At 43.7% G+C, this 87,604-nt stretch carries 97 protein-coding genes and 5 pseudogenes; 14 read left to right on the top strand and 88 right to left on the bottom strand.

Annotation, left to right across the window (positions count from 1 at the left end):
• Nucleotides 1-155 precede the first annotated feature (155 nt).
• The 11 genes from ICC18_RS30265 to ICC18_RS30310 all read right to left on the bottom strand — a co-directional run bounded on the left by ICC18_RS30265 (nt 156) and on the right by ICC18_RS30310 (nt 8,105).
• The gene (locus tag ICC18_RS30265) at nt 156-380 is read right to left on the bottom strand and encodes a hypothetical protein (protein WP_188178150.1); all 225 of its coding nucleotides are present in this window, start codon (nt 378-380) and stop codon (nt 156-158) included.
• Nucleotides 381-431: 51 nt separating this feature from the next.
• Nucleotides 432-1,265: a DUF3658 domain-containing protein gene (locus ICC18_RS30270; RefSeq protein WP_188178151.1), complete on the bottom strand. Its 834-nt coding sequence runs from the start codon at nt 1,263-1,265 to the stop codon at nt 432-434.
• Nucleotides 1,266-1,510: 245 nt separating this feature from the next.
• Nucleotides 1,511-2,065, bottom strand: a complete 555-nt coding sequence (locus ICC18_RS30275) for a hypothetical protein (protein WP_188178152.1) — start codon at nt 2,063-2,065, stop codon at nt 1,511-1,513.
• Between the two features lie 166 nt (nt 2,066-2,231).
• Nucleotides 2,232-2,570, bottom strand: coding sequence for a GNAT family N-acetyltransferase (locus ICC18_RS30280; RefSeq protein ID WP_223193011.1), 339 nt, complete (start codon nt 2,568-2,570; stop codon nt 2,232-2,234).
• Nucleotides 2,551-2,682, bottom strand: a complete 132-nt coding sequence (locus ICC18_RS34435; RefSeq protein ID WP_262495912.1) for a hypothetical protein — start codon at nt 2,680-2,682, stop codon at nt 2,551-2,553. The genes ICC18_RS30280 and ICC18_RS34435 overlap by 20 nt, the downstream gene beginning before the upstream one ends.
• A 216-nt stretch (nt 2,683-2,898) precedes the next feature.
• Complete coding sequence (locus tag ICC18_RS30285; RefSeq protein WP_188178153.1) at nt 2,899-3,411, bottom strand: DinB family protein; 513 nt, start codon at nt 3,409-3,411, stop codon at nt 2,899-2,901.
• 236 nt (nt 3,412-3,647) lie between these two features.
• Nucleotides 3,648-4,592 (bottom strand): DUF4871 domain-containing protein, encoded by a 945-nt coding sequence (locus ICC18_RS30290; protein WP_188178154.1) that lies wholly within the window; start codon nt 4,590-4,592, stop codon nt 3,648-3,650.
• Nucleotides 4,593-4,596: 4 nt separating this feature from the next.
• Nucleotides 4,597-5,127 (bottom strand): RNA polymerase sigma factor, encoded by a 531-nt coding sequence (locus tag ICC18_RS30295; RefSeq protein ID WP_223193012.1) that lies wholly within the window; start codon nt 5,125-5,127, stop codon nt 4,597-4,599.
• Between the two features lie 450 nt (nt 5,128-5,577).
• Nucleotides 5,578-6,189, bottom strand: a complete 612-nt coding sequence (locus ICC18_RS30300) for a hypothetical protein (protein ID WP_188178155.1) — start codon at nt 6,187-6,189, stop codon at nt 5,578-5,580.
• A gap of 196 nt (nt 6,190-6,385) precedes the next feature.
• Nucleotides 6,386-6,874, bottom strand: coding sequence for a hypothetical protein (locus tag ICC18_RS30305; RefSeq protein ID WP_188178156.1), 489 nt, complete (start codon nt 6,872-6,874; stop codon nt 6,386-6,388).
• Between the two features lie 346 nt (nt 6,875-7,220).
• The gene (locus ICC18_RS30310; RefSeq protein ID WP_188178157.1) at nt 7,221-8,105 is read right to left on the bottom strand and encodes a sulfite exporter TauE/SafE family protein; all 885 of its coding nucleotides are present in this window, start codon (nt 8,103-8,105) and stop codon (nt 7,221-7,223) included.
• Nucleotides 8,106-8,721: 616 nt separating this feature from the next.
• Between ICC18_RS30310 and ICC18_RS30315 the strand changes: the two genes are divergently transcribed.
• Nucleotides 8,722-9,126 carry a VOC family protein gene (locus ICC18_RS30315; protein ID WP_076238209.1) on the top strand — a complete coding sequence of 135 codons (405 nt, stop codon included), beginning with the start codon at nt 8,722-8,724 and terminating at the stop codon, nt 9,124-9,126.
• 370 nt (nt 9,127-9,496) lie between these two features.
• Here ICC18_RS30315 and ICC18_RS30320 read toward each other — a convergent pair whose 3' ends face one another.
• From ICC18_RS30320 to ICC18_RS30370, 12 genes and pseudogenes are all read right to left on the bottom strand, one after another.
• The gene (locus tag ICC18_RS30320) at nt 9,497-9,673 is read right to left on the bottom strand and encodes a hypothetical protein (protein WP_188178158.1); all 177 of its coding nucleotides are present in this window, start codon (nt 9,671-9,673) and stop codon (nt 9,497-9,499) included.
• Between the two features lie 200 nt (nt 9,674-9,873).
• Nucleotides 9,874-10,424: pseudogene (locus ICC18_RS30325) on the bottom strand (ATP-binding protein).
• Nucleotides 10,425-10,459: 35 nt separating this feature from the next.
• The gene (locus tag ICC18_RS30330) at nt 10,460-10,909 is read right to left on the bottom strand and encodes a GNAT family N-acetyltransferase (protein WP_188178159.1); all 450 of its coding nucleotides are present in this window, start codon (nt 10,907-10,909) and stop codon (nt 10,460-10,462) included.
• A gap of 372 nt (nt 10,910-11,281) precedes the next feature.
• On the bottom strand, nt 11,282-12,175 hold the full coding sequence (locus tag ICC18_RS30335) for an alpha/beta fold hydrolase (protein WP_188178160.1): 894 nt from the start codon (nt 12,173-12,175) through the stop codon (nt 11,282-11,284).
• Nucleotides 12,176-12,193: 18 nt separating this feature from the next.
• Complete coding sequence (locus ICC18_RS30340) at nt 12,194-12,541, bottom strand: nuclear transport factor 2 family protein (protein ID WP_223193018.1); 348 nt, start codon at nt 12,539-12,541, stop codon at nt 12,194-12,196.
• A 204-nt stretch (nt 12,542-12,745) separates the two neighbouring features.
• Nucleotides 12,746-12,871, bottom strand: a complete 126-nt coding sequence (locus tag ICC18_RS30345) for a GNAT family N-acetyltransferase (protein WP_312029637.1) — start codon at nt 12,869-12,871, stop codon at nt 12,746-12,748.
• A 261-nt stretch (nt 12,872-13,132) separates the two neighbouring features.
• Nucleotides 13,133-13,417: a hypothetical protein gene (locus tag ICC18_RS30350; RefSeq protein WP_188178162.1), complete on the bottom strand. Its 285-nt coding sequence runs from the start codon at nt 13,415-13,417 to the stop codon at nt 13,133-13,135.
• Nucleotides 13,418-14,028: 611 nt separating this feature from the next.
• A pseudogene (locus ICC18_RS30355) lies at nt 14,029-15,151 on the bottom strand (FAD-dependent monooxygenase).
• A gap of 25 nt (nt 15,152-15,176) precedes the next feature.
• Nucleotides 15,177-15,569: a DUF6640 family protein gene (locus tag ICC18_RS34900; protein ID WP_376745680.1), complete on the bottom strand. Its 393-nt coding sequence runs from the start codon at nt 15,567-15,569 to the stop codon at nt 15,177-15,179.
• 99 nt (nt 15,570-15,668) lie between these two features.
• A complete protein-coding gene (locus tag ICC18_RS30360) occupies nt 15,669-16,454 on the bottom strand; it encodes a siderophore-interacting protein (RefSeq protein WP_188178163.1) in 786 nt (261 codons plus the stop codon).
• A 78-nt stretch (nt 16,455-16,532) separates the two neighbouring features.
• Nucleotides 16,533-16,835, bottom strand: coding sequence for a hypothetical protein (locus tag ICC18_RS30365; protein WP_188178164.1), 303 nt, complete (start codon nt 16,833-16,835; stop codon nt 16,533-16,535).
• Nucleotides 16,832-17,155 carry a TetR/AcrR family transcriptional regulator gene (locus ICC18_RS30370; RefSeq protein ID WP_188178165.1) on the bottom strand — a complete coding sequence of 108 codons (324 nt, stop codon included), beginning with the start codon at nt 17,153-17,155 and terminating at the stop codon, nt 16,832-16,834. The genes ICC18_RS30365 and ICC18_RS30370 overlap by 4 nt, the downstream gene beginning before the upstream one ends.
• A 204-nt stretch (nt 17,156-17,359) precedes the next feature.
• Between ICC18_RS30370 and ICC18_RS30375 the strand changes: the two genes are divergently transcribed.
• The gene (locus ICC18_RS30375; protein WP_223193013.1) at nt 17,360-17,536 is read left to right on the top strand and encodes a tyrosine-type recombinase/integrase; all 177 of its coding nucleotides are present in this window, start codon (nt 17,360-17,362) and stop codon (nt 17,534-17,536) included.
• Nucleotides 17,537-17,554: 18 nt separating this feature from the next.
• Here the strand turns inward: ICC18_RS30375 and ICC18_RS30380 are convergent, their stop codons facing one another.
• Nucleotides 17,555-18,109 (bottom strand): dihydrofolate reductase family protein, encoded by a 555-nt coding sequence (locus tag ICC18_RS30380; RefSeq protein ID WP_188178166.1) that lies wholly within the window; start codon nt 18,107-18,109, stop codon nt 17,555-17,557.
• 164 nt (nt 18,110-18,273) lie between these two features.
• Complete coding sequence (locus ICC18_RS30385) at nt 18,274-18,843, bottom strand: hypothetical protein (RefSeq protein WP_188178167.1); 570 nt, start codon at nt 18,841-18,843, stop codon at nt 18,274-18,276.
• A 584-nt stretch (nt 18,844-19,427) separates the two neighbouring features.
• Here ICC18_RS30385 and ICC18_RS30390 point away from each other — a divergent pair.
• On the top strand, nt 19,428-20,240 hold the full coding sequence (locus tag ICC18_RS30390) for an alpha/beta fold hydrolase (protein ID WP_188178168.1): 813 nt from the start codon (nt 19,428-19,430) through the stop codon (nt 20,238-20,240).
• Between the two features lie 172 nt (nt 20,241-20,412).
• Here the strand turns inward: ICC18_RS30390 and paiA are convergent, their stop codons facing one another.
• From paiA to ICC18_RS30430, 8 genes and pseudogenes are all read right to left on the bottom strand, one after another.
• Nucleotides 20,413-20,931: a spermidine/spermine N(1)-acetyltransferase gene (gene paiA, locus ICC18_RS30395; protein WP_188178169.1), complete on the bottom strand. Its 519-nt coding sequence runs from the start codon at nt 20,929-20,931 to the stop codon at nt 20,413-20,415.
• Between the two features lie 26 nt (nt 20,932-20,957).
• Complete coding sequence (locus ICC18_RS30400; RefSeq protein WP_188178170.1) at nt 20,958-21,410, bottom strand: MarR family winged helix-turn-helix transcriptional regulator; 453 nt, start codon at nt 21,408-21,410, stop codon at nt 20,958-20,960.
• A 243-nt stretch (nt 21,411-21,653) separates the two neighbouring features.
• Complete coding sequence (locus ICC18_RS30405; protein ID WP_188178171.1) at nt 21,654-21,920, bottom strand: hypothetical protein; 267 nt, start codon at nt 21,918-21,920, stop codon at nt 21,654-21,656.
• 270 nt (nt 21,921-22,190) lie between these two features.
• The gene (locus ICC18_RS30410; RefSeq protein ID WP_188178172.1) at nt 22,191-23,189 is read right to left on the bottom strand and encodes a glycoside hydrolase family 43 protein; all 999 of its coding nucleotides are present in this window, start codon (nt 23,187-23,189) and stop codon (nt 22,191-22,193) included.
• Nucleotides 23,190-23,395: 206 nt separating this feature from the next.
• Complete coding sequence (locus ICC18_RS30415; protein WP_188178173.1) at nt 23,396-23,506, bottom strand: sporulation protein YjcZ; 111 nt, start codon at nt 23,504-23,506, stop codon at nt 23,396-23,398.
• Between the two features lie 205 nt (nt 23,507-23,711).
• Nucleotides 23,712-24,521, bottom strand: a complete 810-nt coding sequence (locus ICC18_RS30420; RefSeq protein WP_188178174.1) for a transporter substrate-binding domain-containing protein — start codon at nt 24,519-24,521, stop codon at nt 23,712-23,714.
• Between the two features lie 195 nt (nt 24,522-24,716).
• Nucleotides 24,717-24,914, bottom strand: a pseudogene (locus ICC18_RS34905) (PCYCGC motif-containing (lipo)protein); the annotation flags it as partial.
• Between the two features lie 68 nt (nt 24,915-24,982).
• Nucleotides 24,983-25,246, bottom strand: coding sequence for an early set domain-containing protein (locus ICC18_RS30430; protein ID WP_188178175.1), 264 nt, complete (start codon nt 25,244-25,246; stop codon nt 24,983-24,985).
• A gap of 85 nt (nt 25,247-25,331) precedes the next feature.
• On the opposite strand from ICC18_RS30430, the pseudogene ICC18_RS30435 reads away from it, so the two are divergent.
• Nucleotides 25,332-25,538 (top strand): annotated as a pseudogene (locus tag ICC18_RS30435) (carbohydrate ABC transporter permease); the annotation flags it as partial.
• Nucleotides 25,539-25,643: 105 nt separating this feature from the next.
• Here the strand turns inward: ICC18_RS30435 and ICC18_RS30440 are convergent.
• On the bottom strand, nt 25,644-26,240 hold the full coding sequence (locus ICC18_RS30440; protein WP_188178176.1) for a GNAT family N-acetyltransferase: 597 nt from the start codon (nt 26,238-26,240) through the stop codon (nt 25,644-25,646).
• An 86-nt stretch (nt 26,241-26,326) separates the two neighbouring features.
• On the opposite strand from ICC18_RS30440, the gene ICC18_RS30445 reads away from it, so the two are divergent.
• Entirely contained in the window at nt 26,327-26,875 is a 549-nt protein-coding gene (locus ICC18_RS30445) for a GrpB family protein (protein ID WP_188178177.1), read from the top strand.
• Between the two features lie 36 nt (nt 26,876-26,911).
• On the opposite strand, the gene ICC18_RS30450 is transcribed toward ICC18_RS30445, so the two are convergent.
• Entirely contained in the window at nt 26,912-28,384 is a 1,473-nt protein-coding gene (locus tag ICC18_RS30450; protein ID WP_188178178.1) for an amidase family protein, read from the bottom strand.
• Nucleotides 28,385-28,576: 192 nt separating this feature from the next.
• Nucleotides 28,577-28,951 carry a VOC family protein gene (locus ICC18_RS30455; RefSeq protein ID WP_188178179.1) on the bottom strand — a complete coding sequence of 125 codons (375 nt, stop codon included), beginning with the start codon at nt 28,949-28,951 and terminating at the stop codon, nt 28,577-28,579.
• Nucleotides 28,952-29,264: 313 nt separating this feature from the next.
• Here ICC18_RS30455 and ICC18_RS30460 point away from each other — a divergent pair, with 313 nt between their 5' ends.
• Together ICC18_RS30460 and ICC18_RS30465 are read left to right on the top strand one after the other, a co-directional pair.
• Nucleotides 29,265-30,164, top strand: coding sequence for an ATP-binding cassette domain-containing protein (locus tag ICC18_RS30460; RefSeq protein ID WP_188178180.1), 900 nt, complete (start codon nt 29,265-29,267; stop codon nt 30,162-30,164).
• A complete protein-coding gene (locus ICC18_RS30465) occupies nt 30,161-30,949 on the top strand; it encodes an ABC transporter permease (RefSeq protein WP_188178181.1) in 789 nt (262 codons plus the stop codon). Before ICC18_RS30460 ends, ICC18_RS30465 begins: the two co-directional genes overlap by 4 nt.
• 68 nt (nt 30,950-31,017) lie before the next feature.
• Here ICC18_RS30465 and ICC18_RS30470 read toward each other — a convergent pair whose 3' ends face one another.
• Both ICC18_RS30470 and ICC18_RS30475 read right to left on the bottom strand, forming a co-directional pair.
• Nucleotides 31,018-31,803, bottom strand: a complete 786-nt coding sequence (locus ICC18_RS30470) for a TetR/AcrR family transcriptional regulator (RefSeq protein ID WP_188178182.1) — start codon at nt 31,801-31,803, stop codon at nt 31,018-31,020.
• Nucleotides 31,804-31,909: 106 nt separating this feature from the next.
• Entirely contained in the window at nt 31,910-32,215 is a 306-nt protein-coding gene (locus ICC18_RS30475) for a hypothetical protein (protein WP_188178183.1), read from the bottom strand.
• A gap of 442 nt (nt 32,216-32,657) precedes the next feature.
• On the opposite strand from ICC18_RS30475, the gene ICC18_RS30480 reads away from it, so the two are divergent.
• Complete coding sequence (locus ICC18_RS30480; RefSeq protein ID WP_188178184.1) at nt 32,658-33,431, top strand: class I SAM-dependent methyltransferase; 774 nt, start codon at nt 32,658-32,660, stop codon at nt 33,429-33,431.
• Between the two features lie 51 nt (nt 33,432-33,482).
• Here the strand turns inward: ICC18_RS30480 and ICC18_RS30485 are convergent, their stop codons facing one another.
• The 9 genes from ICC18_RS30485 to ICC18_RS30525 all read right to left on the bottom strand — a co-directional run bounded on the left by ICC18_RS30485 (nt 33,483) and on the right by ICC18_RS30525 (nt 41,187).
• On the bottom strand, nt 33,483-33,842 hold the full coding sequence (locus ICC18_RS30485; RefSeq protein WP_188178185.1) for a VOC family protein: 360 nt from the start codon (nt 33,840-33,842) through the stop codon (nt 33,483-33,485).
• Nucleotides 33,843-33,971: 129 nt separating this feature from the next.
• Nucleotides 33,972-35,105 carry an extracellular solute-binding protein gene (locus tag ICC18_RS30490; RefSeq protein ID WP_188178186.1) on the bottom strand — a complete coding sequence of 378 codons (1,134 nt, stop codon included), beginning with the start codon at nt 35,103-35,105 and terminating at the stop codon, nt 33,972-33,974.
• The gene (locus ICC18_RS30495; RefSeq protein ID WP_188178187.1) at nt 35,106-36,878 is read right to left on the bottom strand and encodes an RNA polymerase sigma factor; all 1,773 of its coding nucleotides are present in this window, start codon (nt 36,876-36,878) and stop codon (nt 35,106-35,108) included. It abuts the gene before it with no gap.
• Nucleotides 36,879-37,134: 256 nt separating this feature from the next.
• The gene (locus ICC18_RS30500; RefSeq protein WP_188178188.1) at nt 37,135-37,845 is read right to left on the bottom strand and encodes a DUF4386 domain-containing protein; all 711 of its coding nucleotides are present in this window, start codon (nt 37,843-37,845) and stop codon (nt 37,135-37,137) included.
• 12 nt (nt 37,846-37,857) lie between these two features.
• Nucleotides 37,858-38,067 carry a helix-turn-helix transcriptional regulator gene (locus ICC18_RS30505; protein ID WP_188178189.1) on the bottom strand — a complete coding sequence of 70 codons (210 nt, stop codon included), beginning with the start codon at nt 38,065-38,067 and terminating at the stop codon, nt 37,858-37,860.
• A 9-nt stretch (nt 38,068-38,076) separates the two neighbouring features.
• Nucleotides 38,077-38,523: a hypothetical protein gene (locus ICC18_RS30510; protein WP_188178190.1), complete on the bottom strand. Its 447-nt coding sequence runs from the start codon at nt 38,521-38,523 to the stop codon at nt 38,077-38,079.
• Nucleotides 38,524-39,109: 586 nt separating this feature from the next.
• Nucleotides 39,110-39,310, bottom strand: a complete 201-nt coding sequence (locus ICC18_RS30515; RefSeq protein ID WP_188178191.1) for a DUF5957 family protein — start codon at nt 39,308-39,310, stop codon at nt 39,110-39,112.
• A gap of 30 nt (nt 39,311-39,340) precedes the next feature.
• A complete protein-coding gene (locus ICC18_RS30520; RefSeq protein WP_188178192.1) occupies nt 39,341-40,786 on the bottom strand; it encodes a multicopper oxidase family protein in 1,446 nt (481 codons plus the stop codon).
• Entirely contained in the window at nt 40,783-41,187 is a 405-nt protein-coding gene (locus ICC18_RS30525) for a DUF6220 domain-containing protein (protein WP_188178193.1), read from the bottom strand. The genes ICC18_RS30520 and ICC18_RS30525 overlap by 4 nt, the downstream gene beginning before the upstream one ends.
• A 166-nt stretch (nt 41,188-41,353) precedes the next feature.
• Here ICC18_RS30525 and ICC18_RS30530 point away from each other — a divergent pair, with 166 nt between their 5' ends.
• Both ICC18_RS30530 and ICC18_RS30535 read left to right on the top strand, forming a co-directional pair.
• Nucleotides 41,354-42,040 carry a response regulator gene (locus ICC18_RS30530; RefSeq protein WP_188178194.1) on the top strand — a complete coding sequence of 229 codons (687 nt, stop codon included), beginning with the start codon at nt 41,354-41,356 and terminating at the stop codon, nt 42,038-42,040.
• On the top strand, nt 42,037-43,398 hold the full coding sequence (locus ICC18_RS30535; protein ID WP_188178195.1) for a sensor histidine kinase: 1,362 nt from the start codon (nt 42,037-42,039) through the stop codon (nt 43,396-43,398). The genes ICC18_RS30530 and ICC18_RS30535 overlap by 4 nt, the downstream gene beginning before the upstream one ends.
• A 125-nt stretch (nt 43,399-43,523) precedes the next feature.
• On the opposite strand, the gene ICC18_RS30540 is transcribed toward ICC18_RS30535, so the two are convergent.
• A complete protein-coding gene (locus ICC18_RS30540; protein ID WP_188178196.1) occupies nt 43,524-44,999 on the bottom strand; it encodes a protein adenylyltransferase SelO in 1,476 nt (491 codons plus the stop codon).
• A gap of 169 nt (nt 45,000-45,168) precedes the next feature.
• Between ICC18_RS30540 and ICC18_RS30545 the strand changes: the two genes are divergently transcribed.
• A complete protein-coding gene (locus ICC18_RS30545) occupies nt 45,169-46,206 on the top strand; it encodes a stalk domain-containing protein (protein WP_188178197.1) in 1,038 nt (345 codons plus the stop codon).
• Nucleotides 46,207-46,361: 155 nt separating this feature from the next.
• Here the strand turns inward: ICC18_RS30545 and ICC18_RS30550 are convergent, their stop codons facing one another.
• The 7 genes from ICC18_RS30550 to ICC18_RS30580 all read right to left on the bottom strand — a co-directional run bounded on the left by ICC18_RS30550 (nt 46,362) and on the right by ICC18_RS30580 (nt 56,079).
• The gene (locus tag ICC18_RS30550; protein WP_188178198.1) at nt 46,362-47,582 is read right to left on the bottom strand and encodes a metallophosphoesterase; all 1,221 of its coding nucleotides are present in this window, start codon (nt 47,580-47,582) and stop codon (nt 46,362-46,364) included.
• Nucleotides 47,583-47,737: 155 nt separating this feature from the next.
• The gene (locus ICC18_RS30555; RefSeq protein ID WP_188178199.1) at nt 47,738-50,272 is read right to left on the bottom strand and encodes a rhamnogalacturonan lyase; all 2,535 of its coding nucleotides are present in this window, start codon (nt 50,270-50,272) and stop codon (nt 47,738-47,740) included.
• 258 nt (nt 50,273-50,530) lie between these two features.
• Nucleotides 50,531-50,731, bottom strand: a complete 201-nt coding sequence (locus tag ICC18_RS30560) for a cold-shock protein (RefSeq protein WP_188178200.1) — start codon at nt 50,729-50,731, stop codon at nt 50,531-50,533.
• Between the two features lie 154 nt (nt 50,732-50,885).
• The gene (locus tag ICC18_RS30565; RefSeq protein WP_188178201.1) at nt 50,886-52,112 is read right to left on the bottom strand and encodes an MFS transporter; all 1,227 of its coding nucleotides are present in this window, start codon (nt 52,110-52,112) and stop codon (nt 50,886-50,888) included.
• 152 nt (nt 52,113-52,264) lie between these two features.
• Nucleotides 52,265-54,250, bottom strand: a complete 1,986-nt coding sequence (locus tag ICC18_RS34650) for a beta-galactosidase (protein ID WP_188178202.1) — start codon at nt 54,248-54,250, stop codon at nt 52,265-52,267.
• A 15-nt stretch (nt 54,251-54,265) separates the two neighbouring features.
• On the bottom strand, nt 54,266-55,144 hold the full coding sequence (locus ICC18_RS30575; protein WP_188178203.1) for a carbohydrate ABC transporter permease: 879 nt from the start codon (nt 55,142-55,144) through the stop codon (nt 54,266-54,268).
• A 23-nt stretch (nt 55,145-55,167) separates the two neighbouring features.
• Nucleotides 55,168-56,079: an ABC transporter permease gene (locus ICC18_RS30580; RefSeq protein ID WP_223193020.1), complete on the bottom strand. Its 912-nt coding sequence runs from the start codon at nt 56,077-56,079 to the stop codon at nt 55,168-55,170.
• A 205-nt stretch (nt 56,080-56,284) separates the two neighbouring features.
• Here ICC18_RS30580 and ICC18_RS30585 point away from each other — a divergent pair, with 205 nt between their 5' ends.
• The gene (locus ICC18_RS30585; RefSeq protein WP_188178205.1) at nt 56,285-58,045 is read left to right on the top strand and encodes a sensor histidine kinase; all 1,761 of its coding nucleotides are present in this window, start codon (nt 56,285-56,287) and stop codon (nt 58,043-58,045) included.
• The gene (locus ICC18_RS30590; protein ID WP_188178206.1) at nt 58,020-59,618 is read left to right on the top strand and encodes a response regulator; all 1,599 of its coding nucleotides are present in this window, start codon (nt 58,020-58,022) and stop codon (nt 59,616-59,618) included. The genes ICC18_RS30585 and ICC18_RS30590 overlap by 26 nt, the downstream gene beginning before the upstream one ends.
• A gap of 48 nt (nt 59,619-59,666) precedes the next feature.
• On the opposite strand, the gene ICC18_RS30595 is transcribed toward ICC18_RS30590, so the two are convergent.
• From ICC18_RS30595 to ICC18_RS30660, 15 genes are all read right to left on the bottom strand, one after another.
• Entirely contained in the window at nt 59,667-61,361 is a 1,695-nt protein-coding gene (locus ICC18_RS30595; RefSeq protein ID WP_188178207.1) for an extracellular solute-binding protein, read from the bottom strand.
• Nucleotides 61,362-61,444: 83 nt separating this feature from the next.
• Complete coding sequence (locus ICC18_RS30600) at nt 61,445-62,245, bottom strand: alpha/beta fold hydrolase (protein ID WP_188178208.1); 801 nt, start codon at nt 62,243-62,245, stop codon at nt 61,445-61,447.
• 110 nt (nt 62,246-62,355) lie between these two features.
• Complete coding sequence (locus tag ICC18_RS30605) at nt 62,356-63,060, bottom strand: YjjG family noncanonical pyrimidine nucleotidase (protein WP_188178209.1); 705 nt, start codon at nt 63,058-63,060, stop codon at nt 62,356-62,358.
• Entirely contained in the window at nt 63,057-63,503 is a 447-nt protein-coding gene (locus tag ICC18_RS30610; RefSeq protein ID WP_188178210.1) for a DMT family transporter, read from the bottom strand. The genes ICC18_RS30605 and ICC18_RS30610 overlap by 4 nt, the downstream gene beginning before the upstream one ends.
• A gap of 34 nt (nt 63,504-63,537) precedes the next feature.
• On the bottom strand, nt 63,538-64,236 hold the full coding sequence (locus ICC18_RS30615; protein WP_188178211.1) for a Crp/Fnr family transcriptional regulator: 699 nt from the start codon (nt 64,234-64,236) through the stop codon (nt 63,538-63,540).
• A gap of 52 nt (nt 64,237-64,288) precedes the next feature.
• Nucleotides 64,289-64,714: a DMT family transporter gene (locus tag ICC18_RS30620; RefSeq protein WP_188178212.1), complete on the bottom strand. Its 426-nt coding sequence runs from the start codon at nt 64,712-64,714 to the stop codon at nt 64,289-64,291.
• Nucleotides 64,715-64,832: 118 nt separating this feature from the next.
• Nucleotides 64,833-64,967, bottom strand: a complete 135-nt coding sequence (locus tag ICC18_RS34440; RefSeq protein ID WP_262495913.1) for a hypothetical protein — start codon at nt 64,965-64,967, stop codon at nt 64,833-64,835.
• 119 nt (nt 64,968-65,086) lie between these two features.
• Entirely contained in the window at nt 65,087-65,737 is a 651-nt protein-coding gene (locus ICC18_RS30625; RefSeq protein ID WP_188178213.1) for a hypothetical protein, read from the bottom strand.
• Between the two features lie 82 nt (nt 65,738-65,819).
• Nucleotides 65,820-66,296, bottom strand: a complete 477-nt coding sequence (locus ICC18_RS30630; RefSeq protein ID WP_188178214.1) for a YqeG family HAD IIIA-type phosphatase — start codon at nt 66,294-66,296, stop codon at nt 65,820-65,822.
• A 59-nt stretch (nt 66,297-66,355) separates the two neighbouring features.
• Complete coding sequence (locus tag ICC18_RS30635; RefSeq protein ID WP_188178215.1) at nt 66,356-66,550, bottom strand: hypothetical protein; 195 nt, start codon at nt 66,548-66,550, stop codon at nt 66,356-66,358.
• Between the two features lie 27 nt (nt 66,551-66,577).
• Complete coding sequence (locus tag ICC18_RS30640) at nt 66,578-66,829, bottom strand: hypothetical protein (RefSeq protein WP_223193014.1); 252 nt, start codon at nt 66,827-66,829, stop codon at nt 66,578-66,580.
• A gap of 321 nt (nt 66,830-67,150) precedes the next feature.
• Entirely contained in the window at nt 67,151-67,867 is a 717-nt protein-coding gene (locus ICC18_RS30645) for a metallophosphoesterase (protein WP_223193015.1), read from the bottom strand.
• 166 nt (nt 67,868-68,033) lie between these two features.
• Entirely contained in the window at nt 68,034-68,498 is a 465-nt protein-coding gene (locus tag ICC18_RS30650) for a GNAT family N-acetyltransferase (protein ID WP_188178217.1), read from the bottom strand.
• On the bottom strand, nt 68,476-68,841 hold the full coding sequence (locus ICC18_RS30655; RefSeq protein WP_188178218.1) for a hypothetical protein: 366 nt from the start codon (nt 68,839-68,841) through the stop codon (nt 68,476-68,478). Before ICC18_RS30655 ends, ICC18_RS30650 begins: the two co-directional genes overlap by 23 nt.
• A gap of 71 nt (nt 68,842-68,912) precedes the next feature.
• Complete coding sequence (locus tag ICC18_RS30660; protein WP_188178219.1) at nt 68,913-69,224, bottom strand: ArsR/SmtB family transcription factor; 312 nt, start codon at nt 69,222-69,224, stop codon at nt 68,913-68,915.
• 213 nt (nt 69,225-69,437) lie between these two features.
• On the opposite strand from ICC18_RS30660, the gene ICC18_RS30665 reads away from it, so the two are divergent.
• Nucleotides 69,438-70,433 (top strand): cation diffusion facilitator family transporter, encoded by a 996-nt coding sequence (locus ICC18_RS30665; RefSeq protein WP_188178220.1) that lies wholly within the window; start codon nt 69,438-69,440, stop codon nt 70,431-70,433.
• A 22-nt stretch (nt 70,434-70,455) separates the two neighbouring features.
• On the opposite strand, the gene ICC18_RS30670 is transcribed toward ICC18_RS30665, so the two are convergent.
• From ICC18_RS30670 to ICC18_RS34115, 18 genes and pseudogenes are all read right to left on the bottom strand, one after another.
• Complete coding sequence (locus ICC18_RS30670; protein WP_188178221.1) at nt 70,456-70,911, bottom strand: GNAT family N-acetyltransferase; 456 nt, start codon at nt 70,909-70,911, stop codon at nt 70,456-70,458.
• A 135-nt stretch (nt 70,912-71,046) separates the two neighbouring features.
• Nucleotides 71,047-71,433, bottom strand: coding sequence for a GIY-YIG nuclease family protein (locus ICC18_RS30675; RefSeq protein WP_188178222.1), 387 nt, complete (start codon nt 71,431-71,433; stop codon nt 71,047-71,049).
• 22 nt (nt 71,434-71,455) lie between these two features.
• Complete coding sequence (locus ICC18_RS30680) at nt 71,456-71,935, bottom strand: DUF6530 family protein (protein WP_188178223.1); 480 nt, start codon at nt 71,933-71,935, stop codon at nt 71,456-71,458.
• A 98-nt stretch (nt 71,936-72,033) separates the two neighbouring features.
• Nucleotides 72,034-73,236, bottom strand: coding sequence for an MFS transporter (locus ICC18_RS30685; protein ID WP_188178224.1), 1,203 nt, complete (start codon nt 73,234-73,236; stop codon nt 72,034-72,036).
• Between the two features lie 253 nt (nt 73,237-73,489).
• Nucleotides 73,490-73,768 (bottom strand): DUF2277 domain-containing protein, encoded by a 279-nt coding sequence (locus tag ICC18_RS30690; RefSeq protein ID WP_188178225.1) that lies wholly within the window; start codon nt 73,766-73,768, stop codon nt 73,490-73,492.
• A gap of 179 nt (nt 73,769-73,947) precedes the next feature.
• The gene (locus ICC18_RS30695) at nt 73,948-74,694 is read right to left on the bottom strand and encodes a PIG-L deacetylase family protein (RefSeq protein WP_188178226.1); all 747 of its coding nucleotides are present in this window, start codon (nt 74,692-74,694) and stop codon (nt 73,948-73,950) included.
• A gap of 21 nt (nt 74,695-74,715) precedes the next feature.
• Nucleotides 74,716-75,705, bottom strand: coding sequence for an N-acetylglucosamine kinase (locus ICC18_RS30700; protein ID WP_188178227.1), 990 nt, complete (start codon nt 75,703-75,705; stop codon nt 74,716-74,718).
• Nucleotides 75,705-77,213, bottom strand: a complete 1,509-nt coding sequence (argH, locus tag ICC18_RS30705) for an argininosuccinate lyase (RefSeq protein WP_188178228.1) — start codon at nt 77,211-77,213, stop codon at nt 75,705-75,707. Before argH ends, ICC18_RS30700 begins: the two co-directional genes overlap by 1 nt.
• Complete coding sequence (locus ICC18_RS30710; RefSeq protein ID WP_188178229.1) at nt 77,200-77,979, bottom strand: creatininase family protein; 780 nt, start codon at nt 77,977-77,979, stop codon at nt 77,200-77,202. Before ICC18_RS30710 ends, argH begins: the two co-directional genes overlap by 14 nt.
• A gap of 63 nt (nt 77,980-78,042) precedes the next feature.
• Nucleotides 78,043-80,568 carry an NEW3 domain-containing protein gene (locus tag ICC18_RS30715; protein WP_188178230.1) on the bottom strand — a complete coding sequence of 842 codons (2,526 nt, stop codon included), beginning with the start codon at nt 80,566-80,568 and terminating at the stop codon, nt 78,043-78,045.
• Between the two features lie 91 nt (nt 80,569-80,659).
• The gene (locus tag ICC18_RS30720; protein WP_188178231.1) at nt 80,660-82,390 is read right to left on the bottom strand and encodes an ABC transporter permease; all 1,731 of its coding nucleotides are present in this window, start codon (nt 82,388-82,390) and stop codon (nt 80,660-80,662) included.
• Nucleotides 82,391-82,405: 15 nt separating this feature from the next.
• Nucleotides 82,406-83,488, bottom strand: coding sequence for an ABC transporter ATP-binding protein (locus ICC18_RS30725; protein WP_188178232.1), 1,083 nt, complete (start codon nt 83,486-83,488; stop codon nt 82,406-82,408).
• A gap of 71 nt (nt 83,489-83,559) precedes the next feature.
• Nucleotides 83,560-84,690 (bottom strand): extracellular solute-binding protein, encoded by a 1,131-nt coding sequence (locus ICC18_RS30730; RefSeq protein WP_223193016.1) that lies wholly within the window; start codon nt 84,688-84,690, stop codon nt 83,560-83,562.
• A complete protein-coding gene (locus tag ICC18_RS30735; protein ID WP_312029636.1) occupies nt 84,677-85,888 on the bottom strand; it encodes an ROK family transcriptional regulator in 1,212 nt (403 codons plus the stop codon). The genes ICC18_RS30730 and ICC18_RS30735 overlap by 14 nt, the downstream gene beginning before the upstream one ends.
• Nucleotides 85,889-86,101: 213 nt before the next feature.
• The gene (locus ICC18_RS30740) at nt 86,102-86,380 is read right to left on the bottom strand and encodes a hypothetical protein (RefSeq protein ID WP_188178233.1); all 279 of its coding nucleotides are present in this window, start codon (nt 86,378-86,380) and stop codon (nt 86,102-86,104) included.
• A gap of 23 nt (nt 86,381-86,403) precedes the next feature.
• On the bottom strand, nt 86,404-87,063 hold the full coding sequence (locus ICC18_RS34910; RefSeq protein WP_188178234.1) for a DUF1361 domain-containing protein: 660 nt from the start codon (nt 87,061-87,063) through the stop codon (nt 86,404-86,406).
• A gap of 55 nt (nt 87,064-87,118) precedes the next feature.
• Complete coding sequence (locus tag ICC18_RS30750) at nt 87,119-87,277, bottom strand: hypothetical protein (protein ID WP_188178235.1); 159 nt, start codon at nt 87,275-87,277, stop codon at nt 87,119-87,121.
• Nucleotides 87,274-87,405 (bottom strand): annotated as a pseudogene (locus ICC18_RS34115) (GNAT family N-acetyltransferase); the annotation flags it as partial. The pseudogene ICC18_RS34115 and the gene ICC18_RS30750, both read right to left, overlap by 4 nt.
• Nucleotides 87,406-87,604: the final 199 nt, after the last annotated feature.

The following is an 87,604-nucleotide window of genomic DNA, read 5'->3' on the forward strand; positions in this document are numbered from 1 at the left end:
AAGAGCGCCTCCTTGATGGTGTTGGGTGTTTACCCGTCGACAAACCCATCATACCGAGGCGCTCCTTTTTTGACAAAGCCCATTTCTTAGGCTATACAGGAATGTTTAGTTGAATGAACTCTCTGCAAAATTTTAATCACTACTGTAAAAAGCCCTTAATCCGAGCCACACTTCGTACCAAAATGTTTTATTTTTTGTGGCTCCGTCATTTCAATTGCTTCGCCGTTTTTAACGACATAGACCTTTTTATTTTCAATCTTGAGCTTATCTCCAAACCCAAAGACAATTTCAAAACACTCCTGCTTATAACTTTCTTCTCGTGTATCCGACCATTCTGATTTTTCGATAGAAACTCTTTTTTTGATATCATCGTCCTCCATGAACCTCTAGTTTTAGCTAAAAGTTCTGCGTTAGTGCAATAACAATTGACATTAATCTATTGAATCATTGACTGGCTTAATCATATACAAACGCATTGAATCGAGCGAACCCTGATATGTAAACACATTCCTTTGTATTAAGCAACGAATTCTCCACTCGATTACCCCATCTTCAATTCGCTGTTTCTGACGCCCGATGATTTCACCCACTAACCTCACAGCATAGAAAAAACCATCGCTTTTAAGATGAAATTTTTCCCGAGAAATTCTTTTAGCTCTGTCTATTATCTCCTGGTCAAAATAATCTACGGTGACCGTTTCGACTTGACGGTTCTTACGTATTCTAAGGATGCCGTTGTCCTCAAGGAGCTGATTCCAATTCATCACATATTGCTCCCTAACATGCGGGGTAAGATCTTTTGCATCTTCCATAAGTGGAAATAATTTCTCTGGTGACACTTCTCCAGTAGAGCGTGGTCTGAACTTGCCATATCTCTTATAATAAGCTTGGGAAACCATGACAACCGACACTGAAATATACTTTGGTAAATTAGCCACTAAACACATAAACCCTGTATGTTCTGTTGGGCTGTCGCCTACCCAAAACAAGAGCGAGTCTTCATCAGTGTTTATATTCGCCAATCCGCTGAAATTTTTAAATGAATCACGCAGATACGGAATATACTCGGTTTTGTCTTCTTCATTTAAAATTTGCTCCCACCATTTAAGGCGAAATGATTGGACACTATCCAGAAATATATTTCCAAGCGGACCCAACATTAAATCATCTTCCATAGCAACAATTTGTTCAGTTATTTGATTTATTTTAAATGCATTCATAAGCGTTCCACGGGTTGATGCCCCAAATACAATATGAGTTCTCATTAATATTTCCTCCAAACGGATGACACGGTTTATTTCTCATTATATCCGTTTTAATCTGAATAATAGCCGTTGAAGTAATCTGCCCTATAGTTTAATAACAATAAGAGACCCACAGCAACGGGCTGAAGGGTCTAAGTTTATACTTTAAAGGGGGTCGACTTTTATTATAATCTTGAATGATTAATACTTGATGAAAATAAGATTTCAATCGTGTAACAATTACTTAACACTCGTTCCTCGTTTGCTTAATCAAAACTTTTCAAGTTAACATTGAATTCCATTAAAGTCCCTAATTCATCACTAGTAATTAACTTGTTTCCGTCTTCCCCAGTTATTTTTAATGATCCACCAGGTGATGCTGAGTTAATTTTTTCATAAGATAATGTCGCCATATATTTATTTCTTATTTCTAAAACAAGCACTCCCTGTTCAGGAGTATCCATTAAGGCACCAGCATATACTTGTACATAATTGTCACCAAGTTTACCTTGCCAGCGGTTTTTTATGATAACATCATGACTACCTGCGGGAACTTCTGTATCATCTATAATTCCAACCATCCAACTACGTTCGTTTTCAGCTATTTGAGCTTTAAGATCTACAGGTTTCGGTTGTAGGTTCTGGATTTTTGGAGTTTTTTTTGCATTTTTTCTCAAAGCTTCTTCTCGGTCTAACAACTCTTGCTTTTCACTTGGCAAACTAATGCTAAAACTTTGAAATGCATTTACTGAAATTGGAACCAGAGTAATTAATGCAACAAAAGCTATACCTCCAATTAACAGCAACTTATTTTTTTTCATTATGGTCTTCCCTTCTTGAATCAAAATCCTATCTTTTTAGGGTCGACTTTTATAATTGTTTTTAAACAAGTCTGCCTGTTAACGTAATGGAGGCTGCCGTTTGTGCCGGCAGCCTCGTGTAGATCTGTATTGAGCTATAGTACCCGTTAGTTGAACTATAAATTTATTACAATTGCTTCTTAAAGCGTTTTTTGAAGCCTCTCTGGTCCGCAGAATAACCAATCGACTCATAAAAATTATGTGCGGATTCACGATTACCACCAGATACAAGAATAACATAGTTACATTGATTCTTTTGTCCAAATTCTTCAAGCGTCTTCATCAGCAACTTTCCTACGCCCCGACTTTGATATTCTTTTGAAACAACGACGTTCTCTACCAACATAAAAGGATCACAATTGCCAACCAAGTCGTAACAAATTATTCCCATGGAAGTACCAATAACTTTATTTCCGATACAGGCCACAGCAACATAATATTTTGGATCACCAGATATTATTTTCAACCTGTTTTTTCATAGCGTTTAAATTAGACTCACTACCAGTAAATTCAACAAACAATTTGGACAACACAGATATATCATCGATCGATGCCTTTCTTACCTTGATTTGGTCCATTTTAAGTCCCCTCCGATTCGGCTCACTCGTATTTATTTCAATAAACAAAATGTTTTTGTAATTTTACTGAAGAACTGCCCTTTCGGAAAATCGGGAACCACGTTATATACAGCCCAATAAGCGAGATTTTAGTAACCAAGCTCTACTGCCCGTTCGGAGTGATGGTAACGATCGATCGATTCACGGCAGCGTCATTAAGCTCTTGTATCCGTTAGCTTAATGTTGGTCTCTATAAATATGGTCTTTTAAGTTTCTTTCATTGATTCCATTTTGAACAAACTGGAAATTCCTGTCCGTCAATCTTTGTACTCGGTCAATTATTTGTCCTAAATGATATCCAGTGTGTTCAACTAAATGATAAATATCAAACATATCGAGGTTCTTCTCGTCCTTGTTCCCTTCTGTATAACCAATCATGACTTCTCTCCATGAACTAAAACGTTCCGTAATTAATTGAATTAAGTCCGATGATGAAGTAGCAGCCTCATCAGGAAAGTAATTTTCGATTCCACCCTCGACTTTCCCACTATTTGAGTATCTGATGATATGTCGTTGAATGTGCTGTCCTACATGTAACGCAATGCCCCCAATAGAGTTAAGCGTTTCTTTTTCATGTCTCCAAAGAACTTCTGTTTCCACCATATCCAAAGCTATTTTCAATTTAGGAAGGTAGTGCTCGCACATTCTAAATATCGAAATGCGTGTATATTCAAGTAGTTCTTTACCCATAATCATCACTCCTTTTTATTAAATTAATTCAATGTCCGTTTGAAGTATGCTGCCCGTTAGCGCAACAAAAGCTATCGATCCATACCGATAGACACTTCCAGGTGATTGTTGTTTTCCTGGGTCTGCTTTATTTTGCCCTTTTTTAAGAACCAGAGCTTTTTAATTTTCATGGGAGTTGAATGAGTAATAGAATTAAGAACCAATTTCCCATGGACAGTGTTTTTCGTAAAGATTTATTACTTAACATCAATGACAATGCTGCCAAAAAGCTGATCGTTCATATAAACCAATAATTGCCAACGTCCGGAAGTAGGTAGCGACATCGATGAAGGGATACTGTGGTCAGCCCCGTTGTTCTTGCCTCCTAAATAATCTGCAGAAAACACATCAATCAATTGGTGAGTTCCTTTTTTCAACGCTTTCACCTTAAAGTTACCGTTCAATTCGTACTCCGACCCCCAGAAATGCCACAAATATTTATTGCTCTTCCCAGCAATGAAACCTGCATCAATGAATCCCACCTTATTGGGTATTCCACGCAATTGATATGTTCCCGAAGTAAACAACGGGCTAACTTCCCATGAAGGTTCGGCCACCGACAGCACAGCATCGCCGTACAAGATACCGGATAATTCTACTTCATAACGCCAAAGTCCACTTAACGGTAGACCAAAAGAAGTAGTAAAACGGTCCAAACTGGAATAACCGCTGCTTCGCTCAATTATGATGTGAGGTGTTGCTGTCACAACCATACCGGTCTCTTTATGAATAGCCCGTATGGTTAGTATTTTACCTTCAAATTGTTCGAATGGAGCAGTAAAATTAATCATGTAACCGTAAGTTTTCCCTGCAGAAAGCTGCGGATCCGGATTAATCGTAAAAAGCCTCACTCCATCTCTTACATATTCATAACGAACAGCCCATTTTTCTTTTCTATCATCTGTGTGAATAATCTTACCAGGTTCAGTTCTTTCCAAATAAATAGGAAGCATTATTGTTGACATCACAGCTACAAACAAAAAAATGACGATAAAAGCAGGCCTCGTCCAGTAAACTTGTTTCTTTCTCGAATTTTGGTTTGCCTTCTTTATGATCTGAGATTTTAAATTTTCATTGAAATGCGGCTTATCAAACGGAGATAATTTCATTAGTTCGTGCCAGTTCGGTTGCTTCCGATCCATACTTTCACTCTCCCTCGTTATCGGTTTCCAATATAACGGTTATTTTCGTACGTGCTCTATGCAGCCTTGATTTTACAGTGCCTTGGGATATATTCAGCAGTTCAGCAATTTCTTTGTCGGTTAGACCGTAATGTGCATCTAAAATGACGACCTCCCTGAATTTCCTAGGAAGTTGAATGACAGCGCTCCATATTCTCTTGGTTTCCATCCTATCAAATAATTGGGATTCAGCGGATTGAACCGTCCCTCCGTGCGGAACAGTCTTTACTGGTAATATTTTTCGGATCAGCTGCTTTTTAAGGTAATTTAATGATTTATTGCGGGTGATCGTTAAAATCCAACTTTTCATCGTACATTCACCTCGAAAGGAGTAAATCCTATCGTACACCGATAAAAATACATCTTGGGAAAGATCGTCAGCTGCATCGGAACTTCGGGTCAAAAAATATGCAAAATTCCAAACATCATTCCCGTAGTTCGCCATCAAATCCAGTAGGATGTAATCTTTATCTTGGGTTTCCGCCAAATATTTCAAATAATGTGGTTCCAATTTCATCACCTCTACGTAATTAGACCATCCAATAAGGAAATGGTTCCCAAAACGAGAAAACTTCTTCAAATAGGCTCAATATTTAATTTGCAAACTTGCTGAGTTTTTTTATGTTTTTCACAACCTCACCTTTCTGGATGTCAAACACCTCAGCTCCATCAACAGCGCGGACATTTGTATGTTAAAGCAAGTTAAAGTTACAAGAAAATATAATAAGCGTTCACCCAATAAAGTGAACGCCTAATTACTTCAAAAAGTTATTTTCTTAATTCAAGACTTTTTTGTCACGAAAACAAAATACAACTAAAGTTTTGAATCGGTTGTTTAGTACAAAAAAGATTTGAAATACTTTTTACAAACTCGTATCTATAGGTCTGATTCAACTATCGTTCGCCGTTAGTTCAAAGTCAAAGATAGATTATTCAATTTACTTATTTAGATCAAGCACTTTTCTACAAGTATTTCAATCTTTTCTTGTGGGATACTTTTTGCTAAATCCCCGTTTGAAACGTCTATTGATTCCCAATCTGAGTAAACAACAAAATCATCAGAAATTGGTATAATGTCACTCCAATTATATGTATTTAATTTATTTGCGACTTCAAAACGTAATGTCTGACAATCTTCCCAAAACTCTTCCCATTTCTCATTTCCAAATAGATTCATTAATGTTTCCTGATTCTGTTGAAAAGTTTGATCTTGATCCTCAAAACCAGTTTGATATCTAGCGGGCATCTCTCCAGAGTTCCATAAATACCACTTATTATCAGTTCCCGATTCTTCGATCATACTATTTCTGTAAGATTCAATTCCTAATGTAATTAGCCCAAGAACAGGTTCATAATCGGTTCCAAGCAAGGATATGTAGCAAACCTTATCTCCTTGATTTAATTTAATTTTCTGTACTGCATTAGGTACTTCTCTTAGGAGAACTTGCTTCAATTCTAAAAGCAACTCATCTTTACCCATAATACACCTCTTATTGTTATTTATTGCTATTCCAAAAAATGGATCATAATAAAGTTCGACTCCTTTTGATTTTTTCATAGGGTATTGGCTACCTAACTTTACTGCCCGTTAGCGGAATAGGCTGCCCAGTGAATCGCCGGCAGCCTAGACAATACAATTATTATGGAGCTATCGTACTCCGTTAGCTGAAAAGAATTCTCGGTAAAAGAAAAAGGGCCATGACGTATACCCTTTTCTGTAAATTGCTTCTATAACTTAGCGTATCGACACGTTTTTACTCCTCATCATCCAAACAAATAACTTGGATAAATTTATTAAGCGGGATTATAAATACACTCCCTTGTGGTGTGCCGAAATTTAGATCCGTTAAGATTTCAATAAAGCCCTTTCCGATACGCAAAATGTCACCTTCCAATTCAGTCTCAGATGTATCAACAGAAAATCCAATTGGAAGTTTAACAAGCACTCTTGAATTTGTTGGTTTATCGCTTGCTAATTTTTCAAAAAGCAATGCAATCGGTTGATTAAATCTTTGAATAAATACATCTTGACCATTGTCACCTGTAGCTACGCCTACCCTAATGAAAGTATTCGTCACTTCTAATACGGTAATAGCAGCGACATCTTCAAAAGGAAATGAAGTTGAGAAAATATTAAGGAGCTCTGAGCCTTCCTGTAAGCGTTGTCTGATTCTTGCACCTATAGAAATGTTCTGTGGCTGTTCACCCAAGCACTCTTCCGATACTCTTTGTGATATTGACATCCTAGGTACCTGCCCTCCCTTTATGATCCTGAATTTCTTCCTCAATATAGTATGCTATATCTGGGCGTTGGTACATTGCCCCAGCGATTTCTCTTAGGGAGGCGCGGTTATCGATGATCATGCCTGCGTTTATCTTAATCCCTTCGTATACCCCTTATCTATAATATCCTTCATACGTAGATTTCCAAATAACACCTTATTCATGAACTTCGCAAATCCAAACAGGTCAATACATATGTCATGGTCTTGAATTCAACTATGCTGCCCTTTAGTTAAGCAACACCGCCAACTAAAACAAGCGATGGATCGGTTCCATCGCAGCGCTATCGTTTGCAGTTATTTGGAATTAGCTTCTTTCCATCCAACCTTGCACTTTTGCCGGTTTATTGACACTGATTTGGTAGGTAATCGCTACTGCCCATAGCATAAGAGCAATTCCGTAAACAAGGGCGGTATTTACTTGAAGTCCGGAGGACTGAATTAATGTTCTTAGGTTCGTAAGGATAATGAACCCTCCAACTAATACTCCTAGCATATAGGATGGAATCACTTTCACTAGATAAGCCGCAATCGGTGCCGCCAATACACCTCCGATGACAAAAGCTGCCACCCATATCAAGTTAAACTGCTCCCACCCCAAAAACAACAAAAATCCAATTGTGGCTGATAAAGCAATGGCAAACTCACTGGTTGCCACTGTTCCCACAACTTTTCTGGGGGACGCTCCTTTTTTGGCTAAAAGTGCGGGAGTGGTAATCGGTCCCCAACCGCCGCCGCCTACTGCATCGAAAAAGCCTCCAACCAAGCCTAAGGGAATCAGAAACTTTTTGCCATACTTCGGCGCAGCTATATTTTCGGATGACTGTTTGTTTCCAAGAAAGCGGAATAGAATGTATACGCCCAGAAGCGTTAACATGACGGCGATAAACGGTTTGATGACGCCACCGGGAACGCTGCTCAAGAACGCAGCCCCGACAAATGCGCTGATGGAGCCCGGTACGATAAGCTTTAATAAAATTGAACGGTCAACATTTTTGAAATACAAATGCGTGGCTCCGGAGGCCGCTGTGGTTCCAATTTCCGCCATATGGATGGATGCAGAAACTACAGCCGGCGCAACACCGAATAAAAGCAGCAAGGAAGCTGAAGTGGCTCCAAATGCCATACCTAAGGATCCGTCAACCAGCTGCGCAAAAAAACCAATTATAGAGAATATTATTAGTTTCCTCATAAGATAACCCCACTTTTAATTCCGACTAATTACATATGAATAATTATAATAATTTCTGATGCAAATGTAAAGGATAATTTATACTGGTTGTCTTAGACTGCCCACTAAAATCGAAATAGCGGCAGCCATGGACGAAATAATAAAGGTCCTAGACTGCCGCTATTTTATTGAACTATCGTTCTCCGTTAGCGTAACGCCAGTTAATCCCATTGCTTACTCTGTATTCCGGCTAATATCCTTTCAACTATCCATTTGGGCGAGGACGATGGCGACAGCTACTCATACCAATTCGTCCACGACTGGCCAACGTACCAGTGCTGCATGAAGGAGCTGTCCGGGCAAGGCTATTCGACCGGCATGGACTTGCTGAACAGCTACACCAAGGTTGAGATCGGGGAACGCGGCAACATCCATATCGTGTACTGATGCATTCCGAAATCGAATTCTGGAGGAAGCCCAAAAAATGTTAAAAAACTACTGACATACTGTTGTCAGTAGTGTTTTTTTATAATCGGAGTAAGTAATCGTAAAGGAGTGGGAGATAAATGCGAAGTATTTTGGCCCAAAATGATATGATACGGTATTGTATCATTTATTATAGGAAGGATGGTATCTCGTGAATTTTGCTTCTGTACGCATCATTACCGACGACGTGGATCGTCTCGTAGAGTTCTATGAGAAAGTCATGGGTGTTTCGGCGGAACGCCCCGCGCCCGTCTTTGCCGAACTCGTTGTGCCATCGTGCACCCTGGCGATCGGCCACTCCCAGACGGTGCAACTGTTCGGCGCTGGTTCCGCAGTGGCGGCCGACAATCACACTGTCATCATCGAGTTCCGCGTCCACGATGTCGATGCCGAATACGAGCGCTTGAAGCCGTTTGTCGACGAGTGGGTAAAGGAACCAACCACGATGCCGTGGGGGAACCGTGCTGTGCTGTTTCGCGATCCCGACGGCAACCTGGTTAACCTCTTCGCGCCGGTGACCGAGGAAGCGATCAAACGGTTCAGCGGTAGGCGTTGACGGACAGTTGAAGTGAGTGAGGCGAATTTCGTAATTAGTAATTTTACTGACCGCTTCATAGAAAGAGACCATAGCAACGAGCTATGGTCTCTTCATTTTATCTAGGTTCTTCATTATTTATTGAGAAATGGATCTATTTCGCGACCCTCGCTGATGCTGGCAGCCTATTTGTAATTGTGCTATCGTTCTCCGTTAGCTTAATCCCCTGGTCCACTCTTTATTTTCTTTATACAGCCGCTTCATACGTTGCACGCATTTCTCTCCCTCCGAAAAAAGGGTCAAGTTCTTGTCGCTCATCAACAAACGGGTCAAGTTCTTGTCGTTCGTCCGCGACAAGAACTTGTCCGAAAAAATAAAAAGGCCATCATTCTTAGCGGGTTTGAATCGGCGTATGTTCTTGTCGTCCGACAGCGACTAACAGATCCGTTCCTCCGACGTTTACGGCATTTTCACCATGAACAGGATAATTTGGAACAATGGCATCTGATTCATCACTTTCATGAAAAATCATCAGTAAACCCTTCACGTTCGACAAAACCCATTTCATAATCACACCAAAATCCTAACTTGCAAGTCCGTCATTACGGAAGTTAGCTTCATATGGAGTAAGGCCAGACTCAAGATCAGATGGCGCTAGTGTGTTCAATTGGCGGGATAATGAAGTTGGTGCGCTATATCCTGAAAGAGCGAATCAAGCTGCCGATGGCTCAATCGGTAGTCTGTTCATCATGGTGCTATCGTTCTGCATTAGTTGAATGTACTATCGTTTGTTTTAAGATATTCCATAACAATATTCACTCTTTCCATAACTGAATAATTTCCTTCAATCCTTAATATCGGACAAGTTAAATCGGACATCCAATGTTCGTGTAAAGCTCTACTCCTAACTTTTAATCCAGCTTCATCATATAATGATGCCCATTCTAAAAATGCTTGTGATTGTTCGTACTTACTTCCACCAGGTAATATTTCATCACCATATCTTTGAAATTCCCTATCTTTTAGCCTTTGGAGCCTTAAATCTTTAGGAGTATAAATAAATATGACTAAATCAAAGTATGATTTTAACTCATCTCCCCAACCACATACTGCTCCTGAAAGAATCCATTGCTTATTATTTCGAAGATCTTCTTTTAACAACTGAATTCTTTCTTTTGGATCCCGTTGTTTAGTGAATTTCTCGAACCAAAAAAATCGTCACCATCTAAAGTAATATGAGGCAATATCAAAGATAAGTCATTTCCAAGAGTTGTTGCACCTGAGCCCGAAGCACCAAGAATATGTATTTTATTTTTCATATTAGCCTCCATGTTAATTATCGTTCTACATTAGTTTAGTCTTCGAGTTTTTTTATATAATTCTTTTGATCCTTTGTAAACATATAGCCTCGTCTCTCATAGAACCTGTGAGCATGAATTCGACTTGGGTGGGATAACAGTTTTATTCCAGAATATCCCCTGTCCTTTCCCCACTGTTCAAGGCGATCAATCAACATACTGCCTATACCCTGATTCCTGTAACTTTCTTTAACAACAAATCCCAAAACGTTTACTAAAGAGTCGGAAAAAAGTAATTCATACGGGCTTCCATGAATATATCCTATTATCTCGGTGTCTTGATCGTAAACAAAGATGATATCTTTAGTTTTCTTTGTAATGATTTCAATCTTCTCTCTTACTTTCTCTTCGGTAAATACATGTAGATTCGGGTTAAAGTCTTGATTTAGCAAATAAATATCATGATAATCAGTTTCTCGAATTTCCCTGACATTGTTTTCTATCACATTAAAACGCCTCAATTCTTTCGATCATTAAAATCATTTAAATTAAAATTTACAGGTCATTGCATATCTTGGCAAGGCATTATGTATGAACTTAACTCCCGTTACTCCAACGAACAACGGCAGCCGATCGTGTGTCGGCTGCCGTCAATGTCGTGATTGAACTAACGTATCCGTTAGTGTAATGCTTTAGCATTTTTATATGGTACGGTTCCCCGCGTAGTCTGTAACGGCAAGTTTTCTCTGTATAATAAAAGGCCGCCAAAATAGCGGGCCTAAGTTGGTGAGCCGTATGCCTTAGTAGGGCACGTGCGGTTCGATAAGGTGGAAGCCATGAGAGTGGTTTCCCTACTTTATTACGGTGATTCTTACCGTTTATACGGTTGTTGGCTGGATGGCGTCAATTTCTGCGTCATCCAGATAATTATCTTCTCTAACGAATCCTGCAGCCCGCAAAGAACTGCCGCCAAGTGATTGAATGAAATTGTCTACTGTTTCATTGAACAACTGCGGCTCCTCCAGGAAAGGGCAATGACTGCTGTTTTCAAACATGACCAGCTGTGTATCGGGAATGTTTTGTTCAAGATGGGTGGCAGCAGCCACGGGAATCAGCTTCTCATCACGGCCGAAACAAAGCAGTGTTGGAACATCGATGGTTGACAGCATCGGGCGATAATCGACGACCGTTTGACCGAACAAGATGGAACTGGCTATGGATTCAGGCAATTTGGTTACCTCATGCACCATCCACTCCAGATTAGCCTGTGATGGCGCATCTTTAAACATAAGGGGAACAAAGGCTTGCACAAACCCGGCGCGATCTGTCTGAACCGCATGCATGGCATCAATCAGACCGGCAAAGTCAAATGCGCCGATGTTCCAATCCGGCCAACGATAATCGGACGCAGATTCGCTAACGACAACAGAAGCCTTGAGATTAGCTGTTCCAAATTGTTTGATGTACTCCCACATGACAAATGCGCCCATAGACCAACCCACCAACACGACATCTTGCAAGCCGAGTGTCTGGATCAGTGCATGGATATCATTCGCATAGGTTGCCATCGTATGGCCCTTATGTACATGAGAGGAGCGCCCATGTGCCCGCAAGTCAGGCAGAATGAGCCGATATCTGTCCTTGAAATACGGAACCTGTTCTTTGAAGAAGTTGCTATTCATCCAGACTCCGTGTATAAAAATAACAGGCGTTCCTTGACCGATGTCCTTGAAATACAGCTTGGTTTTTGGGTTAATGTTCAAATATGGCATGCTTGATCATCCTTTTCATCAGTTTTTATTGGGCATACAACGGGTCGGGTCTATGTAGATCAGATATTCCGAAATCAGTGAACCTTCTAGTCGAAACACATCCAGAAACGGCAAAGTAACTTCCTTGCCGCCACCCAGAAAGTACGTGGCTTCTGCCTGGACGAACTTCATCTTGTTTCCGTCAGCCATCCAATACTCAATCAGCTTATGCTTGGTTCCCTCGATATTAGCAACAAACGCCGTCATGAAATCCAGAATCGCTTCCTTCAAGATGATCGGGGGCTGACTTCCGAAGACCAGCGTGCAATCATCGGTGATAAAGCCTGCCAATGCCGGGATGTTTTTGGAATCAATTGCTTCTGCCAGAGCAGGTCTACCTTGGCTGAGTCAAATACATCACTCCTTTGTCTCATGGTTATACACGATAATTTTATTCCAGATGTTGGTAATCATTCCTTTCTATGATGAAAAAAAGGTATTCTATTTGTAGCGCTTGCCTCAATGAAGAACCGGGATTCCCATTTAAGGAATCCCGGCTCCGGGTTCACGATACTGATACCACCGAGTGAATCAATTTTCAACTAGCCTTCGAACTATTTCAGTTCCAATTCCTTGTTTTTGATAACTTGGATGGACTACGATACCGCATATACAGGCATTAATCACACCATCTGAGATCACACTTCCAGTACCAATTAATTTCTCTTCGTTAGCTCACGTAACACGATTATATGTCCATACAGTAAGACAGCCTTTTGGCTTCTAGAGTCAAACCGAGCAAAATAAGTTGATCGCAGATCGCCCGGATAACTTCATAATCATCCACTCCTTGGACCTGACAGTCACGGATAAAGCCAAATAACCCTGCTTGCTCCGCGCTAGCAATATAGGCCTTTAAATGTTCTACATTCCGGCCCGGGATTTCCTTCATATGCCACGGGTGAGGAGCCGGTCTATTCAGGCCATCAACTGATGTGCCCCGTGCCGTGCCCCCAATCCATCAGATGTGGGCAGGATCAGTTCGTTCCGGCGTGCTCGCCGTACCTCTTGCATGTAGGCATATCCGTCAGGTATGGGCTGAAAGCCGAAGCACTGCATAGCGAAGTCACGCACCTCGTTCTTCTGCCGTTGCCACTTCTTCCTGTCGAAATACTCGATCTCTTCCTCGTCGTCCTCACCCTCATCCTCCTGGTATCTCAAATAGGACAGGTAGTGCTCCTTGGGTTCAAAATCGTTCAGCAAAAGCCCTTCTTGATCAGAAAAATGAAGTACGAAAAAATCTCTTATATTGGGGTAGTACCAGCGAAGCTGACACCACCCGCAAAGTAGATGTTATTATATGGGAATATATTGGTAATCTCATTTTAGGGATAGCGGCAGCAAAAAGCAGATTTACAACATAAGCATTTCCCATATTAAAAAACCCGATTCCTTGATCTAATTCAAGAAGACCGGGTTATTATTCATTTCACTATCGCTTCTCGTTACTTATATAAACGTACCATTAATTAAGCTCAATCAAGTAAAGGGGATTACCTTCAGGGTCACTAAAGTGTGCGAGATGTTCTTTGATAATAAAGTTGTTTAAATGGTCGCAAAAAATGCAGTAAACCCGGCTTATGATACAGGCCGGGTCAGAAATAAAGTTGTTTAAAATCATTAACGTACTCCGTTAGCGGAATTCCCTGGCAATAAGAAAATCCCGTTAGTTCCATAACAAAAAATAAGGAGCTGATTTCGCCATGAAAACTGATTCGCACGTTGTGCACATTTCGGATCTTTGGGATCTCCGCCCCCTGGGAATGGGAAGATCTCGATTAATGCTTTGAACGAGTCACAACTTTTTCCTCCGATTACCCCTCGAATCTGTATAGTTCGTGTAGCCCGCTTTGATAAATACTCTTAGGCATATGTTGGAGCAACCAATTTCTGACTGCGATGAGTATGGGGTTATCCAACTGCGTAATTTTTCCAAATGTCCAGGAACGCTTGGAAATAACCTCCACTTTCTTCCTGCGGCGCGTATCGAACTCCGCAAAGGCTTGTTGAAAATTTACGTATACATTCCGCGGCAACCACAGCATCCTCGATAGCCTGGCAGGCTCCTTGCCCGAGATTGGGAGTAAACGCGTGGGCAGCATCTCCAATGAACAGAACGCGATGTAATGAGAAGTTCTCCATAGGAATAATGTCGACAATATCCCGGTGGGTCATTTGCCTACTTGCCTTCAGAACACTGGGGATGGGTTCCCGATAGTTTCCAAAGCGATTTTCCAGATCATTAACCGTATAACGGGCAAATCGGGCATCGTTCTTCCGGGAATTAACGATTGCATACCAATACACCTGCTTATTGGGCAGTGGAATGATTCCGAAGCGTCCTTTCGCCCCCCATATTTCCATAAATTCATCTTTCCAATCTGTACAATAACTGGATGGGACAATTCCGCGCCAACACGTATATCCAGCGAATCGATAGGAATCCTTGTTTGTCAGCTGCTTTCTAATGATGGAGTGAATTCCATCAGCTGCAATCAGAATGTCCCCCATCTCTTCGCTCCCGTCATGAAACGAGATCCTGACGTGCTGTTCGTCTTGATCGATTCGCACGCATTCTTTTCCATATTGAACCGTGTCGGGAGGAAGAGCCTCATAGAACAGAAGGTTCAACTCCTCTCGATGAATGGAGTACAAGTTGCCATATTCATCAGGTACCGACAATTTCATTATTTTATGCCCTTTATCGGTTACTATCTGAATGCCGTCCTTGCCATACCCGGCACGGATGATTCGATCGGCTATTCCAAACGGCTCCAGAGCTTTCAGCGCATTAGGAGCAATAAGGATTCCGGCACCTGCTTCACCGGGCTTGGTTCTTTTCTCGAATACCTTTACGTCCATCCCAAAATGCTTCAATTTGATAGCCGCACACAAGCCCGCTGTTCCGCCACCTATAATAATGACCTTCTTATGCAAGAACTCACCCTCTTCAAAATAATGTTCACCACATCGGCAGGAAGCCGAGAACGAATCCGACAAGTAACAATAGGATCATCGTATAGGCTAAAAATTGTTGAGGATACAGTCCCCAAATACTTTTGGAATCTGTTATAAACTCCTCATCGACCCAATGGGTATTAGGAAATAAGGTGGCCAATATCATGGAAAGCCAGAAATACGACGCAATTACAACAGCGAGAATAAACTGGAACCTTTGGTCCCCCTCAGTTCGGAATAGTAAGTACAAGCATACAACGCCAAGTAAAATCGATAGAGCTATTGTCTGACCGTTATGGAATTTGGCGTGTGGAGGCCATTTGGGATTGAATAGTTGTTGCTTCGCTGTCTTGGGGACAATGACATCGGCAAGAAAGGCACCTGCAATCGTAACAATCGAGACAACGGAGTCATTATTTTTGCTATTAGAAACATGGAAGCTCCCCCCTCAGAGTTATCGTTCAACTTGATCTATTCGCTTGGGTGTTCTTTATTCTCAGTGAAGACCTCGTTTGCCCGGTGCCCAGAAAGGCTTAACTTGGATCGACGAGCGCGGCCAGCCTCGGTCACGTACAAGATGATGGAGGACCATTTGACAAGTTTCGGACTCCCCAGCTACATATGCTGTCCCAGGCAACACCGGAAGATTAAGCTTGGATAAAGCATAAACGATCGGTTTTGATGCAACGGCGGAAGCCCCATTGCGATTTACATGAATAAGCTCTTCTGATCTCGGAATCGGTACTTCATCCGGAGAATTACTCTCCAATACCCCATATATTCGTTCGTTTGTACCAAGCGACCGGATCATAGAACCAAATGCAACTGACGCCGTTTCTTCCCCTACGAAGAGGTGATAGGAAGCTGGACGGATGACGAAGTCCCCAATAGGCCCCCAGAAAGTAACCGGATCACCGGCCTTCACGTTACGTGCCCAACTTTGACCGATCCCCTCCCCTCCATGGAGATATATGCGCAACTCAAATGACTGCTCCTCAGGTGTAAGCTCCCAAATGGTGTAAGATCGCAGCGTTTCACCGGGACGCAGCAGTCCCCGTAAAGCAAGCGGATCGTTGATCTGAATTCGGACATATTGCCCTGGGGTGTATGAAAGTTTATCTAATGATTTAGACTCTATGCGGATTCGCAGCATCGACGAAGAGACCTTTGCAACTTCAGACACCGTTCCTTCTGATATATGTTTGGCGAAGGCATAATGTAGTAAATTCCGGGGTGACCGATGAATCGATGAATTCTGATTTCCTTTCTGACCGCTATTCATACTTGATAGCCTCCCTGTTATATTATTTATCAATAAATAAATAACTTTCAAAAAAACAGATCGTTCAGCGTTCCACGATCATGAATGCCACGGGAGCAATTTTTCTAACTGTATGGTTTCCGACAACGCAATAAGCAGCCCTTCCCCGATGAAAACCTTAGCCTCGTCAGCAGCCTCAGGAATTCCAGCCTGCTCTAATTTCATTTTCAATTGCTCATACACTTGGTCGAATCCTTCCCGTACCACTTCCCTGATCGCCGTTTCGGGAATGGTGTAGGCCATCATAGTCACTAATATTTCGTTTCGATTCCTGTCAAGTAAATCATTAAACGCCCGACTCATTGCTTCTTTTAACTTGTCGGGTGGAGCCTTTACATTCATAAGGCCTGAAAGACCCGCCGAATGGCCTGCTCAAGCACCGCAAGATACAATTGTTCTTTATTACGGAAAAAGTGAAACACATACGGTTGAGTAACGCCGACCGCATTTGCAATACCTGCTGTTGTCGTTTTGTAATACCCTTTTTCTGCGAATAATTGAATGGCGGCCTGAATGATTTGCTGCTTTACATTCGATGTCGTTTCATCTTTAGATGGAATAAGGAACGCTCCTTTATTTATTAATAAATAAATATTAACTTTTGGTAGTTTTATTGCCAATAGCCCATTTGGGAGAAGCCGCCGTTTTTGTTGAATAATCATAATGGACGGCAAGCACCCTCTAAGCACTATTCCCCATTTATGTAAGTGCCCTTATGCTTTTCCTCCTGTTTATTCACCACTCCTGGCATCCGGCTATATCTCGATCCGGGCAGGCTAACGCCGTAAACCGCCAAAAGCGCAACCAGCAGCACGGCCGAGCACAGGAACACAAAGTCATAACCGGACGCTTACGCAATAACAAACTTGTCACCTCATAAGCTACGACATTTCCTGTTGACCTGGCTTAAAAAGCAGGGCATCGATGACGCACTCATACAGCCTTATTCCGGCCACGAAAGCCGTAAGTCGTTAGAGGTCTATCCTCCCGTTACTTTAACGGACATCAAAAAAGAAGCTGCCCTCGCGGCAGCTCCTCACTAATCATTGGAATGTGCAATATTATTTCCCATTCAAATGATAGATTAGTTGCACAACGCCAGTGGAGAACGTTCTTGTATTAACCATTATTAAATTCAACCTCTGTTTTATATTAATAAACAACGGTTTTCCTTCTCCCAAAATAACAGGATGAACAGATAATCTAAATTCATCAACAAGCCCTAAATTGATAAAAGTTGTAATAAGACTTGCTCCACCATATAGCCAGATGTCTTTACCAGGCTTATTCTTTAATTTATTTACTTCTTCAAGAATATGATCATTTATTAATATTGCTTTATTATCAGTCCCTTTTTGTGTCCTCGAAAACACATATTTTTCTTTACTATGAACTAATCCCCAAATTTCTTTTTCAGTATCAGAATGTTCAATATCTGGAGTAAATTGTCCCCATAACTCATAGCTTTTTCTTCCATATAAAATAGTATCAATTTGATTTAAGAAATTAATAAACCCCATCTCAGAGTCCATAATGCACCAATCAACTTCCCCATTTTTCCCTTCAATAAAACCATCTAAAGTAACTGCTAAATCTAAAATTATTCTTCGTTTCATGATTTGTTACTCCTTTCGTTGATCTACCACCTATTATAGATCTTATATATGTCACCTTGTGTCATACTAATAACAGAAAGGGTATCTTTTCAACTATGCTGCCCGTTAGCTGAGAGAAGGGCTACCACACGGCAGCCCTTCTGATGTTTAACTATAGTTCACCGTCAATTTCCTTCTTGTTCTTCTATCGCCTTTTTCCACTCTTGGTGTAATTTAGCCAAGGAAGATGAGATTCCGTCCCAATCATTAAATTTATTCGTAACATAAAATCCGTCTACTTTTGATATGGTATTACTCAGTTTAGATATACGTTCTTTATCTTGGTCGGTTAATGGTCCAGGCTTGCTCAGAATATTTGCCACCTCACTCCACCACTGGGAATACCAACTAGAGATATCATTCATATTCGTTCTATCCTGAAATGAAACAAGAGAAGGAAAGTCATTCAATGTAGAGTTTGCATTGTTCAAACTTTCTTGTGCGTAAGCTAGCCAAACACGGAATGAATCCCTTGTCTTCAAGTCATCCCATTTGTTTTCATTATTAATGGTATCAATTGAACTTCGGGTCGTGTACAGAAAATAGGCTCCCCGTTGTACCGTTTGAGCAACATGGAACTTCTCTTGCTTATGCGCCGTACGCAACTCATAATTTTGCCATACTCCAAAGCCAACTCCTGAGATAGCAACGGCGATTATAAGTAATAAAATAAATTTGTTTTTATTTTTTGTCACTTCAGCCCATCCTTTATGTTGTATCGTGATGTTTTACGTGTATATTAGACGAATTGCATTTATAAAAGTTACTGATTTGATGCACGCCAGATTATGGAGATATTATCATTATCCTTCCAGTTAGGTGAGAAAACGGCAGCCGATCATCTAGGTCGGCTGCCGTTCCTGGTGTTTATCGAACTCTTATAAGTGAAGATTTCCCTGATAATAGTGCTTTATGCTCTCGGACGCGCCGCCCAGAACCGACGTACATTTCCCTCTTCTTCCGCGCCGACTTCTGCAGCTTAAGACAGCGATTGGTTACCATTTTGCATTAATACGCCCTTGGTTTCTCCAAACGTTCAGGATGTACGTCTAACGACTTAAAAAACACGTCCTGCACCGCACCTTCCGCATCTGCCGCAGAGCCCGAGCCGTTGGGAAATCTATAAGTATCGAAAATCCGAATATAACGATGATTTTATAACTGCATCCATATTTAGGAAACGGAAAAGGGTCTCCTGCTGCGATATTTCCCCTGCTAAAAGCATTATTGTTGAATAGTTATAGAAGTAAACAGAAAAGTACCGGCAAGGAGGAGTCTTATGCCTTACATGGAAGTTGCGAGGGGTGTCAAGCTCTATTACGAGGACTGGGGGGCAGGCCCGGTCGTTATATTTGTTCATGGTTGGACGATGAGTCACAAGTTCTGGTCTTATCAAACCCTGAACCTGCCGCCCGGAATGCGCACAATCGCGTATGACCTGAGGGGGCACGGGATGTCGGATAAGCCTTTCAGCAGCTACTCCTATCAAGAGTATGCATATGACCTGCTACACTTGATATTGGGACTCAATCTGCGGAATGTAACATTGGTAGGTTGGTCGATGGGTGCGCCCATTTGCCTGGAATACCTGAGACTTTTCGGACCGGAGCGAATAGCCGGCTTTGTGTCGGTTGGCGGAGCAATTCCTAAATACGTCAAAAGTCCCGACTGGCCCTACGGTCTTCCACCTAATACCATTCAAACCTGGTTTGACGATTTGCACAGACGGCGGCCGGAATGGCAAGAGGAGCTTTTCAATCGTATTTTTGTGAACCCCATAGTCGGCAGTGCAACCAAACGCTGGATATGGACCATCGGCATGCAAGCATCGTTCCCAGCGGCGGTAGGCAGCCTGATCGCCTTACGGAACACGGATTTTCGGGCGTTCATTCCCTATATCCGTATCCCTTTCGCACTCTTTCAGGGGGCAAAGGATGATATTACCTTACCGGAGGCTACACAGTGGATCCATGCTCACAACCCCCGATCCAAGTTGATTATGTTTGAAGAGAGCGGCCACACTCCCTGTATCGAAGAAATTGATAAATTTAATGCGGAGCTTACCAAATTCGTGTTCTCACTGACTACCTGAACCTCTTAAAAACCACCCTGCGGGTGGCTTTTTTCGTGAATCGGTTATGCACATATGTTTGTGTCGTGGCTTCGAGGTAAGCTCTTCGAGCTCTTTTGATCTGGTTCCACTTGCTGAGCCCTCTTAAAAACCTACGCATGGTTCGCCAGCCGGATATCATTCCAGAGAAATATTATAGGAGTGTTTTGGTCATTATAACATCTATTTGTTCTTCATCACCCATATAGAAAGAGTGGGCTCCTGTTTGAACAAACCCCATTTTCTTATAAAAAGCGATAGCATTTTCATTTTTTTCCCATACGCCTAGCCAGATTTTCTTTTTATCACGTTCCATCGCAATTTCCATAGCTTTATTTAGCAGATATTTGCCAAGCCCATGTTTTTGAAATTTGTTTTTTATATAAATCCTCTCGATTTCAAGTGATTCATCACCCATTTTTTCAGACTGAGCATCATTGGTATTGACCTTTAAATATCCAGTAACTTCATTATTAAAATAAACAAAAAAGAATTGTGAAAAATTATTTGATAATTCTTTTTCTAATTGTTTTAAGTTAAATGCCCTTTCCAAATAGGCATTCATATTTTCGGGTGAATTCTGATCCTTAAATGTCTCATTAAATGTTTCATAACTAATTTCTTGAAGTTTGCGTGAATCTTCAAGGGTACACTTTTTTATATTTATAGTCATTTAATGATGTCGCTCCTTTTATATAATCAATAATTTCTCTCGTTTCCCTTTTTTACAAATTCCCAGTCTCTTTCTATATTTTTTCTTATTCTTTGAAGAAGATTGAAAATGGTTTCTTCTTCTCTTTCGGAAAACCCCTCTAATGCAACGCTGTTGGAATAATCATTTTCACTTTTTATAAAAGGATAAACATTTTTCCCTTTCTCTGTTGGAAAGAGTTTTTTAATTTTTTTGTTATGTGTATCGTCTTTCTTTTCAATAAATCCATTAATTTCAAGTTTTTTAATAGCACGAGCTGCTGTTGTTCTATCTACTTTTATCATCTCAGCTAACTTTTCTTGAATGATTCCTGGGTTTTCACATATTCGCACAAGGTACAAATACTGCCCTTTTGTAAGGTCATATTCTTTAAATTCTATATTACTTATTGAATCTAATGCCCTTGCTATCATTCCAATTTCACGAAGGATTTCCTTCATAATTAACTCCTTAGTACATATTTTTGTTGCAAATTCAATAAAAACGGTATAAATTAAATTTACCTTAACTTTGTTGCATTTGCAACAATAATAATGGTCAAAATTTTCTTGGAGGCTTAAAAATGCAATAACAAAACACACCATTCGGAATCTTCCGTAGTGGCGTTTTCGTTAGCGGAGCAAGACACCTGACCCTTATCAGTCGCTGCCGTCCCTTGATGGTTAATTTGCTTCTGTTCTCCTTTAGCCAAGTATCGTACGGAAAAATTCAATTGATAATGCGATTAAGGTAAGCAAGCCTGCAATAAATATAATTAGCCACGTTGCATTCGTTGGAGTTAAAAATTCGAATAATATTTCAAAAATTACCCAAATTGTCAAATGTCTTTCTTTCTTCGCTTCTATAAAATCCTTATATAAATCACGAAGGGATAATCCTCCAAACAGTACCATACAAGCCGCAACAACTAAAATAATAAATACATTTCCTTGATGTATAATAATTCCCATCCGAACAACCCTTTTATTATGTATGTTTCCTATTTTTTATTACGTTATACTGCCGGTTCGTTGCGAAGGGATTGCTGCGCGGTGCCCTTTCGGTGTTCAACTATCGTTACCCGTTAACTTAATCACGATTCCTCATGCGAGTTATTAACTATCAGTCCTTCATTAGAGCTATCGTCTCCGTTAGCGGAATGAATAAAAACGGTTGCGACGGCAACCGTAATTGCGATTTTGTTTTCCCGTTCGAAAGGGGCTTTTCCTTATTGGAAAAACCTATGCACCATGCAAATCTTCCCGCGTGTTCACAATTCTGAAGCTATCCCCCGTGTCTTCCATTTCGTACAGCTTGCACCTCGATTCAGGCATTTTGAACGGCTGATGGAGGATTAACATCCAGGTTCCTTCGAATGTTCGGAACAGCATCCCGTGACCACTATCATCTTTCACTAAAGGGGGGAGTTGTTCCCATGGACCTTCCAGTTTGCCGGTTGTTGACCGCGCGATCGTCTGCACATAACTGCCCGACTGATAGCTCGACCAGAGCATGATCAGACGACCGCCAGAAGTTCGGTATAATTGACATCCATCCGTTACGTGAACACGAATGTAGCCGTCGGGTAGTACATCTTCGTTTTTCCAAGGTGCTTCTGAAGCGTTAAACAGACGAATCGGATCTCCGACCGCTTCGGATAAATCATCCTTTAATCGAACGCCTTCGATCGTGCCGTCAATAGTCTGGATCCACTCATGACAAAAAATCATCCACGGGGACCCGTCTTCTTCCACATATAACGTCCCGTCTAGCGTCATCATCGTTTCCGGCAGAACATGCGCATCATCTTTCAACAACCGGAAAGGTCCTTCCGGCGACTCGCTAACGGCTATGACGGTCCCCCTCCAATGCTTGGAATACCCGTTTATGGGCTCGCCATCCAGTAGCCTGTCCTTATTGTGCAAAGTAACGAACAGGTAGAAGCGCCCCTTATACTCGTGGACTTCAGGTGCCCAAGCTCCATGCTGCGGATGAGCCCATACCCCGTCAGGGACTGTGAATACAATATATGGCCCTTCCCACTCGGATAAATTCGTGCTTTTGTAAGTAATGACACCGTAACGATCCATTCCGTGCAACCGAGGAGCCCCTCCGGTATACAAGTAGTAAACACCGGTACGGCTGTTGGCTAATACGAATGGGTCATGTGCTGGAATATCGGCCAGACGGTGCCCCTTATGCGGTTTTTTTACATCGAAGGCGGCATTATAAACAGGCAACCGGAATCAACCCCTAATTACTTTCTTAATCAATTCCTTTCGGATATTGTATTTAATGTATTCTCTCCGCGGCTTGATTTCCCTTCCATATTACGGACCTTGTAATAACTAAATGCCCGCCATTCCCATTATAAAATCAATAACAAAGAAGAAAGAGGGAGCTTTCTCCTCTTTCTTCTTTACAAATTTTTTGCTGTTTTACAACGTTACAACGCGAAAGCCATAGAAACAATAACTAAAAGAATAAAAAGCACAAGAATTGCAGCAGAACTTGTATAGCCGCCTCCATAACCTACTCCTGCCCCAACTTCGCCCATATGCACACTCTCCTGTTTTGTTTTGTATTGGATTACTCTTAATTATATGTCTTTTTTTAATCCTTGATTGGACTTTCGCCTCTTCAATGGCTGATGTGTAGAAAAGGACAGATCTGGCAAATTATAGCTTCATGAGCAAAAGAATTAATCGATGCTTGTCGTAAATTAAAATAGCTTACCGCTTTGCCGGCAAGCTATTTTAATGTTAGGTTTCATGTTCTTTATCTTGTTCCAATTGATCTTTTAATTTATCTGGCATTATTTCAGGTTTTGCACCAAACCACTTCGTATACAAGGCTTCGTAGGTTCCATCCTTGGAGACGGCTTCAATTGCTTGATTTACCCTTCCAATGTACTTATTTCGTTTATTGGCAACGACGACGTAGCTTTCTTTACTTAACAACTCACCAACTATTTTTACTTTACCTTCTGCCGTGTTTTGTGAAAAATCATTAACATTACGTTCGTCGAAAATAACAGCATCAACGTTTTTTTTCTTTAATTCGTCGTAAGCATCGGAGATATTAGGATAACTCCGGATTTTGACCCCTTGGATTTCACTTGCATAGTTGTACGCGGTCGTCCCGTTTTGGGTTGCCACAACTTTTTGAGCCAAATCTTCTTTACCCTTGATTACCACATTATCTGAAGAGGTGAGAATAACCAGGCCAGTTTGAAAATAAGGGTTGGAATACTCAAGGTTATTCTTTCGTGCATTGGTGATAGTCATCCCTGAGATAGCCAGATCAACCTCTCCAGATTTTATGCTTTTACTCAATTCTCCATTTTCCATTGGAACCAACTCATATTTTATATTCGCTTTTTGAGCGATTGCCTGCCATAATTCCACTTCGAAGCCTTTGTTCTCGCCTCCCTCGGTAAACGTGAACGGACGGAAATTATTCTCGATGCCGACTTTGATCGTTTTTTCCGTTGTACAACCTGAGGTAAGCAGGAATACCAACAGGCTTACAACCAAACCAAACCCCAGCTTCCTTCGAACTCTAATAATCATTGCTTTTGCCCTCCTTCTCAGATAAACAAAGGTATTATTTGCCACTAGCTGGAAGGTTATGCAAACTATATTTCCCCTTAACTTGATGATAAGAGAAAACCAAATGTAACACGATGTCCGCGGTTTCCGTAGCCGTATCTGTTCCCGCACCACCCATGGCATACATCCATTGTAATACACATATTTCCCTTCTTGTTTCATTTTTATTGACTGGACTGCAATTTGTAGGCAAACTCCGCAGCGGGTACCATGGTCATCCCAAACAATTGAGCCATCTTCATTAACTTCTTTAATAAAACAGTTTATATTGCTGGTATGCCCAGAACTTTCATAAAGGATATAAGCTCTTGTCTTGCGAAAAAGACAAGAACTTATATCCTTCGCTTTTAAAATCGGCCTCGTCCGGAATCGTTATTAGACCGCTGGCACCAAATTGGATGATCCTTATTAATATAATCCTGCTACTTCGTTACTTGAATCATGATCGAATCACTGGATACGACGCCCGCAAAGTTGACGAGTTCAGCGCGATACTCATAGTTGCCTTTCGCTTTATTGGCTATTGTCGAGACTGCTTCTTGGGCCGAAGGTGTTCGGTCCGAAAGGTTTTGCGTATCGATAAGAACACCATTTTCATATAAGCGGTAAGTTGTGCCATTCGTACCCCACCACATATACATGGCGACCTTGAAGTTGCCGTTACCTTCCAAGTTATCACTTGACAAAACTGGCTTGCTTGGCGATGCCTGCGTTACATTGACAACGTGCGTATCGCTCTTCGTTGTGCCGAACGCAAGATCCCCGGATCAATGGCCGCTGGCCACGCTTTTGCAGACCATTGTCGTTGCCAAAGATTCGAGCAAGACCGGCATTGATTTCGAAGACTTGGAATTGCTTTCTAATCGCAGCGTTAAAGCGGCGCAAATCTTTATTGCCATGCTCCCTATTCTGGTCGTCTACCCTTTTCTTCAACGTTTCATTGTCAAAGGCATCGTGCTCGGTGCCGTAAAAGAGTGACCGCATGAGAAAAAGCCCTCATCACTGAGGGCTTATTATTAACGAAGTTGAAAAATGTTATTTATCCAGACTTTTGGCGAATTGCCAAATCTCCCAATGAGGTTATTAATTTTGAAGCGAATTCATCAATGTGTTTTTCCATTTACTCTTAGTAAGATTGTAATAATTATAATTCTCTTTTTTAATCTCAATAATGTTTAGAAAATCGAAACCACATTTTTGTATTACTCTGTTCGATGGTATGTTATGTATTATAGCTATAGCATTAAGTACCTCGACATTGGTGTTCTCAAACAAATAATTAATAATTCCTTTTGCGGCTTGGGTGGTGTAGCCTTTGCCTCTGTAATCTTTTGATATCGCATACATAATCTCTCTATTTGGAGGTGGCAATTCATCTTTTATTCCTGTACAACACCAACCGATAAACTCACCTGTTTCCTTAGATATAATTCCTAATCGCAGACGGAGTTGTTCAATTTTTCCACCTTCCGATACAGCCTTTAAAAACTGTTTGTTTTCTTTTATTTCATAGTTGATTAACCAGTGTAACCGTTGTTCCTTAGGCACGTTCCAACCAGGCAAAAATTCTAATATTTCAGGTTGCAGGGTAAGAACGTAAAATTCGTCCAAATCTTCAATTCTATACTCTCGTAAAATAATATCTTTACATTCAATCGTGAATACGTTAGTATTTCCCATATTAATAAACCAAATCCCCTTTATTTTGTCATAATATCCTTTTACACTTACTATCCTAAAGAGGAGAAAAAGGGAGGATTCAATCAATGTCTGCGCAAAATCATTATGTAGTCAAAGTAGTTCCTTACAGCTCTAACTGGTCTCTAGATTTTGAGCGGGAGAAAAAACTACTGCTTGCAGTCCTGGCCCCTCATATCGTCACCATCGAACATACCGGCAGTACTTCAATACCCAATCAAGAGGCAAAACCAATCATCGATATGTTCGCAGGCGTTCATTCATTACTTAATGAATCAACCTATGCTGACTTATTAAGTAGTTCAGGTTACCAATATGTTGAAACAGGCATGATCGAACGTCTTTTATTTGCGAAAGAGTCCTTAGGGACACGTACGCATCATTTGCATATTCTCCCGATTGAAGGATTTTATGAAAGAAATGAATTATTATTTCGAGATTACCTTCGGTCCCATTCTGATTTAGTTAAGGAATACGGTGAACTTAAACGCTTGTTAGCTGAACAATATCATTCAGATCCTGAGGGTTACACACGAGCAAAGACTGCTTTTATCCAGCATGTTGTTGACTTAGCACGAACAGAAAAAGAACTCCCTCTTCAAAAAGTATGGGAATAATATTTGTGATGAACTGACCGCTACGATGCATCTTGTCTAAACTTTTAAATTAGGTTTTTTTCTATGTCTCGTACGCTGCTCATAAGCAAATGCGATACGAATAAGTATTGATTCACTTAACGCTTTTCCCGCGAATGTAATCCCGAATGGTCTGCCATTTTCCTTAAATCCTGCGGGAACAGCTATAGATGGATACCCTGCTTTAGCGCAAATATCGGCTCCAACATATGAGGGAAAAAGGATTGCATCCAAACCATACTTTTCTAAAGCATAGTCTATACCTTCATTTTGTGAATAATATAAATTAGTTAATGATTCTAATATATAGTCCGGACTTCTCAATGAATTTTCCAACGTTAACCGACTCTTTAATGAATCCTGCCCAAACTTCAAAGCCTTCTCAGAATTTTCTTCGTTCCATTCAACTAGTTGAGTATAGCTATGGACAGGCATATGAGGTGGAAGACCTTGTAAATAGTTCTCTACACCATGTTTAAATTCATAGTTCAATTTATTTGCGCCCCAGTCTCTATGGAACGATGGGATTTCTATATCATCAATGACATCGGCTCCACCGCCTATTAGTTCAGAAACAGCATTATTAAATAATAAATCATCATACTCGTCAGTATCACGATATTGATCAGGACGAGCACTCCTATAAACTCCAATTTTCGCGTTCTTTAATCCTTCAATGTCTAAAAAATCTGTAAAATCAATTTTAGTATTCTGATTTCTCCATGTTGCTGGGTCGTTTTCGTCTATTCCTATCATGGCACCGAGTAAAATAGCAGCATCAGCTACAGTCCTTGCCATTGGTCCGGCGGTATCTTGAGAATAGGAAAACGGAATTATCCCAGACCGGCTTACTAAACCTACAGTTGGCTTTATACCAACTATTGAATTCTGGATCGCTGGGCTTAAAATAGATGCCGATGTCTCTGTCCCTACAGCGACAGTTATAAAATTAGCGGATACAGCTGCCGCAGATCCAGTGCTGGACCCACCTGTGAAAAAGTCTCCATATGGATGTAAAACTTGCCCGCCTTTCGAACTGTATCCAGCCCACATAGCGGAGGACATACCATTTGCCCACTCAGTCATATTTGTTTTTCCAAGTATAACGGCACCAGCTTCTCTTAGCTTTTGGACAAGGAAAGAATCATTTGAGCTCACATGGTTTTCTAAAGCCAGTGCACCCGCACTTGTACGCATTTTATCTTTTGTTTCAATGTTTTCTTTCAATAAAACAGGAATACCATGTAAAGCGCTCCTTACCCCTACTAATTTTCTTTCTTGGTCTAATGCCTCTGCAATAAAAATCGCATCTGGATTAATTTCCATAATCGAGTTTATTTGGGGTCCACCTTGATCATATTTCGCGATACGATACAGGTAATACATAACAAGATCTCTTGAGCTAAGCTCTCCACGCTCCATTGCACTTTGTAATTCAAAAATTGTAGTTTCCTCGCCATTTAAGTTCTTAAGCTCAAAGATATGTTTCATTTGGCAGCTCCTAGTATTGATTTTTATTTTGATGTTAATTAAACATTACCATGGATTGGAAATTTTACGTTATTAGAATTTATTTTAAATTAAACTTTATTTTACTAGAACCACTCGTTAGCAGAACAAGGCTGCCGATCCCAAACCGGCAGCCTTGTTCTATTTGCTATTGAGCTATAGTTTCCCTTTCGCTTAATGATCTTGACACATCATTAAGGTATTTCCATCTTGATCTTTAAAAAGGAACCACGAAACAACTGGACCACGGTTAATACCATAAGTAACTGTGAAACCAAGCTCTTGTACAAAATCCCTTGTTTCATCAATATCAGTTGTGCCTAACTTCAAAGATACAGGGAGCCATTCAGGTATAGCTCTACCTTCCATTTCATCGGAATCTAATATGACACCATTAGGCATAAAATATAGATGACCAAAAAGAATTTCTTCATTTTTAACATCATAGCCAAAAAGCTTGCTATACATATCAATTGCCTTATTTAAGTCACGGACGTAAATAAAATATCCATTTACTTTTTCTTGGACTAATGATTCAGACTTGATCATAAGATCATCTCCTTTATTTGAGTACTCATCTTCCAATAATGTAGTTCAATTTAAAAAGAGACCCACAGCTTAGGTCTGCGGGTCTAAGTTTTATATATCTTAAAGGGGGTCATTTTTATTATAGTCTTAATTCATTAATGCAGTATGAAATTAAGATTTCAATTTATTACATTTTCCGAACAAACGTTCTTCGTTAGCCATCCATGCCCCTGCCTTTATCGCTGCAATATCAGTCTGGAGAACGATCATAAATAACTGAGTATATAATATACTGTTTATATGATCCACAATTTATAGAAAAGGGTGATACAAAATGAATATCAAGAATATCAATTCCATTGAAGTAAACGGATTGCGCAAAAGCTTCGGTAAACAAATCGTTCTGGACGGTATAGATTTGGCGGTGGCCAAAGGTACGATTTTCGCGCTGCTAGGGCCGAACGGAGCCGGTAAAACGACACTAATTAACATCCTGTCGACGCTGTCCGAGCCGGACGACGGATTCGCACGAATCGAAGGGTACGACGTTGTATCCGATCGATACGAGGTCCGGCGGTCGATCAGTCTCACCGGCCAATTCGCGGCGGTTGATGAAGTGCTGACTGCCTACGAGAATATCATCATGATGTGCCGGTTATCCGGTTTATCGCGGCGGGAGTCCAACTTACGGACTGCAGAGCTGCTGAAACGTTTCGATCTCGAAGACGCCGCAGGCAAGCGTGTGAAAACATTCTCAGGCGGCATGCGTCGCAGGCTGGATCTGGCCGTAAGTCTGGTCGTTAGCCGTCCGGTACTTTTTCTGGACGAACCAACGACGGGGCTTGACACCATCAGCCGCCGCTCCCTTTGGGAAATCATCTTGCGGCTTAAGCAACAAGGAATGACGATTTTTTTGACGACGCAATATTTAGAAGAAGCCGATCAGCTCGCAGACGAAATCGCGGTGATGGGCCGCGGACGAATCGTCGCAACCGGCTCCGCCGAGGGTTTGAAGGCGCGCGTCGGAGGCGAAGTCATCGAGTTGCGTAATCACATGGACGAAGTTATTCGAACCATACCGACGAGCGGCAGTATTCAGGATGTTCGCCTCACATTGAACGAGATCGCCCACTTGTGCCCACCGGATACACGGTTCTTCATTCGTAAGCCTAGCATGGATGACGTCTTTCTTGCCTTAACATCAATCGATCAAAAGGAGGTTTCACTTACATGAACGATCTTCAACCAATCCCAAAGCCCGCTTCTTTTGCAGCAACCAACGCCGTCTTCATCGGGCGCAGTATCCTTCATAGCTTGCGCAACATTGAGTCGCTCCTTATGGCGATCATGCTGCCCATTATGTTAATGTTGCTGTTTACCTACGTATTCGGCGGTGCAATCGATCCGAGCGGCGACTACGTGAACTATGTCGTGCCTGGTATTATTCTATTGTGCGCTGGTTTCGGCTCGTCCAGCACGGCTGTCGATGTCGCAACAGACATGACGAACGGCATTATCGATCGGTTCAGGACAATGCCGATCCGCAGCATAAGCGTAATCACGGGTCATGTCGCCGCTAGCCTTATCCGGAATTCGCTCGCTACTTGCATGGTCATCGGTGTGGCCTTGCTTGTAGGTTTCCGCCCTTCCGCTAACATGTTGGAATGGCTAGGAGCTCTTGGGGTCATCGTATTGTTCATTCTGACCTTTACTTGGTTGTTCGCCGCGATCGGCATCGTAACGGGCAGCCCTTCCGCTGCCAGCGGCTACGGTTTCGCACTGCTGTTCCTCCCTTACTTGTCCAGCGCTTTCGTTCCAACGAGCACGATGCCTGCGTGGCTGCAAGGGTTTGCTAACCATCAGCCGATCACGCCGGTCATTGAAACGATTCGCGGGCTTTTAACCGGCACGCCGGTAATGGATAACGGCTGGTGGGCCATCGGTTGGTGTGCAGCGCTCTTGGTGATTGCGATCGGCTGGTGCAGTCTCGCTTTCCGTCGGATTGGCGGAAAGCGATAAAATAAATAAAAACAGCGTCTCTGCGATGCAGAAACGCTGTTTTTATAAATATTAGAACGTGATGCCATTTATCCTTGACCCGATATTTTCTGCTGTAAATAATGCTCGATGCCATCCAAAATCCGTTCGAGTCCGAAATCGAGATCGTCACCGATGGGGTTATCCGCTTCGTCCGTGTAAGCGCCTGACATCAAGATGGGATGCAAATAGGGAAACCGATCTGGCTTGACCAACTGTTTGAGGGCGGCACTGTAGTTGATGCCGCTAAATGTTTCCGGACTTGCGCCTTCACGGATGGCGCGGTCCATGTCTCGCGCAATTAGGCCGCATGCCCGGCAATAGCTGCTTACAAGCAGTAAGAATGACATTTTCTCAAAATCGTTAAGCTGGAAATCCCTCATGATTCTAAGCATCCAATCGATCACTTGTAGATTGCCTGGCGTAAGCGGTACGCTCTTAATCGGGATATCGCCGAACCAGGGATGCTTCCGGAATACACCTACGCACGCCCAGACGTATTCCCTCATTTCCTGACGCCACGTTTTACCCGCTACTTCCGGTGGAATCGGAATGTCGCAGACCGCGTCCTGCATGAGCACCAACAGGTCTTCCTTGCTCGTAATGTAGCGATATAAAGACATCGTGGTAAAACCCAAAGATTGGGCGACTCTGCTCATCGAAACAGCCGCAAGACCATCCCGATCGGCAATGACGATCGCTGCGTCAACGATTTTTTTAACGCTAAGCTCGCCTTTGGGCCCCCTGCGAGGCTGCTTGACGATACCCCAGCTCAGGGTAATCCCTGACGGTAACCCATTTATTGTTTCTTCATCGATCCCTTCGCCGGTCTCCATCTTGTTTGATCCTCCATCATCAGAGTAAGTCCCGAAATTGTATACTTCGTATACAGTATATCACAATCACTACCACAACGCTCGGATGGAATCGATCATTAGGCTGCTATGAAAAAGAAGCGATTTTTGTTTGAATATCCAGCAATCGAGTTCGTTTATCAGCTTTGGAAATGAAAATAGCTTCTCTGACCATTGTCTTATATGCAGTCGCAATCTTTTGAGCTTCATTTATCCATTCTTCGAATTGTTCTTCGCTGAACATACCAACACCGATCGGATGTACGATCAAGTCAATATGACTGGTATCTTCATTCTTTACTCCTTGTATGACCAGTTCATCGCAAAGTATTTGACCAATCTTTAAGCCTTCGATTGTTATAAAAGTCGTCTGGCTGTACTTAACCCTATCCAAAACGATATCGCCAGAGCGGTCAATAATTATTGCCCTATCCTTTGGATTATCGTCTAGCCTCCTATGTCGTCCAATTAGTATTTTGTTGCAGCTGGCGGAGCGGCGACCGGAGTGGGATTATCGAACAGGCATTCTCCTCGCATTCGTCCTTTATGTTGGTCCTCGAATGAAACGGCTCAAGAAGAGCTTCCAAGAGATTGTGAATGGGAACAGGGGTATCACAGACGAGGACCGGAGTCGGTTAGGAAGCATACTAATTGGATTCGATATCATTCACTTAGGCGTGCTCGTTAATGTGGTGTTGGCGGTTTGGAGGCCTTGATCAGGGCCTCTCACTGCAAGCGATGTTCTTCAATTATAATCATTCTTTACTTTGTAAATGTAGTACTTTACCAATCATAATAATAATCAAATAAAGTTTATGGTGGTGCTTATTATCTCTATGTTGAATATTTCAGAACATAATCGTGAAGCTTGGAATCGAATGGCTGCACGGGGTTGTCAATGGACGTTACCGGTGGAGTCCGATGTCATCCATTCCGCGAGTTCAGGGGAGTGGGGTATCCGTCTCACAGCCACAAAGTTCGTCCCACGCACATGGTTTCCTGAACCTGGTAAACGCATTCTATGTTTAGCATCCGGTGGCGGACAGCAAGGTCCCATTTTGGCGGCCGCCGGTTATGACGTCACTGTGTTTGATTTATCGGAAAGCCAATTGGAAAAAGACCGTTTTGTCGCGGAGCGGGACGGTTTACATTTGCGTCTTGAACAAGGAGATATGCGGGATTTGAGCCGATTTGCGGGCGAGTCATTCGATTGTGTGTTTCATCCCGTCTCTAATTGCTATATTCCATCCGTGCAGCCTGTTTGGAAAGAAGCTTTTCGTGTGCTTACTGCCGGAGGAATACTTTTAAGCGGCTTTAATAATCCTATCGTTTATTTATTTGATGTAGAAGCGGAGGAAGCTGGAAGGCTCGAAGTTAGTTACTCTATTCCATATTCAGATTTAACCTCACTACCGAAGCCTTTGTTGGATCAATTTATGGAAAATGGCGATCCTGTTGTGTTTGGTCACAGCTTGGAGGATCTGCTGCAAGGGCAAATGGATGCCGGCTTTGTGCTGGCGGGAATGTATGAGGATACTATGGGTGGACGACGCATGCTGGACCCTTATATATCTACCTATATGGCAACAAAGGCGCTCAAGCTGGGTTAACCGGTTTGGCGTCTTTTCTTTCTCCTAGTTGACAAAAGTTATGGAGCGTTTCTAACATTTACAAATCATAAGCATGTTTCCATCTGGATCTTTAAAATTAAACCAATGGCCATTCTCTATGTCGGTTACAAGTTCAACCTTGCGGTCCTTCATGAATTGGTAAGCCTTTTGAATGTCGACAGTGTTAAAATGAAAAGTAGGATTTCTAAAGTATGAATCCCCATTGTTGTAAATATTGCTGTCTAGTACAAGGTTTAATCCATTATTATCCAATGGTATACAACAAAGATGGCCTGCGATAATATCAAACATAGGTTCCAGTCCAAGAATGGAGCAATACCATTCCCTCGCTTTTCTAATGTCACTTACAGGAATAAAAACGGCTCCTACTTTGCTTAAAATAATACTCATAAATTTCAAACTCCTTATCGTAATATAAGAATTAAGATCTATTATATTGTACCACCATGCAACAGAGCTGCCAAAATGTTTGTCAGCTCTATTGCTTTATTCATTTAATATTTTCCGTTAGTTGATGTTCTATGAATACCGCGTCCACGACTTCAACATCAGCCTTACGTCCGCTCCATCATTAATCATTTTGTTAATGTCTTCGTTGATTAGCTGGCGGGACGTGTTCCATTTTTCGTTCATATAGAAGCCGCTAACCTGCACGGAGTCCAATTCTTTTAAATAGCGCGACCAAAGCCAATGCCGACTCATGCCGCTTTGTTCCGACAGTGTTCGGGTTATGGGCAGAGTCCGGGGCTTCTGAAAGTTCTCCGAACGCTCCAAGATGTAATGTTTGAGAAAAGCCCATGCAATCTCGGGATGCTTCGATTTCGTCGTAACGCCACTGGCACCCATATAGATCATATTAGCCTCTACGCCACCTGGCATGTGAGGAAGTCCGACTACCCCATACTGCTCTCCGATGCCGGCCCTTTCCAAGCCGCCTGCAAACCAAGTAAAGCCGAATACGAGGGCAAAACCTTGATGCAACTCTCCCGCCTCCGACGGTTCCCCAGGTTTCCTCGTGACTTTATGTTCGCGATACATTTCGATGATCTTCCGAAACGCCTCAACTGATGCCTCGCTATCGATAGATCCCCGGGCAGTCGAACCGTCAGGTGTCAAATAACTCCCACCATTCCTCATAATAAATGGCTCATAATTCTCGATGTCAGGTCCGGTGCCAAAACCGAACTGTGTTGCTACGCCGGATGGATTGCGCAAGGTAAGCTTGGACGCTATAGCCATCATGTCGTCCCATGTCCAATCTTCAGTCGGATAAGGGATGCCGGCCGCATCGAACATCCTTTTATTATAGAGGATCAGCGGAACTGCCACATCGATTGGAAGCCCCGGCAATGTACCGTCTTTCGTTGCCACCCTCATGATGCCTGGATTCAAATCAGCTTCAAGACCAGGGGTATCCCGTACGTACGGCAATAAATCCAGGAAGACCCCTTTCTGATTAAAAATCCACCAGCCGCCTGAATCCATAATGTCAGGCGCTTCTGATTGAAATACACGCATAGATTCAAAATTATCAGCTGCCTGCTCGATAACAATCTCTACTTTCGGATGCAAGGCTTCAAATGATTCCTTCGCCTTCAAAAGATGTTCCACATGTTCGAATTGCGTTAAATATCGTATTTGTACTTTGTTCATTTATTTTTCCTCCCGATCCCATGTACTTAATGCATTTTCCAAATAGCCGATTCCTGCCGTTTCAAACTCTTTCGCCTTTTCCAATAGCTTTGCGCACTCGTTCTTAGTCTCCGGCGATAATAAAGCGGAACTTCGCATAAAAGGTACTTTATTACTCACTATCTCAAGTTCTGCAGCTGCTTGAACATAAGCTTCCGAAGCTAGCAGTACCAAGCGCATCGCTTCACCTGTTAACGGAATGGTCAACAAGAACTTAGCCGCATATCGCTTCGCTTCCGCATACACCGCAGCCAATTGACCCATACCATAACGGTTAGGAAGGACCGTGGGACTATTCATGTACCCGATCCAGCGGTCATAGGCGGCGAGCCCTGAGGTATAAGATAAATAGACAGTCGACGGCCAATAATCGCAACCCGTACGTGCATACCGAACAGCAAAACGAAGCTGTCTTAGCGCCCTTTCTACCTTCGACTCATTCTTGACCTCAATCTTTTCATCAATCCCGGCAAGAAAACGCAAAGGGTTCTCCGCCAAGTCTTCGTATGACAGAGTTTTCCCTTCCGGCCGCATGATGTCTGTCACATACACTTCCCGCTTATTATCGTCGTATCCATAGATTAATGCCCATTCATGGACATGCGGCAATGTAGCCAACGTATCAAAATACAATACCGGTTTGCCTTTATCCACATACTTGCGGATGAACGGCAGGACCGCCTCCTCAATAGGCAATACGACGGGGAAACGTTCCGATGCTGCCAACAAAGGTATCGCCGCTTGCGATAATTGGCCACAAAGTATACTTACTTTATAGCCCAACTCCTTGAACAATGTACTCAGTGTCTGACGCCAGTCGAAAATGTAAATTCCGTCAGCATATGTGGTTTTGTCAGAGATTTTAAAACGAAACGCAAATCCCGACATCCCCATTAACTCGGTCATCGTCCTCTGGTCACCCAGCGTAGCGAGCATATGTCCGATACGATCAATGAACGTTATTAGTACTGCCGACGTTACCGGCCATTCCGTCAAGACTATTTTCCTTGCATGCATCAATTCAGCTCCTCCTTTCTCAGGCGGAAGGCCTAACAGAATACGCACGTGGGCTTGGCGGAGCTTACGTCTGGAGCGATGAAGATACGTATGTACGGACCCTGTCGTTGTTTGATACAACGCCGCGATTTCATCCGGGGACAACTGCCGAAAGAAATACGCTTCAAACATCCCGCGCTCTTTTCGGTTTAGGCAGTGAAGTAAAACTTGGATCGTCTCATACAGTTCTTTCCGCAGCAATAACTCCTCCGGATTGTTTTCTTTATCCGCTGCCATCGCTGTTGTTCGGGTCAAATGATACAAGATGGATTCGAGATTCTCCCAATCGACATTTCTGCCGCCGACCGAATCCTGTTCATTCCATCCCCCAATCGGCCGCTCACGCCGAAACGGGCCTCCGCGTCGCAAACGCATCTTGGCCTGGTTCTGAACGATCCGATGCAGCCAAGGCAAAAACCTGGTCGTATCCGCTAACGTTCCCACGTGGAGGAATGCTCGAATTAGCGCTTCTTGAACAACATCGTCTGCCAAATGCGGGTCGCCGGTCACATGTTCCGCCCACTGCCGGGCCCGCCCCCGGTGCGCATGAATCAACTCCCCAAACGCTTCAGTATCCCCGAGCCTTGCTCGTTCCACAAGCTCTTGGTCCCGAAGCGCCTGGTTATTTACCATCGACAGCTCGTCAATCTTCGATTGTTTGCCACGCCCTGCGCCCATGCCTGCCCTCCTTGATATTTAGGTCTTCCATAAGAGTAGATGCCATTCCATGCCAGTTACTTAACAAAACTGCACAAAAAAATGATGGCATCCATGTATTCTAAATAAATACCTCAATTTTACCATGTATAGGAAATATGTAGTCCACATTTTTAAAGTTGAACTGTTCGTAAATACAACAAGCTACCGTGTTTATCACCGGTAGCCTACTTGATCTTTGTTATTGAACTATCCTAGTTTTGGATAACTATTGCCTCTATTGAACCTTTACACCCTTAATCAGAAGCCAGAAAGCTAATGATAGCTCACCAATCACACCAGGTATGGCTACAACCAGTAGGAATATCGTTTTGTAGTCGGCGTAGTTGGGTAGAAGAAAATGTGCGATACTATCTATTAGATATCCAGCAGATGCAAGGATCAAGAAGATCCCGATTATTCTTGGAATGTAGCCTCCTGACTTGATGATTAAATAACCAAGGACCAATAAATGAAATCCAAAAAATACTAATCCAATAAGCCATCCATTGTTAAATGCATGGATCAGTAACATCAGCTGAGCGTGTAACTGATCTGTTGTGAATACCGTCAAGTATTTAGCGCCGCTTAAAAGTTGCAGAACATTCAAAAAATTATACAAGGCGATTCCAAAAATTGCAGTGTATACCAATCTAAACCACGCCGCGAGCATTGCAAGATTCTTATTAACGGGTCTGAGTAGAACATACAGCGCCCAAGCTACCAGCACATCAAGAATTAGCACGATGATAAAGCTAGTAAATCCACTCCGAAATAACATCTCATTGGTGATGATGTTAGTAGCAGTTGTTGCTGCATCATCCGGTATAATAAGACCTTCAAGAACAGAAAAATTGGAAAACATAGCAAGTATAGCCATAAGTAGAAGCCCGAACCCCGCGACTCTCGAATAATAAAGTGGTGAAGCTTCGGTGATACGGTTTGTCATTTCTAACCCCTCCTAATTATCCTCAAAAGAGAATACATCTTCCAACGTTAAGCCAAAGACGCGAGCAATACGAAAAGCCAATTCCAGAGATGGGGAGTAATTTCCTTTCTCGATGGCAACGATGGTTTGTCGGGTCACCCCCACTTTATCTGCTAATTGTTGTTGGGTCATTTCATCATGGTTAAAGCGTAAGGTCCGAATGTTGTTGCTAATATTTGCCATTTGCCCATCTTAGACTCCTCTCCGATAAAGATATAACTGTGTGATGTTTCCAACCACCTCTGATAATAACCCTGAACTAATAAGTATAATGAACATGACATAGGGTGGTTGATCCATGACCAGCGGTATCATGGATAGAAGAAAACCAATGATAAATACATAATGAGAATTTCTCGTGGATTTCAATTCAATTAATCGGTCTAGCTCATCCGTAATTAATGGTACTTTTTCTTTCGTTACAATGGTATTGATGATACTGAATACGATATGAATGATGATTTTTGCTAAAATCGACACTGGGATTAAGATTAAGATGAAGGCTCCCCAGAAGCTGAAATCATTCGATGAATGAAAGCTCCCTTCTTGGAACTTTTGAAACACATACATACTATAGATAGAAAAAATGAGTACGCTGGTAATTAAAGATACGATGTTTCTTTTTTCTTGAAAGGACATATTCACCTCTCCTTTTCTGTTAATATATATAAATAAGTAAAGTATTATGTACACAGTGTATAATTTACTATACATTGTGTCAAGTTATTTATACAAATGAATCAAAAATAGACAAGCGAATGAAATACGGGGATTCCATTTCAGGTTCCTATCTTAAATAACGAGAAAAATCACCCTCTACTGTGCCGTATAGGTCACAGAAGAGGGTGATTTTGCCGGTTCCCCACCAGGTAAGAAAAAGGGACATAAAAGTCCCCGCTCCCATTGTGAGGGGGATTGATTTTCTATCCGTATTTCCGTGAAGCCGGTAACCTAAGCCCCAAAGTACTCTCCGTTTAATCCGTCATAATGTTTATTACTGACATTCTGATTGTATTGTTCAAAGCTTCCATATATCCCTCGAAAAGTAGTTGCCGGCATTGCTATCAAACCTTATAGTTATAATTTCTACATGTTCTTGTCCCGAAACGGCAAAGGATATAAGTTCTTGTCATCCGAAAAGAACTTATATCCATAAAATAATAATGGTATTATCGTATTTACCGTCAGAAAGGATTTTGTCTTTTTTTAATACGCCTTATTTGCATCATGAACGCCGCTTCCGGCGAGTCAGCCAAACTGCCGTAACGGCACCCGCAATGGGCATTACCATGGATAATGTCCCGATGAATGCAATGGGGACACTTTCCAACATGCGCAACGCCGTTCTTACAATCAGCTCGAACAAAATAAATCCCCCAAGAAATCCCCCGATAATGGCAAGCACGGTTTGGCCTATCGTTTTCATTTTCACGCATTCTCCTTTTTAAATGATATGTTAATCCGGGATATTTCCGGACTTGCTTCCGACCCGGTAAGGTGTCGAAACTCCTTCATAATTGACCATCATCGTCATCCCTGCGGCAGCGTGACCCAGATTGTGACAATGCTCCATCCATAAGCCGGGGTTATTCGCATGAAAGGCAATTTCATACTCATCCCCTTTGAAAAGCAATATGCTGTCAGCATAAATCGGGCTGCCTCTAAGCGGCTCTCCGTTTTTCGTCAATACTTTAAACAGATGTCCGTGTAAATGCATCGGATGCTCAGATCCTAATTCGTGTTTGAGCCGTATTTTGATCCATTCTCCCTCCTTTACCATGAACGTTGGAATATGATGGCCGCTTTTGCCATTAATGGTTACCGGACCAAGCACCATATCGTAAACCCGATCAAATTTCATTTGAGGCGATATTCCATCGTCCTTAGGCGTGCCGTAGGCGATAAAATCAAACGATTTTGCGTCTTTATTCACATTCTCCGGCACCTTGCCTTCTCCAAGTGCAATGCTCCAATTTTCTTCCGTCTTACTGTACACTCTTACCTGCCCGCTGTCCGGCATCGTAAACAGCAAATCATACCGTTGCCCGCCTCCGATTGGAATCCATTCGCCGCGTATCAAGCCTGGCCCGTTCAAATCCTGTCCATCGATCGATATAACTTTATAATCGGCTCCTGCCACACCCATCCACTGAACGAGATTATTAGCGTTGATCAGCCGCAGACGTACGGTTTCCCCCGGACTGGCGCTTAACTTGAGACCACCTGCAGCACCATTGGTTAACTTGTGCTTGTCGTTTAGCTCTTGTAGGGTCACGGCATAATCCCGGTCATAGCGGAACGCTTCCTTCTTCGGCTCGACGATTAACCGTCCGATAAGTCCCATCGTCGCCTGCTGGGAGCTTTGCTGATGGGAATGATACCAATACGTACCCGGATGAGCGGCGACAAATTCATAAGTAAATTGTTCACCCGGCCATACGGCATTCTGGGTCACACCCGGTACTCCATCCTGCGAACAAGGAAGGACGACGCCGTGCCAGTGAATTGTTACTCCCTTATCGATGTTTTCATTGATTAAATTCACGACGACGCGATCCCCTTCCTGAACCCGGAGCTCCGGTCCAGGCGTGGAGCCGTTGTAGGTCCATGCTTCGCTCTTTTTTCCGTTGTTCAGTACAAGCGGGGTTTTGGCTGCCTTCAGCTGAAACGTCCGCACAGGCCCGCTTGACGGCTGCGCCGTCATATCCGCGCAGGATATTGTGTTTGCCGCGGCAGTCCCATGATCGCTATGGCTTTCATGTGAGTGATTCGCAGATCCCATGTCGATCTCGCTTGGAATCTTCCCTTTAATCGAGCCGCCGCAGGCTGTGGCTAACAAGCAAATCAGCAGCAATAACGACAACGGGAACATACGCTTAAAACGATTATTGAATGGTTTCAATTTACTTCTTCCTTTCCCAAGCCAGAGTAGACACGTGCTGCGCGCCTGGCAACCTTAAAGGAGAGCCAGAACAGAACTAAGGCGATCACCGGGTGAAACGCCCCCGCTCCAGGCAGATTGGCCGTAAAGTATTGGGCAAAGATCAGTACGAATAAGACAGACGTCTGCCATCGCAGCGCTCTTGGTAAACGGCCGGTAAAGGCAAATATAAGCATCAAGATTGGCAAAAACTCAAACAAATGCACAAAAGCGACATGACTGCTCCACTGGCCCGCATCACTAAAGATTGCCATGCCTGCAATGAAAGTCTGTATGATCATGCAAGCAACCAGCAGCCACGAAAGGCCTAGAAAAATAAAACCCGAGAATTTGCCCACTTGGTTTGATCGGAAATCTGTCATATGAATCATCCTTATCCTTTGGTTTTTAACAACTAAGACCATACTAACAATAAGATGTTGTGAACTTGTGATGATCCGTTGCGATTCCCGTGAATTTTTCCAAATGGCCATAACAAGCAAGTATAATGAATGTAAAGAAACTGCTAAACCAAGGTAGGTGAAGAAGATGCAGCAAACATTGCTGCTGGTGGATGATGAGGAAAAGGTACTGGAGTTCATGGTGCCTTTCTTACGGCAGGAAGGATACGAGATCGTTACCGCTAAAACAGGTAAAGAAGCTTTGCGGAAAGCTGCCGAGTTCAAACCGTCACTCATCGTGCTCGACTGGATGCTGCCGGAGATGAGCGGCCTCGACGTCTGCAGGGAGCTGCGCAAAATTAGCCGCGTGGGTATCATCATGGTAACGGCCAGAGCCGAAGAAACCGACAAGATCATCGGGCTTGAAGTTGGCGCCGACGATTACCTGGCTAAACCTTTTTCAATGCGGGAGCTCGTGGCCCGGATCCGTTCCCTGCTGCGACGGATGGAAGGAAGCGAGCCCGCTTCGCAAACGCTCGAACGCGGCGAGCTGTCCATTTCGGAAGTGCAATGCCGCGTGTGGAAACAAGGAGAAGAACTTCAACTGACGCCCACGGAGTTCAAAATGCTGCTCACTTTGGCCGCCAAACCGGGGATTGTCTACAGCAGACTTCAGCTGCTGCAAGCAGCGCTGGAGGACGACATCTTGAATGACGAGCGAACAGTAGACGCCCATATCAGCAAGATTCGAAAAAAAATCGAAGATAATCCGGCAAGCCCGGTCTTTATCCAAACCGTCTACGGATTCGGCTACCGTTTCGGAGACAGGTTATGACGATCAGGCGCAAGCTGTTTCTTGCTATGGCATCCTTTATCGTCACAATGAGCGTGTTATTCGTGCTAGTGACGCAATTTGTAGTGAAAGCAACGCTTGAGCACATCAGGGTTGCGGACAGAACCTACGAGATCGAGAGTTTATCCAAGCTATTTGCAGACTACTACAGGCATAACGGAGGTACATGGGAGAATGTACAGCAGGCTCCGGCAATAAAAAACAGCCACTACGAGAGCCCTGCGGACGCGAGCTATCTGCTAATGTCTCCCGAGCAAAAGCCTCTGTATCAAAGAGGAACTGCCAACGTGGAACTAATAAAAAGACTTGGAATTCGAACTCCTATTCGATTGGACGGTGAAAAAATCGCTCTGCTGTATTATCACGACCCGGAAGTTGCCAACATGTCAAGAATTCAGCTTGGCATCGGCAGCTCCGTATCGATTTTACTCTTGGCAAGCAGCATCTTGTTCGCTATCCTCTCTCTCCTTGTCGCCTACTGGTTGTCAAAAAGGCTGACAAAACCAATCCGATTGCTAATTCCGGCCATCCGGAGCCTGGGTCAAGGTCAACTTGGGATTCAAGCTCCGGTTATAAGCAAGGATGAATATGCTACGGTTGCCCGGGCATTCAACGACATGTCCCAACAGTTGCTGCGGGCTGAGGATGTGAGGCGCAATTTTGTCGCAGACGTGGCTCATGAGCTTAGAACGCCGATCACGATCCTTCGCGGAAAGCTTGATCTCGTGCAGCAGGGCGGCCGCTCCATTGATCCGGAGATGCTGCTGCCGCTGCAGGATGAGCTGATCCGTTTGACCCGTCTTGTCGACGATCTGCATCAGCTTTCACTCGCCGAAGCCAAGAAGCTGTCGATTGAACGGAAGCCCACCAATGTCCCTGCTCTGCTGCAGCGGGTTATCGACAGGGTCTCGGTTGACGCCGAAAGCAAACATATTCAGATTGAACTGGATATGGAGACCCCCTCTCCCGAAATCCATATCGATCCGAATAGGATGACTCAGGTATTCTTGAATCTTATTATGAATGCCGTTCGCTATACCCCCCCTGGCGGTTCGGTCACGATTACCGTCAAGGATGATCCGGCGCAAGCCGGCTCACTTGATATGCTGCGCATTACTGTTTCAGACACCGGTCCAGGCATTGCTGCAGAGCACCTTCCCTACATTTTCAATCGCTTTTATCGAACAGATGAAGCGCGCACACGCAACAGCGGCGGCATGGGATTAGGACTTGCGATCGCCAAGGAGTTCGTATTGGCCCATAGCGGTACCATTGATGTAGAAAGCCGACCGGGCCAAGGCACGACCTTTGTCATCCAATTACCAAACATACCGGAATGATCGGATACATTCCCGCTCAAGAAAAATATCAATAAAAGAAAAAAGGGCAAATGAATATGCCCTTTTCTGTCAACGTTTAATATGAGTTTTTTTGACAATTAATTGGTTGGTCTATTGCTTCTAGATCAGGTACCGCAAAAGGTTCTGTAAGCACAGGTTGATTGCGCGGGCAGCGTAGCGTATTCAGACTGTTCGGGGGTATGCGCGAAGGGGTTCGAAAGAACAGCAAGAAGCCGCTCCATCACGCTGTAGTCTCCTTGTTGCACAGCTGCTTCTAGTGCGTCTTCTACCCGGTGGTTACGAGGGATTAGTGCGGGATTGCTGCTGCGCATCAACTGATGCGAGGAGTCTTTAGGCTCCTGCTGCCTGCCTAATCTTGCCTGCCACAGATCATGCCACTGATCGAATTCCGTAGTGCCAACCAGAACTGTATCCTCCGGCTTATCAAAAGTTAATGCGCGGAAGGTATTGGTATAGTCCGCACCATACTTTTGCATCATACTGAGTAGGCCTTCAATAAGGGATTCATCCTGCAGCTCTTCGTTAAAGATTCCCAGTTTCGCCCTCATTCCCTTAAGCCAATTACGATGGTATAACGCAGAAAAATCTGAAATCGCATCTTGGGCCAATTCGATTGCCTGCTCCTTATTATCATGCAGCAGCGGCAATAGGGTTTCAGCAAATCTCGCGAGATTCCACGCGGCAATAGGCGGCTGATTGCCATAAGCATAACGGCCATGAATGTCAATGGAACTAAACACCGTTGCCGGGTCATAGGCATCCATGAAGGCGCAAGGACCATAATCAATGGTTTCTCCGCTAATGGCCATATTGTCGGTGTTCATCACCCCATGAATAAAGCCGACGAGCTGCCATTTGGCAATCAGCACGGCCTGACGCTTGATCACTTCCTGAAGCAGGAAAAGATAACGGTTCACATCAGCGTCTACTTCTGGAAAATGTCTTTGCAATGTATAATCGGCCAGGGCTCGGAGATCCTCTTCAGTGCCCCAATTTGAAACGAATTGAAAAGTGCCGACACGCAGATGACTGGCAGCCACGCGGGTCAGAATTGCACCTGGCAGGTTGGTTTCGCGGATTACTAACTCACCGGTTGATACCACCGCTAAGCTGCGGGTAGTAGCAATTCCAAGCGCATACATGGCTTCGCTGATGATGTATTCGCGCAGCATCGGTCCAAGTGCCGCCCGACCGTCGCCACGGCGGGAATATGGCGTTTTACCAGCACCCTTAAGCTGAATATCAACCCGCTCACCCAGGGGAGTGATCTGCTCACCAAGCAGCAGAGCCCGGCCGTCCCCTAACAAATTAAAATGCCCGAATTGATGCCCTGCGTAAGCTTGGGCAAGAGGCAAAGCGCCTTCGGGAATCTGGTTGCCGGCAAGATCAGCTACGCCATCATTGCTTTGCAGTGCTTGGACGTTCAACCCCAGGGATGTAGCCAACGGATCATTAAGTATGATCAACTTAGGTGAGCGTACAGGGGTTGGGTTGAACCTGGAAAAAAATGATTCTGGCAGACGAGCATAACTATTGTCGAAGTTCCATCCTGTTTCAATGATTGCTTTTTTCTCTGTCATCGTATCTCCTTTTTCTACTTGTCATTTTATATCTTAGTTTTTTATTTTACATAAAACCAATTTATTATACCCTTTCCTCACATAGATGGATTTTTTCCGTAAATTGGAAAGCAACAAACGCCATCTCAGCTGCGTCTATCTATTATAAATGAATAAGGGGTACATGAACATGAAGATAAGAAACGGCTTCCTTAGAGGCGCCGCGTTTACGCTGCTGACCATGATGCTGCTCCATGCAACGTCGGTGCATGCCGAGGCGAATCCGTCGCCTTCTGTATTTCTGGATGGGTATCCGTTGTCCTTTCAGACTCCTCCCGTTATCGAAAACGGCTATAGCCTCGTTCCGATGCGTACCATTTTTGAGGCTGAGGGTGCAATAGTTTCTTGGGACGAGGGCACGCGAACGGTTACAGCCCATAAAGAAGGCGTCGTATTTACATACCGAATCGGAGAAACGGCAGCTTATAAAAACCAAGAACGGCTGGAGATGCCCGTATCCGGCAAAATTATCGATGGGTTTACCATGGTTCCACTACGATTTATTAGTGAAACACTAGGCAATCTGGTGAAATGGCATGAATATTCCCGTTCCATTACGATTTCATCAGCTCATGACTATGAAACCACGATCGAATACGGAGTCAACCTACGCGACTCTCCCGAAAAAGATACGGATTCACGCGTACTCAGAATGCTTCCAAAAAGTGAGAGAATCCACGTAATCCGAGAAATAGACGCTAATTGGCTGGAGGTGCAGACCAAAGACGATACAATTGGTTTCATCTCGGCCATACCGATGTATACCGATTACACGAGCCCGGTGTTGGCCGAGAAGCAAGCGGATGAGTTGTTCACTTACGGGTCCAAATTCCTGGGAACCCCTTACGAGTTCGGTGCCGCTTCCGGCCAAACCAACACGTTCGATTGCTCTTCTTTTGTCCGACATGTTTTTAATGAAGTGCTGTCCATCGATCTGCCGCGAGTCTCCTATGACCAAGCCCAGAATGGGAAAGAAGTCGGGATCGACGATATACGCAAAGGCGATCTTCTATTCTTCAGCGCCCGCGGCCTCGATATCGGGCATGTAGGCATCTATGCCGGAGACGGTCGGATCCTTCATACCTATTCGAAAGAGCTCGGCGTTCACATCGCAGATTTCGATGAAAAATGGAAGAAGCGTTTCGTCACGGCCAGGAGATTATTCTAAACGAGAACCGGATATCAATCGGGTATCAAGCAAGAGACGCCTGTTTAATTGAAAAGAACCCGCACCATGTGAACGGTACGGGTTCTTTTCAATTTTGAAGATGCACATAATGAATATTATGCTAATTCAACTTCATATAAAAAACCGCGCTGCGCTTAAGGCTTCACAATCTTCTCCTGCTTCTTGTTTTCCGGGATTGGCGCGGGCTCCGTACTCTGGTCATTCGCGGTAAGATCGATGCCGTAATCCTTTGCGTAAAGCATATGGGTATCGACAAGAACGTTCTCGGTGTGCTCGTCGAGCTGGAATACCCGGGCGCCGCGCAGCCGATTCCGATCCGCACCGGGCAAACCGTAAGCGCCGAAGCCCGCGCTTCCGGCATAGCCGAGCAACACGCCGTAGTAATTGCCGTGATACGTATTGACGTGATCATGGCCGCAAAAGACGCCCTTGACATCGCCACGGGCCAGAATCGCTGAGAACATGCCGCTATTGATCGGACCAGGGCACTCGTCTTCGTTCCGTTCCCCCACAATTTGGTGCTTGCCGACAGCCCTTGCATGGTCGGCCTCGGATCTGCCGTCCACGCTGGCGTACCACATGAATCGGTGCTCCCAGAGCGGAATATGAATGAACATGAGTGACGGTACTTTATAACCCAGTTTTTCCTCCAGCTTTTTGGAGGTCTCGTAATACCACCCCACTTGATCGAACCGCAGCCAGTCCCAGGTCGGATATCCTTCGAAGTCTTGACCGGCAATCGTTTGCGGCGCATACCTTCCACTATCGAGCAGCCAAAGGTTGAAGGCCGCCTTCGACCCTTGGGAGGACTGGATCAACAGGTGGGTATTCCCTGTCCCGGTAATCCCTCGTTCTCCGGGTTGGTTAACATTATGCTTGTATGCCATATAAAATTGCAGCATGTCCTCTTCGCTCAGACCAGCGTTCGGAGTCGAGTCTTCGTCGTGATTCCCGAAGGTTACGGCCCACTTGATTCCTCGTTGCTCCATGGGCTGGGCAATGTTGTTCATTGCCTGCTTCATCTCTATTGCCGTATCGCATCCCCAAGTAATGTTGTCGCCGTTAAGGACGACAAAATCCGGCTTTTCGGCGTCGAGCACCTTCTCCATCAGCTCTACGGTCCGCCGGTCGATATGCTCGTCATCCTGCGTGTCGTTGAACTGGACGATTTTGAACTTTCCGTCGGAGTTGAATTGCAGCTTCACATTATCGTTAGTTTCAGCCTGTACTTTTCCACCGCCGAACAATTCGACGGGAACGCCCGCCGAACCGAGCGTGAGCGCCAGCGCCCCCGCCCCTCCGACTTTAATAAAATCCCTCCTGCTCATGCTTTTACTTGCTTCATCAAGACTCATCGAATATAAACCTCCAATCAATTATTTAGATATGTACATCCCTAATCTATCGAAAAAATGTATGTTGAATATCAATTCGTTCTAAAAGTTATGTAAATCACAAAAGTCGAAAAGCCGTCCTGATTAGTTCCAAGACGGCTTTCCATAGACGATGTCTACTTCCACATCTGAATTAATAAATTAGCATGGTAGGTCAAGTTCTTTTCAGCTGCAACTGAAATAGAAGCCTCCTTCGTTCTCTTATTGATTTGGGAGACGAATTTTTCCATAAACTTCATTGCCTCTTTGACGGAGCCTTGTCCCAAATGATGTTCCGCCTGCTTATACGTATTGGTTAACTGAGGCACTAAGGACCCGCTCAATTCACCGGATGCCGCATAGGTCTCTATCAGATTCTCTAAAACAGTCATGACTCCTGGAGTCCAGTAAGCGGGTGTGGGAACATTCGCCCAATTGATGTCCGATGCCAAATAGAAGCTTGGGTAGGCTGGCTGGTTATACCCTGTATTTTGCCATGCAATCCCTGTTCTGTATTGAGCATCATGCATCAATGTGTATAGTTTGCGGTTGGTTACCTCTGTGCTGAGATATATACGAATTGCAGAGCTGTCTGCTGTTCGAACGAGCAGTTCTTCCCTCCAGTCACCCCATATATCCGCGACTAAGTTCGGGTTACCCTTCGTATGGTTATTGGTTCTTGTACCTTCAGCAGTTAACACGATTCCCTTCTTCCAGTCGGTTATGGTAGGTGTGGCATCTATCGCACCGTTCACGATCTGAGTTGTCATATCCGCTGACCACTTAATGTTCATGTTCGTGCCGGGAGCTCTAGTATCTATACGTGTTCCATTTGCCGTCCACAACCCTACAGCCCAAGTTTCCAGGCCTCTAAGGGCAGGGTCTACATCACCTGCCATACCGCGTCCCGTATCTTTACCCGTATAGCCGCCATAAATGACTTCACCAGTTCTAGCATCACGCAAGGCGTATCCGTATGGTGCATAACGACCACCCTCGAAAACCCCGAATATTTCCAACCCCGGTCTGTCCGGGTCGATATCTGCAACATGAATGGCGTCGCCATGACCAAGTCTGGCTACAGTACCGGGGTTAGCGCTTTCTGGAGGCATTGTACCCATCGAACTGTACAATACTTTGCCATCGTTATCTATCGTCATAGCTCCATAAATGATTTCTTGGGCCCCGTCGCCATCAACATCTGCTGTGCTTAGCGAGTGATTCCCTTGGGTCGTGATGGTTTCGTACCCTGGGTTCGTTCCATCTCTACCATGAGGGCCATCATTGAATGGATTGGTCATTGGCGTCCAGCCGCTGTCCACAAACCATTTTTCCTTCAGATGCTGGCCGTCCCAACTATAAGAAATCAGATTCGTTCTTGTGTAGTAACCCCGAGCGAATACCGCATAAGGCTTGGCACCGTCCAAATAAGCAACGCCGGCAAGGAAACGGTCAACCCGATTGCCGGGTTCAATTCTTGACATGGCATAGTCTCCCCACATCAAGCCATCGTCATGACGTTCAGGCTTATAATGGACCGTCTCCATCTCATCACCTGATGCGCCATTAAATACCGTTAAGTACTCAGGTCCATCGACAATAAAGCCTTCAAAAGCCCGAAGATTGTTACGGGTGCTCCGACTTGGGGCATATGTATCCATAAAATAATCGACTAAGCTCTCAGCGTCTACTTTGGAAAGCGGGTAATTATATTGCTTTGCAATACCAAAGCATTCCTCCAGAGTTGCCGGCCATTGACCTTTTACAACCTCTTCATGCGCATGCCATCCCATAAACATTTTGACCATATGCGCATAATAATCTTCACGACTCATACGGTAGTCATCATTGTTCGTATACCCGGCATCTACATCTTCTTGAGGCATCGTAATGAACTGCTCGGACACTGCATTGCCCGCATGATCATACTTGATGATCTTCGTACCGGGAGCTGTCTTGAACATAGATTCGGCTTTCCCGTCTCCATCAAAGTCATAAACCATGAATTGCGTATAGTGAGCCCCTGCTCGAATGTTAATGCCTAAATCAATGCGATATAGGAGAGTGCCATCTAACTTATAGCAATCGATGTAAGTCTTTCCTGTATATCCGATTTGAGAAACGTCTTTGGCGTTGGAGGGATCCCATTTCACGAAAAACTCATACTTACCGTCACCATCTACATCCCCAACGCTCATGTCATTTGCGTGGTATGTGTATGCTTCACCCGTTGGCGTTACACCGTCTGCCGGCTTTTTGAGCGGTAAATCATAATGGGAATTCCCCCAAGGAGTAACCGGTGAACTTTGGTCGACTTCTTGTCCGGCGAGTACAGCTGCTACATGATACCGGGATACTGCTGAACCGTTTTTATCTAAATAATTGGTGCTGTCTGAGACGGTCGCAAGCAAGGCACCGTCGCGATATATGTTGAAGTTCACTCCCGTCAAGCCTGTCTCCGAATAACCTGAAACCTCGTTTGCCTTGAGTCTCCAGCTAAGGAATACACCCTCATTCGTTGAAGCCGCTACCAGCCCCCGGTCCAGATATTCCAGCTGTAAACCTTTCCCTATTACATCTGCAGCAGATACACTAACACCTGTAAAAAGAAGAGGCAACGACATACTGAAAGTCAGCACTTTTCTAGCAATTGAAGCTTTTCTCCAAATCATTAGAGCCCACCATCCTTAATAGAGTATTGATTGCGCTTACACAAAATGTTTTTAAACGCCATGAAATTTGATATTTTCTCCTTTCCATATAAATAATCCCTTTTATTATAAAGTTATTTTCTTGAAACAATATTTAAAAAACAGTCCTCTTTGTTAAGAAAACAGAGGTTTTGTTTATGAACTAGCAAGACTACCAACTGAAAAATAAAAAGCCTGCTCTTGACATATCGTCGTCAAGAACAGGCTTTGATGTTATGATTACAGTTTTACAACATTCTCCGCTTGTGGTCCGCGTTGGCCTTTAACAACATTGAATTCAACGCGTTGCCCTTCGTCCAGAGATTTGAATCCTTCGCCTTGAATGGCAGAAAAATGAACGAATACATCGTCGCCATTTTCCCTTTGAATGAAACCGTACCCTTTTTCTGCATTAAACCATTTGACTGTGCCTGTTTCCATGAATAAATAACCTCCAAAGTTTAAAACGTATTTGCCCCGGCGAACCGGGGTTATTCACCAGTATATCTCATCTAAGATGCAAAATCTGTTGAATTTTGTCATGTGTGTTCATAATCATTTTCTATTTTTATTTCCACAATCGAAGAGATTTCTCTCATCCTTCAACCGCATCTCTAGTGACCGGTTGCCGGACGTCCATTGATTTTCGTTTGGCAATGAACAACGTCGAGATCCCGCTTAGTATCGTAATGATGGCGAGCGTCAATAAAAATGTGGATATCCCGAACCAATCGAGACATGCGCCGGTCGCAAGCAGAGCAAACTGAAACATGACGCGGTCAAGCATTCCTCGAAATGAGAAAAAACGTCCTTGCGCTTCTTTCGGCACTTTGATTTGGAATAGTGTGGATACCATCGGAAAGAAAAAAGCGACGGCGCAACCGAACACTACGAAGGAGCCGAGAACCGCAAAACTGCTTTCGCTGAAGGACATTCCTGCAAAAGAAAGCGCAAATAATAACATGAACAACGTAGAACTGGTTACCAGATTTCGCATGCCGATCACACGCTTTGCGAATAAACCTGCAATCAAAATGCTGGTGCCTTCTAAAGCATAAATCCAGCCCATCAGTTCCGGTTCGTGCTGGATTTGACTAAACTTAAGTATAAGCAAATTAAAACCGCCTAGAAACAAGGTAATAACCCCGCTATTGATAAGTGCGATGAGTATTGACGGTTCTTCTCGAATAAGTGGAAACAACTCCGTAAAGCGGATTTTCTCCTGCTTCTTTGCAGTGACGGTATCCGCAGTATTGGGAATCCTCAACTGTGTAATAAGTATCACGAGGATAACGTAAAAAGCAAGCGACAGCGCGTAGACCGTGTATAAATTCATAACGGATACCAAGATGCCTGCTGCAGCAGTGCCGCCGATTCTCGCTATCGTGATCACGTTAAAGTTTATGCTGTTGGCTTTAAGCAGCTCGGAAGCAGGAACGATGGAAGGCAGCGCCGCTTGTACGGTAGGCATATAAACTGTAGCCGATACTTGCATAATGATGACAGACAACAGCATGATGCCGACGGATTGGTACTGAATGGCCGCAAACATGATAATCGGAGCCAGACAGCGGACAAGCCCTGAGATAAGCAATATCTTTTTCTTATCATAGCGGTCTGCCCACACCCCTGCTTGCGGCGAAATGAGTACGCCTAGAAATAAACCGCACATCAGGATCAAGCTCTTGCCTAAATCAGACGGGACGTGGCTTTGCATAAATTGCAGATTGGCAATGATGCTTGTCCAAATACCTGCGCCTTGAATGGCCTCTCCTATCATCATGAAAAGAAATGTCCGATTCCGGAGTAACGAATGATTCATACCTTATCTCCAATCTATAAGTGATTCTCAGAATCTCCCTATCATAGCACGTACGTTCGCACAAGCCAATCCCACAAAAAAATTAAATTTGCGACTGCCCGTTGCACATGAAAAAAGACACCATTATGGTGTCTATTGCAAATAAGGTTTTCTCAAAAACCAGTCCTGGGTATTTCATTTGGACATAAATCATAAGCCTGCTTTGTCCCGATTCGGATCTCATACATCCGATCATGAGCTTGTTTCATGTTCTCCACAAAAGCTTGATAAGGACGGTAGCAAACATCGATTACGCCGATTTGGTAATTTTCCCCGTCGAATCGGCCAAGAACAGGCTGATCTGCAAGTTGAAAATAATGCACGCCAATGAGCTCGGGGATGGCAGCTGCTTGCTCCACAAAATATCTGTAGGCGAGCCCTCTCTCCTCTTGGGAGGCAACCGCCCTAATTCCATAAGCAAGAAGACCTGCATCCGCTGCACCGAAGTGAAATTCGCCGATCATGACCGGCTTTTTGAGATAATTGCTGATCTTTTCGATATGTTCCCGGTCCGGCTGCATTTGATAACAATTGATTGAAAATACATCGAACGATTCGCATCCCTCCAATATTTCCTCGCTGCCAATCCACGCATACCGCATTCCCAGGTTTAAGTGATGAGGATCCGCTTTTTTACAATATTGGGCAGGCACTTCCACGTAACGCCGTATTAAGATACGATTAAATGCCGCATAGTCCTCTTGGCGCACGCCCTCAACACGTCGAATCGAAGCTTTCTGCGAATCCAACAACTCATGAAAATATTTGAAATTCGCTCCCCATGCACCGTTTAACTCCTCGATACTCGTATACTTCTGTTCCAACCATTTCACAAACTCCACCTTACTATCAAAAGTGTGCGGATGCTCCAGCATAGCCTCTGTCAAATTTAAACCGTCAACAAAAGCCCAGTGCGGCTCATTACGCATAAAGTATCCGACGAGTCGCTGATCTTTGTTCAAAGGGACAAGCTGCCCGGCAAATTCTTGTGCATTTCTTTCGTACTCCGGGTTGAATACATCCGGAAAATCCCTATAAATCGTTTTTTCCGTAGACGGGAAGCCTTCCATCGGATACACGTAAGGCAAGCTGGAACGTTGAATAAATGCAGGCAGCGACCAGTTACCGATCGTATTGATCCCCCACTCCTTCAGATGGCATTCCGTCAGTTCCATCCAGGCTTCCAGCCAATTCTCCTCGAAAGCACGTATCAGATTGGCAACCAAGAAGTTGAATCCTCGTGAAGACCAGGCATCGCGATATTTGCCTTCTTGATCCGGAAGTTCCGGAAGCAAATGCTCCATCCCCGCAGTCCGCATATGGTCATAGGGCTGAACGCAGTCCATTCCTGCACTGAACAAAACATATCCCTCGGGATCGACGAACCACCAGCGTTCACCGTCATTTTCCGTCCGGAAATAACCGCTAGCCTCGAACTGCAAGCCCTTCCATCCGCCGAAGCGGCTGTAGTTCGGGCTAATATAGTGACTATTTCGACTACGCTCCATTTGTATTTTCAAATCTAATGATAGTTGTTCGATCGAGCCGGTTTTACCTGACCACTCTTTTCCGAGAAGTTGTCCCAACGCGTCAATATACGCCTCTTGTTTATATGTAAAATCCGGAGCTTCTTTTCTCAAATGCAACCCAGAGACCTCAAACGATCTGCTTTTGACTGACGGAATCGTTGAAATCGACAAGCTCTTAAGTCTAGTGCGGTCAACGGAACGATCGCCTCTGAGCACGGACTGCATCACGCCTGGATAACGATCCAGAAACAGTTTTTCACCATTTAATGCTTTCAAAGGAAGACATACTCTGGTTCTGATATTCGGCAGTAGTCCATAATGCACCGTCAGCTCCTTTCCTCCGGCATCGCCGAAGGAGAACATCACGACCAAGACATCGTGCGATTCATGGAATAAATCCGCAACCAAGTACTCGTTGTCCTTCCACATCCCCGGGTCATACGAAGCCAAGTCTTGTCCCACGCCGCCTCCCGATGCGGATGTTTCGATTCGGATATGCTCTTCCCCAACAATATGCAGCAGTGAATCCGGTCCGCATATAAATTTGTCCAATTCGATAACTGCACTCACGGCTTTCTTTCCCCCTTACTCTTTTACAGCTCCGACCACGATGCCTTTAATGAAAAATTTTTGCAAGAACGGATAAACGAGCATTATAGGCAGCGCTCCAATAAAGATTTGCGCCGATTTCACGGTACGCTGCGATAAGTTTTCCAAATCCTTTGGGTCGATGCTGATTTTGCTGAAGTCCTGCTGTACGACGATGGTCTGAAGGAAGGTCGCAAGCGGATATTTATCCGTATCCATCATATAAATTAACCCGTCGAACCAGGAGTTCCAATGAAATACTAGCGTAAACAGCGTAATCGTGACAAGCGCCGGCATCGAGATCGGCAAATGAATTTTGAAGAAGATCCGGATGATCCCGGCTCCGTCCATGGTTGCGGCTTCCTCCAATTCGGCGGGAATGGTTCGAAAAAAATTCATCAGCAGAATCATATTGTAAACGCTTAGCGCCGACGGCAGGACAAGAGCCCATATCGTATTGATCAAACCAAGATTGGTGATGAGAATGTAGTTTGGAACGAGCCCGCCGGAAAACAGCATCGTGAAAACGAAAAACCACATGTAAGCATTCCGGCTTTTAAACTCCAAATAAGTCTTCGATAAAGCGTACCCGGCAAATACAGTTACGGCCATACCGATCCCGGTTCCCAGGACCGTTCGATACACCGAATAAAACAGCGATTGAATAAAATTCGGGTTATTCACCGTCTTTAAGTAAGACTCCACCGTAAAGTCTACCGGCCATAAAGTGATCATGTTTGCGGTAGCTGCCGCTTTGCCGCTGAAGGAAACAGCGAGGACATGCATTAGAGGTAATATACAGAGCAGCGATATACCGATGAGAAATAGTTGATTCACAGCGTTAAACCATCGATATGCGGTCGTTTTATGGTACATGCTTTGCGTCTCCTCCTTTACTGCTAAAAAATCCGATAATTTGCGAATTTATAAGCTAACTTGTAAGAGATGATAATGAGAATGAAGCTGGTTACCGATTTGAACAACCCTACCGCCGTTGCAAAACTGAAATCGCCTTTCAGTATAGCCGACCGGTAAACGAAAGTATCGATGATGTCGCCCTTGTTATAAACCAGCGGGTTATACAGGTTGAAGATTTGATCAAACCCCGCATTCAACACATTCCCGAGCTGCAGCGTAGCGACAACGACTATAATCGGCATCATGGCTGGAAGCGTCACATGGATGGTTTGCTGCAATCTCGTCGCGCCGTCGACTTCAGCGGCTTCGTATAAAGAAGGATTCACAGCCGTTATAGCAGCCAGGTAGACGATCATGCTAAAACCGAACTCCTTCCAAATATCGCTCACAATCACAACAAAGCGGAACCAATCCCCGTCACCGAGAAAAAAAATAGGCTTCGTTCCGAACAAGGCCGTCAGCATCCGGTTCACAAGTCCGCCTTTGACAGAAAGCAGATCGAGCAAGATTCCCCCGAGAATGACCCATGACAAAAAGTGGGGCAAATACACCAAGGTTTGGATGCTCCGTTTAATCCCGTTTTTACGAACCTCATTCAGCAGCAAAGCAAACACGATCGGAACGAGTGTTCCGAAACCTATTTTCAAGACGGAAATGATCAGCGTATTCCATATGACCTGAACGGACTCTTCAAACATAAACAAAGCATGGAAATGCTTGAACCCGACCCATTCGGATTTCAAAAAACCGAGCCATGGCTTATAGTCCTGAAACGCCATCACAAGTCCCCCGATAGGAACATAGTGAAAGAGAACGGCGATCACAAGCGCCGGAAAAATCAACAAGTGAAGCGGCCACGTTCTATTCAGTCCCCGAACCCGCTTGGGCACCATTTTACCTGCAGATAGTTTGCTTAGAACGACTGCATTCCGAGTATTTTTCATCTATTTCTCCCCTTCCTGAATCCAGTCATTGTACTTTGGACTACTTCTGCTACTATTATACCAACGGGATCTCCCGGCACCTATGACACTGTCTTAACTTCTATGTCCCCTTTGATAACCTTTTACCCAAATTCAACCTTCAGGCGGTGAACTCATGGTAAAATATAAAATATTCCGCAATATGCTGATCATGCTGATCGTCCTGCTCATTCCAGCCACCCTGCTTTTTTCCTACTCCAACAAAGTCGGCGAGAATGTGCTCAGGGAAACGCTCGAAAACTCGGCAGCCAAGCAGTTGGAGTTTACGGTGCTTCAGCTGGAACAATCCTTAAGACAGCTCGAAACGCAAACGCTGCTTCTCGTGAACGATTCCAACATTAAAGCGTACTCCAGCTCTTGGGATTTTCTCGAGTATGTCGACCATTTATTAATGCGGAAAAATGTCGAGGAAAAGCTGATTCTTCAAAGCCAGGCGAATACTCTTGCTCATGATGTAAGCGTTTACTGGCCACAAATTAAAGAAGCCCTCTCCACCAAGGGAAGTCTTGCCTATCAAGACGTTGAACTGGCCGCTATGCCGAAGAACAAGTGGTTTATCCGCAAGGACGATCTAGATGCGCTATCCTTTCATTTGCTGTTCACGAACCCGTCTATTTATAAGGCGGATTTGAGCAATGTGACTGCCATCGTTGAAACTGCCATACCAGGCGATTATTTGAAATCCGTTCTTAAGGGCCTTGATGCGTCGGGGAACGGAACGTCTTTCCTTTACTTGTCCGATTCCACTACGATTGCGAATCAAACGATCAACAAGGACTTCCTAACGCTTTTGGAACATGAAGGTGCGCTTCAAGATAATACTGCCGGCGGACATCCCCATCTCTCCGTACTCAAAATGGATGGAACCGAATTCTTGGTGCAAACGATTCGTGTCCCTTCCTTGGGCGGTACGCTGGTCAGCTACATTCAATTGAATGAATTCTTGAGTCCCTTCAAAAAAGTTAACCGGCTCGTAAATACCAGCCTGATCTTACTCTTTGTTTCCGGCGTGGGCATGTCATACTTGCTGTATCGCCACTTTCGAATTCCATTCGGTTATATGGTCCGCAAAATCGAGAGCCTGGGTTCAGGCGATTACAACAGCAGAGCGGTCGTTAGAACAAACAACGAATTTGATTATTTATTTGCAAAATTTAATGAAATGGCGTCGCGTATCCAATCCCTGATTGAAAATGTGTATGAGGAGCGGGTTCGGACACGGGAAGCGGAATATAAGCATTTGCAGTCGCAGATCAATCCGCATTTTCTGTACAACTGCTTATTTTATATTGTGAGTATGGCTCATAAATCTCCTGATGCCGTCACTTCCATGGCCAAAAACTTGGCTCAATTTTATCGTTATATTACCCGCAAAGCAGGAACGGATTCCACGCTGGCTGACGAAATAAGCCTTATTGAAAGTTATCTCCAAGTTCAATCACTTCGAAATAAGCGGCTAACTTACGAGATAGATATTCTGCCATCGATGCTGGAATTGTCCGTTCCTACTCTGCTGCTTCAACCGTTAGTCGAGAATGCTGTCGTTCATGGTCTGGAGAGAAAAAGGGATTCAGGGATCATTCGGATTCAGGGATCATGGAGTGACGATGGGTATACCATTACCGTTGAAGATGATGGCGCAGGCATGCCTGAACCGAACATTCGGGAACTGACAGTCCAGGTGTACAGCCAGCGTAATTCGGATGAGATCGGCTGCGGTTTATGGAATATTCACCATCGCCTTATCAACCAATTCGGTCCGGATTCAGGTTTGAAATTCACAAACAACGTATGGGGCGGCTTCTGCGTGACCGTAAATATCCCATCGACTAGAAAGGAGGAATTTCCGTATGAATGTATTGCTGGTGGACGATGAGGAATATGTGCTGGATTATTTGCAGGAAAGTGTAGAATGGAACCAGTGCGGGATTGCGAAAGTATACCGGGCAAGCTCAGTTGATGAAGCGCTCGACATCGTCAAGAAATATCCGGTGCCTCTGCTGCTTACCGATATCCGGATGCCTGAAAAAAGCGGTCTGGATTTGCTGGAAACGCTCCATAGCCAATCCCCTGAGACAAAAGTGATAGTGCTCTCCGGCTATTCCGAATTTGAATACGCCAAAAAAGCGATACAACACGGCGCAGCCGACTATTTGTTAAAACCGGTCACAGGCGGCGAGGTTACCGCATGCATTCGAAAAGTAACGGACCGGATTCTTGCGGAGAACAAACGTTTGCAGGATGTTAATAAAGCTGAAGCAGTCATTCGATTAGGAAATACGCGTATGCGCGAGCATCTCCTGCTCGACCTGCTGCTTGGCAAATCCTTCGCTGAAGACGAATTGCGACGTCAAATGGATGCCTTGAGGTTGCCTTTGCATCCAATCGATGACTGCACGCTGCTGCTGATTCGATTGCAAATGTCTCCTATCGAGACGCGGGAAGATATCGAGCTCTTCACTTACGCCCTGCTTAACATGGCTGAAGAAATCTTTTTCCGGGAAATTCATGCCGGCTCCTCGCTATGGTGGTGTAAAGACTCCCATCAGTTTATAGCCCTTGTCCTTCCTGCGGATTCCTTGGGCGAAAGGAAGCTTTGGGAAGTACGAATTTCTGAGCTGCAGCAGGCTGCTAAAACCTTTTTGAAAAGAAATATATCCGTGTTGTTTACGGAGCGGTTTCCGCTTCGGACTCATGTAAACCGTTTTTATTTGCAAGCTTTGAATGATTTTTGGTGGCGGATCGGGATTCAAGACGGTGTTATTTTACATAATGGCTCTTTAAGCAGCAAACCGGAATATAAGCCTTTAGCGAAGCTTTATGAGGAGCCGTCTATCCTTCAATGCATGGAAGCGAACCGTTGGGAAGAAGTCGTGGAGAAGATCGGGATGATTCTGGAAGAGCTTGGCAAGCCTCCCTATCGTACGCAGTATCATATCGTTGAAGTTGTCAATTATTTGTATGCCTGTTTCACATTCATGGCTAATAAACAGGGCGATTCCTTGACAGATTTGATCGGAAACTTCTCACTAATCTCCAATCCGTATTATTTTCATTCCGGCGAACAGATCAGGGACTGGGTGCTGCCGCTAATTGATCAGTTCAGGCGTACCTTAACCGATACCACGTCCGGTCGAAGCCATATCATCCGGCAAATTCATGAATTTATTCAACTTCATCTTCATGAGGATGTATCCTTAACCAAAGTCGGCGAACACGTCTATTTGCACCCGGTGTATCTATCTCGGTTGTACAAAAAGGAAACCGGAGATAGCCTTTCCGCTTATATTACCCGGGTCAGAATGGAGAAAGCTGCGCGCTTGCTCACCCAAACGAATAAAAAAGTATCGGATATCGCTCAAGAAGTCGGCTATCAGAAAACACAATACTTCATCAAATTGTTTAAAGAGTATTATCACTGCACGCCGCAATCCTACAGGAATCCATAACTTTTTTACCCCATAGAGAAGGGAGCCTCACCCGAGGCCCCCTTTTACTCATTGATTGACGCTTTTGTACCAATCGTTCACTTCTTTTTCTATTTGATCCCCGCCTTTGCTTTTCCAATCCGCGACGAATGAATCAAATTTATCCAAAGGCTCTTTTCCATAAATGATTTTGGCGAAAGTTTCCAATTCCATCGTCTTCAGATTTTCGCCTTTGCTTCGCTGCGTCTCCGTTGGACTCCCTATGAACTCGGTTGGCGCATTGCTGTTTTTCAGTTGATAGTTCAACGCTCCTGCACGAATTTGCTCTTTATCGGCGACTGTAATTGCCTTTTGACCTGCTGTCTCCGGTTTGTTGCCTTGATAAATGTAATCCCAATCTTTCGAACCCTGAAACGGTATGGCAGGCGTATTCCAGAACAAGTTGTACTTGCCCGAAGTCGCAGCTTTTTCCAGCGGCTTCGGAAACTTTTTCGGATCGTAAACCGGCTCACCGTTTACCATCGCATAGTCATATCCCTCAAAGAAACCGTCCTTAAAGTCACCCGTACTGAATGGACTATCATATATTTTGTCCATATACAGGAAGAAGGCATCCATGTGCTTAAAATCTTTATTGAACATCATGACTTTGCCTTCGTTGATCAAACCGTTATATCGTGCTGTCTTGCCATCCGGTCCGACAGGCAGAGGATAGGCTCTGACAAGCGCGTTCGGATTGTTCTTCGTCACATCTCCGAGCGGCCAACCGTTCGCCCAGAACGGTGCAGCGATGATCCCCGATTTCCCCTGAATAAAGCTTTCCGTCGCTTTTATTTCGTCAAGAGCAGCTAATTCGGGATCCAGGTATCCTTTCCCATACCAATCGCGCATTTTGCCCAATGCGTCTTTGATGCCAGGTTGAATCGAGCCGTATTTCAACGTACCGTCGCTCGCCTTTTGCCAATGCGGACGATCTCCTGACATTGGAAGAAACTTTCCGGAGTAAGCGCCGAAGACAAAGCTCGCATCGGACATCCAGTTAGAGAAACCGTTTTTTGCCGCAAAGCTGAATCCGAACGTATCCTTCTTGCCGTTGCCATCCGGATCCTGGTTCGTAAAAGCATCCATCACCTTTTCGAACTCTTCGATCGTCGTAGGCGCTTTCAAATTTAATTGATCTAACCAATCCTGCCGGATCCACATGACAGGGTTCGTACCATCGCCACCACTGAATATGGGCAGCCCTAGCAGCTTACCATTCGCTTTTACCTGGTTGAGCGCGGACTTGTTGTCCGAATACAGCTTCTTCATCCGTTCCGAAGCGTACTTGTCAAAAGCTTGCTGTATATCCATGACTTTGCCCGATTGCATAAGATCGGCAATCAAATTCGGATCCTGCACGATAAACAAGTCGGGAAGCTGATTTTGTGTAGTCAGCGATAGCCTGATTTTCGTATGGTATGCCGCATTATCCGGCGTATCCCATAAGTCTTTGATCTCGATGCCCAACTTTTCTTTAGCCCATTTGTTATGTACATTGTCTTGAATGGTCTCGCCGTTGATGAACACGTAATCCGATCCGACCACTCGAGCCGTCGTGATCGTAACGGGCGGTTCAAACTTGCCGTTTACCGCTTTTTTGGCCGGTTCTTGTCCATTCGGCGTTGGCGAAGGCTGACTCCCCTCGTTGGAAGTGCAGCCCATTGCAACTGAACTCAACAGCATTAGACTTGTCATCATAGTAGCCCATTTGTTTCTCTTCATACTCTTCCCCTCTCTGCTCCATTTTCTTTCGACTTCATATTGTTATCGTAACAAAAGAAATTATTTCACGTATATGCCCAAAATTAAACAATCATGGCCTCATAATCAATAAATTGAGTTAATAACTGATTAAACTTGTCACGTTCTTCCCAGAAAGGTCCATGACCGCTATATTGAAACGGGACAAGCACTGAATTTCTTATTTTTTGTTTGAGTTCCTGTGCTTGGGTAAATGGGATCACCCTGTCATGAATGCCGTGAATGATTAAAGTAGGGACAACTATTTTGGGCAGATCGGCCATCAGGTTCTCATCTCTAAGCAGAATGATAATTGCTGCGGTTGACCAGCTTGCTGCCTGTAATCCCATTTGAAAAAACCAGTCTGAGAATGGTACGGTGATATACTGAAAGAAAAAAGTGTCCGTTACTCCCTGTAACATTTTAGGGCGGTCATTTAACGTTTCAGCAAGAAGTTTATTAGCCGTTTCTGTTGTAAAACCTGTAGGAGCTGCAGCGTCTATAAGGACAAGTTTCGATACTCCGTAACCATTGTATCGAGCCATGTAACGAATGGCTATCGCTCCACCCGTGGAGTGACCTGCAAGTGTGAAGTTGTTTAATTGAAGTGCAGCCACAACGGCGCGGATATCATCTGCCAAACGGTCAAAATTGTAGCCGCCTATTGGTTTATCAGAATGACCGAACCCCCTCCAGTCTATTCCTATACAGCGATATCCCATTGCCGGAAGAACATTAAACTGATATTCAAACTGTTTATGGCTTAACGGCCAACCATGGATAAACACGATCGTCTTGCTGCCCCCGGGGTTTATATCTTCCACAAATAAATTCACACCTGGTTCTACATCAACAAAGTATCCCACGTCGATACCTCCGTACTATTAAATGGTCTCAACAATAAGATACTCACCTAAGCAAATATTGGTGTTAGCCTATTTTTTTAGCAAAAATTCACAAAAAAAAGCCTGATTTCTCAAGCTTGTGTATTTGAAACATTTAAAATTCGATAAAGCTCATTAAGCTTGTGTATTTCATACGTTGGAACCATTTCAGTTTCATTGGGTATCATATCCGGGTTGAACCAACATGTGTCTAGTCCGGCTAGCTGTCCGCCTTTAATATCCGAGCTTAAAGAATCTCCGATAATTAATCCATGTTCCACAGAGAAATCAGGAATTCGTGCAAAGACATAATCAAAATATTCCTTCATCGGTTTTTGAAAGCCCGTGTCCTCCGAAACAAAAATATCTTTAAATAACGGATATAATCCTGAATCACGTAAGCGTTTATCCTGAGTCTTGGAAACACCATTAGTAACAATATATAAATCATATTTATTTTGCAGGTCCATGATCAATTCAAAAGCGCCATTAACATGCTGATGCCCCTCTTCTAAATAGCCTCGATATTTCTTTTCCAGTAAAGCTCCATCAACCTCTATGCCGTACTCCTTAAATAAAATTAAAAAGCGAGTATTTACGACCTCATTCTGATCTATTTTTCCTTCTTCAAAGGACCTCCAGAGACCTTGATTTATTTTTCTATAATCAGCTTCGATTTCAGTGGTTAAGGGAGTTTTTTGATCCTCGAAAAGCAAGCGCAACGCTAATTTCTCTGCTGCCCTAAAATCCAATAATGTATCATCTACATCAAATAATAAAGTTCGGTATTCTTTCATATCTCACGTCCACCGCCTAATTTAAATACAAAAATGCCGCCGGCTATGACCAGCACACCGATCAACTTGTTGAAAGTAAAAGGAACCTTATCCAGACCTAACCAACCTAATGAATCCAACAGTAAAGCAAAGCCGAGCTGTGCTGTCAGAACGATAGAAATGGCAAACGTAGGGCCAAGCAACCTAATTCCCTGTACCAGACAGATTACCACACCTACCCCGATCAAACCGCTGAACCAGTACCAGGGCTGCATATGTTGCAGGATAAATAAATGTTTCCCTTCATTGATTAGTCCGATCGTCAGCGAGGCTGCGAACCCCATACCTAATACTACGGAAGTTGTCGCCCAAGATCCCGCGCGTTCATTCACCTTACTGTTGAATATATTTTGCACACTGACCAGCGAACCTGCGATAAGTGCAAATAATAGTCCTAGAATCATCTTTTATTCTCCCGTTTGACCGATTTTATACGATTTATTCGTAGATATTATGACTCGCAAGCGCACTTAATCTCTCCCTGTCCTTAACAAGGATGAACCCTTTGTTACGCTCAATCAGACCCTCTGTACAAAACTGCCCTATAACCCGATTCAGATGTCTATAGCTGGTTCCAATTAAGTTCGCTGCATCCCTTAGATTGGCTGACCTCAGTTGCCCGTTAAATAGAGAATCTGATTCATCAAAGCAGACGGACAACAGATAACTTGCCAATCGGACTTCCACCGGATACATCAAATTAAAGCTCAAAGAATTCGACTTGACGTAAAACTTCTGTGTTATGATTTCCAGTAAAAATTGCAGCAATGGTGCGTAATCTTTGCCGTATTTTTTCAACCAGCGATGATGAACACCGATCATGGAGACAGTCGATACGGCCTCAACCGTATTGAGAATATCAGTTCCTCGTACGTATTCAATATCCCCGACCAACTCAAGCGGTGTCTTAAAAGAGAGAATGAGTGATTTACCTTCCGCCGAGGTGGTGTAGATTTTAATTTTCCCCTTAACAAGCACGTACAGATACTGTGGAGATTCTCCTTGAGAACAGATAAGTTCCCCTTGCTCAAAGCTATATAGCGATAAATGCGGTATTAATTGTTCATTAAAGATGGATTCCATTCGATAAGCCTGCAAATAATGATTCAGTTGCTCACGATCATTTATTTCTTTCATTATTCGGTTTCACCTCCATCATAACATGACACATTCTGGCATAATTGTACAATCAAAACCTTAGAAGCACCACACCGGCTATCATCATCCCGATGCCGATGAACTGCGGCAGCTTCATCTTCTGCTTCACCACGCCGAACCATCCGTTACTATCGATTAAAAAGGTCAGACTGAGCTGTGAAATTAGCAGAGCAGATATCGTAAGGGTAACACCGATCTGCTGAATGGCCGTGACATTGCTGAAAATAATAACTGCCCCAAAGGCGCCGCCAAGCAGGTATATCGGTTTCACTTGCTTAAACCCTTGCCAATTCCTGTCTCGGACGAACAGAAGGATAAGCAAAGCCATCACGAATCCGGTTAACTGGGTGATCGTCGCCGCCTGCCAAGTGCCAATATCTTGACTAATGCGAGAATTGGCTACTCCTTGCAAGGTAATAAAGGCCCCGCCAAAAAACGCAAATAAACTCCCTCTCATTTATCTCTCTCCTCGATTGCTTTATGTCCATTATTAAATGATAAATCGAGGTTATGGGAAAGGACATATGTCCTCAATTTATTGAATCAAAAAGGAGGCGATTTCTCGCCCCCTTTCCTTAGGTCAATCTGTTTTTAATCCGCTCAAAAATGTTGCTGTTTCTTACCCTGTAAACGCCAAAAATAACCGATCCCATGACTGCCGCCGCGGCTGCTGTCGATGCAATGATCATTGTTTTATTTACCTGACGCATTACGAACACCTCCACAGTTTTTTGAGCGAACAATGTATAGTGTACCTTAGAAATTGAATAATAATTCAAGTCTGAACCATTGGCCCAAGCTTCGAACGTCACAAATTGCGATATTATTATTAATCAGGGAATACTCTCTCCACTATCTTATTGAACTCATTCAAATACATACTTAAATCACCATGCTCTTCCACTTCTTGAGAATAAAAACGAAGGCAATTGACAAAGTTAGGATTTGCACTTACATATATCCTTTTGATATAAGTTGGCATATATTTTTCCGCATCCCGGCCTATTGCTTCGAGCGATCTTGTAGGCATATTTCTACTTTGACTTATCCAATCAACCCGGTTTATCATGTCAGGTTTCTCGAAATAACTGGTAGCTCCTTTTTTATCAACACGATGAAATATTTTCTCCTGCGAAGCTTTTAATGTAGGGTTAAGTTCATTTGGGACAAAAGCTATGTAACAGTTCTCTTTTGTAAAAAATACATAGGTCGACTGGATGCCTGGATACTGAGATAATATGCTTTCCGCGATCTCCGGATGAAACGCTAACGTTGTTGATAAATGATCGTTTTCCAATCCCAAGGTATGTAAACCATCATCTTTAGTACCCTCGTTAATACCCCGATAATTAGACCAATTAGGTGTCATTATATGCGGACGATCTTTAACCGGATTGCTGCCTGTACAACCTGTCAATATCAATAAGATACAAGTCTCAGCTACATAAAAGCATTTAATGAGATATTTCATTGCGATCATCCGAAGAATCCTCCAATTAATAGAAAATCTACAGATTAGGATGAATCACAATCAGAAAATTTATCCTGTTTTTTTGATATATCTATACTCGAAGCACTTTTACCACCAGCCGTTTTACCATCCCAATAAAATGAGGTTTCGTCCATGATGGAGATACGAAAATCGTGTACATCCCTAACCGGTTTCCACCCCATAAATCAGTAATAATGCCATTGCCGATTACAGCTGTCTCGTTTCTACGGGTACCAAGTATATTCAAAGCGTTAATAAATGCTTTCTTCTTCGGTTTACCCGCTTCGAACAAAGCTGGAATTTCATTAATCAGCACGTTTTCTTGCGTCGGTGGTTTACTGTTCGAAACAATAATCAATTTAATCGCATATCGGGACTGAAAGTTTTTCAGCCATGTTATCAGTGCATCCGATACAGACTCAGCATTCTTCTTCATTAATGTATTATTCCAATCAAGTATTATCCCTTTAATTCCTGCCCGCTGCAGCGCATCTCCATCTATTTCATAAATGGAGTGAGCAATTTGGGAAGGTTTAAAAATAGGCATAACATCCTCCATTGCCGCGTTATTTTTAGTCAGATGATATATTTGTTCCACTTACCATTTTACGTCATCTTGTTATCTTCATCTTGTCGTTTTCTCATGACGTTATTCACCAAGTTTTGTGTAGCGTCTTGGGTGGATTCAGTCACATTTTCTATGGCGTTCTGTACATAATTCGTTGCTGATTGAACTCCGTTTTTAAAAATATGCGTCTTGTTTGAAAGAAGACTTTTCGGGAGTCTAGTTCTATCGGACATCGTACATACCTCCAATTTTTGATCATGCTATTCGGTGTCAGTATCAGCAGCGGCATCGAAGACGCTAGCCTTCGGCACCTGAGTCATATCTTCCTTTTGTTGCACCCAATACCCGATGTTGCGGTACCAGTCCTGAAAAGAAGCGTCCAATTGCTGCTCACGGTTGCGATCCTCGTTAACATCTGAATCAACTTCTAGCTCTTTTCCGAGAATCCCATCCTCGCCAATCCCTTCATTACGATTCCATTTTCGATCGATATTATCAAATGTCTTCTTCACGTTGAATTTTCCTCCAAAACGTTCTAAACCTGTACGTTCATATAAATTAATTTGCTTGGATATGGATGAATTTATTCAAACTTTAGGAAATGACGAGAAACAGAAAAGGGAAAGCTTAAAAAGCTCTCCCTCTTCTGCCTAACTTAATGATTCTTCATTGCCAACTCGACGATCATCACAATAAGTACGAGTAGCTGTATGAGGGTATCATCTTTCATCTTCATACAGTTGAACCTCCTTTATCAGGATGGCTCGTCGTCAAGGCTTCCCTCTCCCATGAGGGGTTATTAAATACCTATGCGGTCACAAGCTTAATAATACTTAAACTAGTGTTAGAACAGTTAGCTCCGGACGACACATAAACCGAATTGGACGTACCGATACTCCGATACCCCGGTTTGTATATAAGGCAAAAGACTTGTCTTTCCCAACCTGGTAAAGTCCGCATGGATATTTGACGCCATAAGGAACCGAAGCCAGCGGGCCGATAAGCGGGAGCCTCACTTGACCGCCGTGGCTATGTCCTGAGAGTTGCAAATGGATGGATTCTAAGACAGCGACATCGGCAAAATCAGGTGCGTGGGAGAGTAATAGCACCCATTCTTCTTTTTTCACCATGTTCATAGCTGCCTTTAGATCTGGAGTACCCTCCCACATGTCTTCGACCCCAGCGATCCAAATGGATTGATTTCCTTGCTGTACCCTACTCCCACTATTCCGTAGGCAGCGGAACCCACCGGCCTCTAGAACGGCCGCTACTGCACTAGCATCCCCGTAGTAATCATGATTGCCTAGCACGGCATAACAGCCATATTTCGCTCTTATCGTATTTAATACGCTACTAATCTCTTTATTATGGGAACCGAGAGCATAATCGACCAGATCGCCAGTAAAGCATACGATATCCGGTTGTTCTGCCTGAATCTTCTCTGCTACGCTCATTAACTGCTTGATATCGAAATGGAATCCAAAATGAAGATCACTGAAATGCACGATACGAAGTCCCTTGAATGCTTCCGGCAGTGTGGGAAACGTCAACGATATTCTCTCCACCTGTAACCAGCCGGGTTCTACCAAAGTGGCATACCCGTAACTCAAAGGCGGTATCGATAGTAAACCACCCATCCAGAGAGCGCTTTTCTTTAAAAAACTACGGCGACTAATATTCTTCTTGTTCGACATATCACTATCATATATCAAAAAGTTAAAGGTTACTATTTTGTTTCTTGATCCAAAAAGTATTAATATATGCCGTCTTAAATCCAGACTTTTCCATATTACCATGACTAATCGTACCGAATTCCACATCCGTATAAACGGTCTTGATTCCAAGTTTGGCAGCTTCAGAAAGCCTATGCCTCAGTAACGCCAGTTGACAGCCTCTACCCCGAAAAGATTCGAATGTAAAGTCATTTGCTATATAACCTTCTTGATCTTTCAGAAAAAGTGACCCCATAGCCGCAGGCCTCCCGTCGATCCTGAGCATATAATTTAAGAAAATAGGACTGTAAAAATAGGCTTTAATCCGCTCGATCATTTCCTTGTTGAGCTCCACGCCATCCTTTGATCGTACGATCCATCGAATAAATTCTTCGGCATTCCGCTCAGTTACACGTTCGATTTGAAACGCAGATGTTGACTCCAACTCACTCGTTGGATCGGTAAACATAAAAACAAGTTGCTCGACGGGGGATAAATCCCTTTTCGCTTAGTGCGCGAGTTACATCTTCTGTCATATGGTTAGGAGTCATATCAAAGCAAGGAGAGCTATTATTGTAATAGCTAAGCAGATTATCCAGATTTGAAAGATCTTGAGGACCGAATCCTTTGATACGATTATAATAAATCGATGCCGGATCCGTCTGATCCCGAAGCAAAATGGAGTCTCCTATTTGTAAGACTTCGAATTGCCGTTCCACAGGAACCATAGATCGGCTAGCATTCAGCTTGGTAAGCTCGATTTCGATTTTCTCAATTTGTTCTACGTAATATAAAGGTTTTTTTTCATTCACGAAGAAGAATTCTCCTTTTTATGAAATCATCCATGAATCGTATTCATGGATTGTCTTTGCACTCGATATCTTTAACCATGCTTGACGTGCTGAAGCATCTGTACGAAAATTTGTTCGATATGTTCGTCATCCAGTGAGTAATAAACGGTCTTGCCTACTTTGCGCCGCTTGACGATTCTAAGATTGCGTAAATATCTCAATTGATGGGAGACTGCCGATTGGCCCATCTCCAAGACCTGAACAATATCGTGTACGCAAAGCTCAGTATTCAACAAAGTATGAATAATTTTCAACCTGGTCGGATCTCCAAGTGCCTTGAATATTTCTGCGAGTTCCGAGACAGCTTGCTCTGATATCATTTGTTCCTTTAATACTTCTTCCATAATAGCTCTCACTTTCCGACGATAAAAATTACGATTTACTGATTATTATACCAGAAATCGTATTAATCGGACCGATTAAAAAATGTAGGTGACAACTCTGAAGAAACAGGGAATGATAAATGCTTGTTCTTCGGATTTTTATTGCCATACATAATAATCTGGAATATAATACATATGAATAAATGATCATATATAGTTTTGGAGGTATACAGCATGTCAAAATACAGTCATTCTCATGATGATCATTCCCATGATCACCATGGCCACACTCATCGTCACGGTCACCATCATGAACACGGTCACCATCATGGACACAACCATGGACACGGGCACTCCCATGCTCCCAATAACAAAAAGGGTCTAACTATCGCACTTATTATTACAAGCGGAATTATGTTCTTAGAGTTTTTTGGTGGATTAATTACAAATAGTCTAGCTCTTCTATCAGACTCTGGACACATGTTAAGTGATGCCGCGTCCTTGGCATTAAGTCTAGTTGCTATGTGGTTCGCCACTAGACCGGCAACTCCGCGGAAATCGTATGGGAATTACCGATTTGAAATACTTGCAGCCCTATTTAACGGAGTTACTTTGTTTATTATTTCCGGATTTATCATCAAAGAAGCTTATGGACGTTTTGTCGCTCCGCCTACTGTGTCGAGTGGTTCCATGATCTTGATTGCTGCAGTCGGATTGCTCGCAAACCTTCTTAGTGCTTGGGCGCTAATGAAGCAAAGTGATGTTAAAGAAAACATCAATGTGCGGAGTGCATATTTACATGTAATCGGTGACGCCTTGGGCTCTGTTGGCGCTATCTTTGCCGGATTACTGATGTTCTTCTTTGACTGGTACATTGCTGATCCAATTATTAGCGTTATTGTTGCGCTTCTTATTTTGAAAGGCGCCTGGGGGGTTATCCGCCATGCAGTTCATATCTTAATGGAAGGTACACCAGTAACCATTGAATTAGATCGGGTTAAAAAAACGTTAGAAAGCATCGAAGGTGTCATCAATGTGCACGATCTTCATATTTGGACAATTACATCCGGTCTTGATTCCTTGAGTTGTCATATGCTGATCGAGGATTCCAGGGACAGTCAAGAAATATTACAAAAAGCAATCCATGAAATGGAGAGCAAATTTCAAATTCAGCATACAACCATACAAGTGGAGAAATCGAATTTACAACATGCAGAGTGCAAGGTATAGAAATGATGAAATTCAAAGCCGTTCAATGTAAACTTTTTCGAAATATCGTCCACTTTGTATGCTTCACAGTAAACTGCTTTACTCTTCTATAACCTTTTGAATAATAATAACGAGGCAAAACAGGATGTAATGTTTGCGTCGTCAAGAAAGCTGAATAAATGCCTTGTTGTTTCAACCTAGTTTCTGCAAATCGAAGCAGCTTGCCTCCCCATCCTGACTTTTGATATCGAGGTATAACAGCCAACGAACCAATCTCCCAGAATTTCTTTCTTTTTTTAATAGCCACAACACCAATGATTACTTTATTGGCTTGAAGAACGAAGTATCTATGTTGTTTCATCAAATACTGAAGACGTTGGCTTGATATTGTTGACGCCGGAAAATAAAAACCTCTTCTCTTATTTTGTTTATGAGCTGCATGTAATACGGCTATGATATGAAATATATCTCTTTTGTTTGCTCTACGTATTTCATACAAATATAAACACCGCCTTTTACACCACAATATGTAGCATAGTTAAGCGATGTTTGGACGAAATATATGATGTCATATAAACTCTATTTCAAGATAACTACGAAAGACCCGGCCCCCGACCGAGTCTTTCGTTCAAACCTACCGCTTCAGTCTGTTATACCCCTTATCCCCGTAAGGTTGGAGCTTTTCGAGCCATAGATCGAGCAGTGCATCCACCTCTTCCCGATACTTTTTCAAATCAGACACGACGGTAACGAATTCTTCGCGCGGCTTGATCCGGTCCAGTTCCTCAAAGACGAAACAATCTCTGCCGTATTCATTCCAATCTTGCTTCAATTCGATGATCGCATTCATGTTCGTCTGTTTCATGAAGGCCAGCCGGTTTCTGGCGCCATCGAGGTCCATGCTGCTGTCCACGTATATTTTTCCGTTCTCTATATTCCGGATCTGATAAACGCCCATCGCCCGAAACGTTTGTTTGTACTCCGCGGCGAGTTCTTTCTTTTTCTGCTTGTCGAGTGCCACGATTATTCCTCCTAACTCTTCATTAATACCCCATATCCTTTAAAATTCTCGATAAAGTTCTCAATCGTTCTCCAATAAGCTCATCATCATCACTCAGAGCTTGACTGAACAGTTTTATATCCTCATTAATCCGTTCGTTATCCGTACATACAGCCACAGTCATTGCATCCCCTTGTAAACCAACTCTGTCAATAACAGGATTCTGGGGATCATATAATTGTTCGTATCTATAGGCCTCTTGAAAATGAAGCCTTGCTCTGCAAACAAGAATCGCCAGATCAATCACTCGATGAAGAGGTAACTCTTCAGACTGTCTCGACCATTTTTCTCCAGTGTATCTCCATACTTTAGCTGATATATCGACCTTCCCTCTGTCGTTCCACTGAGCCAATCCTAATGAAAGGCCCTTGGCATCTGAGTTCTTTGCGTATCTGCCGTCCACATTTTCGTAGTTTTCTGAAACAATAACTGGCTTATGTTTTAAAGTCGTTGGTATTTTCATTGTAATCCTCCGTTGATTATTAATTTATAGTTTATATTTTAGTAAATTACTAATTTACTGATTTGACGATTGAATAATATCATTCTTCAGATTTGAAGTCAATATGAAGCATTCGAACGGTTTGCTTTATGATGAACAAGAGGAATTAGGAGCAGTGCACCGACGATAAGCAAACCACCGCTCACCGCGTATACCGTGGAAAGTGAGATTGCATCCTTCAAAAATCCTGATAATGCCATGCCTACAACCATCATCCCCATAAAAATCGGTGTGATAGCTCCTCCTACCCGACCCATAAACTCACCTTCCGTATTTTTCATAATCAGTGTTTGGATGCCAACATGAATGCATGGATAAAATAATCCAGAAATGATCTGAAGCGCAATACTCACCCATGTAATCGTTGAAGCTCCAACTGTGATTGTACATATTGCGGACACAAGTAAGCCCATCATAAGCAAAATTTGCGGTTTTACCTTCTTCGCTATCCCCATAATCAAAGCTCCACCTACGAGCATAGCCGTACCATTGGCCATAAGCAGCCATTGCAGGAACTGTTTGCCCTGACCTAATTTCTCAATCGTAACGAAAAGGATGAGCGGTTGGATCAAACCGGCTGCCAGTCCTGTAGTTGCGAACGCAAAACTTAACGTTCTTAGCGAGTGATTGGTCCATAAAAATCGAAGACCGGCGTTAAGATCCCTCATAAAACTCTTGCTCTCCGCATGTTTCGGCTCATTCAAATCTGCGGGCAGAAGCGTTAATACAAAAGCTGACCCAAAGAACAAAATTCCTGTCAAGATGAGAGAAAACTCAACTCCATACTGCAAATAAATAAAAGTACCGATTATCGGGCCAATGACCATAAATACGGCCACCAATGACTGCGACATCGCCATAACGCCTTGCAAAAATTCTGATGGCACATGCATCTTATAGAGTTTCATCGCGGATGGCTGGGAAAACTGGGATAAACTAGCTGAAACAAATGTGCCTAATAATAAGGCATACCATGATCCGTTCATTAATAATATCAGGACCATGAATACAGTTGCGGCAGATAACAGGTCACACCATACCATCGTTCGCTTTGGCTTCCACCGATCGGCTAATGTTCCCCCAATAATCGCAAATAAAAAAATAGGTGCAGTCTCTACAATGGCAATGATTGATACATATTGCGGATCATTATTCGTCAAATCAGTAACATATAGAAGTATGGCAAAATTTCTTATCCAAATGCCAAGCTGTAAGAGCACTCGGGAAAGGATTATCGTTCGAACATAGCGATTAGTGAGCATTGATTTTCATTCCCTTCTTCTTATTTTGGTTTTTTCGAAAAGCACTTCAAATTCTTTATAGTCGTCTGTATTTTCATCGTTATCCTCCATTATTTTATTTACTAATTTACTAAATTACTAAATTACTGAATCGACGATTAAATATTATCATGATGTTTATTTTTAAGTCAAGAGGCAAGGAACCGTAAAATAAAAAAAAGCCCACGAATAGCGGGCTTTCATTCGACTAACTTCTTATGCCAGGACTCTCCATTTATTTTTCTTTAGTCCCGAATCTTTTGACAGATCTAATGCGGGCACGTTCGATTTCGACCTCACGATTACGTGGATCAGCATTCGTAACTAATGAATCTAATAGTTTCTTAGCCACACCCGCCACTTCATGGATAGCGTTATTAAAGGCTGCCTCATTCGCTTTCGATGGTAAATTAAATCCCGATAGCTTTCTTACGAACTGGAGTGCGGCTGCCTGAATTTCTTCGTCGGTAGCTGGAGGATCGAAGTTGAATAATGTCTTGATATTTCGGCACATAGCTTTCTCCCTTTCATGTCTCTTCATTGTCACATTAAGAATACAGCTTAAACCTCGTCACTATTATCAACTACAATTGGACTCAAGTCCAGCTGAATACAACAAATCCGCCGCGATAACCAAACATAAAACAGGACAGCCCTCCCCTCAATGGAGTAACTGTCCCTACACTCTCAGGTTCAATGACAAAGCTCTATCTCTGGAATTCCATCGCTTGATTCTTGAGTAACGACATTTTGCCCGTTAGCTCTCACCTTCGTATAATACTCATATTGTCCGATAACACCATAATCGCCTTGCATAACGCCTGGATAAGCCCGATTAACAGAATAGATCTGGCTTCGATGAGCTTGAAGCGCCCGCCCCTTTGCTTCGCGATGCTGAATAATGTTCACTTTCCCGGTAATCGGAACTGCACCGGATGGCGCTGAGTCTGAACAATAATCATAGTAGTGGGGAATCGATGCGAAAAAAAAGGAACAAAACTGGGATTGCTCCAGCTTCTTCTCAGATTCAAGCACAGCTTGTTCTGTAGCTCGGGATATCGCGATGTGATCACGATGTCCGGTAACTCCGTTGGGAGGAAACGTTACGATGACGTGCGGCATCAGCTGTAGGATATAGATCTCAATTTTTTCAGCCATTTCGTCTATGTCTTGGTTGGCTAAGCTTCCATCCGGATAACGGAGCAGATATAAGTCGGATACGCCTAAAACACTGCATGCCTGTAACAACTCCTGCTCCCGGAGAGAGGCGAGTTCTTGCTTACAGTTTACTTGATATTCGCCTGATTTTCCCCCGCAACCGGAAGTTGCGCAGATCAAATAGATATCGTGACCGACATCCCGATATTTCGCCATTGTGCCTGCGCAAGCGAAAGACTCGTCATCGGGATGGGCAAAAACGAACAACAGTCTTTTTTTCATAGGATCCCTCCATGAGACGACTTATTGTCCTTCATTTATTTTGTGATAATGATCTATGGCCAAAGCCATCATTCCGTAGATGGGTTCCTTCAACTTGGTTTCAATTTGCCCATAAGGTGCATATTTCTTGAATTGATCCGTTACATATTCCCTCACAAACGCATTATGGTATAATACCCCGCCTTGCAGTATGATTGGAAACGGTTTTGTAGTTAAATTTATTCGCTTGATGACTGCCATAGCACATGCAAATAGCTCCTTAGCTGCTTGTATCAAAATAGACTGAGCGAATGAATCGCCTTGCATATGGGCTTGTGATACGAGGCTGGACAGCTCACCTACTTTTTCCACCGAATAACGGGTACTGTAAGTCCAATTAAACAAATCTTCGGCATCTCTCAGTCCCAAGTAAGGTAGAATATGCGCAGCCAACTTGTTTGGAGCCATCCTCCCGTCTTTTGTTTTCAAAATGTGAATGATGGCCTGTTTACCGATCCAATATCCGCTTCCCTCATCTCCAACCAGGTGGCCCCAGCCTCCTGCTCTGGCGATCTCGCCTTGATCATTCATGCCATAGACGATAGAACCTGTCCCGGCAATCATAAGAATCCCGGGCTGACCGCCCGTTGCTCCCATTAGCGTAGCGAAACCGTCATTTTCGATGATCAAATGTTTGGCCCGTATGCGTAAATGCTGAAGAGCATCTTTGACGAATTCTTCAATAATCCTGCGGTCATATTCGGTGTCCAAACCGGCTAACCCCATTGCGGCACAATCGGTTACGAATTCTCCCTCACCAATCACCCCATCTCCCATAATCTTGCCGTCCTCCAAGGCATTACGAATGGCAAGGATAAGCTCTTTCACGGCAGCTTCCTTTCCGACTCCCTGATAATTACAGGAACCGGACCTGCCTTGTCCTCGAATTTGGCCATGCTCATCGAAGAGGAAGCATAGGCTTTTCGTACCGCCTCCGTCTACGGCCAGGAGTGGAATGTAATGTACTGACATTATGAGCTCCCCCACTCCTTCATGACTTCATCTAAAAACTGCAGGGCAGTTTGGCTTTTATGATTCATCTCCGTAAGCCACCCTGTGAGAGCTAGTTGTTGTTGACCACGTTCCTGAATCATGCGGATCATTTCCTTGGGACTTGGGCCTCCCGGCAAAGAGCGTATTTGAATAAAGTTCACAGGATCTAAGGATTGCTTCAAGGTATCTCTATCCATAATCAGATTATGATCGATGAACTCAGCAGCCAATTCGTTAACTAGCTCCCATGTAATTTCATTCGCAGTTAGCCCTTCTAACATCGCTCTCTTTACCACGGAGCTAACGATATGGTGGGATGTACGAAAGGAAAGTTTGTCCGTTCTAACTAAGGTGTCCGCCAGTTCGGTAACGGTAGCGAAACTGCTTTCTGTCCGTTTACGCAGCACTTCTTTATTCACATCCATAGTTCCCACAACAACAGCTAACAAGCGATAGATCTTGTCTATAAGTTCAAGAGATTTCCATATGTAAGGCTGCATATCATCTTCGGTATCGACGATATCGCCAAATGGCGTATTGTGCATCATGGTGAGTACCGATTCTGCATTACCCACACAGCTGGAAAGCAAGGCACGCATATGTTCCAATGAAACAGGGTTCCGTTTCTGCGGCATAATGGAACTGATCTGTACATAAGGAGCAGCAACCTTGATCACAGCGAATTCCTGTGTACACCAGAGCAGTAAATCCTGTACCACCCTGCCTAAGTTGATCGCTGCAAGTTTTACGGCCGTTGCCACTTCTCCCAGATAGTCCGCTCCGCCAATCGCGTCATAGGAGTTTTCTACAAGATCGTCAAAGGCTAAGAGTTCTTTCACTCGGTGACGATCGATAGAAAAGCCCGTCGTTGTAAGCGCAGCCGCTCCCATACTACTTCGGTTACAATTATTGTAAGCAGCCGTCAATCGGCGTATGTCTCTGGTTAGAGAGTCAACAACTGCCATGATGTAGTGCGCCATTGTAGTAGGCTGCGCCTGCTGGGTATGCGTGTAGCCAATCATAACGGTATGCACATGCTCTTCTGCGAAGTTAAGAAGTTGCTGGCGTAACTGTAATGCGGATTGCATGGTGACTTGCAGCTTCTCCCTGAGTACCATACGATAAATGGTGACGCCCATATCGTTACGGCTCTTCGCCAGATGTAAATTTCCCGCAACATCGCCTGCGTGCTTATGAAGCTGACTTTCCACTTGAAAGAATAAATCCTCATACTCTCCCGAATAGTTAGAGTGGCGGAGAGTATCAAGATCAAGATTTATAATGGCTTTCGCAATCTCTTTAGCATCTTCTTGAGTGATTAATTGACGTTCCTTCAGCATGATTAAATGAGCCTTATTGATAGCCATCATGGCATCTAATAAATGCTGTTTGGCTTCATTATACGCGGGCTCAAGTACGGCTTCCGTATATGTTCTGCCTGGGAATAATTGGCCTTCGATTTCCATAATGCGTTCACGATTTCCCATCCAGCCATTCACCTCCGTCTTTCTTTTTCGGCTTCTGCAGCCAGTTCTCGATTAATTGATGTAAATTGGCGCCCGCTTCCTCGATGATCCAATTTCCGGCTTGTAAGGATATCTGCCCGATGTGTCCCGTATAGCCATCCCACCCTTCGGGACTGCCTTCCACCAATATATAGGGCAGATTCGATAACGAAGGTTTTGCCGTTAATGGTTGATCGCAATCCCTTACATGAACCAATTCAGGGCGAAAAGCTTTGACAACCGACATTTCGTACGGACCTCCATGGCCTCTTCCTTGTGTTCCTGTGAATATACCAGCTTCATCTGCTTTTTGTGTTGATACCATTTGCCACCAGTTCACTAACAGAACACTAGCGTCCTTATAAGTGGCAGTTATCGCCTCAGCTACTGTTCTGGAAACACCCATATTCCCATCATGCGCGTTTAACAAAAGCACATTGCGGATACCCAGCTGACAAATCCCGTCAACTATTTCGTGTAAATAATTCGTAATTACTGACGGACTCACTGAGATCGTCCCTGGATAATGACGGGTCTTGCCAGGACAAGCCGTATAAGGGACCGCCGGATAAATGAGCGGCTTTAATGAAGGATGGAGACGCCTTGCGAATTCGTTCGCCAAAATGACATCCGTGCCCAGCGGTGAATGCGGCCCATGATATTCGATGGAACCGAGCGGCACGACCGCAAAACGGACATTTTCAAGTACAGACTGTATATCCCTACCGTGTACATCCATAATATCCATGAGCTTAATTCCTCCATGTGGAAAATCGGGAGGCCATTTTCAGGCCCCCCTCTTTGCTTATGGCTATTGCTTTAAGCTGATCATGTTCACGAAGAGGCGAATCGAGCCAGGGACTAGGTTCGGAATTTCACGGTACCATACAAGCGAACTATAGGTGTAGGTTCCTTTACCATATTTGGCGCTTAGGAATGTTCCAGTGAATTCCTTCTCCCCTGCATCTCCATTCGAGATCAGTTCGGTATACTCTTTGCCCCACACAGATGGGTTGTATGCCGAACGATCCTGAATCCAATTATTCCAATCTTCTGCAGTAATTTTATTTGGCGTCGTAAAGATCGGATGATCAGGAGCTAACATCGTTACTTTGGAGTTCTCATCCGTGACACGCCACTTGATTAACGGAGTGCCGATGGTGATCGGATAAGGAGCAAGCTCAGGTTTCCATTTATCTTCCGGTTTATGATACTGAACGACTAGATTGCCTCCATTTTCTACATAAGAGAGCAATCGCTGATTGCTTGATAACAGCTCCGGACGGAAACCATATGCGCGAATGCCGAGTACAATCGTGTCATATTGAGATAAGTCAGCCGATTGGATCGCTTTCGTGTCCAGCTGTGTGACGTTTACACCAAACTGGGTTAAGTATTTATCGATGTTGTCGAACCCGCTGGATACATATCCAACTTTCAAACCTGTAGGCACCTGCAAGTCAAGTGCTTGAATCTTTAATTCAGCTGGCTGAATCAAGTACGTTCTGCCAATATGAGGATACTCGATAACCTGTACGTTCTCTTTACTGGTAACACTTCCGCTCGTTGCTGCCGCTGCTACGGTATACTTGCCAACTGCCGTCCCGGCAGGCGCTTTTACTTGGAACGTAAGCGGCTTCGTCTCACCTTTAGCTGCGAAGCTCAGTTCTTGAGAAGCGGGCGTTACTGTCCAGCCTTGAGGCACGTTCAATGCAACGGACGTTTTGGCTGCGCCCGGCGAATAGTTGCGAACCGTGACTTTGACCGGAAGCGGCTCTTCAGTCTTCAATGTGTTAAGCACCGTAGCGTCTGGGCTTAACGACATAGCAAAAGCCGGCAGCACCGCCACTTGCGTGGTTGGGGTAACTCGTATTTTCCCTGAAACGCCTTCCAACTGATACATAACATCAGCACTTACCACAGAGGGCTGATAGACTTGGAACTCTGCTGCATTCTGAGGAATTTGAACCTCGTAGGCGGCTGATACCGTTTGATTGTAGCTGAGCTGGTCAAACTTCGTTGTTCCGGCTGCTTTTGCCGTCCAACCCTCTGGCACATTCAGCTGGAGCTGAATATTTTTGAGGTTGCTTTTGCCGCCATTGTAAACAGTGACTGTCATTTTGACGGTTTGGCCTGCAACAATTTCACTGGTTTCCGGTTTTACCTTTACGACCATCGAGGTTGCTTCCAAACCGGCTTTGTTCAGTTGATCTTCTTTCACCTGCAGGCGATACAGAAGATCTGTCTTGACGCTTGCGTCTAGCGTCGATGCCTTAACATCACTAATCGCAGCTTCTACATCCGCTTTCATTTCCTGTACCTCGCGAGCGACGTCAGCGAAAACCGGGTATGCTTTTACAACTTCGTCCGCATCCTTGTTCAGGTTACGTAAATCCTTGATCACTTTCTGATCTTTACCCTTTGCTTCGATCTCTTTGGCCAAATCCTCGAAGGTGAAGGCAATACCGTCAAAAAAATCAGTTTCTTTGACCGATTTAGCCGATGAATTTAACTTATAATAGTTGAAGCTTGATCCTTCTTCTACGTGTCTGCCCATCCCTTGACTTTTATGCATGAAGCGGGATTCTTCACCTAACTGAACGTAAGAGGCACCATAAATTTCGTCATAATCGCCTACGGGTACTGCAACGTTATAATCCTTCTCATTGGCAGGAACATACATTTTCTTGATCTGCCAAGGCTGGAGCCCTTTTTTCATATGCTCCGGGAACACCTTAGGGTCAGCTGCATCCTTGTATGCACGAACGGTAATCACGTTAATCGCACGATGATGCCCATGTGTAGATTCCTCATTCAGAAAAGCGGGTATGACCACATCAGGCCGGAGCTCTCGTATTTTCCTGATCAGTCTTTCATAAACAACGGAATCTCCCCATTTTTCCAGCGTCTCATCCGGGCTTTTGGAAAAACCGAAGTCAAAGATAGGGTCATCAATCTGCTCGCTTAACATACCTAATGTGACATTGGTGATTTTGGAGGCTTCCTGCAGCTCGCGTGAACGAATGATGCCTAGTGCATTGCCGAGCTCACTGCCAATCTCGTTCTGGCCACCTTCCCCACGGTTGGCAATAATACTTGACGTATTGACCCCTCTTCCTATTGAAAGATAGGCAAGCATGGCACTATGCTCATCGTCCGGGTGTGCCCCAGTATTCATGGCGCTGGCGATCGTTGTAAGAGGCTTAATCGATTTCCAGAGATCAACAACACCTCTATCGGCGCTGGCAGGCTGCGACATTCCGGGAAGCATCAGGCTTCCTAATACAGCAATGCTAGTGACACTAGTAAACACTTTCCTCAGTGTACCCTTCTTCACTTTGACTCCTCCTCATTCACCTCTGAGTACAGAGGTTTTCTTATCATGCAGCGGACGCGAACCCTGGGATTCCCGCGGTATGATCAACCTTTTACACAGCTGTCCCTGCTTTGTCGCCGGTCATTTTTTTGGATAGAAAGAGAACGATAATGATGAGGATGATTTGCAAGACGCCATAAGCACAAGCAGTTCCGAATTCAAATGCATACATTCTTTGGAAAATTTCCACTGAAATCGGAGCTGTCCTTGTTGTAAACAAGAGAATAGACGATACGAACTCACCAATACCTGTAACGAAGGCTAATAATGTGCCTGCCAAGATCCCGCTAAGCGACAAGGGGAAAACAATACGACGAAAACTATACCACCACGAGGCGCCCAAATTACGAGCCGCCTCTTCAATGGACGGATCCATCTGCATAAGCGTAGCAGACGTTGACCGGAACACCAGCGGTAAATGACGAACAAAATAAGCTAAGGGCAGTATCCAAAAAGTCCCTATTAGCACTTGCCCAAAACTGTATATAGACGGTGTGCTGAAAGCTGCAATTAAATTAATCCCTACTACTGTCCCAGGTAAAGCCCACGGGAGCATGATGAACACATCCAGCAAGGTCTTCCCTTTAAATTTGAGCCGAACCATCGCATAGGCGGCAGCAACGCCAAATATTACATTGCCAATCGTAGCCACAAAACTCATTTTGAAACTGTTAGCAATAGGCCGCCATGTTTTACCGTTGGTAAATAATTCAATATAATGCTTAAACGTATACTCAGGCGGAAGTATTTGTGTCGTCCAGGTACCATCGGTTGAAAAGGAGATTAGAACCAGCACCAGAATGGGCAGGAGCAGGATGATGACACCTAACGTAGAGAGCAACATGGCTGCATATTTCCCCCACGTACTCTGGACCTCCGTCCGGTGTACGCTAACTCCTTTACTCAAATTCTGGTAGTTGCGCAAGCCTTGATACCAGCGCATGATGATCAGAAACAGGATGGAAACAACGGATAATAAAGTAGACTGTGTTGCAGCCATATCCAAATTCCCGTTGGTGCGCGACAAGTAAATTTGCATCGTCATCGTTCTTTCGATCCCGAAGATGAGCGGAGCCGTATAGGAAGCCATGGCAATCATAAAGACAAGTAAGGATGACGCGACGATAGCTGGCGTGAGCATGGGAAGTATGATTCTTCGCCAGATGTAGATTCGTCCTGCTCCAAGACTGGCAGCCGCTTCCTCGAGTGACGGATCCAACCCTTTGATCGCAGCCGATGCCGTCATATAGAAATAGGTGTACATCGTAAACGTGTGAACCATGAGAACACCCCAAACGCCTTTTAACGCAAAGGGTACATGGTCCATATCAAACCATAACTTGAGGGTCCGGGGAATAATACCGCTTTCTCCATACAGGAAAGTGAACGAGAGAACACCAACGAGCGGTGGCAGTGCCATCGGTACCATGGCAAGAACCGTCAACGCCTTCCTGCCTGGAAACTCATAGCGTTCCAATAGAAAGGCCATCGTTACGCCAACTATCGCGCAAGTTACTACACTTAGAACGGAGATGTATACACTCGTCCAGAGAGCCTCCAAATTGGCGGTATGCTCCAAGCTGAAGAACCTCGCATAGTTTTTCAATGAAAAACTGCCTTCGATTCGAATGCTCTGGATAAAGGTCTGATACAGCGGAAAGAGCACATAAGCAAGCAGCACAAGAAATAAAGGAGCGATTAAAATATACACGAAGTAAGGTGATGAAGTGATGGATTGTTGTCTGATGATAGGCCCGGGAGAACTATTTTTTTTGAAAATCATGGTCTCATCCTCCGCCTACTCTAAAAAATAAATGCTATCTCCAGGAATATGAATCGCAAGCCTATCATCACGCTGACGAACTTGGTGCCCCTGATTGACGAACATCGCTTTTAACGGCCGGTTCGCAGCCTCCGTCAAGTAATTGACATTCACCCCGGTGAATTCGGCAATAACTACTTTTGCTACAAACGTATTCTCTGACTGAGCAAACTCGGAACTAGCCTCACGTACAGCCTCAGGACGAATAGACATGGTGGTTTGTGCTCCCACTGCAAATCGGCTATGAGGGCTGCTATTCTTCATTGACCCGCATAGGACTAAATCAGGCGAAACCCGGACATAGATACGATCGCCCTCGATGCGCTCCACGATTCCTTCCCACAGGTTCGACTCGCCTATAAAGGAAGCGACAAATCGGTTCAATGGTCGGTTATAGATTTCCTCCGGCTTTCCAACCTGCTGCACAACGCCGCCTTGCATGACCATAATCCGATCTGACATCGCCATCGCCTCAGCTTGATCATGAGTCACATAAATGGTTGTAATACCGGATTCAACCTGAAGCCTTTTGATCTCCAAACGAGTCTCTTCTCTTAATTTGGCGTCCAAATTCGATAAAGGCTCATCCAGGAGCAAAATATTCGGCTCAATCACGAGGGCTCTGGCAAGGGCAACCCGCTGCTGCTGGCCGCCTGATAATTGGTCAATACGCCGATTGCCGTAGCCCTGCAAATGTACTTGATGTAAGGCCCTCTCTACCCTTTGGATCCGTTCGTCTTTGGGCCGTCTTCTAACCTGCAGGCCGAAGGCTACATTTTCAAATACCGTCAGATGTGGAAATAAGGCATAATTCTGAAACACCATCCCCGTATTTCGTTTATGGGGCGGCAGCGTCGTTACATCTTGATTACCGAAGACAATGCGGCCGGAGGTTGGATAGTAAAAGCCTGCGATCATCCTCAGCGTCGTTGTTTTTCCGCATCCGCTAGGACCAAGGAAAGTGAAGAACTCACCGGGCTGAATCCGAATGTCCACATTCTGAACGCCCGATACTTTCCCGAACTGCTTGGTTACATGTTCTAGAGCGACTTCGACCACGTACAGTACCTCCCCTAACTCAGAGTTCGGGTAACGGAGACTAGCCGCCGCTACCCGAGCGGATGATATAATTACTTTGCGCCTTTTCCTTTAATGTTCTCATCCCAGTACTGCATCCACTCTTTCTCCTTCTCAGCCATAACCGTCCAATCGATATTCATGGGCTTGAGCTCGATGCCTTTCAACCAAGCTGGAAGCGTGTCTTTGCTGATATCCGTGCGAGTAGGGATTTGGAACAATTTATCGGCAAGTTCTACACGGAGCTTAGCGTCGAATAAGAACTCATAAAACTTCTTGGCTGCCTCTTTGTTCTTGGCATTTTTCACCATGCCAACCCCGTCTACAAGAATAGGTGCCCCACTCGTTGGATAAATAAAATCAAACGGCTGATTTTTCAAATGCTTTTGAATCATAATGTCCTGCAAGTTCCACAGCGATAACGTTCCTTCTTCGCGAGCTAATTTCAAGTAAAGGTTAGTTGGATCCTGGGCGTATTCTTTCGTATTGGCGTCCAGCTTCTTGAGCCAGTCATACCCTTTAGTTGGATCGGCGGCACCTTCCTTGAAAATCATGGCGGAATAGATCGTTCTCATCGTTCCGGATGCCAGAACGCCACGAATGATCACTTTGCCTTTGTATTTCGGATCAAGCAAAGCGTCCCAATCTTTAGGAGCGTCCTCTAGTTTGAGCGCTTTGGAATTGTACATGATGACTTCCGGCAGCAGCATCTCGCCATACCAGCGATCCTTAGCGTCTTTGTACAGAGCAGGTATGCTGTCTGCGAAGCTTGGTTTAAAGCTTTCGAGGAGATCTTCGTTCGCCGCAGTCATCAAAGCGGATTGTGTGCCGCCCCACCAGAAATCGGCTTGCGGGTTGGCTTTTTCCCCTCGAACACGTTCAAGAATTTGCTGCGCTCCCATCGTCAGTACCTCGACCTCAACATCCGGATGCTTCGCATTAAACTTGGGAATGATTTCATCGACGACACTTTTGTCTCTAGCCGTATAGATAACAAGTTTTTGCTTCTCCGCCGGTTTAGGCGCTTCTGTTGCAGCCGGTTTGTCAGAAGGCTTCGCTTTTGGCGATTCGTTCGTTTTAACGTTACTTGGCGTGGAGCCTCCGCAAGCTGTAACGACGATCATCATCATGCTGACTAGAAAGCCTACGAGCAATCTGGACACGTTCCCCTTACTTGTTTTCATAGATATAACCTCCCGAAAGGTATATTTTGTTGGAATTTTCAACGTGGAAAGCTTCCAGAATACTATGGATGGCCCCGATAATGCCCGCTTTGTTACCTAACGCCGCCATCTTGATTTGAGGCACATAAGGAACCCATTCCGTCAGCATGTCTTGGATTTTCTCAACACCGCTCTCTCCGATGTCAATCATCTCCCCGCTTAAAATCAACAATTCCGGATCGAGTATGCTCACCATGTTAGCGATTCCGTATGCCCAATGCCTGTAGATATCATCTAATAATTGGCATGCCTTTTCGTGGCCGTCTTCAGCAAGCTGAATCAGCTGCTTCACTACGCCAGACTCACCTTCAAAGGAAGGAAGAACTCTTCTTGCTTTTTCATGAATGACAGGTGCTGAATAATTTCTTTCAAAAACTCCATATTCACCCCGGCCGAGCTTCTCAACCTGCCCCACCATCATATAGCCGATCTCTCCGGATGCTTCTCGGAAACCCCTATAAAATTGGCCGTCTATAATAATGCCGGCGCCAATACCCGTTCCCACATACATATAAACCTGATTCGGAAATCCATTCCCGACACCCTTATGAAACTCCCCTAATGTCATCAAATTAACGTCGTTATCGATCATAACAGGCAGACCTAACCGGTCTTCGATCTCTTGCTTAACCGGCAACCCCATCCACCCAGTGCTTGGCGCATAACTTACAGTTCCATCACGACGCTGAGTAATACCCGGCAAGCCTAATCCGATGCCAAGCAATCGGGATTTATCGAACCCGCTTTTGCTAAGTAGAGTCCATAGACCCTGTTCCAGACAACGTATGGCCATCTCTCCATTGGTTGGTTGCGGCAAGCGGAAGTGATAATCAACTAACAAATCCCCGCTTAAATCAGCGATGGACATATAGAGCGTACTTCCCTCAAAGATAGCCCCGACCACACCATAAGCTTGAAAATTATATTCAAGCAGTATCGGCTTCCTGCCGCCTTTAGACTCACCTACACCGACTTCATGGATCAGCCCTTCCTTGATCATTTCATCGACCAAAGAAGATACGCATGGACGGCTTAGCTCAGTGAGCTTAGCCAAATCCGCTCTGGACACCCGCTTATTCTCACGAAGCTTCCGCAGAATTTCCTGCCGGTTCATTTGTTTCACAAACTTGCTGTTTCCTGTCTGACTGCGACCAAGCACCTTGTTCACCTCCTTTGATAGTTAAAATGACTAACAAAGTTTGCTAATACGATTCTTATTATGGATGATCTGAAATAAGTACAACTTCACATAAATTATTTCAGGATGAAACAGCAAAACAAAATAAGTATGACCCCTCCTATTAAGGAGTTGCCATACTTATCACGAGGATTAAATATTATTGTTTTTCTATGGGTTGTCTGATTGGGATTTTTAACTTTTCCTAATGAACTTCTTATAAACTAACTTGCCTAATATAAAAATAGACATCCCTATAAGTACTGAGATTGTAATTTCTCCAATAATTCCAAAAGGTCTTGTTGTATATCCGAACGCTACTTTATGCTCTAAGTTATCAACAGGCTGATAAGCGTTTATTATATCTGGTACATAGTTTAATGTCTGATAAGCTCCCAATCCGACTTGTACGCCAAAGTATAGAACTGTAAAAATGATTGAAAATATAATTGACTGTATAATCGTTCGTTTCATTAAGTTCACCTTCATTTGCTATTTTATTGTCTATTCACTAAAAAATAATAACTAGTATAGAACGTCATGATCACAAGCCCAACTAACAAGCTGAATAGCAATGATTCCAAATTCAAACTTCCCTGAATGATTGTCAGTAATCTATGATAAGATAGAACATCCCAACTATTTAATCGATATTCTCTCCCTAGTAATATTCCATAACCGCTTAAAAGGCTAAACAGTAAAGTCATGAACCAGGAAACGATTCTTTTGAAATGTTTCATTAATATGAATTGAAAATTGTACATTGAACTACATCCAAGCAATATGCCAATCCATGAAAATAATACAATCACAAAAAAATCATACCAATATGCGAAGGATAGAGATCCTTTCTGTACATAGGCGTCTTTCAATATAGTTAAATGAATCAGGTCTGTTATCACATAGGGAGAGTTGGGCAGGAAAAGAATCCAGGCTAAACCTAGAATTATCAAGAATATTTGACTAAGTTTAGAAGACACTCGATTGTTTATACTGTGAGCTAGAATAGAAATACTATAGGGAATCCAAGCTAGAAATAAGTTCCAAAGTAAAAAATCAAAATAGGTCTGCTTTCTAAACAGAAAGTAAACACCAATACAGATAATTGATAGTACACTTAAAAGTAAAGTTAAGTAAAAATGATTCAATGCTTTCATTCAATTGCTCCTTATTATAGGTGGTTACTTGAACTACACTCCATCTTTTCCGTTCTTAATCCTTCTTAAACAAGCCGGCTAACACCAAAATAAATCCTACCAATCCGATGATGAATTCGTTTCCATACATTTTAATACCAGGTTCAGCTTGTATATAAAGAGAAACTAATATTAATGCGACTCCAAGCAGCATGATTTTGATTGAATTATTCATTTCGTCTCTCCTTTTAGTAGTCCTTCCAATGAAAACCCCAAATGTTCAGGTATTGCTTTACTTTTGTAATTAAGTGTATCACAATGTATTTCTAATCTTCGAGACTTTAACTCAGTAAAAGCAAATTCGATATACCTTGGTGTAATGAATGTTCTTTCTGGGCAAATGTAGTTTTCTCTATGGTGCTACAAGATGTCAAGACAGCATTTTTAATATAATTAAGGTGTGAAATGGTTCACAATCTTTGTTTAGAGTCCATGGATTTAAGCCTTAGACCTACTTCTTCGATTGGTATAAAAGATAATTATTACCAGCTTAGACTTGTCC

It is taken from the genome of Paenibacillus sedimenti (assembly GCF_014534655.1).
GTDB classification, from domain to species: Bacteria; Bacillota; Bacilli; order Paenibacillales; family NBRC-103111; genus Paenibacillus_E; species Paenibacillus_E sedimenti.

What these genes read in the sequence shown, in the direction of transcription:
- ICC18_RS30555 (WP_188178199.1), bottom strand. Translation starts at nt 50,272, where the DNA reads ATGATTTGGAGAAAAGCTTCAATTGCTAGAAAAGTGCTGACTTTCAGT.
- ICC18_RS30285 (WP_188178153.1), bottom strand. Translation starts at nt 3,411, where the DNA reads ATGGGTAAAGAACTACTTGAATATACACGCATTTCGATATTTAGAATG.
- ICC18_RS30515 (WP_188178191.1), bottom strand. Translation starts at nt 39,310, where the DNA reads ATGAAAACGATAGGCCAAACCGTGCTTGCCATTATCGGGGGATTTCTT.
- ICC18_RS30680 (WP_188178223.1), bottom strand. Translation starts at nt 71,935, where the DNA reads ATGAAAATACCAACGACTTTAAAACATAAGCCAGTTATTGTTTCAGAA.
- ICC18_RS30720 (WP_188178231.1), bottom strand. Translation starts at nt 82,390, where the DNA reads ATGATTTTCAAAAAAAATAGTTCTCCCGGGCCTATCATCAGACAACAA.
- ICC18_RS30405 (WP_188178171.1), bottom strand. Translation starts at nt 21,920, where the DNA reads ATGGGAATTATTATACATCAAGGAAATGTATTTATTATTTTAGTTGTT.
- ICC18_RS30650 (WP_188178217.1), bottom strand. Translation starts at nt 68,498, where the DNA reads ATGTTTACCGATCCAACGAGTGAGTTGGAGTCAACATCTGCGTTTCAA.
- ICC18_RS30380 (WP_188178166.1), bottom strand. Translation starts at nt 18,109, where the DNA reads ATGAAACGAAGAATAATTTTAGATTTAGCAGTTACTTTAGATGGTTTT.
- ICC18_RS30480 (WP_188178184.1), top strand. Translation starts at nt 32,658, where the DNA reads ATGTTGAATATTTCAGAACATAATCGTGAAGCTTGGAATCGAATGGCT.
- ICC18_RS30400 (WP_188178170.1), bottom strand. Translation starts at nt 21,410, where the DNA reads ATGAAGGAAATCCTTCGTGAAATTGGAATGATAGCAAGGGCATTAGAT.
- ICC18_RS30695 (WP_188178226.1), bottom strand. Translation starts at nt 74,694, where the DNA reads ATGAAAAAAAGACTGTTGTTCGTTTTTGCCCATCCCGATGACGAGTCT.
- ICC18_RS30275 (WP_188178152.1), bottom strand. Translation starts at nt 2,065, where the DNA reads ATGAAAAAAAATAAGTTGCTGTTAATTGGAGGTATAGCTTTTGTTGCA.
- ICC18_RS30270 (WP_188178151.1), bottom strand. Translation starts at nt 1,265, where the DNA reads ATGAGAACTCATATTGTATTTGGGGCATCAACCCGTGGAACGCTTATG.
- ICC18_RS30660 (WP_188178219.1), bottom strand. Translation starts at nt 69,224, where the DNA reads ATGGAAGAAGTATTAAAGGAACAAATGATATCAGAGCAAGCTGTCTCG.
- ICC18_RS30690 (WP_188178225.1), bottom strand. Translation starts at nt 73,768, where the DNA reads ATGTGCCGAAATATCAAGACATTATTCAACTTCGATCCTCCAGCTACC.
- ICC18_RS30595 (WP_188178207.1), bottom strand. Translation starts at nt 61,361, where the DNA reads ATGAAGAGAAACAAATGGGCTACTATGATGACAAGTCTAATGCTGTTG.
- ICC18_RS30365 (WP_188178164.1), bottom strand. Translation starts at nt 16,835, where the DNA reads ATGAATGTAAAGGCTCCACCCGACAAGTTAAAAGAAGCAATGAGTCGG.
- ICC18_RS30500 (WP_188178188.1), bottom strand. Translation starts at nt 37,845, where the DNA reads ATGACAAACCGTATCACCGAAGCTTCACCACTTTATTATTCGAGAGTC.
- ICC18_RS30455 (WP_188178179.1), bottom strand. Translation starts at nt 28,951, where the DNA reads ATGATCAAGTCTGAATCATTAGTCCAAGAAAAAGTAAATGGATATTTT.
- ICC18_RS30625 (WP_188178213.1), bottom strand. Translation starts at nt 65,737, where the DNA reads ATGATCGCAATGAAATATCTCATTAAATGCTTTTATGTAGCTGAGACT.
- ICC18_RS30450 (WP_188178178.1), bottom strand. Translation starts at nt 28,384, where the DNA reads ATGAAACATATCTTTGAGCTTAAGAACTTAAATGGCGAGGAAACTACA.
- ICC18_RS30445 (WP_188178177.1), top strand. Translation starts at nt 26,327, where the DNA reads ATGTCTGCGCAAAATCATTATGTAGTCAAAGTAGTTCCTTACAGCTCT.
- ICC18_RS30615 (WP_188178211.1), bottom strand. Translation starts at nt 64,236, where the DNA reads ATGAAAGAAATAAATGATCGTGAGCAACTGAATCATTATTTGCAGGCT.
- ICC18_RS30550 (WP_188178198.1), bottom strand. Translation starts at nt 47,582, where the DNA reads ATGAGTCTTGATGAAGCAAGTAAAAGCATGAGCAGGAGGGATTTTATT.
- ICC18_RS30740 (WP_188178233.1), bottom strand. Translation starts at nt 86,380, where the DNA reads ATGAAACGAACGATTATACAGTCAATTATATTTTCAATCATTTTTACA.
- ICC18_RS30590 (WP_188178206.1), top strand. Translation starts at nt 58,020, where the DNA reads ATGAATGTATTGCTGGTGGACGATGAGGAATATGTGCTGGATTATTTG.
- ICC18_RS30415 (WP_188178173.1), bottom strand. Translation starts at nt 23,506, where the DNA reads ATGGGCGAAGTTGGGGCAGGAGTAGGTTATGGAGGCGGCTATACAAGT.
- ICC18_RS30685 (WP_188178224.1), bottom strand. Translation starts at nt 73,236, where the DNA reads ATGCTCACTAATCGCTATGTTCGAACGATAATCCTTTCCCGAGTGCTC.
- ICC18_RS30390 (WP_188178168.1), top strand. Translation starts at nt 19,428, where the DNA reads ATGCCTTACATGGAAGTTGCGAGGGGTGTCAAGCTCTATTACGAGGAC.
- ICC18_RS30525 (WP_188178193.1), bottom strand. Translation starts at nt 41,187, where the DNA reads ATGACAGATTTCCGATCAAACCAAGTGGGCAAATTCTCGGGTTTTATT.
- ICC18_RS30290 (WP_188178154.1), bottom strand. Translation starts at nt 4,592, where the DNA reads ATGGATCGGAAGCAACCGAACTGGCACGAACTAATGAAATTATCTCCG.
- argH (WP_188178228.1), bottom strand. Translation starts at nt 77,213, where the DNA reads ATGGGAAATCGTGAACGCATTATGGAAATCGAAGGCCAATTATTCCCA.
- ICC18_RS30495 (WP_188178187.1), bottom strand. Translation starts at nt 36,878, where the DNA reads ATGGGCGCAGGGCGTGGCAAACAATCGAAGATTGACGAGCTGTCGATG.
- ICC18_RS30370 (WP_188178165.1), bottom strand. Translation starts at nt 17,155, where the DNA reads ATGATTATTCAACAAAAACGGCGGCTTCTCCCAAATGGGCTATTGGCA.
- ICC18_RS34910 (WP_188178234.1), bottom strand. Translation starts at nt 87,063, where the DNA reads ATGAAAGCATTGAATCATTTTTACTTAACTTTACTTTTAAGTGTACTA.
- ICC18_RS30490 (WP_188178186.1), bottom strand. Translation starts at nt 35,105, where the DNA reads ATGAACAAAGTACAAATACGATATTTAACGCAATTCGAACATGTGGAA.
- paiA (WP_188178169.1), bottom strand. Translation starts at nt 20,931, where the DNA reads ATGACTATAAATATAAAAAAGTGTACCCTTGAAGATTCACGCAAACTT.
- ICC18_RS30630 (WP_188178214.1), bottom strand. Translation starts at nt 66,296, where the DNA reads ATGCCTATTTTTAAACCTTCCCAAATTGCTCACTCCATTTATGAAATA.
- ICC18_RS30465 (WP_188178181.1), top strand. Translation starts at nt 30,161, where the DNA reads ATGAACGATCTTCAACCAATCCCAAAGCCCGCTTCTTTTGCAGCAACC.
- ICC18_RS30610 (WP_188178210.1), bottom strand. Translation starts at nt 63,503, where the DNA reads ATGATTCTAGGACTATTATTTGCACTTATCGCAGGTTCGCTGGTCAGT.
- ICC18_RS30750 (WP_188178235.1), bottom strand. Translation starts at nt 87,277, where the DNA reads ATGAATAATTCAATCAAAATCATGCTGCTTGGAGTCGCATTAATATTA.
- ICC18_RS30505 (WP_188178189.1), bottom strand. Translation starts at nt 38,067, where the DNA reads ATGGCAAATATTAGCAACAACATTCGGACCTTACGCTTTAACCATGAT.
- ICC18_RS30580 (WP_223193020.1), bottom strand. Translation starts at nt 56,079, where the DNA reads ATGGTGCCCAAGCGGGTTCGGGGACTGAATAGAACGTGGCCGCTTCAC.
- ICC18_RS30535 (WP_188178195.1), top strand. Translation starts at nt 42,037, where the DNA reads ATGACGATCAGGCGCAAGCTGTTTCTTGCTATGGCATCCTTTATCGTC.
- ICC18_RS30510 (WP_188178190.1), bottom strand. Translation starts at nt 38,523, where the DNA reads ATGTCCTTTCAAGAAAAAAGAAACATCGTATCTTTAATTACCAGCGTA.
- ICC18_RS30700 (WP_188178227.1), bottom strand. Translation starts at nt 75,705, where the DNA reads ATGTCAGTACATTACATTCCACTCCTGGCCGTAGACGGAGGCGGTACG.
- ICC18_RS30635 (WP_188178215.1), bottom strand. Translation starts at nt 66,550, where the DNA reads ATGTCCGATAGAACTAGACTCCCGAAAAGTCTTCTTTCAAACAAGACG.
- ICC18_RS30585 (WP_188178205.1), top strand. Translation starts at nt 56,285, where the DNA reads ATGGTAAAATATAAAATATTCCGCAATATGCTGATCATGCTGATCGTC.
- ICC18_RS30305 (WP_188178156.1), bottom strand. Translation starts at nt 6,874, where the DNA reads ATGTCAATATCACAAAGAGTATCGGAAGAGTGCTTGGGTGAACAGCCA.
- ICC18_RS34435 (WP_262495912.1), bottom strand. Translation starts at nt 2,682, where the DNA reads ATGGACCAAATCAAGGTAAGAAAGGCATCGATCGATGATATATCTGTG.
- ICC18_RS30460 (WP_188178180.1), top strand. Translation starts at nt 29,265, where the DNA reads ATGAATATCAAGAATATCAATTCCATTGAAGTAAACGGATTGCGCAAA.
- ICC18_RS30620 (WP_188178212.1), bottom strand. Translation starts at nt 64,714, where the DNA reads ATGAGAGGGAGTTTATTTGCGTTTTTTGGCGGGGCCTTTATTACCTTG.
- ICC18_RS30575 (WP_188178203.1), bottom strand. Translation starts at nt 55,144, where the DNA reads ATGTACCATAAAACGACCGCATATCGATGGTTTAACGCTGTGAATCAA.
- ICC18_RS30470 (WP_188178182.1), bottom strand. Translation starts at nt 31,803, where the DNA reads ATGGAGACCGGCGAAGGGATCGATGAAGAAACAATAAATGGGTTACCG.
- ICC18_RS30565 (WP_188178201.1), bottom strand. Translation starts at nt 52,112, where the DNA reads ATGAATCATTCGTTACTCCGGAATCGGACATTTCTTTTCATGATGATA.
- ICC18_RS30300 (WP_188178155.1), bottom strand. Translation starts at nt 6,189, where the DNA reads ATGAAAAAATCAAAAGGAGTCGAACTTTATTATGATCCATTTTTTGGA.
- ICC18_RS34440 (WP_262495913.1), bottom strand. Translation starts at nt 64,967, where the DNA reads ATGCGTCAGGTAAATAAAACAATGATCATTGCATCGACAGCAGCCGCG.
- ICC18_RS30335 (WP_188178160.1), bottom strand. Translation starts at nt 12,175, where the DNA reads ATGCCATATTTGAACATTAACCCAAAAACCAAGCTGTATTTCAAGGAC.
- ICC18_RS30665 (WP_188178220.1), top strand. Translation starts at nt 69,438, where the DNA reads ATGTCAAAATACAGTCATTCTCATGATGATCATTCCCATGATCACCAT.
- ICC18_RS30730 (WP_223193016.1), bottom strand. Translation starts at nt 84,690, where the DNA reads ATGAAAACAAGTAAGGGGAACGTGTCCAGATTGCTCGTAGGCTTTCTA.
- ICC18_RS30540 (WP_188178196.1), bottom strand. Translation starts at nt 44,999, where the DNA reads ATGACAGAGAAAAAAGCAATCATTGAAACAGGATGGAACTTCGACAAT.
- ICC18_RS30560 (WP_188178200.1), bottom strand. Translation starts at nt 50,731, where the DNA reads ATGGAAACAGGCACAGTCAAATGGTTTAATGCAGAAAAAGGGTACGGT.
- ICC18_RS30420 (WP_188178174.1), bottom strand. Translation starts at nt 24,521, where the DNA reads ATGATTATTAGAGTTCGAAGGAAGCTGGGGTTTGGTTTGGTTGTAAGC.
- ICC18_RS30545 (WP_188178197.1), top strand. Translation starts at nt 45,169, where the DNA reads ATGAAGATAAGAAACGGCTTCCTTAGAGGCGCCGCGTTTACGCTGCTG.
- ICC18_RS30530 (WP_188178194.1), top strand. Translation starts at nt 41,354, where the DNA reads ATGCAGCAAACATTGCTGCTGGTGGATGATGAGGAAAAGGTACTGGAG.
- ICC18_RS30310 (WP_188178157.1), bottom strand. Translation starts at nt 8,105, where the DNA reads ATGAGGAAACTAATAATATTCTCTATAATTGGTTTTTTTGCGCAGCTG.
- ICC18_RS30360 (WP_188178163.1), bottom strand. Translation starts at nt 16,454, where the DNA reads ATGAATAGCGGTCAGAAAGGAAATCAGAATTCATCGATTCATCGGTCA.
- ICC18_RS30440 (WP_188178176.1), bottom strand. Translation starts at nt 26,240, where the DNA reads ATGGGAAATACTAACGTATTCACGATTGAATGTAAAGATATTATTTTA.
- ICC18_RS30485 (WP_188178185.1), bottom strand. Translation starts at nt 33,842, where the DNA reads ATGAGTATTATTTTAAGCAAAGTAGGAGCCGTTTTTATTCCTGTAAGT.
- ICC18_RS30265 (WP_188178150.1), bottom strand. Translation starts at nt 380, where the DNA reads ATGGAGGACGATGATATCAAAAAAAGAGTTTCTATCGAAAAATCAGAA.
- ICC18_RS30710 (WP_188178229.1), bottom strand. Translation starts at nt 77,979, where the DNA reads ATGGATATTATGGATGTACACGGTAGGGATATACAGTCTGTACTTGAA.
- ICC18_RS30320 (WP_188178158.1), bottom strand. Translation starts at nt 9,673, where the DNA reads ATGAAATGGGTTTTGTCGAACGTGAAGGGTTTACTGATGATTTTTCAT.
- ICC18_RS30605 (WP_188178209.1), bottom strand. Translation starts at nt 63,060, where the DNA reads ATGAAAGAATACCGAACTTTATTATTTGATGTAGATGATACATTATTG.